The organism is Candidatus Falkowbacteria bacterium (assembly GCA_013336275.1).
GTDB lineage: Bacteria > Patescibacteriota > Patescibacteriia > Patescibacteriales > GWE2-39-37 > JAAXUA01.
This window is the reverse complement of the sequence record JAAXUA010000003.1, coordinates 113,738-195,363: the sequence shown is the minus strand read 5'-3', so window position 1 is coordinate 195,363 and position 81,626 is coordinate 113,738. Positions and strand designations below refer to the sequence as shown.

72 protein-coding genes, 6 tRNA genes, 1 rRNA gene, 1 other RNA gene and 1 pseudogene are annotated in these 81,626 nt (G+C 48.2%); 32 read left to right on the top strand and 49 right to left on the bottom strand.

The genetic code is table 11. From position 1 onward, the window contains the following. From HGA34_03790 to HGA34_03760, 7 genes are all read right to left on the bottom strand, one after another. Positions 1-2,001 (bottom strand): 23S ribosomal RNA (locus HGA34_03790); the annotation flags it as partial. Between the two features lie 450 nt (positions 2,002-2,451). Beyond that, positions 2,452-3,504 (bottom strand): type IV pilus twitching motility protein PilT, encoded by a 1,053-nt coding sequence (locus tag HGA34_03785; GenBank protein ID NTW22629.1) that lies wholly within the window; start codon positions 3,502-3,504, stop codon positions 2,452-2,454. A 117-nt stretch (positions 3,505-3,621) separates the two neighbouring features. Beyond that, a complete protein-coding gene (gene rnc, locus HGA34_03780; GenBank protein NTW22628.1) occupies positions 3,622-4,314 on the bottom strand; it encodes a ribonuclease III in 693 nt (230 codons plus the stop codon). A 133-nt stretch (positions 4,315-4,447) separates the two neighbouring features. After that, a complete protein-coding gene (gene nusB, locus HGA34_03775) occupies positions 4,448-4,915 on the bottom strand; it encodes a transcription antitermination factor NusB (GenBank protein ID NTW22627.1) in 468 nt (155 codons plus the stop codon). 72 nt (positions 4,916-4,987) lie between these two features. Further along, positions 4,988-5,185 carry a 50S ribosomal protein L32 gene (gene rpmF, locus HGA34_03770; GenBank protein ID NTW22626.1) on the bottom strand — a complete coding sequence of 66 codons (198 nt, stop codon included), beginning with the start codon at positions 5,183-5,185 and terminating at the stop codon, positions 4,988-4,990. Between the two features lie 181 nt (positions 5,186-5,366). Further along, positions 5,367-6,569: an FtsX-like permease family protein gene (locus tag HGA34_03765; GenBank protein NTW22625.1), complete on the bottom strand. Its 1,203-nt coding sequence runs from the start codon at positions 6,567-6,569 to the stop codon at positions 5,367-5,369. 32 nt (positions 6,570-6,601) lie between these two features. Continuing rightward, complete coding sequence (locus tag HGA34_03760) at positions 6,602-7,936, bottom strand: ABC transporter ATP-binding protein (protein ID NTW22624.1); 1,335 nt, start codon at positions 7,934-7,936, stop codon at positions 6,602-6,604. 317 nt (positions 7,937-8,253) lie between these two features. On the opposite strand from HGA34_03760, the gene HGA34_03755 reads away from it, so the two are divergent. Next, on the top strand, positions 8,254-8,472 hold the full coding sequence (locus HGA34_03755; GenBank protein NTW22623.1) for a hypothetical protein: 219 nt from the start codon (positions 8,254-8,256) through the stop codon (positions 8,470-8,472). A gap of 64 nt (positions 8,473-8,536) precedes the next feature. Here HGA34_03755 and HGA34_03750 read toward each other — a convergent pair whose 3' ends face one another. From HGA34_03750 to HGA34_03690, 13 genes are all read right to left on the bottom strand, one after another. Then, complete coding sequence (locus HGA34_03750; protein ID NTW22622.1) at positions 8,537-10,582, bottom strand: ribonuclease J; 2,046 nt, start codon at positions 10,580-10,582, stop codon at positions 8,537-8,539. Next, positions 10,556-10,639 (bottom strand) — tRNA-Leu (locus tag HGA34_03745). Before HGA34_03745 ends, HGA34_03750 begins: the two co-directional genes overlap by 27 nt. 142 nt (positions 10,640-10,781) lie before the next feature. Continuing rightward, positions 10,782-12,602, bottom strand: coding sequence for a peptide ABC transporter substrate-binding protein (locus HGA34_03740; protein ID NTW22621.1), 1,821 nt, complete (start codon positions 12,600-12,602; stop codon positions 10,782-10,784). Between the two features lie 170 nt (positions 12,603-12,772). Next, positions 12,773-12,994 (bottom strand): preprotein translocase subunit SecG, encoded by a 222-nt coding sequence (gene secG, locus HGA34_03735; GenBank protein NTW22620.1) that lies wholly within the window; start codon positions 12,992-12,994, stop codon positions 12,773-12,775. 42 nt (positions 12,995-13,036) lie between these two features. Continuing rightward, complete coding sequence (gene rplT / locus HGA34_03730; GenBank protein NTW22619.1) at positions 13,037-13,384, bottom strand: 50S ribosomal protein L20; 348 nt, start codon at positions 13,382-13,384, stop codon at positions 13,037-13,039. Positions 13,385-13,434: 50 nt separating this feature from the next. Beyond that, positions 13,435-13,629, bottom strand: a complete 195-nt coding sequence (locus tag HGA34_03725) for a hypothetical protein (protein NTW22618.1) — start codon at positions 13,627-13,629, stop codon at positions 13,435-13,437. 61 nt (positions 13,630-13,690) lie between these two features. Further along, on the bottom strand, positions 13,691-14,251 hold the full coding sequence (locus tag HGA34_03720; protein NTW22617.1) for a translation initiation factor IF-3: 561 nt from the start codon (positions 14,249-14,251) through the stop codon (positions 13,691-13,693). Between the two features lie 75 nt (positions 14,252-14,326). Then, positions 14,327-15,148 (bottom strand): AmmeMemoRadiSam system protein B, encoded by an 822-nt coding sequence (gene amrB, locus HGA34_03715; protein ID NTW22616.1) that lies wholly within the window; start codon positions 15,146-15,148, stop codon positions 14,327-14,329. Then, the gene (locus HGA34_03710) at positions 15,149-20,551 is read right to left on the bottom strand and encodes a hypothetical protein (protein NTW22615.1); all 5,403 of its coding nucleotides are present in this window, start codon (positions 20,549-20,551) and stop codon (positions 15,149-15,151) included. It lies immediately after the preceding gene. 139 nt (positions 20,552-20,690) lie between these two features. Next, on the bottom strand, positions 20,691-21,644 hold the full coding sequence (locus HGA34_03705; protein ID NTW22614.1) for a VWA domain-containing protein: 954 nt from the start codon (positions 21,642-21,644) through the stop codon (positions 20,691-20,693). Positions 21,645-21,661: 17 nt separating this feature from the next. After that, on the bottom strand, positions 21,662-22,930 hold the full coding sequence (locus tag HGA34_03700) for an AAA domain-containing protein (GenBank protein ID NTW22613.1): 1,269 nt from the start codon (positions 22,928-22,930) through the stop codon (positions 21,662-21,664). A 194-nt stretch (positions 22,931-23,124) separates the two neighbouring features. After that, positions 23,125-23,195, bottom strand: a tRNA-Gly gene (locus HGA34_03695). A 44-nt stretch (positions 23,196-23,239) separates the two neighbouring features. Next, positions 23,240-23,311: transfer RNA gene (locus HGA34_03690), tRNA-Gly, on the bottom strand. Between the two features lie 149 nt (positions 23,312-23,460). Between HGA34_03690 and smpB the strand changes: the two genes are divergently transcribed. The 3 genes from smpB (at position 23,461) to HGA34_03675 (ending at position 24,450) form a co-directional block, all read left to right on the top strand. Beyond that, complete coding sequence (gene smpB, locus HGA34_03685; GenBank protein ID NTW22612.1) at positions 23,461-23,928, top strand: SsrA-binding protein SmpB; 468 nt, start codon at positions 23,461-23,463, stop codon at positions 23,926-23,928. Between the two features lie 17 nt (positions 23,929-23,945). After that, positions 23,946-24,325: a transfer-messenger RNA gene (gene ssrA, locus HGA34_03680) on the top strand. Between the two features lie 42 nt (positions 24,326-24,367). Then, positions 24,368-24,450 (top strand) — tRNA-Leu (locus HGA34_03675). A 51-nt stretch (positions 24,451-24,501) separates the two neighbouring features. Here the strand turns inward: HGA34_03675 and tig are convergent. The 8 genes from tig to rpsO all read right to left on the bottom strand — a co-directional run bounded on the left by tig (position 24,502) and on the right by rpsO (position 33,645). Continuing rightward, positions 24,502-25,788 (bottom strand): trigger factor, encoded by a 1,287-nt coding sequence (gene tig, locus HGA34_03670; GenBank protein NTW22611.1) that lies wholly within the window; start codon positions 25,786-25,788, stop codon positions 24,502-24,504. A 101-nt stretch (positions 25,789-25,889) separates the two neighbouring features. Continuing rightward, positions 25,890-26,129: a hypothetical protein gene (locus HGA34_03665; protein ID NTW22610.1), complete on the bottom strand. Its 240-nt coding sequence runs from the start codon at positions 26,127-26,129 to the stop codon at positions 25,890-25,892. 109 nt (positions 26,130-26,238) lie between these two features. Then, a complete protein-coding gene (locus HGA34_03660; GenBank protein NTW22609.1) occupies positions 26,239-28,263 on the bottom strand; it encodes a sodium-translocating pyrophosphatase in 2,025 nt (674 codons plus the stop codon). 24 nt (positions 28,264-28,287) lie between these two features. Beyond that, positions 28,288-29,466, bottom strand: a complete 1,179-nt coding sequence (nusA, locus tag HGA34_03655) for a transcription termination/antitermination protein NusA (protein NTW22608.1) — start codon at positions 29,464-29,466, stop codon at positions 28,288-28,290. A 239-nt stretch (positions 29,467-29,705) separates the two neighbouring features. Continuing rightward, a complete protein-coding gene (locus HGA34_03650) occupies positions 29,706-30,143 on the bottom strand; it encodes a hypothetical protein (protein ID NTW22607.1) in 438 nt (145 codons plus the stop codon). A 146-nt stretch (positions 30,144-30,289) separates the two neighbouring features. Beyond that, positions 30,290-32,587, bottom strand: coding sequence for a polyribonucleotide nucleotidyltransferase (locus HGA34_03645; protein NTW22606.1), 2,298 nt, complete (start codon positions 32,585-32,587; stop codon positions 30,290-30,292). Positions 32,588-32,734: 147 nt separating this feature from the next. Continuing rightward, complete coding sequence (locus tag HGA34_03640) at positions 32,735-33,232, bottom strand: NYN domain-containing protein (GenBank protein ID NTW22605.1); 498 nt, start codon at positions 33,230-33,232, stop codon at positions 32,735-32,737. Positions 33,233-33,267: 35 nt separating this feature from the next. Continuing rightward, positions 33,268-33,645: a 30S ribosomal protein S15 gene (gene rpsO, locus HGA34_03635; GenBank protein ID NTW22604.1), complete on the bottom strand. Its 378-nt coding sequence runs from the start codon at positions 33,643-33,645 to the stop codon at positions 33,268-33,270. A gap of 239 nt (positions 33,646-33,884) precedes the next feature. Between rpsO and HGA34_03630 the strand changes: the two genes are divergently transcribed. Continuing rightward, a tRNA-Arg gene (locus tag HGA34_03630) sits at positions 33,885-33,956 on the top strand. Between the two features lie 82 nt (positions 33,957-34,038). Continuing rightward, positions 34,039-34,113 (top strand) — tRNA-His (locus tag HGA34_03625). Positions 34,114-34,159: 46 nt separating this feature from the next. Here the strand turns inward: HGA34_03625 and HGA34_03620 are convergent. Next, on the bottom strand, positions 34,160-36,421 hold the full coding sequence (locus HGA34_03620; protein ID NTW22603.1) for a hypothetical protein: 2,262 nt from the start codon (positions 36,419-36,421) through the stop codon (positions 34,160-34,162). Between the two features lie 154 nt (positions 36,422-36,575). Between HGA34_03620 and HGA34_03615 the strand changes: the two genes are divergently transcribed. Next, positions 36,576-37,331, top strand: a complete 756-nt coding sequence (locus HGA34_03615; protein ID NTW22602.1) for a hypothetical protein — start codon at positions 36,576-36,578, stop codon at positions 37,329-37,331. Between the two features lie 182 nt (positions 37,332-37,513). Here HGA34_03615 and HGA34_03610 read toward each other — a convergent pair whose 3' ends face one another. The 3 genes from HGA34_03610 to HGA34_03600 all read right to left on the bottom strand — a co-directional run bounded on the left by HGA34_03610 (position 37,514) and on the right by HGA34_03600 (position 41,464). After that, a complete protein-coding gene (locus HGA34_03610) occupies positions 37,514-39,301 on the bottom strand; it encodes a glycoside hydrolase family 3 protein (protein ID NTW22601.1) in 1,788 nt (595 codons plus the stop codon). A gap of 289 nt (positions 39,302-39,590) precedes the next feature. Then, complete coding sequence (creD, locus tag HGA34_03605; protein ID NTW22600.1) at positions 39,591-40,952, bottom strand: cell envelope integrity protein CreD; 1,362 nt, start codon at positions 40,950-40,952, stop codon at positions 39,591-39,593. 29 nt (positions 40,953-40,981) lie between these two features. Further along, entirely contained in the window at positions 40,982-41,464 is a 483-nt protein-coding gene (locus tag HGA34_03600) for a hypothetical protein (GenBank protein ID NTW22599.1), read from the bottom strand. A 167-nt stretch (positions 41,465-41,631) separates the two neighbouring features. Between HGA34_03600 and HGA34_03595 the strand changes: the two genes are divergently transcribed. Continuing rightward, positions 41,632-43,695, top strand: a complete 2,064-nt coding sequence (locus HGA34_03595) for an ATP-dependent DNA helicase RecQ (GenBank protein ID NTW22598.1) — start codon at positions 41,632-41,634, stop codon at positions 43,693-43,695. 195 nt (positions 43,696-43,890) lie between these two features. Here HGA34_03595 and HGA34_03590 read toward each other — a convergent pair whose 3' ends face one another. Beyond that, on the bottom strand, positions 43,891-44,247 hold the full coding sequence (locus HGA34_03590) for a hypothetical protein (protein ID NTW22597.1): 357 nt from the start codon (positions 44,245-44,247) through the stop codon (positions 43,891-43,893). Positions 44,248-44,556: 309 nt separating this feature from the next. Next, entirely contained in the window at positions 44,557-45,528 is a 972-nt protein-coding gene (locus HGA34_03585) for a DMT family transporter (GenBank protein ID NTW22596.1), read from the bottom strand. A gap of 3 nt (positions 45,529-45,531) precedes the next feature. Here HGA34_03585 and HGA34_03580 point away from each other — a divergent pair, with 3 nt between their 5' ends. Beyond that, positions 45,532-45,897, top strand: coding sequence for a hypothetical protein (locus HGA34_03580; GenBank protein ID NTW22595.1), 366 nt, complete (start codon positions 45,532-45,534; stop codon positions 45,895-45,897). 39 nt (positions 45,898-45,936) lie between these two features. Here HGA34_03580 and HGA34_03575 read toward each other — a convergent pair whose 3' ends face one another. Next, complete coding sequence (locus HGA34_03575; GenBank protein ID NTW22594.1) at positions 45,937-46,617, bottom strand: NAD(P)-binding domain-containing protein; 681 nt, start codon at positions 46,615-46,617, stop codon at positions 45,937-45,939. Between the two features lie 109 nt (positions 46,618-46,726). Then, complete coding sequence (locus HGA34_03570) at positions 46,727-47,404, bottom strand: iron-binding protein (GenBank protein NTW22593.1); 678 nt, start codon at positions 47,402-47,404, stop codon at positions 46,727-46,729. Between the two features lie 108 nt (positions 47,405-47,512). Between HGA34_03570 and HGA34_03565 the strand changes: the two genes are divergently transcribed. Further along, the gene (locus HGA34_03565; protein NTW22592.1) at positions 47,513-48,856 is read left to right on the top strand and encodes an MATE family efflux transporter; all 1,344 of its coding nucleotides are present in this window, start codon (positions 47,513-47,515) and stop codon (positions 48,854-48,856) included. A 48-nt stretch (positions 48,857-48,904) separates the two neighbouring features. Here HGA34_03565 and HGA34_03560 read toward each other — a convergent pair whose 3' ends face one another. From HGA34_03560 to HGA34_03550, 3 genes are all read right to left on the bottom strand, one after another. After that, the gene (locus HGA34_03560) at positions 48,905-49,297 is read right to left on the bottom strand and encodes a hypothetical protein (protein NTW22591.1); all 393 of its coding nucleotides are present in this window, start codon (positions 49,295-49,297) and stop codon (positions 48,905-48,907) included. 203 nt (positions 49,298-49,500) lie between these two features. After that, positions 49,501-50,847 carry a hypothetical protein gene (locus HGA34_03555; protein ID NTW22590.1) on the bottom strand — a complete coding sequence of 449 codons (1,347 nt, stop codon included), beginning with the start codon at positions 50,845-50,847 and terminating at the stop codon, positions 49,501-49,503. A 167-nt stretch (positions 50,848-51,014) separates the two neighbouring features. Next, entirely contained in the window at positions 51,015-51,749 is a 735-nt protein-coding gene (locus tag HGA34_03550) for a hypothetical protein (protein NTW22589.1), read from the bottom strand. A 177-nt stretch (positions 51,750-51,926) separates the two neighbouring features. On the opposite strand from HGA34_03550, the gene HGA34_03545 reads away from it, so the two are divergent. Then, on the top strand, positions 51,927-52,586 hold the full coding sequence (locus tag HGA34_03545; GenBank protein ID NTW22588.1) for a histidine phosphatase family protein: 660 nt from the start codon (positions 51,927-51,929) through the stop codon (positions 52,584-52,586). A 70-nt stretch (positions 52,587-52,656) separates the two neighbouring features. Here the strand turns inward: HGA34_03545 and pyk are convergent, their stop codons facing one another. From pyk to HGA34_03530, 3 genes are all read right to left on the bottom strand, one after another. After that, entirely contained in the window at positions 52,657-53,748 is a 1,092-nt protein-coding gene (pyk, locus tag HGA34_03540) for a pyruvate kinase (GenBank protein NTW22587.1), read from the bottom strand. Positions 53,749-53,818: 70 nt separating this feature from the next. Then, positions 53,819-55,027 carry a DNA polymerase IV gene (locus tag HGA34_03535; protein NTW22586.1) on the bottom strand — a complete coding sequence of 403 codons (1,209 nt, stop codon included), beginning with the start codon at positions 55,025-55,027 and terminating at the stop codon, positions 53,819-53,821. Further along, complete coding sequence (locus tag HGA34_03530; GenBank protein ID NTW22585.1) at positions 55,017-55,265, bottom strand: hypothetical protein; 249 nt, start codon at positions 55,263-55,265, stop codon at positions 55,017-55,019. Before HGA34_03530 ends, HGA34_03535 begins: the two co-directional genes overlap by 11 nt. 123 nt (positions 55,266-55,388) lie before the next feature. On the opposite strand from HGA34_03530, the gene HGA34_03525 reads away from it, so the two are divergent. The 4 genes from HGA34_03525 to HGA34_03510 all read left to right on the top strand — a co-directional run bounded on the left by HGA34_03525 (position 55,389) and on the right by HGA34_03510 (position 58,214). Then, the gene (locus HGA34_03525; protein ID NTW22584.1) at positions 55,389-56,039 is read left to right on the top strand and encodes a hypothetical protein; all 651 of its coding nucleotides are present in this window, start codon (positions 55,389-55,391) and stop codon (positions 56,037-56,039) included. Between the two features lie 15 nt (positions 56,040-56,054). Continuing rightward, positions 56,055-56,546 carry a hypothetical protein gene (locus HGA34_03520; GenBank protein ID NTW22583.1) on the top strand — a complete coding sequence of 164 codons (492 nt, stop codon included), beginning with the start codon at positions 56,055-56,057 and terminating at the stop codon, positions 56,544-56,546. Between the two features lie 104 nt (positions 56,547-56,650). Further along, positions 56,651-57,463 carry an ATP-binding cassette domain-containing protein gene (locus HGA34_03515; GenBank protein NTW22582.1) on the top strand — a complete coding sequence of 271 codons (813 nt, stop codon included), beginning with the start codon at positions 56,651-56,653 and terminating at the stop codon, positions 57,461-57,463. Between the two features lie 4 nt (positions 57,464-57,467). Further along, positions 57,468-58,214, top strand: a complete 747-nt coding sequence (locus tag HGA34_03510) for an ABC transporter permease (GenBank protein ID NTW22581.1) — start codon at positions 57,468-57,470, stop codon at positions 58,212-58,214. A 48-nt stretch (positions 58,215-58,262) separates the two neighbouring features. Here the strand turns inward: HGA34_03510 and HGA34_03505 are convergent, their stop codons facing one another. After that, entirely contained in the window at positions 58,263-58,718 is a 456-nt protein-coding gene (locus HGA34_03505; GenBank protein NTW22580.1) for an NUDIX domain-containing protein, read from the bottom strand. 252 nt (positions 58,719-58,970) lie between these two features. Between HGA34_03505 and HGA34_03500 the strand changes: the two genes are divergently transcribed. Further along, positions 58,971-59,171, top strand: a complete 201-nt coding sequence (locus tag HGA34_03500) for a hypothetical protein (GenBank protein NTW22579.1) — start codon at positions 58,971-58,973, stop codon at positions 59,169-59,171. Positions 59,172-59,226: 55 nt separating this feature from the next. On the opposite strand, the gene HGA34_03495 is transcribed toward HGA34_03500, so the two are convergent. Next, the gene (locus HGA34_03495; GenBank protein ID NTW22578.1) at positions 59,227-61,791 is read right to left on the bottom strand and encodes a cation-translocating P-type ATPase; all 2,565 of its coding nucleotides are present in this window, start codon (positions 61,789-61,791) and stop codon (positions 59,227-59,229) included. Between the two features lie 92 nt (positions 61,792-61,883). Here HGA34_03495 and HGA34_03490 point away from each other — a divergent pair, with 92 nt between their 5' ends. Further along, positions 61,884-62,288 carry a hemerythrin family protein gene (locus HGA34_03490; GenBank protein NTW22577.1) on the top strand — a complete coding sequence of 135 codons (405 nt, stop codon included), beginning with the start codon at positions 61,884-61,886 and terminating at the stop codon, positions 62,286-62,288. A 13-nt stretch (positions 62,289-62,301) separates the two neighbouring features. Here HGA34_03490 and HGA34_03485 read toward each other — a convergent pair whose 3' ends face one another. Further along, a complete protein-coding gene (locus HGA34_03485; GenBank protein NTW22576.1) occupies positions 62,302-62,571 on the bottom strand; it encodes a hypothetical protein in 270 nt (89 codons plus the stop codon). A gap of 139 nt (positions 62,572-62,710) precedes the next feature. Between HGA34_03485 and HGA34_03480 the strand changes: the two genes are divergently transcribed. From HGA34_03480 to HGA34_03460, 5 genes are all read left to right on the top strand, one after another. Beyond that, positions 62,711-62,977 carry a winged helix-turn-helix transcriptional regulator gene (locus tag HGA34_03480; protein NTW22575.1) on the top strand — a complete coding sequence of 89 codons (267 nt, stop codon included), beginning with the start codon at positions 62,711-62,713 and terminating at the stop codon, positions 62,975-62,977. A 4-nt stretch (positions 62,978-62,981) separates the two neighbouring features. After that, positions 62,982-63,665 carry an SdpI family protein gene (locus tag HGA34_03475; protein ID NTW22574.1) on the top strand — a complete coding sequence of 228 codons (684 nt, stop codon included), beginning with the start codon at positions 62,982-62,984 and terminating at the stop codon, positions 63,663-63,665. Continuing rightward, entirely contained in the window at positions 63,662-65,275 is a 1,614-nt protein-coding gene (locus HGA34_03470; GenBank protein ID NTW22573.1) for a DHA2 family efflux MFS transporter permease subunit, read from the top strand. The genes HGA34_03475 and HGA34_03470 overlap by 4 nt, the downstream gene beginning before the upstream one ends. A 69-nt stretch (positions 65,276-65,344) precedes the next feature. Next, a complete protein-coding gene (locus HGA34_03465; protein ID NTW22572.1) occupies positions 65,345-65,551 on the top strand; it encodes a DUF378 domain-containing protein in 207 nt (68 codons plus the stop codon). Between the two features lie 57 nt (positions 65,552-65,608). Beyond that, positions 65,609-66,277 carry a response regulator transcription factor gene (locus HGA34_03460; protein NTW22571.1) on the top strand — a complete coding sequence of 223 codons (669 nt, stop codon included), beginning with the start codon at positions 65,609-65,611 and terminating at the stop codon, positions 66,275-66,277. Between the two features lie 3 nt (positions 66,278-66,280). Here the strand turns inward: HGA34_03460 and HGA34_03455 are convergent, their stop codons facing one another. Continuing rightward, positions 66,281-68,512 (bottom strand): PAS domain S-box protein, encoded by a 2,232-nt coding sequence (locus tag HGA34_03455; GenBank protein NTW22570.1) that lies wholly within the window; start codon positions 68,510-68,512, stop codon positions 66,281-66,283. A gap of 280 nt (positions 68,513-68,792) precedes the next feature. Continuing rightward, on the bottom strand, positions 68,793-69,914 hold the full coding sequence (locus HGA34_03450; GenBank protein ID NTW22569.1) for a hypothetical protein: 1,122 nt from the start codon (positions 69,912-69,914) through the stop codon (positions 68,793-68,795). Positions 69,915-70,000: 86 nt separating this feature from the next. Here HGA34_03450 and HGA34_03445 point away from each other — a divergent pair, with 86 nt between their 5' ends. Continuing rightward, a complete protein-coding gene (locus HGA34_03445; GenBank protein NTW22568.1) occupies positions 70,001-71,404 on the top strand; it encodes a divalent metal cation transporter in 1,404 nt (467 codons plus the stop codon). A 59-nt stretch (positions 71,405-71,463) separates the two neighbouring features. Here HGA34_03445 and HGA34_03440 read toward each other — a convergent pair whose 3' ends face one another. Both HGA34_03440 and HGA34_03435 read right to left on the bottom strand, forming a co-directional pair. Next, the gene (locus HGA34_03440) at positions 71,464-72,105 is read right to left on the bottom strand and encodes a DedA family protein (protein NTW22567.1); all 642 of its coding nucleotides are present in this window, start codon (positions 72,103-72,105) and stop codon (positions 71,464-71,466) included. Beyond that, positions 72,102-72,518: a M48 family metallopeptidase gene (locus tag HGA34_03435; protein ID NTW22566.1), complete on the bottom strand. Its 417-nt coding sequence runs from the start codon at positions 72,516-72,518 to the stop codon at positions 72,102-72,104. The genes HGA34_03440 and HGA34_03435 overlap by 4 nt, the downstream gene beginning before the upstream one ends. 377 nt (positions 72,519-72,895) lie before the next feature. Here HGA34_03435 and HGA34_03430 point away from each other — a divergent pair, with 377 nt between their 5' ends. The 9 genes and pseudogenes from HGA34_03430 to HGA34_03390 all read left to right on the top strand — a co-directional run bounded on the left by HGA34_03430 (position 72,896) and on the right by HGA34_03390 (position 81,564). Further along, positions 72,896-74,170, top strand: a complete 1,275-nt coding sequence (locus HGA34_03430; protein NTW22565.1) for a hypothetical protein — start codon at positions 72,896-72,898, stop codon at positions 74,168-74,170. 5 nt (positions 74,171-74,175) lie between these two features. Continuing rightward, positions 74,176-74,691, top strand: coding sequence for a hypothetical protein (locus HGA34_03425; protein ID NTW22564.1), 516 nt, complete (start codon positions 74,176-74,178; stop codon positions 74,689-74,691). A gap of 59 nt (positions 74,692-74,750) precedes the next feature. Then, positions 74,751-75,095, top strand: coding sequence for a TraR/DksA family transcriptional regulator (locus HGA34_03420; protein ID NTW22563.1), 345 nt, complete (start codon positions 74,751-74,753; stop codon positions 75,093-75,095). 19 nt (positions 75,096-75,114) lie between these two features. Continuing rightward, entirely contained in the window at positions 75,115-75,858 is a 744-nt protein-coding gene (locus tag HGA34_03415; protein NTW22562.1) for a DsbA family protein, read from the top strand. Between the two features lie 113 nt (positions 75,859-75,971). Continuing rightward, the gene (locus HGA34_03410) at positions 75,972-76,241 is read left to right on the top strand and encodes a metal-sensitive transcriptional regulator (protein ID NTW22561.1); all 270 of its coding nucleotides are present in this window, start codon (positions 75,972-75,974) and stop codon (positions 76,239-76,241) included. Then, on the top strand, positions 76,242-76,631 hold the full coding sequence (locus HGA34_03405; GenBank protein ID NTW22560.1) for a hypothetical protein: 390 nt from the start codon (positions 76,242-76,244) through the stop codon (positions 76,629-76,631). Positions 76,632-76,691: 60 nt separating this feature from the next. Beyond that, a complete protein-coding gene (locus HGA34_03400) occupies positions 76,692-78,500 on the top strand; it encodes a hypothetical protein (GenBank protein NTW22559.1) in 1,809 nt (602 codons plus the stop codon). Between the two features lie 9 nt (positions 78,501-78,509). Further along, the gene (locus tag HGA34_03395) at positions 78,510-78,713 is read left to right on the top strand and encodes a heavy-metal-associated domain-containing protein (protein NTW22558.1); all 204 of its coding nucleotides are present in this window, start codon (positions 78,510-78,512) and stop codon (positions 78,711-78,713) included. 37 nt (positions 78,714-78,750) lie between these two features. Then, positions 78,751-81,564: pseudogene (locus HGA34_03390) on the top strand (copper-translocating P-type ATPase). Positions 81,565-81,626 lie beyond the last annotated feature (62 nt).

Below are 81,626 nucleotides of genomic sequence, written 5' to 3'. Positions count from 1 at the left end.
CAGGGAGCTGTGTTTTTGTTAAACAGTCGCTTGGGATCTTTAGCTGCGGCCCCATTGCTGGGGCAGGCCTTATCGCTAACTTACGGCCGCTATTTTGCCGAGTTCCTTAACGATGGTTCTCTCGTACTCCTGAGGCTACTCGCCTCGTTCACCTGAGTCGGTTTGCGGTACGGTTACTGTTGCCTTAGCCCTAGAGGTTTTTCTTGTCGGTTCTTACACTCGAATTGGCTCAGCCATAAGCCTCGCCTTCAGACAATCAAGTCAGCTTGTTGCTCCGGATTTGCCTAGAGCAGCCTTCTCGACCATCAACGTGCAAACCAATACACGCTCGAACTTCAAACCGCGTCCCCCCATCGGAAAACAACAGTAGTGCTGGAATATTAACCAGCTCATCCATCGGCTACGCTGCCATTACAACAGCCTCGTCTTAGGACCGACTAACCCTGGGTCGATTTGCGTTGCCCAGGAAACCTTGAACTTACGGAGGGCGGGGTTCTCACCCGCCTTTTTGCTACTCATGCCAACATTCTCTCTTCCATGCGCTCCACCACACCTCACGATATGGCTTCAGCACCCATGGAATGCTCCTCTACCGCTCCATCCTAAAGGATGAAACCCGCAGCTTCGGTAATATGCTTAGCCCCGCTAAATTTTCGGCGCGAGACGACTTGACCAGTGAGCTATTACGCTATCTTTAAAGGATGGCTGCTTCTAAGCCAACCTCCTGGTTGTCGGAGTCACGACACCACCTTTTACACTTAGCATATATTTAGGGACCTTAGCTTGCGATCAGGGCTGTTTCCCTTTCGACCATGAACCTTAGCGCCCACAGTCTGACTCCTGGATTTCACCTACAGGTATTCGGAGTTTGGTTAAGAGAGGTACCTTGCGGCCCACTCTCATTCAGTGCTCTACCCCCTGTAGTCAGCATCCAAGGCTAGCCCAAAAGCTATTTCGAGGAGAACCAGCTATTGCCGAGTTCGATTGGAATTTCACCACTAACCACAGCTCATCCGAAAGTTTTGCACAGCTTACCGGTTCGGTCCTCCGTAACTCTTTCGAGTTACTTCAACCTGGCCATGGTTAGATCACTCGGCTTCGGGTCTTATGCATGCGACCTTCTTAAATATTAGAAAGGGGACTAAAGGGTCCACTTTCTAATAAATAAGATACGGGCTATTAACCCTCGCTTTCACTTGGACTTCCCAGTATTAACTGGTTAATCAAGCCACATACAATAAACTCGTTGGCTCATTCTTCAATAGGCACACCGTCACCCCTTGCGGGGCTCCGATTCTTTGTAAGTGTATGGTTTCAGATACTATTTCATCTCCCTCACCGGGATGCTTTTCACCTTTCCCTCACGGTACTGGTTCACTATCGATCACAAAATGTATTTAGTCTTAGACCATAGTCGGCCTGGCTTCATACGGGATTTCTCGAGTCCCGCACTACTTAAGAAATACTACGACAGAGAAACAATAACTTTCATTTACCGGCCTATCACCGTCTATGGGGTGGCTTTCCAGCCAACTTCAATTAGCTACTGTTTTTTATGACTCTGCTCCGTCAAACTAGACGACGGAAATAATACTCTTACAACCCCCTATGAACATGTGGATCTAGCTCCTTCTATGAAACTCGCCCCGCAAGGGGTTCGTTTCACGCAGTTTATAAGGTTTAGACTGTTCCCCGTTCGCTCGCCACTACTAGGAGAATCGAAATTTTGTAATCGCAGAAGCGAACTTGCGTTCGCAATTACGATTACAAAATTGTTGCTTTCTTTCTTTTCCTTCGGTTACTAAGATGTTTCAGTTCACCGAGTACTCGTCTCATTAGCCTATGTGTTCAGCTAACGGACGCGCCGACTTCATCAGCGCAGGTTTCCCCATTCGGAAATTCACGGATCAAAGGTTGCTTGCCACCTCCCCGAGACTTATCGCAGGCTGCTACGTCCTTCATCGTCATTTTGTGTCAAGGCATCCACCATACACCCTTACTGAGATTTTCCCACACTTCTACTTTTAAAGTCTAAGTGCGGATTCTCTTTGCTTTTATCGTTAACATTTGATTCTTTTTACTATCCTCAATATGCGTGATTATCTATTTTTTGTCGTGATAATAGATAATCAGTATTCTGTTGTCAAAGTCCGACCCGAGGGCCTAAATGCCATTCAAGGCTGAAGATTAGTGCTAGAGGGCAACAAGTTTCAGCCTTTAATGAATTTTCAATTTAAGAAACAAAAAACCGCTCGTCCGAGCGGCAGTACCAACCAAAAATAGCTGGATCTAACCGCTTTTACTTACTAAGGCTAAAAGTTTTTTACACATAGCGTAAGTCAAGTTAAAAGTAATTACTATTATACAGTATTTTCCACCCCTGTCAACCCCTCAAACCTAAAAATAATTCCGGGGGTGGAATTTCCATTATTTTATTTAATATTAGCTATTTTATATTAAGTGAAACTTCTCAATAAACTCGGGATTTTCCATGTAACTTTGGGCTACTTCCTTGGAAATGATATTTTCGCTGAACAGACGCTTTAAATCCTGATCCATCGAGACCATACCCTTCTTGGAATTGGTCTCAATGACGGTGCGCAACTGGGCGATCTTGTTTTCCCGGATCAGATTGGAGACTGCCGGGATGTTGATCATGATTTCTCGAGCAGCTACGCGCCCGCCCTGCTTGCGCGGGATCAGGCGCTGGGAAATGATTCCGGCCAAGGTTGTTGATAACTGCATACGCACCTGGTTCTGCTGATGGGGAGGAAAAATATCAATAATACGGTCGATGGTCTGTGAAGCGCTATAAGTATGCAAGGTGGCCAGCACCAAGTGACCGGTTTCGGCCAAGGTGATGGTGGTAGCGATCGTCTCCAAGTCTCGCATCTCGCCAACCATGATGACGTTCGGATCCTGGCGCAACGCATGCTTCAACCCTTCTGAAAAATTCACCATATCGCTGCCGAGTTGACGCTGCACGATAACGCTCTTATCTGATTTAAAAATATATTCGATCGGATCTTCCAGCGTGATGATGTTGGCACGGCGTTTCTGATTGATAAAATTGATCATCGCCGCAAGGGTTGTCGACTTGCCGCAGCCGGTCGGGCCAGTGACTAGAATCAGGCCTTGATTCAGATTCAGCAATTCATAAACTATCTCTGGGGTGCTGACGCTTTCGAGCGTCGGTATTTCATTGGAAATGACGCGCGCAACCATGCCGATATTTCCTTTCTCGAAAAAAAGATTGATACGGAAACGGGTCTTATCGTTCATCTCATAGCCGAAATCCAATTCCTTGGTAGCTAGAAACCTCTCTTTTTCTTCCTTAGAAATCAAGGAGAAGCTCAGAGTCTCGACTTCCTTGGCCGTCAGGACCTTGGCATCGAGATCCAAGAGCTCGCCATCGACACGCAACATCGGCGGCATATTCACAACCAAGTGAACATCAGAAGCTTTAGAGGCGACAGCGCTTTGGAAGATTTCGAGTATTGTCATGGTAGTTTATAATTTTAATCCGCCTGCCTATAGGCAGGATTCAAATTAATAATACCACGAATAGCCAAAACAAAAAACAGCCTTGGGGCTGTTTTTTTGTTATTTCCAAATTTTAAATTACCACTTCAATTTTTTCACAGCTTTGGCGGCGGCGTCAACTTGAGCTTCCTGTTTAGATGACCCCTTGCCTTTAGCCACAAGCTCCTCGCCCAAATATACGCCTACTTCGAAAGTTTTGGCATGATCCGGCCCGGTCTCGTTCAATATTTTGTAATGCGGTGTCACCTTGTACTGCTCCTGGGCGCGCTCTTGGAATTTAGATTTTGGATCCAAGTATAGCTCATTGGAAAGGATAAACTGGAGTTTGGCAAGGATGTTGACGTCGATAAAACGCTTCGCCGGTTCCGTGCCTTGGTCAAGATACATCGCACCGATAAGCGCTTCGATTGCATTAGCCAGGATATACTGCCTCGCCTTGGAATTCTTATCTTTGGCCTCGCCTTTGGATAAGTACAAGAACTCTTCTATCTCCAGCTCCTGAGCCACCTTGGCCAGCATCTTGGCGTTTACCAAACTGGCCCGCCAATTGGTCAAATCACCCTCTGGCGTGTCAGGAAATTTGTGGAAAAGATGCTCGGTGACGATGATTTCCAAAACGGCGTCACCCAAAAATTCCAGGCGTTCGTTATGCGAAGTGTCAGCATCAGGATGCTCATTGAGATAGGAACGATGAACCACGGCCTGTTTCAGAAGGCTTTTGTTCTTAAACTGAAGGCCGACGATGCGCTCCAGCTCTGCTAATTCTTTCATAGATTTTGTGAGTAAGCAGTCAAGAATGAATAGAAAAGCCAAGGGCTTTTTGCGGATCTGAGGAATAAGCTTCCTTGACCATGCAAAGTATTTTATTCAATCTTCACGGCTTACGAAATTAATTTTCAAACCTTTATTCTGACGCTGCTTCCGGCTGCTTGTTATCGGCAGCTTTCTTGATTCCCTGCTTTTCCATGTCCTTATAGATTGCCCCCAAGACGCCGTTTACGAACTTTCCAGAGGATTCACCGCCGAATGTCTTGGCGATTTCGATCGCCTCGTTGATGGCGACCTTGGCAGGTATCTCCTGGTCATAAATCAGCTCGTAGACGCCGATGCGCAGGATGTTGCGATCAACGATCGTAATCTGTTCCAGCGGCCATTCGGTGGCGTAGCGGATGATATACTGATTGATCTCTTTGACATTGTTGATGACGCCTTTTACGATGTCGTAGGTAAAGCTGTGGTCATCGAGATTGGGAGCGAAATGCTCAACGTTCTTCTCAACCACTTCGGTCAAATCGCCCGTCTGGCAACCATTAAAATCCCACAAAAACAGGGTTTGCATGGCAATGGTTCGGCCTAGGTGGCGATTGGACATATGATATGGTAGCTACAAATTTATTTTGATTTACGAATGATGATTCGTAAATCTGAACACTATTTGTAACGCTTATTTCTTTGCTTTCGGCTTGGCTTCAAGCTTCAAAACTTGCTTGCCTTTATAGTTGCCGCAAAACTTGCAGGCAGTATGGGGCAATACGTTCTTGCCGCACTTAGGGCAAGCGGCTACCGAAACCTTCTTCAAGGCTTGATGTGATCGTCCGCGACGAGCTTCGCTAGTTGGACGGCGTTTAGCTGGTACTGGCATAAAAAATGTAAAACTTAAAAGGCAAAATGTAAAATTCTTGTTGCTCTGTCTGACAGAGCTTCATAAATTTTGCATTTTGCCAGCCTGCCTGACGGCAGGTTTCGTTATTTTTAAATTACTATTAGGACTGGTTCAATATAAATAAAATCCGCCATTATGTCAAGCGCGGAAAGCTAACGATTTATTTATACCTTAAAGCGTCAAGAGGGTTGATTTTAGCCGCTTTTCGGGCAGGATATACGCCGGTCAGCAAGCCGACACAACCAGAAAAGACCATGATAAAGGCGATAAACCAGGCCGGCCTGTAGAATAGGTTGAGGCTTTGGCCGCCGAAATTCTTGGCCAAAATATTGATACCGATATTAGCTAATTCGCCGCCTAAATAGCCGACAGTTATGCCCATGATGCCACCCAACAGGCCCATCATGAGCGACTCCAACAAGAACAGGACTAAGATGTCCATCTTTGAGGCGCCGATGGCGCGCATAATGCCGATCTCATTGATTCTCTCAAGCAAGGCGATAGTCATGGTGTTAAACATGCCGATGGCGGAAACGATCAATGCAACCAAACCGAACAATGAGAGCACGATCTGAACAATGCTGAAAATCTTGTTGGCTTGCTCGATAGTATCTGATAATGAGGAGACGATAAAGCCCTGATCTATGACCGCCGTACGGACAGCGTCCGTAAATTGGCTAGCCTCAACCTTGACCTTCAGTTGGTTATAAGTCGAAATATTCAAATCGCTCAGCGTCTTCATCGGAATGAACACATAACTAGTGGTATCATCTTCGATTACGCCGACGATGCGATATTTTTCATTGCGTTTGATCACGCCCAGCTCTTCGTTGCCCTCTTGGGCCGTACCCTTGGGCATAAAAAGGCTCAAGCCGATTTCCCTGCCCAAGACCTTGTCGGCATCCAAGTTGAAAAGCTTGGCCGCAGCCGAAGAGATGACCGCCTCATAAACCTCATCCGTTTGCAGCACTTTGCCGCGTTGCGGAATGATGCCGCCCAGACGAAAGAAGGAGGGATTTACGGCATAGACCAAACCATCTCCGGTAAGCTGCTCGATCGTCAGCTGAGCCGAGTAGTTAGCCATCGGGCTGACTTCGGACACATGAGGCATTTTGCCGATCGAACTGACATTATCCTGGGATAAGTTGATCGCGCTCGAGATTCCAGGAGTGACATCCAAACTCAAAAGCGAATCCGCTGTAGTAATTTTGCTCAAAACCACATTCTGCAAACCGTAGCCCAGCGAAACCAGAAAAAGCACGGTTCCGATACCGACGCCCACGCCCAAAATCGTCAAGAAAGTACGCATCTTTCTAGTTTTGAACATTCTGGTGGACAGTGATAATGTGTCGCGCAGTTTCATAATTCTATATTTAACTGGTGGTGCTTCTTAAATTACTTGTACTTGCCCAAGATCAACAATTCTAAGCGCTTGCCCATTTTTTTGGCCGTGCGGCGATTGATGCCAGCCCCGCCCCGTCGCAACGGTGCATTGATGCGCTTGCGGAAGACGTCACGATCGATGACATTGTCTAAGCGTTCCTTGATGGCCCGGTCGAGCACCTCGAGCACGATGAAGTTCTTGATATCGACATTATACTCATCAAGCAAGTAGTGTCTGACTTCCATAACCTCGCTGCCGGCGTCTGGCATGATGTGCATCCTTATCTTATTCTCTTCGGTTTCGAGTCGTTTGATTTCACCCACGATATCCTTGATCTTGTCGGCCAGTTTTCTGGCGGTGCGGCGGTCGAGGTCAGCTCCGCCTTTTTCCATGCTCTGGTCAAGGAATTCAAAGGTCGATTCGGTGTCGTAAACGCCGGTCATCAGGAGATTCTCAACTTTTTTCTCGATTTTCTCGATCTCTTCGGTCGTCATGCCGATCAAGGCTTCGGCGACAATCTGCTTGGCCTTGAACGGAATCAGCAAATTACCGATCTGATTCGGCGACAAGCTGGAAAACGTCTGTATAAGCAGCTCTAATTCCTTGGAAATATTAGGCTTGTTTTCAGCTACCGGTATCTGCACGCCATGCACGTTCTTATTGACTCTGGTCTCGATCAGGTGACCATCCTTCAGGTAAAACACGCGGTGAGCATAGCTTAAAAATGCCGGGTTATGAGTGACAAGGATAATGGTTTTCTTTTCCTTCTCGTTAAGCGTCTTTAACATGTCCATTACGTCCTGTGAGGACTTGGAGTCCAGGTTGCCGACAGGTTCGTCGGCCATCAGAATGGCTGGATCGTTGACCAGGGACCGGGCAATCGCGACGCGCTGCTGCTGACCGCCCGAGAGCTCTGTCGGCAACTTGCGCGCCTGCTTGCCGACACCGAAATATTCGAGAAGATCCAGGGCGCGCTTGGTGCGCTCTTTCTTGTCGCCATTGATGAAAATCTGAGGCAAGGCGACATTTTTTTGCACTGTCAAAGAAGCGATGAGGTAAAAAGCCTGAAAAATCATGCCGATGGTAGTGCGGTGGAACTTCAGAATCTCCTTCTTATCAAACAGTGCGATATTCTTGCCATCAACGATGACATTGCCTTGGATATTGGTCTCCAGGCCTGAGATGGAATAAAGCAGGGTCGACTTGCCGCAACCGGACGGACCGAAAAATATCACGAATTCTTCGGGATAAATCTCGAGGTTTATATCAGACAAAGCCCGGTATTCGCTGCTCTTGCCCAGATTATAGATAACGTTTAAGTGCTCTACTTTGATTATTGGCTGCATTTTCTCCTTGGTTTATTGAGAATACGATTCAGTGTAATTATTATAACACTTTTTAAAAATTCATCCAAGCCGAATCGGGCCTTTTCTGTCTCTGCTCTATTGCTATAGATTTCGCAAGCGAAGAATCATAAAATAATCAATAATTTCGCCAAAAATGCATCAAAGTCCCTCCGTTTGATTCCGGTCGGCAAGTGGCACCCGACTCATCCTTAACGGATTATTAATCTTGATTGTTGATAATTCAAATAGTAATTATTGCTGGTCTTGCCATTTTCCAGCAATAAACTTATACTCAATTCAAATACATAAACTAAAATATGGACGAGACAACTTCTGAAATCTACGAACTGGTCAAAACCAAAGTCGAAGAGCAAGGCGCTTACGATATCGACTCTTTCGAGCAGGTAGTCGATGAGACTATCGATTATTTTCTTGAACGCGGCAAGCTTTCTGATGAGGATAATCTTGAATTCATCAAAGACGAACTGATGGCTATGCGCGAACTGCTGCAAGACGAGGCAGCCGAAGAAGAATAATATTTTTGCAGACAAAAAAACACGCCAGCAATGCTGGCGTGTTTTTTTATATCGGCTTTAAATATTATACTTTTATCACCACCGGCAAGACCATCGGTCTGCGCTTGGTGTTGGCATACAGGAACTGCCCGACGTCATTGCGAATCTTGTTCTTGAGATAATCATCATCGGCCGGGGTGCGCGGATCATGGTCTTTGACGATCTTCTTGACCTTCATCCTGGTTTTTTCTATCAGTTCCTTATTCTCTTTCATATAGACGAAGCCTCTGGAAATGATATCTGGGTTGCCGATCGGCTCGCCGGTCTTGTTGTCGACCGTGGTAATGATCACGATCATGCCGTCTTCGGCCATGACTCGGCGATCGCGCAAAACGATATGGGAAACATCGCCTACGCCCAGGCCGTCAACCATGATATAATCTGACGGGACCTTTTCATTGGACATGCGCCCGGTGACTTTTCCGGACTGATCCTTGCTGAACTCGACCACTTGGCCGTTGTCAGCGACAAAGATCTTCTCTTCCGGGATGCCGACACCGCGAGCCAAATCAGCATTCGCCTGCAGAAGATAATGATTGCCCTCGATCGGCATAAAATATTCCGGCTTGATCAAACGCATCATCAGCTTCAGGTCTTCCTGTTTGGCGTGGCCGCCGGCATGGACATCCATCATGTGATAATGTATCACCTTGGCACCTTGGCGTACGACCATATCTCTCAATGTCTGGATCGAGCGTTCGTTTCCAGGAATAACGGATGAGGAAAAAATGACAGTATCGCCTTTTTTAAGCTCGACCGTCCGATGCTCCTTGTTGACGACGCGTGATAGGAAGGCGCTGGATTCGCCCTGGGCGCCAGTGCCTAAGATGATCAGCTTGTTGTCTGGATATTTATGCAAATCTTTATCATCGACTATCAACGAAGGGTTAAACTTCAAATATCCGATTTGATGAGCGACTTCCACGTTGTCATTCATGGTGCGCCCCTGCAAAGAGACTTTGCGCCCATGCTTCTCGGCCAGCTCCAGGATTTTCTGGACACGGCTGATCTGCGAGGCGAAGGTGCCGATGATGATTCGGCCTTCGATCTTATCGAACAGCTTGTTCATCTCGTCACCGATATAAGATTCTGAGACTTGATAGCCTGGATGGGTCGCATCAGTAGAGTCGGCCATCAGCATCAGGACGCCGCTAGCTCCTAGGAGGGCGATGCGATTGATGTCGGCCGGCTTGTCGTTGACCGGCGTGTAATCGATTTTGAAATCGCCAGTATGGATTACTGTGCCGACCGGCGTACGGACGATAATTGCGAAGCCATCGGGGATAGAATGGTTGACGCGCAAGAATTCGACCTGAAAATTTCGGCCCAGCTGGAGCTTGGAATTCTCGTCGATTTCCGCGATGTCAAGATTGACTTGGCGATGATATTTTTCGGTCAATTTTTTGACCAGACCAGCGGTCAGCTTGCCCATGAACATCGGCGGGTTACCCAAAGCTGGGACCAGATGAGGGATGGCACCGATGTGGTCCATGTGGCCATGAGTAATGATCACGCCCTTGACCCAGTCCTTCTTGTCTTCCAGATAAGTGATATTAGGAATGATATAATCGATACCGGGCATGTCTTCTTCCGGAAACTGCAAGCCCATGTCGACGATTATGATTTCCTTGTCATATTCGAAAACAGTCATATTACGGCCGACTTCTTCAAGCCCGCCCATAACCATGACGCGGAGCTTGCCGCCAGCGAAACTCCGCTCGCGGATAATGCGGCGCGGACGTTCAGATGGAACAGCCGGCGCTTGGCCCTGTACCTGTTTAGGCCGGGGCGCTTCGGCTCGCCTGGACTGTGTGTCCTGACGAGCAAATTTCGGTTTTGCCCGACCGCCTGCCGATGGCAGAGCGGCGGAACCGCTTTTGTACTTAGTGATCATAGATTTGATGAGTAGCTCCGGATCATTGTCCGGAAAAATTGCATCGGTTGAGCCGATGCGAGAGTTCAAAGCGGCGCTAAGCGCGCCGACCAAGAGTCCTTGCGTACTCCTTATTAATTTAGTAGGAGATTTCTTACTGAAATCTGATTGTGCCGAGAAGAGGACTTGAACCTCCACGGGGTTGCCCCCACATGCACCTGAAGCATGCGTGTATACCAATTTCACCACCTCGGCTTATTATTTTATTCTATTGTAAAATATTGTTTTTCCAAGTACCCCGGGCACGCATGTTCATGCGTGTATACCAACCTGCCTGCCGGCAGGCAGGTTTCACCACCTCGGCTTATTATTTTACTCTATTGTAACTAATGTAAAATTACCACTTAAACCTTCGACTGGTCTTAATGTACCACTCATTAACGTTGGCCAAGCGATCGCTTGGCACGATAATCGTGGCAACATTCATGTTCTTAACTGTCTTTTTTTGGATATAACTATATACTGGCGAATACAGGAAAATGGCCGGCTCCTCTTCTGCCAAAATTGCCTGAACCTTCTTGTAGGCCTCGGCTCTTTGCGACTGGTTGGCATTTACTCTGGCCTCCTCAAGCAGTTTGTCTACCTCCCTGTTGCTATACCCGGTCAGGTTTAAACCCTGGCTGGTAGCCTGGGAAGTGTGCCAGAACGGATAAATATCCGGGTCGGCACCGAGCATTTCGCCATAGAACAAGCTCTCGAAATTCCGATTGCGTACGACCTCAAATTGTATCTGGTTCGGTGCTACCAGCTCTATAGCCGTCTTAACTCCGATACCCTGCCAATAATTCTTAATCGCGTCAAGAACAGCCGCATTGTCGCCAGCATCGACGCTGGTCAACCTGATTACCAGATAACTGCCATTCTTGGCCATCCAACGCCCCTCGCCCAGAGCCAATATGCTTTCGGCCGCATCCTTCACTTTCTTGTCTGCGCTTGTTTTGTCTTTTTCCGCCTGGGCAATCTTGTCCTTATTTATCTCTACAGCCTGATATCCAGCCTCCGACAACAGCTTTGTCGCTCCTGCCTGATCAAATTGATATTTTTTCTGGTCCGGGTTGAAGGCGAAATTGTCCGACGATATCGGACCGTCAATCAGCTTGGCGTTGCCGAACAGGCTCTTGTCAATCAATTCTTGCTTGTTAATGGCGAGTGACAGTGCCTGCCTAACCTTCTGATCAGTTAGGGCTGGGTTGGCTTTCAGATTGAAAAACACCGCCATGGCCTGAGGCAAGGAGATCTGATTATAATCCAAAAAGGTCTTGCCAGAAATATCAGTGAACAGGTTGTTGGGCAGATAGCTTGCGCCATCGACGGAACCATCACTCAGTTTCGCAATCAATTCCTCGAAAGATGGGTAGAACTTGAATTGCCAATCCTGGATGTGGACACTGCCGCCATAATATTCCGGGTTAGCCTCTAGGTGATATGAAATCAGATTTCCGTTCCTATCTTTAACCAATGACTTGAACATGTAGGGGCCGGTGCCGATCGGCTTCAGATTCAGTTCAGCTAAACTGACCGAATTGGGTGGGATCTGATACCAGAGTGCTTGTGACAAGATACCGAAGGTCAGCAAATCGAGAAATCCGGCATAAGGCTGCGACAATGAGAAGCGGACAGTCGAGTCATCGATTTTTTCCAAGGCAACCCCGCTGAAGCTTTGGCGCAATGGTGACTTATACAAAGGATCTTTGATGGCGTTAAAAGTAAAAATAACGTCATCGACTTTGAATTTGTCGCCATTATGCCAAACCACATTCTCCCTAAGCTTCAAAAGGTAACTTTTGCCATCGGGCGCAGCCTGGTAGCTTTGCACTAAGTCGGCAGTCAGCTGTCCCTGGTTGTTGCGTTTGAACAAGGAAGAATAAACCAGCTGGCTTAAATCCGCATCAACATCATTGACGACCGAATAAAGCGGGTTGATATATTTCGGCAAACCGACCACCCCCTCGGTGTAAGTTCCGCCAGCTACAGGCAGAGTTTCAAGGTGTTTATTTACAAAGCTTGCACCGAAAACCAATAAGGAAATGACAAACACTGAAGTGGATATGCGCCACACCAAGCGCTCGCGGGGATTCAAAAAATTTTCAATATACTTCAGCTGGGCTAGACTGGGAATGCGCGCCGGTGCCATCGAATAAACCAGCTTCTTGTCCAAATCAGCCGAACGTTTTTGATCATTTTCCGTCCGGATTTCACCTTTTTTCCTTAAAAGACCGCCCACTAAACCGACGGTTGCAGACCAAAACCGCTTTATAGAATAAAGCAGCTTACTCGTACGATGCCTAAAATTAAACGAGTTCTTGGCCACAACTTAAATAAAATAAGTTATTTTTTCAAGAAAAGAGTGGCAAGTGCGGTTCCGAAAAATAGAACCGCTAAAACGATAGTAGAATAAAATAGAGTTTTTTCTATGCCACGCTTAGTGCGGTAAATGCTGCTAGCGCCACCAAAAATGCCTGACAAGCCGGTACCGCGACTTTGAAGCAGGATTGCCACCATCAATAAGACGGCAAGGACAATCTGAGCTATTTGGATAAGTCTGATCAAATTCATAATAAACTATAGCATTTTTTAAACTGTTTGTCAAAATTACTTTTTGACCTCAGCTAAAATTTTGGCCAAAACTTCTTTGTTGCTTACAGCCAAATCGGCCAAAACCTTCCTGTCCAATTCTACCTGGCTCTTCTTAAGAGCATCGATGAAGCGAGAATAGCTTACGCCATGCTCTTTGACAAAAGCGCTGATCTTGATCTGCCAAAGTCCGCGGTTAACGCGTTTCTTTTTGCGGCGATCGACAAAGGCATGAACACCAGCCTTAAGTACGGCGGTTTTTGCAGCCTTAATAAGGTTCTTGCGACCCCACATGTAGCCCTTAGTCTTGGCTAACAGTTTTCGGCGTTTCTTGATGTGTGTAGTTCCTCGTTTAACTCTTGGCATATCGGTAAAAAATTTCTAAATAATAAATACTAATATTAGACAATACTAGACTATTTCTGCGTCAAGGCGTGAATCGTCTTGACATAAGCCGGGTTAGCGTTGATGTCGCGCTTCTTCTTGGTGCCCGTTGAACCGTTTTCTCTGGCATTGTAGTGATCCTGGCCAGGCTTACGGTGGATAATTTTGCTAGTTTTAGTGATTGTAAAGCGCTTTGCAGTTGCTTTGTGGGTCTTAATCTTCGGCATACAAACTATTTTGGCTTTTTTTAAATAAAAAAACAGGACTATACCCTGGTTTAGACAATACCTAAACGGTCTTATTAAACAGTATTATAATAAACCCAGAACCTTTTCTTGTCAAGTCCTGCTCCCGCACCAGCTTAAACCTCTCGTCTTTTTCCAATTCGACAATAAAGTTCTGAATATTCTCGACCGCCTTTTCTGGGTGCTGTCTTTCCCGGCCACGCAACATCAATTCAATCTTAAGCTTATTCCCTTTTTCCAAAAATCCCTTAGCCTGCTCCAGTTTGAAATTAAAATCATTCTGACTGATACGTACTGTTAGGCGGATGCCTTTGATTTCAACCTTTTTCTGCTGGACTTTTTTCTTATGGGCCTGCTTTTCTTTCTCATATTTGAATTGTCCATAATCCAAAATCTTAGCAATCGGCGGGTTGGCCAGAGGATTCACCTCAACCAAATCCAAGCCAGCTTCCTCGGCTAAGCGCAAAGCATCGCGAGTGTCCATTTTTCCTAAATTTTCGCCATTTTCATCGATTACCATCAATTCAAAAGCGCGAATCTGCTGATTCGCCCGAAATAGCTTCCCTTCATCCTTTTTTTGCGGCCTACGCCAAGTTCTTTTCATAATCAGTTTAGTATTATGACGTAATAATAGCGAACAAATTTAAATTTGTCTATAAAAGACCCCGAGCCAGCGGCTTTAGAACAAAATCGAAAAATAGCTGGTCGTATTCTTGTACGCGCCGTTATAATCAAACGAGTTCCTATGTTCGATAATTTCCGGCTTTAATTGGAGCTTTTTAGCCAGCCCCAAGATTATCTTGATTGTTGCTGGCGAGTCGATCTGCTTCAGAGTAAAAGATGAGCCATCAAGAGCGTTGATCATCTTCCGGCTGACTGCATCGACTGCATCTGCCTGCCTTGCCTCTAGATAGTGGCTGAAGTCAACGCTGGCCAAGACGAAAATGTCGGCCCGATTTTTTTTTAATGTCTCTATCAATATCTCAAAATCACGCTGCTTGGCTGAGTATGATAACAGGATCGGCACGATTTTCGCTGTCGGAAAAAATTTGCGGATGTAGTTAGCTTGGATTCCGATTGAATGTTCGCCCTCGAAACACCCCGCTTCGCTTTTTGCTCCTGCCGACAGCAGGGCCTGAAAGACTCGCTTATCAGACTGCAACTCGCCATACATGGTGGAAACGTTGGAATCACTGACGCTAAATTTCTGCCGGCACCGCTCAGAATGATCCGGGCCGATTACGACGAAAGTTTTGATGTTGGGGCGCCCCTTTCTGAGCTGATAGTAAAAATTATCTATTAAAGGGGAGGCCGTAGGCAAGTGGTGGGAAACAACGCCGATAAAAGGTGTCTTAGTGCGGAGGCTGTAGCCGGTGTTCTTCTGCCGTCCGACCAAACTTTTGTACTCCCTGTATTCGTAAGATAAACTGGCGCCAGCGAAGCTAGGCTCGGCGGCAAGAATAAAAACCAGAGACAGTAGCGCAATTTTCTTGATACTCATTTACTTGACTATAACGGTCCTCTCTTTCGACAAGTTCATTATGCCCACATCATTCAAAGACTGTATCGCTGCTGGCTGCGCTTTGAAGCTTCCTTTGCCGATAGCCCTGGCGCGGAAATTGATTGTCCGTTGCTGGCAAACATTCGACGACTGGAACCATTTGCCGATGCTGAAATATACGGCCTCGTCGGTCGTCCTTACCGGATACCAGATCGGATCGCAATTGCTGCCGGTCTGCATGTCCGGGCTATAATCGCGGACGATGGGTTTGAATACTGACGGCAGATACTCAACCAGCTGATAGGAATCGTCGGGAGCTTCGGCCGAAAGACGAGGCGTCAAGCGGATCGTGATAAGATCACCTTCATTGAACTCGGTCGCCTCTTTGCCATTGACCAAGTACTGCCGCTCAACGCTGACCGACTTGCTGGTCGTCATTTTGGCCGGGTCAGCATAATCCTCGTAATAACTGATCGCTCTGGCCGATCCTTTGATATTGCTAAAAGACAATGTTTGCATCTCTTGTTCGGAAATAGTCAGCTGGAACGACTGCCCCTTGCTCAAATCAATCTTACCGTTACGGTCTGACGTCCGGAAATCGAGGGAGCTGTCAGATTGATCGGCCTTAGCGATCTCACTTCTCGTGATCATGGCCTCCTCGAGCGTTATCGTGTCATCTTTAGGCTGATTGGCTGAGAGGTAGTTCATGATCGACTTCAGATTATTGCCGTCCATACCAGCTTCCATGCGCGATACCAGAACGCCGAAGATCGCGGTAACTTTGACGTTCTTCTCTTTGACGGCAGAAACCTCTAAATGCGCTTGTCCTCCGTCAGCTTTCGTCTGCGGAAGCAGCTGATCAAAATACAAGGCGCGGGCACCTTCAACGTCGCCCACTCGGCTCAGGGCCAAGGCCAGATAAACCTTGGCTTCCAGCGAGGTGCTGGCACTATCCTTAAGGTAGTTAATCAGCGGCAGCTGCGGCCTATCCAGGGCCGCTAGCGCCCAAAGCGCTTGAGCCGTCTCTTTATCATCAAGCTTCTGCTCGCGTAATCGCGCTTCTAGGCCGTTTATCGCCCATGAATTGTCGAATGATTCCGGCATGGCATCAGCGATCTCCGCGGTCAAGGCCAGATTAGGCTTGCTGTAGGGGAAAACTGCCAGCGGACCTGACCCGTTTTCACGGGACTGATAACCGGCTAAGCTGATCTCTTGGCTGAATTTTTTTTCACCTCCATAGAAATATTCATCCAAAGTCTTGGCCGCCAGATATGATGCCGATTGAATGTCGGAACGTACGCTTGATTGCCAGTTGAGTCCCAAAAGCCTTTCGAAGAATTTGCCTTTGCCTTCATCGACGAAAACAATGTCAGTGAAACTGCCGCTATTCCCCTTAAGCCCGGCCTGGCCATCGGTAATCAGCCGGCTATCGGTCTTCAATTCCTTGAAATAATTATCTATGACTTCGAATTTCTTTTCCAAAGCATCCTTGAGCTCTCCCTGCTTGACCCGGAGAATCAGGCTATGTCTTCCCTTGGGCAGACGGCCAAGACTCACCGCCACTTCGTTCAAGCTGGTCGTGGTCGCGAATTGCAATTTCAAGCTATCGCTCGTCACGCTGAACTCAATCGGCTCATTTTTCTTATACTCGGTGCCGAAAGCTCTGACTTTAATGATGGGCGAGTCGCCCGTCAGATACTTTCTGGCCGCCACGGCATCGGCAAACAGCGGTAATCCAACAGGAATGAGCTTGTCTTGGCTGCCAGCGCTAAAGCTTTCCGGACTATAGGCGTTAACAGAAACTCTCCAGCTAGTCAGATTGTCCGGTACCCTGAACGAGGCTTTGAGCTGGCCATTGTCATCCGACTCTATCTGCTTATACAGCGGCGTGTCCTCGAAAAAATTCCTGACATCCCCGCCGCCGCCCTTTTCGGCATTATGGACATAATAACCCTGAGCGAAATAGGTGTGGTATCGTCCGACGATAATATTATAAACCCTGGCATTCCTGGATCCGACATATCTTATTTCGCTGATTTTCTCAGACTCACCCTGATCATTGGCCAAGAGATCTCCCACCCTGGCGGCACCGGCCATTTTCCATTCTCCGCTGACCATGATCTTGTGTTCAGGCGTAACTTTCAGCTGACCGTTGATCACGAGGTAGCCATCAACCAAATGTGATGATATGCCCTGGATCACGCTCTTGGCTCTGGTAGGAGAATTATCTTTTTCGAAAGTCGACACTTCATCGCCGACTCGCAGCTCCTCTATTTTCTTCTTCGTACCATCGGCGAGGTTGATTTCCGTGCCAGCGACGAAACAACCACCCTTCTCCGCGCCGTTCCGATAATCGATAACATAGCGAGTGGACAAGGAGTTGGGATAAGCCATGATGTCTGAATATAATGAGCTCAAAATCTCTCCGCCATAGCCCCAAGGCGTCACACTGAATAGCGATTCATCGACGGCCGCAACGTTGGCCACTGCCTTGACGCCTTGGTCTGATTTATTCTTTATCGTGATATCAAGATTGATGTCTTCGCGGGGCTTGTACCTTTCCTTGTTGGGTGCGATTTCGACAGACAGCTTATTCTCCTCGTCCTTATACGACGCCGTAATATAATAACTTTCAATGAAGCCGCTCGGCATCATCTTGACGGCCATATACGTCATTGAAGGTAGGTGCTCCGCGGAAAAATCCTCGCTGAATTCCGGCTTGCTGACCAGCTTCGCGTCTCGCAACCGTTCCTGGAAGCTGATAATTAAAGTCCGGTCATCGACCGGCTTTTTGGTGCCAGTCATGACCACCCGCAAATTAACCTTATCACCGATTTTGTAGGAAATGCCTGGGGTCTTTTCGAGGTCGGCATTTTCCAGATTCAATGCGCTGTTATCGTTCGGATAGTAGTTATAAGACTGGGCGGAGCTCATCACTTTTTTACCGTTGCTATCCTGGGTCGAAAAGATGGTTTTAAGGTAGCCGAATTTCTTTATTTCTTTCTTGTCTACCTCCACCGACCACTCGCCCTTCTGATCGCTCGTGCCCTCGGCCTCCTTGACTGTCTCCTTCTTTAATTCATAAACAAACTTCTTGATTTTAACTTTCTCGATCGGGTCATAATATTCCCCGTCTGGTCTTTCTTCATAATAATACCGGACAACTTTGGCCAAAACCTTGATTCCGACGGCCGGCCTGCCGATCATGTTTTCCTCAGAGCTCGTTGCCAGCTCCAGGTCGTTAGCCTTGCTCTTGAACACCAAGGCGTTGCCTTTTTCTGAAGCCTCGGATTGCAGATAGACCTTGGGGGCATAAATACTGACATAAGCCTCTCCCCAAATCTCGCCCTCCTCCGGCAATTGCGGCTTGACCGAGAATCTCAGACTGTTGGGATAAGTCGTCCAAGAATCGGAATATTGGTCGCTAGTCTCTTCAAAATAATAACCGGGGGTGTAGGAGAGTTCGGCTTCTCCTTGATCATTGGTCCTGACGGTTCCATTATTATCACCGCGCCAATAAATGGAATAATTCAAATCCATGTTTTTGACCGGTGTGCCATCGAAAAAATTAACCTTCACTTTGGCCTTAACCGGGACATCCGTCACAGAAAAGCTCTTTTCTGGCACAACCTCTATCTTGTAAAGCGGCTTTTCAAAAGAAAAGACCTCGATTCCGGATTGGGTAATCGTCTCGTCGTCATAGCTGACAACAAGATTGTGGTACCCCGAAGGAAGTCCGGCGAAATCAAGCTGCCCCTCGATCGTGTCGAATGGCGAAACCATGACCTCTTTTTCAATATAGTCATCCAAACGGACTTTGACTTTCTTCTGCCTCAAGTCGAAGCTCCTGCCTTTGACCACTCCCCAAAAATGAACCGTGTCCGTCAGGCGATATGCGTAACGATCAGTATTAAGATAACCCTGAAAATAGTTGCGACGCTTCTGCATGATGCGCCCGGCATCGGGAGCAACTGTTTCGCCAACACCTTCCCCCTTGAAGAGCAAGGTCGTGCCGGAATTATCATCCTTATCCGAGCTGGAATCAAACTTTAGCAGGCCGTCATTATCAGTCTGCCCCAGCTGCTTCTCGGTTCCTGCCTTATCAAGCAAACTCACCCTGACGCTGGCAAAAGGTTTTTTATTGGCAAAATCATATGCCCAAATGAGACCATCACCGTTGATTTCCGAATAATAGTACGCCAATGGAGAAACCCTGATGAAAGCGTAATCCGTATCATCTCCGACTGACAGCTTGGCCACATAAAAACCGGCGTCCAATTTACGTGGCAGCTTGATCAATCCATAGCTGTCACCCTCAGCGCGCTTCAGCAACTCCGGCCTGAACTTGGCGACCTCTTGCACTCCGGAGCCAGGCTTGAAGGGCTCCTTATTGAAGTTCGACCAGCCATACATGCGGTCGCGATAATCATAAAAATCTTTTAAAAATCCTGCTGTATCGGCGTATCGGCTAAACACTGCCTCCGATGTGGTGGCGTCGCCGCTTGCCTCCAAAAATCCTTCCTTATCAGTCGATAGTTCAAAATAATCATTGCCCCATGACATACTCGGCGCGTATGCGCCAGAATCGCCAGTGGCGGTCTCAAAAGAAAATGACTTATCCTCCATGAGCTCTTCATTTTTCTCGCCAGCCTGATAGCCCTTCTTTATCGTGACCTTGTACAACGTTTTTTCTTTCAAGTCGCCCTCGGGCACGAAAGTGATCTTGTTTATTCCAACCTCGAATCGACCCTTGATGCTCGGCTCGATGGCGAAATATTTTCCGGCGTCACTACCGATATCCAACCGGTTCATCGTCACCTCGATTCCCGTGTTGACCGGCACCCCGGTCGCCTCATTGTTCGGCAATGATTCATCGATATCGAAATCCTCTTTGACATTGAAGGCCCAAGAATAATCATGATCAAGCTGCATCTCGGTGCCGGTGGCGGTCTGAATCTTATATATCACCCCATCCGATAATTCTTCCTTGGGCGTAAGCTCATACTCATTATTGAATGCGCCGCCTTGGCTGGCAGCCAGAACGCTATTCACCAATGACGTAAGCAAAGACTTCTTTTCTTTTGCTTCGAATTTTACCTGCGGGTCGAATTTCAAATTCTTTTCGATTTCTCCTGCGGATAATTTCTTGTTTGAAGACAGGATAAAGGCCGCGCCCTTTTCAATGCCGTTAAGGTCAGCCCCTTTAACCGACAATGACAGCTTGAGCTTTCCAGTCGCGTCATTTTGCGAACTCAAAAAACTGAAGGCCGCCAATCCGGCGCCGGCAACAACCAGACACGCGAGCGCTGCAACGATGATTTTTTTAAAATTAGGGGTCTTGGCAACGCTTTCTTGCGGTGTCACCCCCGAAACCTGTTGTACTTCTTGGTCTTTTAGAAACATATCTTTTGTTTTATTAAAAAACTACTAACCTAAGTACTTTCACTATATAATCATTTCGATTAAGTATCAATGAGGAAATGAGGGATAAAAAAGCCCCGCTCCTTGTGAGAGCGGGGGTGAATGTGCTTGGTTTCAATAACTATGAGCCGGAGAACATGGCCAACTGGTCGAAGCGGCTGGAAACCCGGCGCAGATCATCCCTTTCCCCGGCGATGCTGACCGTATGAAGGAAGACCTTCTCAGTTTTGCGCCGTTGCAAGATGTGTTCCTCATCGACCGATTCTGTTCCGTCGGTCACCAGCAGGGCGCGGGCCTCGTCGAACTTGCCCGACTTGATCATATCGAAGATGGTGTCGAGCGCCAGGTTGATATCGGTACCTCCCTCGGGGCTGAGAATTTCCCTAAGCTTCCTCTTCACCGCCTCGGCCGACTTGCGGTCAAAAACGTGATACACGCCCTTGATTACTCCGGAATATACCAAGAGGTAGAGCTCGGCCTGCTGCTCGATACAACGATCGATTATCGCCTCGCAAAGGCCGATGGCCCACTGGGCGCGCCCGTATTTCTCCATACTGCCCGATCCGTCGAAAGCGGCGAAAAGGACGCGACGTCCGCTGCCGTAATACTCGTGATATTCTGACACCAGCAAGTTGTTGGCGGAAAGGCGGCCATAAAACTGTTCATCATCAAGCATGTGGGCCGACGGGAGTATCGAAGAGAACTCGCCCGCACCTTTGATCGGCCTGACATTGTAATTCGAGGTCGGCACGATCGATTGCCTGGGTAAAGTCCCGGGCAGCTGGATATCAGAAACCACTTCGCGGGTCGAAAACTCGATCGACTTGACTATCGAGCGCAACAGTTCGTTCTTGCGCGCCATGTCTTCGCGAGCGCGCCGTTCACGTTCTTCCTGGCTCGGTCCTGATTGCTGATTGTCGCCTCTCGATCCTCCTCCTTCTCCTTGATTCCCGGGAAAACCGCTCTGTTCTTGCTGCTGTTCTTCCTGGCTATTCCTGATTTTCTTCCAGAGATACCAGGCCAATGCTGCGGCCGCTGCAACAGCTGCGGCGCCTGCTAATAATGGTAAAAGCAAAGCGATCACCTCCTGGGTTAGTTGGTCATGCCGGCAAATGTCGCTGCGTGTCCCCTGATAGCTGAAGTCTTGTCAGTGATTATGCCGGAGGCCCTTTTTGAAAGCGAAGCTACCTGGTCGTTTTCCGGAACGATGATCTCAACTTGCCTTTTCAGGGACATGAGATTCTCGCCAAGCTGCTTCAGCGCCGTGATGTCAGCAGCTGCCGACGGGTCGATCTGGTCGAGCTCTTTGATCAGGCCTTCAAGGGCGATGTACTGCGCGTGGTCAAGCTGCATCTTCTGCTCTTCCTTCACCTCTTCGATGATCTTGGCAGCGATTTTTACCCACATCTCTTCTTCAGCAGCGGTGGTACCGAGCACCTGTTTCAGGGCCACGATATCTTCGGCTACGACTTCCTCGCGGCCGTTCAAGATGGCGTTTACTTCGGCAACCTGTGAGGCCCAGCAAAGCCGCCGATCAGAAATCTCCGGAAGGATTATTCCCGGGAGCTTATCGCCGCTGATGGCGGCGCGTCGTTGGATGCGGTATTCCTGCATACCCTGAGCCAGCTTCCTGAAAATCAATTCGCTCTTGATGATCGATGGCGGCTCAAGCGTCAGGCGCGACAGTTCGTTGATCAGATTGATCGAAAGCCGTCCGGACAGGTTGGTGACGTTGCCTCCCTGGAAGCGAAGCAGCATCTCGGTGATTTCTGCGGGGTCAGACAGGTAGTCGACGTAGGCCATGAAAAGGAAACGGTCGAGCACTGCCCAGGCTTCGGGGTGGCGTTCCAGGAAAGTCCCGGGGTTGGTGTTGGTATCACAGTAGGCTGTAATGAGCGGGATGCTCAGATTCTGCCTTCCCCGCACCATGCGCCGTTCGTTCAAGGCCGACAAGGTCGACCTGAGCAGCGGCATGTTGGCGTCCAGGAATTCTCCGAGGCGCGCCACGTTCGCTTCCGGCAGCATGCCGGAAACGTTGTGCTCCAATACGCCTTCTTCCCTCATCTTCTTGGGGTTGTAGGGTCCGAAAAGCGCGTCCTCGGTCATGAACATCGACAGCTCGGCATGGAAGCCGTTCGCCTCGGTCAAACCGCTGTACAGGACGTCGAAGATGGCGGTTTTGGAGGTTCCCGGAGGTCCGAAGGTCAGGAGGTGCTGTTTCTGCACCATGGCAAATCGGAGATTATCTATCACCCGATCCCGTCCGACGAAGCACTTCTTCAAGTCGTCAAAAAACTGGTTATACGTCAACACCGCGCTCGTCAAATCCTTCCCTCCCAGCCTACAGTTGCATTTTTGCATCACTTTCTCCTTTCGTTGCCTCTTGGGCGTTGTGATATGTTGCAGCTCATCTGCACCATAGTTATTTGTTGTTTTTAAGAACATTTGCCAAAAAACGGCAATCATATACTAAAGCATGATTTTTATTATTAGTCAATACTAAAATCAGCCAAAACTGCAAAAAACAGCCCTATTAGGACTGTTTTTGCTTCTTGAGCGGGTAGGGGGAATCGAACCCCCATCTCTACCATGGCAAGGTAATGTAATAGCCATTATACCTGCCTGCCGGCAGGCAGGCGATACCCCTCTTTGAGAAATTTAAAAGCAGGGAGCGGGTAGGGGGAATCGAACCCCCATCTCTACCATGGCAAGGTAATGTAATAGCCATTATACGATACCCGCTCTCTGCCTTTAAGACTGCTTGATACTAATTGTGGAAAAATAGAAAAAGCTTTGTTCGAGCTTTTTACTAAAGGTTAGTATAGATAATTTTATTATTTTTGGCAAGAGGTTGTAAATAGTCTGGAATTATACTAGAATTAAGCAATTATATGCCAACTTTAGCCTACAACAAACGCGCCAAATTCGACTACGACATCAACCAAACCTACGAGGCTGGGCTGGTTTTGTCTGGCCAAGAGGTTAAATCAGTAAAAACCGGTCATGTTAGCCTAAAAGGCGCGTTCGTCACAGTCAAAGCCAGCGGGCCGAAATTGCCTGAACTCTATCTGATTAATGCTCATATTCCGGTTTACAAGCACGCCAGCAAAGTTGATGGCTACGATCCCTACCGTTCACGCAAGCTGCTTTTGAAAAAGAAAGAGATCAACTATCTGATCGGCAAGAAGCAGGAACAAGGCTTGACACTGGTTCCGATTAAAATCTATACTAAACGCAGCTTACTTAAGCTAGAGTTCGGCATCGGCAAGGGTCGTAAGAAATACGATAAACGGGAAGTAATCAAGAAACGGGAATCTGACCGCACCCTAAAAACCTTGACCAAGCACCGTCTCCAATAGTATCTAGACACTATCATGGGGATGACGGGCATCGATAGTGAAGAACTTTGAAAACACTCAAGCCGGCGCTGAATCATCGCCTAAAACTGGTTCAAATTCATAAGTGCCAAAAACACTTTAGCCAAAGGCTTTACCTGGAAGGTACCTGCCTTTGCACCTGTTGCCGCTTAATAGCCGCAACCATCCGCCGCGGGTAGTCTCTGGTCTCGCGATCCGGGTGTTATTCTTCAGAGATAGGCAATCGAAGGCCCTGGTCGTTTGTCCGAAATTTCAGGGATCGCTGTAATCGCTTTTGCCACTTTTGATGATTACAGCTAGACAAATAAAGTAGCTACGGCTTGTAAACTGTTTTTAAAAACTTCATTAGACAGGAGTTCAACTCTCCTCATCTCCACAGCACTAAGCTCCGGTTTCGGAGCTTTGGCATTTTCCATCGCAAGCCGTGGTGGCGGAATGGTATACGCGGCAGACTTAAAATCTGCTGAGAGCAATCTCGTGAGGGTTCGAGTCCCTCCCGCGGCACAATAAAAAAACATCCTCCATGGTGGGGGGATGTTTTTTTATTGAATTTGCTTATTTCTTAACGTTCCAATCGTGCAACTTCTTTATGACTTTTCGATTGGTCATCGAATTTTCCAGATAATGGTAATAATCATGTGAGTTGATACGCTCGGCCACTTCAGGGTTGTTCGGATAATGGCTCAGGATATGACGGATCTCTTCTTCAATCTCTTCCTTCTCGACAGTAACCTTCTCGTCGATGGCAATCTGACGGATAATCAAAGACGATTTGACTCGTTTCACGGCGTCGGGTGTCATATCCAGCATGATTTGTGCGCGACTCTTTTTCAGGCTAGACAGATAGTCATCAAAATTAGCTCCTTGATGCTCGACATCATGCTCAAGCTCGTGCATCATGGTGTGCGTTTCGCGCTCGACCATCTGCTCCGGAATATCGCCGAACTTGCTAGTTTCGATCAGCTTGTTCAATAATTCAATCTCGATCTTCTGACCGGCCTGCTGTTCCTTTTCCTTCTCAATTGATTTCTTGATGTCTTCTTTCAGCAACTCGACTGTGCGGGAGCCGAAACCGACAGCGAACTGGTCATCCAGCTCGGGCAATTCGCGCTTGTACACGTCCTTGATCTTTACTGCGAAATCAACCATCTTGCCAGCAAGATTCTTCTGATGATGGTTCTCCGGGAAGTGCAGAGCGAAGGCGCGCTCATCACCCTTCTTGGCGCCGATCAGTTGCTTATCGAAACCCGGAACGACATAGCCCTTACCCATAACAACGGCGGTGTCCTTGGCTTGACCGCCTTCAACCGGGACGTTGTCGATGGACATATTAATGTCAACCACGATCTTGTCATTCTCTCCGACCGCCTCTTCGCTGATAACTTCCTTCACTCGCATCTCTCTGAGCTCGGAGAGCAGCTTGGCTACGTCTTCATCATCAACCTTGACCTTGTCCTGCTTCATTTCCAAATCCTTATACTGGCCCAGTGTAACTTCGGGCAGTTTGGTGACAATAACCTTGTATTCAAGCGGGTTGTCTGGCGCCAATTTTGTGATATTAACCTCAGGTTGGCCGATTATGGTTTCCTTAACCTCATCTTCAAGCACTTTGCCCAGGGTCTTATTGATCACGAAGCGGGCGGCCTCTTCATAAATCGGCAGTTCGCCGATTTTCAATTTCATCGCCTCGAAAGAAGCTTTGCCTGGACGGAAACCCTCGATCTTAACCTCGTTCGACAGCTTTTCGACAGCGCGAGAAAGATATTTCTTAACCTCTTCAGCCGGAACTTCGATCAATAATTCGATCTGTCCCTTCTCTAAATCCTTGCGTTCGATTTTCATAACTATTTTAATATTAATTAATCAAAGGGAGGGGAGAGTTGGTCTCTCCCCTCATTGGTCGAGGCGGCTGCCTCGCTACTTTAGTCGGGTAAGCTTGAGCGCTATGCGAAACTGGTTTTGAGTAGGGCGATACCTTTTCTGATATGCGCCGAGTGGCAGCTGATCTGATGACCGGTGCTGACAACTTTGAGACCGATGGTCGTCAGTATTCCGCTCACCTTGCAGTGCTGGGGCTTGTGCGAGCTGACAACGGTCACCTTGCCTAAGCCGCGGATCTTGGCTACCACATTCAACTCTTTCTTTTCTACACCATGTCTGCGTGGCTCACGTCCATTTTTCATACATTACCTCCGCTTGGTAGTATGGCGCATTATTGCGCCGGGTTAAATGTACGAGCTTGATTGCTCAGCTGCGGAGATGATCAATCCATCTCCGCAAAGAAAAATCAAATTATACTAACAGTCCGATAATCAGCAAGGCCACGATATTCATGATCTTGATCATCGGGTTGATGGCCGGACCGGCGGTATCCTTATACGGATCGCCGACGGTGTCTCCGGTCACGGCTGCCTGATGGGCAAAACTGCCCTTGCCGCCATGATGGCCTTCTTCGATGTATTTCTTGGCGTTATCCCAAGCGCCGCCGCCAGAGGTCATAGAAATGGCGACGAAGATGCCCGTAATGATCGAGCCGACCAAGAGGCCGCCCAGGGCCTCGATGCCCAGGAATAAGCCGACCAAAATCGGAGCGGCAACCGGGATTAAGGCCGGGATGATCATTTCGCTGATAGCCGCCTTGGTGACGATATCAACAGTTTTTCCATAATCCGGCTTGTCAGTTCCCTGCATGATGCCTGGCTTCTCCCTGAATTGGCGGCGGACCTCCTCAACGACTGCACCAGCGGCGCGGCCTACGGCCTGCATCGACAAAGCGCCGAAGTAGTAAGGCAAAAGACCGCCGATTAGCAAACCGGCCAAGACGAACGGGTTATCAATAACAAACACGAACTCCTTGCCCGAAACAGCTGTCAGACTGTGGGTGAAATCAGCAAAAAGCACCAAAGCAGCTAAAGCGGCTGAGCCGATGGCATAGCCCTTGGTTACGGCCTTGGTGGTGTTGCCGACTGCGTCGAGGGGATCAGTAACGTTGCGCACATCTTCTCCCATCTCAGCCATTTCGGCGATGCCGCCTGCGTTATCGGTAATCGGACCATATGAATCGATGGCTACGATAATTCCGGCCATCGAAAGCATGGCCATCGCCGCCACGGCGACGCCATAGATACCAGCCAAAGAAAAGGCACCCAAAATAGCGGCAACGATCACGATGACCGGAGCGGCGGTGGACTTCATCGACACGGCTAAGCCAGTGATGATGTTGGTGCCGTGGCCAGTCTCGGATGATTTAGCGATATCTTTGACTGGGGAATACTTAGTAGAAGTATAATATTCAGTGATGACGACCATGGCAGCAGTTACGGCCAGACCGATCAATGACGCCCAATAGATGTTGATTGAAGTGATTTTTAGTCCGGCATCGGTAATGATGGAGTCGCCCAGAATATACTTGGTGACCGGATAAAAAGCGGCTGCGGCCAAGACGCCAGCCACGATCAAGCCTTTGTACAAAGCGCCCATGATATTGTTACTCTTGCCCAGCTTGACGAAAAAGGTACCGATGATAGATGTAATGATAGAAATCGCACCCAGAACCAAAGGATAGACCACTATATTGTCTACGCTATCCATCTTGCTGAACATCAGCGAGCCAAGAACCATGGTGGCCACAGAAGTCACAGCATAAGTCTCAAACAAGTCGGCAGCCATGCCAGCGCAATCTCCGACGTTGTCTCCGACGTTGTCGGCGATTACGGCCGGGTTACGTGGGTCATCTTCAGGAATTCCTGCTTCGACTTTACCGACCAAGTCGGCGCCGACGTCAGCTGCCTTGGTGAAGATGCCGCCGCCCAAGCGAGCGAATATGGAAATCAACGAACCGCCGAAACCCAGACCGATCAAGGCGTGGGTGTCCTTGGTCACGAAATAAAAACCGGCCGTTCCCAAGAGGCCCAAGCCGACCACCAGTAATCCGGTGACGCTGCCGCCGCGGAATGCGACGTCGAGAGCTTTCTGCATGCCGCCGCGTGCCGCTTCAGCGGTGCGGACATTCGCGCGGACTGATACATTCATGCCGATGTAACCGGTCAAAGCCGACAAGCCGGCACCGATAATGAAGGCGATGGCCGTTTTCCAGCCCAGACTCGGCACGAAGCCGATTATGATGAACAGTACAGCGGCCACCACAGCGACGGTCTTGTACTGGCGGTTAAGATAAGCGCGAGCGCCTTCTTGGATCGCCTTGGCGATGTCCTGCATCTTCTCATTTCCTGCAGACAGCTTAGTTACCATTTTGATGAGCACTGCGCCATAAATGATGGCCAACAGCGCACTTCCCAAAATTAATCCGATAATCATAGATTTCTTTGGAGCTTATTATTATTAATTATCTTCCTCATTGACTTCCTCGTCGTCGCTTTCTTCCGCAACCTCTTCAACCGCGGTCGGTGCTGCCGACTGGCCGTTAGTCACGATATCGATCTTCCAACCGGTCAAGTGGGCGGCCAAGCGGGCGTTCTGACCGCCTTTGCCGATAGCTAATGATAGCTGATCTTCTGCCACGGTCACAACGGCTCGGCGGTCATCGTCCTTGACTTCGACGCCGACAATCTTAGCCGGGGCTAAGGCGTTGGCGATAAAGCGGGCCGGGTCCTCATCGTAACTGATGATATCGACCTTTTCGCCTCCTAATTCCTGGATAATGGTCTGGATGCGAGCGCCGCGCTGCCCGACGCATGAGCCGATCGGATCAACCTTATCAGAGCTGGTGTAAACCGCTACTTTGGAGCGATGTCCGGCTTCGCGGGCAACCGACCTTATTTCAATCAAGCCGTTTGATACTTCTGGGATTTCGAGATAAAACACTTTCTTCAAGATCTCATCCGAGGTGCGGGACAAGATTATTTCCGGGCCCTTAGGTGAAAGACGCACCTCTTTGACGTAAACCTTGACCCGGTCGCCTATATTGTAGCGCTCACCATGGATCTGTTCGTCGGGCAGCAAGATGCCGATAGCCTTGCCAAGGTCGACGAAAACCACGCCGCCTTCACGCCTTTGGACCACGCCGCCGACGACTTCGTGTTCTTTATCCTTGAATTCTGAAAAAACCATATCGCGCTCAGCCTCTCGCAAGCGCTGGATAATCACCTGCTTGGCAGTCTGGGCAGCCATGCGTCCATAGGAGGCGGGCGGCTCAAGCTTGATGCGCAGTTCTTCTCCGAGCTTGATGGTCTTTTTGATCAATTTGGCATCCTTGATCTGCATCTCGGTCTTGGGATTGAACTTCTTTTCACCTTCTTCACCCTCGATATACTCCTCGACGGCTTCCTCTTCGCCCTCGACCAGCTCCTCTTCGGGAAGGTCTTCGACGACCAGCTTTACATCATAAACCTTTGACTTGCCGGTTTCCGGGTCAAATTCGACTTTGATGTTCTGGTTCTTTTCACCGAAATCTTTGCGATAGGCGGCGGCCAAGGCTGATTCGACCGTTTCTAGAACTGCGTCATAGCTCAGGCCTTTCTCCTCGCAAATCTGTTTGATAGCATTGCTGATATCTGACATGAATTTATATTTAAAATTATTTAAAGTCTCTGTTGCCAAATGCACGATTAATTCTGCAATAGCGCCTTATTGGTTGAAAAAAAAGCTAATTGTAAAAATACAACTAGCCTTATTTGCATACTACTAATATATTATGTATTTGTCAAACTTTAAACTAAAAACGTCATCCGGAACCGACTTTAGGTATTTGAAAAGGCCTCCTTGGAAGGGGGCCTTTTGGTTGGCGATTTATGAAGCCTTTAGGTGTGTCGAAGCACCATAACTACATGACCGTCGGGAAATTCGATGCGGCGGGATTGGGCGACTTTGCTTTTGAATAGTCGCCTCATTCGCTTGAGCTCCCTAAAGAACGAGAGGGGCAAAAAGCGGGTCGGTTCACTGCTGGTTGAGGGGTCAGCCACTTCTTCAATGGACAGCTCCTGGGCGCAGCAGGGGTGATCGGAAAGATCAGGAATCATGCCCTGGGCTCTCAATGCCCTTATCTCCGCTATTTCCGAGGGCTCAAGAAGTTCCGGTGCCAAGCACGCGTCGCTCACATGAGATTCGAACCTGGCCGCGGATGCGTCCTCGTCTTCTACCACTCCTGGGAATAGTTCGCTTACGGTAAACTCCTCTCCGCCCAAAAAGCTGAACGGTTCCTGGTCAAACAACAGCTCTCTCGTCGTTTTTCTTGCCATGTCTTGCCTCCTCAGTGCAGGATGTGGCGCACTCTGGCGCCGGATAAATGTTCAAATATCCTCCAATCTACCACTCATCATATCACAAGTCAACCCGAAAAAAATACCGCCGGCGGTATGCCGGCGGTATTGTATATCTGAATATCTTACATCATTGGGGGACGTGGTGGTCTCGGTCGGTCGTTATATGGTCTGTCACCTCCGCGACGATTACCGCCTCGGTCGTTACCCTGACGTTCGAAGCCGCCTCGATTGAAGCCACCGCTTTCGCCAGAAGCCTTACCTTTTTCCTCTTTCCATAGCGGTTCGTTTTCCGTCAATCCGAGCATGGTCAGGTTGATGCGTCCCTTCTCATCGACTTCCTTGATCTTTACTGTAACTGTATCGCCGACATTCAAGAAGTCTTCCGGCTTGCCGATGCGATATGGCGCTAGTTGAGAAACGTGCACCATTCCGTCGGTCTTCGGACCGATCTCGATGAAGGCGCCGAAGTCGAGCATGCGCACAACGGTGCCGGTCAGCACCTCGCCGACTTCATACTCGCGAGCGATATTCTTGATCCATTCGATCGCCTGTTTGGAGCGTTCTGCATCATTGCCGCAAACCATCACCAATCCGTCATCCTCGATGTCGATTGATACGCCGGTGGCGGCAATAATCTCATTGATAACCTTGCCACCGGAACCGATGACATCACGGATCTTATCAGGATTGATATGAAAGCTGACGATGCGCGGAGCATATTGCGACAATTCCGGACGCACAGCCGGAATCGCTTCCTTGATTACATCTAAAATCTTCAAACGTCCGTTCCTGCCCTGGCGCAAAGCCTCCTTGACGATCGCTTCGTCCAAGCCGATGGTCTTAGTGTCGAGCTGTATGGCGGTGATGCCATCTTCAGTTCCAGTCACTTTAAAGTCCATGCCGCCTTCGCCGTCTTCCAAATCCTGGATATCGGTCAAAACTTGCCATTTGCTCATATCATGATTCGAGGCTAGGCCGATAGCAACGCCGGCGACCGGTTTCTTGATCGGCACGCCTGCATCCATCAGCGCCAAGGTCGAACCGCAGGTTGCACCCATCGAAGATGAGCCATTCGAACCCAAGGTTTCCGAAACGACGCGAATGGTATACGGGAATTCTTCGCGACCTGGCAGAACTGGCAGCAAGGCTTTTTCAGCCAAGGCCCCATGACCGATGTCGCGGCGGCTCGGCACGCCGATATTCTTGACTTCACCAACCGAAAACGGCGGGAAGTTATAATGATGCATATAGCTCTTGGTGCCAGCGCCTTCGATGCCTTCGAGATTCTGCTCCAGGCCGGGAGCGCCTAAAGTGGCGACCGACAAGACTTGGGTCTCGCCGCGCGAGAATAGGCCGGAACCATGGGTGCGGGGCAACAAAGAAACTTCAGAGGTCAGTGAGCGGATTTCTTCGAGACCACGGCCATCGACACGCTTGCCTTCCTCTAAGATGGCGCGAGTCACTTCAGCTTCGATAGCCGGGAACAACAGCTTGTTGATCGCCTTGCTGCGGCGGTCCTTGCCGATGCCCTGTTCAAAGAGATAGATGTCCAAACGATCCTTCAGTTCGCCAACTGCGGCTTTCCGCTGACCCTTGGAATTAAGCTCCTTATCAAACAAGATATTCTTGACGTTCTGATCAAGCCAAGCCTGAGCCGTCGCCAAAACCTTTTCAAATTCCTTTTCGGCCTCCAATTCTTCCGGGTGAACCAGCTTTTTCTTTTCTGCGAACGGACGAGCCTCGATCAAGCCCTTGAACTTCTCAATTAACTCGATAGCCGGCTGCATCTCACGCTGTCCCAGCATGATCGCTTCCAATACCTCATCTTCCTTGATTTCCTTGGCGCCGGCTTCGATCATGATGGTGCGCTTGTCAGTGCCAGCGACAATCAGATCCAAGTCGCTGTTCTCGCGCTCGGCATAAGTCGGGTTAAGGACCAGCTTGCCCTCGACACGTCCGACACGGATGCCGGCAATCGGTCCATTCCAATCCAAACCGGAAATAGACAGGACGGTTGAAGCGGCAACCAGCGAAATGATATCGTGGTCGTTCTCCTGGTCGGCAGACAATACGGTGATGATGATCTGCACATCCTTGCGCGAACCATCTCTGAACAATGGGCGGATCGAGCGATCAATCATGCGTCCGGTCAGGACAGCGTCTTCAGTCGGACGACCCTCACGTTTGAGCCAGCGTGAGCCCTTGATGATGCCAGCGGCATACAAGCGCTCTTCAAGCTCGACGGTCAAAGGGAAGAAATCAACCATGCGCTCTTCTTTGGCTTCGACGACAGTCGCCAAAACCATGGTTTCGCCGTATTGGACAGTGACGGCGGCGGTGGCCTGCTTGGCCAGCTTGCCGGTCTTGATCGTCAAGGTCCGGCCAAGCCATTCAGTGCTAAGCACTTTTTCTTGTGACATACTTTTTCTTTTTCGGCCTGGCCGACAAACTACAGGACTATGAGTCATAACCCACAGCACTATCTGTTTGCCAGCCAAGCTTATGTTAATAATTATCAGCTAACGCGATAAAGGGGGCGGCAAAGCCGCCCCCTCCTTTTGTATATGTTATCGCAATAAGAATCTCCTATTCTCGCTCAGATTAATGAAATCATCGGCTTCTTCGATCAATTTCGATGAAGTCGTCTGGCGGAAACCGACCACTTCTACCAAGCAGCCCGTGGTGTTCTGCAGATAGTTGACGAGCGGGATATAATCGCCATCGCCGGTGACGAGCACGATCACATCCAGCTTCGAAGCTAGCTTGATCGCGTCGATAGCGATACCGACATCCCAATCAGCTTTCTTCATGCCGCCTGCAAAAATCTGCAAGTCCTTCATCTTGACCTCGAATCCCTGCTGGGACAAGGCCTCGAAAAAAGGCAGCTCTTCTTCACCCTCGGTCTTGACCGCATAGGCGGTGGCGCGAATGAGCTTGCGCTCGGCCACGGCAGCGTTCAAGACTTCTTTATAGTTAACGCGGCGCTTGAACAGGTTTTTCGCGGAGTGGTACATGTTCGATACGTCGACCAGGACACCAACGCGTTGCTCCTTGTGTTTTATCATATGGATATTATTTCTCCGACAATTCGGAGCAGGCCTTACGCAGCCTCTTCAACGACCTCTTCTTCCGTTTCCGACTTCAACACATCGCCAGCCATCATGGCTTCTTCGATGCGCTTGCGCTCCTCTTCTTCCTCAATCATCTTCTTGGCAATCTTCAGCTTAAGCTTCTTGGCCAATTCGCCGAAAGCGGCTTCGTCTTCCTTTTGCAGATACTTCAGCAATTTTCGGCGTTCGTTGACCTTCTTCAGAAGGCCGCGACGGGAAGAATGATCCTGCTTGTGGCCTTTCAAATGATCGGTCAAGCGTTCGATTTCTTCAGTCAGGATAGCGATTTGCACCTGAGAAGAACCGGTGTCGTTAGCGTGGGTGCGGAACTTCTGAATGATCCGCTGTTTGACTTTTTTGTCCAACATTCGTTTTTCGTGTCCCTATCCGAGAGTCGGGTAACCTCTTTTTCCGAAGAAGCGCCTTACATTATATATACGCAAGACATCCGAGGTCCAAGAAAGGGTCATTTATTTATTAAAATACTTCCAAACCATAACACAAAGGCTATTTTTTTTCAAGGCTTTGACTTTTCTGACCTTTTTTGCTACAATTTATATTACTAATGACTAATATTTGCCAAAAAATTGGCAAATTTGTCATTTTTGCCCCCGTAGTTCAACGGATAGAACACCAGCCTTCTAAGCTGGTTACGTAGGTTCGACTCCTGCCGGGGGTACTGAAATTCATTTTAGGCACGGTCTTGCCAGAACGGTTTTTTTACAGTATATTATTTTAGTCCATTCAGCATGGACTTTATGGTGGCTATCGTATAGCGGTTATTACACCGGCTTGTGGTGCCGATTATCAGGGTTCGATTCCCTGTAGCCACCCCAAAATATAAAAAACGAGCCAAGCAAGCTCGTTTTTTATATGATTAACTCATTTGCCTTTTTCTAAAATCTTTACTATACCCTGGTTCGCATTCACCTCGATCAAATCTCCATCCTTGATCGCCTCAGTCGCGATCTTAGTGGCGATGACGCAAGGCTTCTGCATTTCTCTTGCAACGATTGCCGCGTGAGATGTTATGCCGCCCTGATTCGTCACAAAGGCTGCCGCCTTCTTCATGCCAAGTATGTAATCCGGCGTAGTCTCGGGGGCGACTATTATTTCACCCTCGCCAACTTTGCCAATGTCCTTCGCCTCCAAAACGATTCTGGCAATGCCTTTCGCAATGCCATTAAAGGCGCTCAAACCCGTAAACTCGTTTAGCGATTCGCTAGGCTTATATAAATACGAAAATTTATTCGTCATTACGGCCAATTCTTTTCCGTATATAAGCCTTATGCCCTTTTTGTCTGCCACGATTCCGAATTCATTCTTTCTGGCTTTGATATTTTTCGGCTTCCGGCCGTTCTTAACTAATGCAACAACCTCCTCAGGGATCATCCTCATCACATCCTCAAACTTAAGCTTGCTCTTTTTGGCCACCTCCTTTAACTGATCAAAGTATTCATAAGACACCATGCTGAACACCTCGGCTAAGTTCGTCCTGATGAAAGAAATTTCCGAACCGACATCTACACACTTACGCAAACGTTTATCCAGTTTTATGGTTTTCGAGTGCGATTTACGGACCGCAGTCAGCTCTTTTCTATCAGACTTGATTTTTTCAAGCGTTAAAGTCGGCTCGCCCGTATAAAAACTTGCGCCGAACCAGCCGAACTCCTCAAGGATCTCTTCAGCTGGCATCTTACTTGAAATAGCTTTACCATACCCGCTTGAAGGCGTTTCCTTTCTCAATAACATTTGCGAAACCAGGTCTTGATATGGATACTTTAAATCATTGCAGACTCTTTTTGCGTAGTGTTCCAAATTCACATCGACATACCGAGATAATAGCGACAAAGTAAACACCTCGTAAAGTTCCATTAAAAACACTGATAAATTTTTATCACTCTTCAGCCTGATGAGCTTCTTCGTGTGAATGTCGCACAATTTGAAATACTGATTCAACCATTCGCTTTTTCCTTCCAAACTCGCGATTATCTCCGGCCTTACTAAATCGAAATCAGTTTGCAGGGTAAAATAATGGCCGTCTGTAAATATGCTTTTACCAGAAATCAAATTCTTCAGACCCAACTCTTTAACGACCTTGGTTTTTGCCATTTGATACCAAGGCGAGGCCCAAAGGGCCGTGTTTTTCCAACAACCCCAATAGTACCAATTCAATTGTTCAAGAGACGTCTGATTTTTCCTGTTCACCGTGGTGACTGGCCTGCTTTGAACGATGTAAAATTTTCCTTTTTCATACGCCCACTCGATGTCGCAAGCGAATCCATAATGCTTTTCGATTCTTGCAACAATCTTCGCCAATGTGATAATTTTTTCATCGCTTAAAACGAATAGGCTCCTTTCCTTTTTGCTTGTTTTTTTCCAAACATTGCCTCCTTGCGAACTCCTGACCAGCTTCTTCTCTTGTTCGTAATGAATCTTATCCAAAATGCAGAAAGTATCTTTTGCTACGCAATAACTGTTTGGCGTAACCAGGCCACCCACGATAGATTCGCCCAAGCCGTAGCCGGCATCAATCGCTATCTGTCGGCTATCATTCAAAACGGGATGGATGCTAAAGGCTATTCCTGAGCATTCGCTGTTTACCATCTTCTGAACAACCACCGCAACGGCCACTTTTTTATTTTCAAATTTTTGCTCAATTCGATAAAATATCGCCCGCGGAGTAAATAAAGAAGCCCAACACTTTTTAACATTCAAAAGCAATGTCTTGTCGTTTGTGTTTAAGTAGCTCTCGAGTTGACCGGCCCATGCTGCTGAGGCGCCATCCTCTGCAGTGGCAGATGATCTAACCGCCACATAGGGTGCTTTCAACGCCTTAAACCGACTTAATATTTCCTTTTCGATCTCCTTTGGAATTGAACAGGACATGATTAGCTTTCGAATTTTCCATGAAGCCTCCTCTATGGTTTGGCTGTCCTTGATATTAACACTCGCTAAAATACTAGAAATCTCTGACTCAATGTTATTTTTTTTGATAAATAAATCGAAGCTGAGTGTCATAACCACAAAACCATCCGGAACAGGGATGCCAGAATTTATCATCTCGCCCAATGATGCGCCTTTCCCGCCCGCAATGTGTGCCGATTTTTTACTCAACTCTTTAAATTTTTTTGTATACGTCATATATATGATTATATATTATTGCAGTTAAACCGAAAACCACATTCAGCAATATTATATTATTGCACAAAATAATTATTATGTCAATATATTTTGATGATAAAAAATATGATATAATTATCAATTATACTGGGTAATTATCATACTAATATCAAATATGTTTGATGAAAATGTAAAACAAGGATTGATAAACGATCTTTCTAGGCTAGGTCTAACCAAAAACGAATCATCTGTTTATATATCACTTCTCTTTCTAGGGGAGGTGGGCAGCTCTAAGATAATAAGCCAGACCAACCTACATGGACAGTATGTATATCAATCAATTGAAGCGCTTGAAAAAAGGGGGCTAGTTCAACATATAATAAAGCGGGGTCGAAAAAAATTCTCTGCAAAAAATCCATCTCAAATTTCAAAACTTGTTGATCAACAAAAAAAACTAGCAGACAATGTCGTTCTCCAGCTTCAGAAGGCCATTATCTTACCGCCCGCTCAACAATTTGAAGTTTTTCAGGGAGAAGAGTCATATGTCTCACACGAACTCAATCTTCTGAACACAGCCAAAGCTAATTCTGAACTCCTAATAATCGGCGGAGAGGGTGATAATTTTAGCAGAATACTAAGTGATAAACTTTTCGGCTATGAAAAAACCAGGAACAAGAAAAATATTAAAATTAAATATATTGGTAGTGAACCTCAAAGAGATGCGCTAAGTCTATCTAAATCTGAGAGATTAAATTTCGAATACCGCCTTCTGCCAGGATTGTTTACAGGCCTTGTTAATACGAATATCTGGTCTGATAAAATCAGCTTTAATCTTTTTGGTGAACCAGTTACAGCCTTCTTGATTCAAAATCAGCAAATTGCAGAAAGCTACAAGCAATTCTTTGATACACTTTGGAGATTGGGCAAATAGAACGGCTAAACTAAACTGAATCTAACTTCATTTTATATATTGTCCTGAACATATTATATAGCTTGCCTCTAAAAGAAAACCCTCGCTTTTTGCGAGGATTTTCTTTTATGTAAAAAACGGTAATGGTTCACTACATATAAAACCCTAACTCATGAATCCTGATGAATTCGTTTGTACTAATTTCAGTAGGTTAGCCAAAAACCGAATTTGAATAATGGATCTCTCACATCCTTTTTTTCAATTTGCTCCATTGTTTTCGGCCAGGCCAATGGTAGCTTTCCGGAAAAATTATATTTGCCAGACAAGACGTCTGTAATTCCAGCGCCCTCGGTTCCAGGCAACCAAGCCACGACGACCGCATCAACGTCCCTTAAAGCGTTCTGAACAATTAACGGTCGGCCAGACAAAATAACCAACACTACTTTATCGCTATTCTTTTTAGCTACTTGAATTCGCTTCAAATCCTCTGGCGACAATAATAACCTCTGGCGATCACCCACACCTTCAGCATAGGGCCGCTCACCCACCACTACGACTCCCACATCGGCTTTTATTGATTTGGTTCCCGTAGCCATCGCGTCGTAAATAATTTCTGAATCCTTAAACTCGTTTTTAAAAGCGCTGAGGATGGAGGTGCCAGGCGTCGTGTCCCCGTGGCCTCCTTGCCACTCGATTGTCCAACCGCCAGCCTGCATGCCTATATCGTCAGCAGCTCGCCCGACTATCAAGATCCTTCTTGGGTTTATTATGGGCAGGGCATTTCGCTCATTTTTCAAAAGCACAAGCGATTCCCGCACGGCTTGCCTAGCAACTTCACGATGGCTGCTTGAACCGATTTTTTCCAACAACCCCGATGAGTCGGTTGCCTCGTCAAATAACCCAATCGAAAACTTTGCGCGCAATATTCGCGTCACAGCATCATCGATTCTCTCTTGCTTTATGTCTCCATTTTTTATGGCCTCTGAAATCTTATCGATAAATGAATCATAATCAGACGGCAACATGACCATATCCATTCCCGCGTTGATCGAAGTTACGATATCTTGATAATAATCACCCTGTATCTGATCAATGGCTCCCCAATCGGACACCAGAAAACCCTTGAAACCGATTTCGTTCTTCAAAAGGTCGGTCAGAAGATATTTATCAGCGCTAATTTTTTTTCCATTCAATGAGCTTCGCGAAATCATGATACTCATAGAACCCGCCCTGACTGCTTCCTTGAAAGGGTCGAGCTGAGTACTTTTCAACTCATCGATGCTCATTATAATATTACCCTGATCCAACTCATATTCATTCGATGAGCCCCAGTTTTCACTCCCTTCGCCGATAAAATGTTTAGGGGTAGCAAGGACATTTTGACTGTGCAGGCCGTTAATATAGCTCTTACTCAATTCAGTTACTAAGGCCTGGTCCGTGCTATAACACTCATAAACCCTGCCCCAGCGATAATCCATCGGCATCGATAATACAGGTGCAAAATTCCAATTAGCCCCCGTGGCACTTATTTCTTCTGCCGTAATCCTGCCAATCTCTTCCACCAGCTTCGCATTCCGCGTTGCCCCCAATCCGATGTTGTGGGGAAAAATAACCGCACCATAAACATTGCCATTGCCATGAACAGCATCGACACCATACAATATCGGGATCGCTAGACGTGATTTATATGCTGCATTCTGATATTCCAAAACCATTTGACGCCAACCCTGGGGCGTATTTATCTCTGGATTTCCGCCACCTCCCGACAGCACCCCGCCAATAAGTTTTCGCGTAATATCTTCAGGCTTAACGGCATTTTTATCAACCAACACCATTTGTCCGATTTTTTCTAGAGGCGTCATTCTCAAAAGCAAATTTTTTATCCTCTGCTCGTCAGACTGTTGTTCGTCTTGGCCAGAGAATGCAAATATCGCAGCCAAACAGAGGCTGGAGATAATCAAAATTAATACGATATACTGATCTGATTTCATGATTATGGAGCTACATCTTATAAGCGACCGTTAAATCTTGGTCTATATGGTGATTTAATCAAACCTTAATTAAGTATTGATTAACTTATCAATTCGCTTAATACATCGCTAGCCATGGACAACGCTTAGGCCAGGCAAATGCTCAATTGATAAGGCTTTTTGAGCTTCTGCCCGGCAAATAATAAAAAACACCCATAACTTTTTTAATAAATGTTATGGGTGTTTTTACCAAGGAGTTCAGAATCGATTTACGGCATAGGTTGCCCCAAGGGGGGCTCGCTTCTTTTTATCAGCCAATTTCATACCAGTTAATCTTTCTGGATATGAACATTACGATTGCCAAGATTGCGAACAGTCCGATACTGCCGACCAGCAGAGAATAATCCTGGAGTTGAAGGATTGCGAAGATGAACCCGTAAACTATAATCATAATTCCAGCCTGTAGCAATGACATGCGAGAGCTTTTGAAGATGTGCCTGGAATAAAGCGTTACCATCAATATCGTCGCCGAACTGGACAGAAGATAAGCTAAATTGAAATTCAAATGCTCGCTAAGGGATAATAGCAACGAGAAGAACAAGACTAGTGCCAGCCCGACTAAAAGATATTGCATCGGATGGATGCGATTCTTGTTCATCACTTCGGAAAAGAAAAATATCAAGAAGGTCAGCGCTATAAATAGAATGGCGTATTTAATCGAGCGCGCGTTCTTCTGGTATTCGTCGACAGGGATTAAAAGATTAACGCCAAAGGCTGAAGATGACATTTCTTGGTTGCTGTCGCCTAACCAGCTTTGCGGAAAATTCCTATTAAGCTGCAACACTTTCCACTTGGCACGGAATCCATCTTTACCAACTTCCCTTTCGTCGGGTAAAAATGCTCCTCCAAAATTAGGATCCTTCCAGACGGATGCAAGCTCTGCAGCTGTCTCGCCTCCCAGGGGCACAAAATAAAGACCTTCGCTACCGTTCAAATTAAGATCAAAGGAATATGTGTTCGCCCCAGTGTTGGCAGGGCCTAGCGCTACTTTAGCGTTAACTCCCGAGTTCAGCCCGTTAGTTGTCCGACTTTTTTCAATCACCTCGCCTTCGAAAGCACGTGAATCAAATTCTCCCAGAACCATCTCACTGCCCAGCCCGGGCTTGGCATTCGCCTCTTTCCCGTTCCAGGTAATTTTTATCTCGTCCTTGATGCCCCTCATGTCAGAAATCCCTATCGAGACAAACGCGTCTTCCCACAGAACTTTATCTGACGCGATATTAAGATCTTTTAAATTCGGCTGACTGAAAGCCCCTTGAAATTTCAAATCAGAACCATAGACAGCCACCTGATAAATTCCTCTTTGTCTCATTTCGGGAGCGATAGCGCCCTTGATGGATAAGGTGTCCGGCAAGAAGTGGGCATATTCGATTTGCTCGATAGCCTTATTGTCCTGTTGAATGATCTTTTTATATGGCAGGGTCAAAATCGGTCCGACGATCGTCTGCTTATTGCCCCACTTGGCATCAATCTCGTTTATTGCCTCATTCCTCCTTTGTTCCCGCTCATCCACCAGACTGCTTATCATGGCAGTTGGGATAAGCAGCAGCAACGTCAAGAATCCGATTGCAAGAATCTTAAAAATGATAAAATTTTTGGATTTTTCAAACATATGATTTATTTAATATTAATTTATTTAAGCTAGGTGGTGATGCTTTTATTTTCAGCCTCCCAGGCTGACTTCACTCGCTCCTGATGATCGTTGGTGCCTTTTTGCAAAAGCTTGAGTATGAACCTAAGGTCTTCCGAATCCTCATCAATGACGGAAAAATATTCATGCTCAATAAAAGAGTTTTCTATTTCCAGTGCAGTGGCTAGTGCTCGCAATATTGCCACCTCGCCGGTTTGCGCTTCGGCGATTTTCCCACTGATGTAGCTCAATGATTTTTCAATCAGGTCGGTCTTGAAACGATCCTCCCTAAAATCGGCTTTGCCTTGCTCAAGACTAACCTCGATCAACTTGACCGTGTTAGCGTGAGAGGTCTCCTCCTTGACCAGCTGATGCCAAAAATCCCAATATCTCCCCTTGTGTTGGGCCGAATAAAGCAGGTACAGGTCCCGCATAGCATTTTCGTGGCGAATCATCAGGTCAATAACCGCCTGCTGATATGGCTGTATAGGCATATTAAAATTATAGCAGATTTTAAGGTCGTCCACCCGTAATATAAGCAACTTCCATGCTATTGACAAAAATAGCAAAATATTGTAATTTACTTGATTGCGAAAGCCGTTCCTTATACAACCAACCCGTACCCCAAAATACAATTCAAGCTAAAAGGAGGCTAAAAGCCATGGACAACCGATTTGATAGTCAGGTAAACCGCTGTTTGAAAGAAATGGGCCTTTCGAATCTTCTACCGATGCAGTCAGAGGCCATGTTTTCCATTCAAAGCGGCAAAGACACGTTGGTCATCCTGCCGCCGGGATCAGGCAAGTCCCTGATTTTCCAGATTCCGGCCATGCTGAGGCTGCCCAAGATGACCGTTGTCATCTCCCCGCTGATCGCCCTGATGGACGACCAAGTAAGAAAGATCAACGGGCTTCGAGGGGTACAGCTCCATTCCAACCTGGGCGCTGACCAACGCAAAGCGATTCTGAAAATGGTAGAGAAAGGCGAAATCGATATCCTTTACATCTCGCCCGAAGGGTTGTCGGCCAGCACCATCCTCAGCTACGTCAAAGCTCGCGAGGTCGGACTACTGGTAATAGATGAAGTCCACTGCGTCTCACTCTGGGGACACAACTTCCGTCCGAGCTATCTGTTCATCGACGAGATCCGCAAGCAGCTCGGCCAACCCCAGCTGGCGCTCTTCACAGCCACGGCTCCGCCGCACGTCATCGAAGACGTCAAACGAATCCTCAAGATCACCGAACTCGAAGTCATCATGGGAGAGCCGTTCCGGGACAACATCAGCTTCGAAGTGGTCCATGTCTCGAGCATAGAAGACAAGATTCTCCGGCTGGATGACGCTATCCGTTCTGCCGAGACCGGATCGATCATGATCTATACCTCGACAACCCGGCAAGCCTACGTCCTGTACAAAGCCTTGTCACAGCGGTATGCGACCTCGATCTACCACGGCAAGATGGACCCTCGGGAAAGGAGCGAACAAAGCCGGCTCTTCCTTGAAGGCGAAAACCGAGTCATGGTCTGCACCAGCGCCTTCGGCATGGGCATCGATAAACCCGACGTTTACACAATCATCCACTATTCCATCCCCGGATCGCTCGAGGCCTACATCCAAGAATCCGGACGGGCAGGCAGGGACAGCCGTCCAGCCAAAGCCATCCTGTTCAATTGGGTCAAGGACTACACCACTCAGCAGTTCTTCGTTTTCCAAGAAAGTCCCAGCCTGGAAAAGATCCAAAAAGTCTACGACTTTCTTTACCGGCTCAACGCGAAGATCACCGAGTACCAACGGTCGCCCGCGTCTTATGCCCAGCTGAACCACTTCCTGGAAAAACTGATTGCGGAAAAGCCTTCGCTGAAAACAGTTGCCAGCGCGGCGGTCGGCATTCTGGTCGACTTCGGCCACATTGTCCGGCAAGACGAACAGGTCCTTTTCCCTTTCGGCGAAAAGATCTCAATCGACCAGGAAGAGCTGGAAGCCAGGAAGATAATCAAGCTCAAGCGGCTCCAGCTGATGATCGATTGCGCCAATGCTGACAATCATGCAGACGTGATCAGGCGATACTTCAAGACCAACGTCTTCAATGAAATCACGCTGAGCAAAGGCATGAGCGACCTGAAGCTAGAGATAATCCTCGGATTCATCATGAAGTACCCTGTCTCCACCAATGAGCTCTTAGCCGTCCTGGAGGGCAACGAAGAGGTCGCCGACAAGAAAAAATACGGTGACTACTTCGGCGCCTACGCGGATGTCTGGCCGATCTATATCAGACAGCTGCTCGAAGACCTGACCGAAAAAGGCTGCTTATATGCAGCCGAAATCGGAAACTCCCGAGTGCACTTCCTGAGCGAAGTCGGCGAAGCCTATCTGGTCCAGAAAGGCTTCGAGATGCCTGAAAGGAACGAGGAGGACTTCGACATCCACCATCACTCTTGGCGTCAGCGCATGATTGCATGTCTGAAAGAATGGCAATCCCAAAAAGGCGCGACCGACAATGAACTCGCCCTTTTTCCCATAAAGCACCATGCTCTGTTCGTCAAAGACAAACTTCGCGCGGGCAACTGCTCCATGACTGGCGAAGAGCTGCTTCGCCGCTACAACATGAGCAAAACCGGTACGGTAGCCGCTTTTAAGGGCCTAATCAGCTTTTTCCTCAACATCCAAGAGAAGAAAGTGGAAAAAAGAAAGCCCAGCGGCAACAGCAAATGGCGCCAGCTCCGCTGACTGGCCCAACCATCACGCGCCCCGATCTTGTCGGGGCGCTTTTTTATATATTACTCAAAACAAAAACACCCGTTCGGGGGGTGTAGACCAGAGCTTCACAAAAAATGTTTTACTTTTTTATCAAATCTCTGAGTTCATTATTATAAGCTTAAAGATTTGACGCGGAGACAGAAGTTGTCTGTCTCCGCGAACAGGTTAATCGTCGGAATCGAAGATGCTCTTTCGTTTCTTCGAGCCGAACAAGCCATAAGGATCGTTGTCATCATCCGAATCGATGGTCACCCTGGATGTAAGAAACGGATACCGATCGATCTTCGGCATCGTAAAGATCGGCGGCGGGTCCGGTTCGAACACCGGAATGTCCAGGACCGATGGCCTGAATGCCGGGAGGCTGAAACTGGGAAGCGGTTCCGGTTCGAACGTCGGGATATCCAATACAAAAGGCTTGAAAGTCGGTATTTCGAACTTAGGTAACGGCTCTGGCTCCGAAATGAAGCGCGGCTCAGGTCGCCAACCGGCCTCGATCAAGGGAGGTCTCAATGCCTCGCTCATAACCAGGCTTTCGGTGATTAACGGCCTCAAATAAGGCTCTGGCTCCCGAACGAATATTTCGCGCGTAGGCGAAAAGGGGGAACAAACTGGATGGATTGAACCGTGACTATACGTCGGTGTTGCCAATCCGCATGTAGCGTGGTGCATGGCTAACAAATCGCAATCGAACATTGGCGGCCTCCTTTGGCTCGTTATTTTTCCTGCTATGGCTGGTTAGATTTAATGAACGCTCTATAAATTTATCTGCTAATATACAATTTTATCTAAACTAAGTCAATGGCTGCCAGAAAAAACTTAACGCCTTTTCTTCTACGAAAACGCCATCGCAACGCTTGCCAACAATGCCGTGGCGGCTCCGGCGTATTGAAGACCTGTAATTTTTTCCTTATTGAATTTGACACCTAAAAACATAGCCAACGCCGGGTAACTTTCAGTGATTGCGGTGGTTATCGAGAGTTCTTTTTTGGACAGTGCGAACGCGAAAAAAAGCCAAGCAGCCGTCTCAATCAAGCTCCCGTATAAAATCAGCTTCATATGTTTTCGGCCGTGGGCAAAAAACTTGTCCGTCCCTCTTTTATAAAGCATATACACGAGCAAAAAAGTCAAACTTACCACCCAAGGAAACCAGATAGCCATGACCGGCGCAACATCGCGGGCGTTGACCGCGATCATGAAATTATAAAAAGCGCTGAGAAGTGCTGCAACCAGAGCCAAGATGACACCTTTTTCATATGGTCTAGCCGCTCCGGTAATCAGGATGTAAAATTTTTTCAAAATACTTTCCTCTCCTCGGGAAATCAATGAAACTCCCACAAGTATCATTAAAACCAAAATGATCTGCAGCAAAGTTAAGCTCTCCTTGAAAAATAACATGCCCAGCAATATCGTAAACGGCAGCTCGACAATCATCACAACTTCAATCACCGAAAGCTTGCCTCTCTCGTAGGCCTTCAAAATAGTCAAACCAAAAACAAAATCAATGACGCCCAACGCTAGCAGCGGCAGCAAATACCTTGGCGTTGCCAGTAACCCCAGATCGCCGATGACGAAAGGCAACAAACCAAGCCCGCCTATCAGATTTATCCAGGCCAAGGCTTCGAAATTTCCGATGTTTTTAGCCATCCTTTGCACTAAAAAATCACCGACACTCCAAAGAATCATCGCACCGAAAGCGAAAAGCACTGCCATACCTATTTTTAATGACTTTTTAATCTCAGTCTGCGATGTTAGTATAACAAGACGTGATGATTTAAAAAAGATACATCCATCGATATTATGCAAAATATGATTAACACCCCTGATTACGACACAGACAAGTACATCAAGAGCTTTCCTCAAAATATTCAGAAGCTCTTGGCAAAAGTTCGAGCTGCCATCAAAAAAGAGGCGCCCGCCGCCGAAGAAACGATCAAATACGGGATACCGACTTTTGTCTTGCAGGGAAACTTGGTTCACTTCGCAGCGTATTCTGGCCATATCGGATTTTATCCGACGCCCTCAGCAATCAAGGCCTTTGATAAAGAGCTTAAAGGATACAAACGATCGAAAGGTGCCATCCAATTTCCGCTTGATGAGCCGCTTCCGCTGGATTTGATTGCAAGAATGACCCGGTTTAGAGTCCAAGAAAACCTGGGGAAAGCCAAAAAATAATCACGAGCCTGCCTGATCGCGACAAGCAAACACAAAGCCCTACTTGATTATCTTGTAGTTAAATAAGGGTGTACCCAGAGCACCCCACAAACGGAGCCACATCGGCATCAGCAGCTCGGTTCCCCTGGCCGTCGTTATGTCGCCCAAATCGAGAATATTCTTCCAGCCATAGCTTCGCAAAATCGCCTCCACAGACTTCTTGGCGTCAGGATCATTGCCGCTCATAAAAACCTGATGGTCGCCGTCGTTAAGCATCATCGGATTGGTCTGCAACTGAGCCGAAACCGTATTCAGAGTTTTTACCACCTTCGCTCCAGGAATCGCCTTTTGCAACTGTTCCCCCAAAGAATTGCCATCATGCACCAGGAGTAGCGGTGGCATGCCCTGAGAAAAGTCCAGAGCGTTGGCAATATCCACGACAATCTTACCGGATAAGCTCTCCTTATCCAAACTTGCGAAAACGCCCACCGCCACCTCGCCTCTCAATACGTCATAAACGATTTCTCCGAATCGGGCAGCTTCGTCGAAGGTCCCCAGCTTCACTGTTTGGTTACTTTTATGCCAATCGCGGAATGGCACATTCCCCATGCCGTCGGGTTTGTCTTCAGCCATGGTCTTTTCGACCGAACGGGTTCCGATCATGACTTCATGCCCGAGCTCGGTTAATTTTTCGGCATGCGACCGGCCGACAATGCCTGTTCCCATTATTCCGATTTTCATATGTTTTATCTTAGAATTATTTTTTAATTTTAATCCGGCGATATTAAGCTGCCATTAAATCTGTCATCAAAAAAACCCGCCGTTTTCAGCGGCGGGGTTCTAAATCGATTTAAAGATTGTCTTTGAATTTGCAGCCGACATGGGAGCTGTCGCACAATGGCTTATTTTCTGACTTGCCGCAGCGGCACAGGGTCACTCTATTGCGTATTTCATAAGATTTTCCTTCGGCCGACTCAATCTCGATGCCACCCTTGACCCACAAGGGACCGCTGACATCCTTTATCGGATCTTCGGTTAGACTGATTGATGGCTCAAGCTCAGGCTCAATCGGTTGGTTGGTCGTTTTATCCACTGGAACTAAACGCCCTGAGGGACAGCAACAGGCAGAGTAAACAGCATCTTCTTTCGATTTCTGATTATCGGAATTAGCCACGTCGTTCCACGTGTTATTGCCCAGGTGGCAGAAACGGGCCAAAGAACACAGGTCATACCAATCAAGCAGGTCCAGTCCCGGCCCCGTGATCAGCTTGGCCTTGTCGACAAACTTGTCATAACCAGCCGTCTCCGTTCCATCAAAGCCGAACTTGAGATGGGCTCCGTCACAAAAAGGCATGTTGCCTGATCGTCCGCAACGGCACAAGGAATATATCTCGCCGGTCGTAAATTTTCTCTCGGTATGCCACCGCTCCGGGCCACCGTTATATTCACCCTCGGCGGTTTCTTTGGCTAACGGCACTGAGCCCGAAACTATATATGGCCCATCTTTGGTTACTTTGATTTTTTTCATAGGTGTGATTATTTACATTAATAGTAGTACATTGCAAATATTTAACAATACTTCCGAATCTAATTTTATTTTTATCTAAAAGGTGGTAGGGTAAAATAAAATAACCCTATGGAAAATAATAACCACCTTACAACCGCCCCCATTCCTGACTTGATCAAAATGATCGCAATTCCTAGCAGCATGGGATTCCTCTTCAACACGCTTTTCAACGTCGTCGACACCTATTTTGCCGGAATAGTTTCAACTGATGCCCTTGCGGCCCTCTCCCTTTCTTTCCCGGTCTTTTTTATCATTATCGCCCTGGGCTCAGGCGTGTCGACCGCCGCCACTGCACTTATAGCCAACTCGCTCGGGGCCGGCGACATGAAGTCTGCCCGCTTTTACTCGGTCCAATCCATCAGCTTCGGGTTCTTTGTTTCGCTGATCCTAACCTGGCTTGGTTTGGCTTTTTCACCCTTTCTTTTCCGAACTCTTGGTGCTAGTGATTCATACCTAGCCATGTCTCTGAGCTACAGCAACGTGATCTTCTACGGCTCGGTCTTCTTCTTGTTAAGCTTCGTTCTCAGCGGCATTCTGAGCTCTCAGGGAAATACCAAAACTTACCGCAACCTCCTGGTGATCGGTTTTTTCCTCAACATAATCTTCGATCCCTGGTTCATCCGCGGCGGCTACGGCCTGCCTGCCATGGGTTTGGCTGGCGTGGCCTGGGCGACCGTCGTCATCCAATTTCTGACAACCGTATATTTGCTGATAAAGGTCGGCCGCACGGACATCTTCTGCAAAGAGTGCAAGGACATGTTGATTCCGCGTTGGCGCTATTACCGCGACATCGCCCGCCAAGGATTCCCTGCCAGTCTCAACATGCTGACCGTGGCAATCGGCATATTTGTCATTACTTATTTCATAAGCCGCTACGGTAAGGCCGGCGTAGCCGCTTATGGCATCGCGACACGGATAGACCAGATGGCGGTACTGCCGATCGTCGGACTGAACATCGCCGCCCTGACGCTGGTAGGACAGAATAATGGGGCCAAGCTGTTTGGTCGAGTCAAAGAGACAATCCGCCTGTGCCTGCTCTATGGTTTCTATGTCACCATCATGGGGGCAGCGTTGGTGCTGGCGCTGGCACCTCAGCTAATGGGGCTGTTTTCCCAAGACCGAGAGGTTGTCCGTATCGGCGTCGAATATTTGCGCATCTCCGCTTTCGTTTACTTCGCCTATACCACTCTCTATGTCGCAACCTCCGCGCTGCAAGGATTAAAAAAGCCTCTTTATGCGATCTGGATCGGTCTTTACCGCCAAATCGCCGCTCCGCTTCTGATCTTCTGGGTTCTGGCTGTAGTTCTCGACTGGCAACTCAAGGGCGTCTGGTGGGGGGTATTCATCATAAACACGACTGCCGCTATCATCACCTTGGTCTATATGCGAGCGACTCTGAGAAAACTCGATTGAAAATCAGATATCAAAAACGAGCCGCTAGGCCCGTTTTTTAGATAAGTTTTATTTCAGGTCGCCGATATAGAAATTCGGCAAAAAGCTTTTTGCCTTATCTGAATGCGGAGTTTTCGAGCCCATCGGCCTGGTGTTGAATAGTTCGGTCGCATCCCGGCCGCATCCCTGAATAATCGCTGCGCCTCCAGGATGTTTGCCTCCGTCAATATACTTCGTGACGTCATAAACTTTTCCTTCGATCGCTAACCAGCAATTTTCAACCGTGGCGTGTTGGGCAACATCAGACAAGGCGAATGCTTTTGCCTCTGTCTTTGGCTGATCGTTCACACCGGTTGGGTTGTCGTAAATCTTTGGCTGATCGTCGCTCGTGCCATAATAAAAATAGCTTCCGCCTAAAAGCAGTATCACAACCGCACTAATAATCGCTACATTGTTTTTCATATGTTTTTTGAAAGGTGTTATTATTATTATAATAATCGGTTAAAACAATTAAGCAACCATTAAGAAGCACTTCCTCGGGCCGGCACAATGAGGGTTCGATCTAAAAATTAGTATTTAACTATCTCTACGCCGTCATCAAATAATTATTAAGCCATAAAATAAGCCCGGAGATCGCTCTCCGGGCTGTTCGTTGTTGCGGCCGCTTATTGATTCAGCGGGACCTGTAAAGATCTGATGTCAGCTATGGTCTGAGGCAAGCTGATGAGCTGCAGACCACCGCCAGCCAGGTGCATGACTTGGCCGGACTTGGTCCAACCGTTGTAATTCATGCCCATCTCGATACCATGGCAACCGGTGTCGCTGAAAACGACGTGGTCACCGACCCTGATTTCCGGCAGTAGGCGCTGCGAGACGGCGTGGATGTTCTCACACAGCGGTCCGACAATCGACTGGCGGATGATCTTCCGGTCTTTCACTTCCTGGAAGTCCTTATCCAGTACGACGATGTGATGGTGGGCCGGATAAATCCCAGCGCGCAACAGGTCAGCGCCGTCGCAGGCCGCCATACAGGCAAAGCGACGATATTTCTGCGTCACCGAGATGATCGGCGCTACCCAGATGCCAGCAGGAGCCGCAACATAACGCGCGCACTCCAGATAAAGGACCGGCCGCCAGCCATGCACGCTTTCGAATTCCGCAAGCTGACGGTTGGCGTCCGCTCCATACATCTCAAGATTGAACGGCTTGTCATCTTCGCCATATTTGATGCTCTGGTCATCGGGGTGTTTGTAGTCGACGCCGATGCCACCGCCGGCATTGATGAAGACGAGCTTGATACCCAGAGCGGCCTCAAGCTGCAATGCCAGGCCGAGCAAGATCTCAAGCGTCTTGGCGTGAGTTTCCCAGCTGCGGCAATTGCTGGCATACATGGTGTGCAGGCCGAAATTCTTGATGCCCAGCTTCTTGGCCTTGCGGAAAGCCTCGATTAGCCTACCGACGGGAACGCCGTATTTCTGTTTCGTCGCCTTGCCGATAATCTTGCTCTGACCGTCCTGCCTGGCCTTGGCCAGATTGACCCGGAAAGAGATGATTTGCGGCATTTTTCCGGAAAGCTCGTCGAGATAGCAGTCATCATCAAGATTCAGGATGGCGCCGTTCTGCCTGGCATACTCCAGGTGCTCCCAGGGAGTCGCGTTAGCGGTGTACATCACCGGATGACCGTTCGTGCCGACCTTCGCCGCATCCCAGATCTCGGTCGGCGAGCTGCAGTCCAGGCCGAAGCCAGCATCCAACAAAGTCTTCAAGACCCAGTGGTTGGGCTGTCCTTTGACCGCGAACAAGTTCGTCCCGCCGCCGTCCGGCCAGATGTGGCGCTTCATCTCATTGGCCCGATCGATCAAAGTCTGCTGATCGATCAGGTGAACCCCTTGGCTAAGCTGACACGAAGGCATATTCGCCAACAACGGACTTGATGAACCGTTTCGAGCCACCAGTTCCAGCGCTTCGGGAATCATCGGAAACAGCCTGTCTTTCGTTTTTTTACTAAGCATGTCCTCCTCCTTGTCTTGGGGTTATACAGCGTTCATGCATCGCAACAGCACTTCCTCCTTTCGTAATTTCTTGACTAAAGATCGTTTAACATCAAATGCTAAGAATAGGCCAATTTAACACTTTTTTGCCGTTTCTGTCAAACCCCAGCAATCGCAGAGGATCGCGTTTATATCTTATCGAATAATAATTTGAACAGCCGTTTTTGGAACTCGGCATACCTAGTGCTCTCGATCACGTTAGCCGCCTCTCTTTTGTAATCGATAAAAACCACTCTATTCTTGTAGATAAGCTGCGTAATATCATACTCGAACGGGTCGAAAGATGCGGGCACGTATTTGGAGTAACGCTCAAGCCTCTTATGTCTCAGCATGTGCGTCTTCTCGTTGGTTATGACGAATTTTTCAATGATGCTTTCCCGCGCCCCGGCAGCTTTGTTCAGATACAGTCTCGGATAATATTCCTTGTTTTTCTGATAATTTTTAGGAGATTCGTAGCGATAAATGATATCACCCTTCTTACATAGGCTCATCATCTCGTCATACACCCGCCTGATTCCTTCTTTGCCTTCGAAATTCTTAATGACCGGCCGCTGCTTACCGTTGCGATACGTCTGAAACAGCTCCTCTGATACCATCTCCAAGTCATCAGACAGCTTATCGACCAGCAGCTTCAACTGTGCCGGATTCTCCGCTACATAATAAGTTCTTTTGCCGACCTTCTGATATGCGACCAGCTGCATGCCATACAGTCGAGGCAGGAGCTTATAAACCATCGGGCGATAAAGGCCTGTAACTTTCGACAATTCCGATATATTCAACTTGCCGGTGCGCAGCAAAGCTAAATAAACCTTAGTCTCATCCTCGGTGAGTCCTAGACGGGTTAAAAGTGCGCTTATTTTCATAAAAGTGTATTAATTTAAGTACATTTATTATTATAGTATATTACTTAACTTTAGCAAAATTGGTGGTTATTCTTATTATTTTATTTCAATATTGAAGCATCTCTAATACACTTCTCTATGGACTGTGCAAAAATATGAATGAAAGGCAGATCATTAAAAATAAAAGGAGAAACTATCATGCCCTGGCCCAAAACACTGATACTCGTTCGACACGCCGAATCCGAAGGCAACATCATGGGGGTGAATGAGCGTGCCCAAGCCCTTGTCGCCAACTACAGATTTCCTCTCACACCAAGAGGCAGACAACAAGCAGCCTTGACCGGATCACACCTGAGACGCGCTTTCGGTGAATTCGACAAGCACTACTGCTCGTATTACGAGCGTGCCCGGCAAACGTTGGATATCATGTTCCCCGACTGCAAAAAAATCGAGGATCCTCGCCTAGCCGAAGGGCAGCGCGGCATCTGGCACACCATGACTCTGAATCAAGTAAAACTCCGCTTCCCCGAAGAAATCGAGCGAAAAGAAAAAGAGGACCTATATCACTACCGTCCTCTTGGCGGAGAGAATTGGCCGGATATCGAACTGCGCATCCACAGTTTTCTTGATATGCTGCAGCGAGACTGCGGCGGGCAAAAGGTGCTTGTCGTCACTCACGGACACTGGCTCATTTTGTTCCAGAAAATCATGCAGTGCCTATCCATAGAGGAGGCGATGCGACAGCTCGATCTCGGCGTCTTCGAAAATGCCTCTGTCATGGTTTACCGGACGAGAAACAAGCCCACTGATCTGCGCTTATCGGAAAAGGATATAGTGCCTTGGCAAGGGCTCATTTGATAGTCTTCAACCAAAAACCGCGACCTCCACCAGGAGTCGCGGTATTTTTATCTAACTATTGTTAATAGAGTCAGCCAACATTTAAGTTGGAGTATTTATTGACCGTGCCACGCTGGATTTCCGGATCGAAAAAATTCTTCTTTTCCAGATACTCTTCGGTCCGCTTGATCACTTTCTTCAATATCTTGACCGCCTCGATCGGGTGGGCACCCACCGCCGTCTCATCGGAAAGCATGACGGCGTCGCCGCGATCAAAGATGGCATTGGAAATATCGCTGACCTCGGCCCGGGTCGGGTTCTGACTAATAATCATCGAGGTCAGCACTTGGGTGGCGATAATGACCGGGGTGTTGTGCCAATGCGCATGGCGGACGATATTCTTCTGGATGATCGGCAGGTTCTCGACCGGTACCTCGATGCCGAGATCTCCTCGAGCGAACATGATGACATCGGACTCGACTATTATCCGGTCGATGTCCTTGAGCGCGACTCCTCGCTCGATTTTGGAAATGATCTTGATCTTGTTTTTTTCACCGGCCTCCTTCCTGATTATGCCTCGCAATTTGGAAACATCCTCGGCTTCTTGTACGAAAGACAGAGCCACATAATCAACCTGTTTGGTCTTAAGCGCAAATTTGACGTCGGCGATATCCTTTTCAGTAAGTCCGCCGCGCTTAAGATTAGTGCCCGGCACATTAACCCCCTTGCTCGATGTCAGCAGGCCGCCCTGAATCACGCGGCACCAGATGACATCACCCTTTACCGCCAGCACTACCAACTCAATCGAACCGTTGGATAAGAAAAGCGGATCGCCGCGCCTTATGTCTTCATACAGCTTTTTGTCATCAATGTTGATCAGGTTGTTTGGCAAATCATTCTGGCCGACCGTAAAACCTATTTCCTGGCCATCAGCGAGCATGACGCCCTCAGCCGGCAATTTACCTACGCGTATGCGCGGTCCCTGAAGGTCTTGAATGATCTTGATATCCTTGCCCAGTTCCTTGGAAATTTTCCTGATCAGTTTAGAAACCCTTAAAAATTGTTCTGTGGTGGTGTGTGAAAAATTGAAACGGAACATATCCACCCCCGCTTCAACCATCTTCTTAATAACCTCAGGCGCTTCTGATTTCGGTCCGATGGTCGTGATGATCTTGGTTTGCATTGCTTGGATTTTAATCGTTATTACATCATTATAAGCCATTTCCTAGAAAAAGGCACCCTGCCATCCATCATCATAAGCCTGCCACTTTACGAAAGCCGACACGGTCCTTGGCCATGTCGTCGCTGCCCAGCATCAAGCCGCTCTTTACCGTGTATTCACCATAACGATCATTTATCCTGTCCATGGCCAGGCTAATGTCTTTGTGTTTTGATCTATCGGAAAATAATTCCAGCTGGTTCGAGACTGGAGCCAATCCGGTTACCGTAACTGCCAGTTTGAAGACTGGCAATGGCAAATTGGTCTGCAATAAAAAGGCGTGAAGGGGCATAAATAGATCATTGGTCGTAAAAATTCCCTCCTGGCTGCGAAAAGTCTTCTGGTGGTAACTATCATGGAGGCAGCTGGCGTAAAGATGTCCGGTTTTCGCCTCCAATCCGAGTGCCCTTAGCCTGCGCCCCGTCTTTTCGCAGAGCTTAAGCAATGCCTTGGCCAAATATTCTTTGTCGCTAGTTTTTCTTGGCAGGCAATAAGAATGGCCGATGGACTTAGGCAGAGACGCTTCTTGGGCGACGCCTGAAATCTCTCGTCCGTTGACATGGCACCATAAATAATAGCCGCAACTGCCGAGACGCAGCCTTAGCAATATCGGGTCGCTGTTCTTAAGGTCCAGGAGCGTCACGATCCCATAGCTCCGCAAGCGTGCCGCCATGGCTTTGCCGATTCCCCAAGCTGTCTGCACATCGCAAAGCAAGAAGCTTTCCAGATTTTCTGACGTGATCACCAGGACACCGCCCTTTGGCGCGATATCGCCGGCGAACTTGGCCAGAAACTTAGTCCAGGAAATACCCACTGAACAGCGGAGCCAATCACCGACTTCGATCGTTATGCGTTGCTTGATCTTTTGCGCCACCTGCTCGGCTTCGGCAAAATCCTTGACCCAGCCAGTCAGGTCCATAAAAGCCTCATCAATGCTATAAGGCTCCATCGCATCAGTATACGAGCGTAGGATATTGAAAATCCGCTCCGTGACCGTTCGATATTTGGCTGGTTCGTTTTCAACTAATACCAGCTCGGGGTCGAGACGCAAAGCGTCACTGACCCGCGTGCCAGTCTTGATGCCCTTAGCCTTGGCCTCGACAGACGAAGCGATGATTGTCCCGTTCTCAGACAAATAAGCGCAAACCGCCACTGATCTGCCGCGCAAAAACGGGTTAGCCTGCTGTTCAACCGAAGCGAAATAAGAATTCATGTCCAGGTGGACGATGATCCTATGCTTCATGGTAAAGCTCTTCGATTTTCCAGGACAGGTCTTTCGTGAAGAAGGCCAGTCGGAAAAAATTAGCATTATCGCTGACGCTGAAATAGTAAATGTTGTTTTCGCCCTCTTTCAGACGATGCACCAAATTCACCTTTTCGACCTTATAGGTCTTTTCACGCCACTTAAAGAACGAGGGGAATACCTGGGCCTTGTAAAACTTGACCAAGACCTCGATCGGTTCATGCACTTGCTCAAGCATAGGTGTGCTTTAATGATTAAGTACCCTTAGTTTACTGCGGTTTTGACGTAGTGTCAAGTTTCTTGAACACTCTTGACTATTTTGGCTAACCTGCTACAATGATTTCAGAAACACAAAAAACTTATGCACATCATCCAACAAAAAATACTGCAACTGACCAAGCAATTAGACATCAGCTCCGTCGGCTTACGAAAGCTCGGCCAGCTGGTCGGAGAGTCGCACCCGCAAAAGGTCAAACATCATTTAGAGCAGCTCGAAAAAAAGGGCTTCTTGCAAAAAGATGCGAATAACCACAGCATAACCGCCACCGCTTCGGTCAAGTCCAAAACTGCCCCGCTGTTCAATTTACCGATTATGGGCTCCGCCAACTGCGGTCCGGCCGACATCTACGCCGAGGAGAATATCGAGGGGTACCTAAAGATATCGCCAGCCGTTACGGGGCGCAAAAAGCCTGAGGGGCTTTTCATTATCAAAGCCGTCGGCGACTCCATGAATAAAGCCACTGCCGCCCCAGGCGGCCCTATCGAAAACGGCGACTATGTCATAATCGATAGCCACAAAAAAGCGCCGCATAACGGCGACTACGTCCTGTCCGTAATCGACGATGTCGCCAATATCAAAAGATTCTATCACGACACCTCGCGCAAGCAGATCGCCCTGGTCTCCGAATCCACTTTGCCGATCCAGCCGATCTATATCCACGGCTCAGACGCCGACAAGTACTTGGTTAACGGCCAGATCGTCCAAGTCATCAAGCGTCCCAATTTCGTTTAATAATCTCAATCCAATATGGCTTTCAAAGAAAAAATGTACCAACCCTTCAATGGCGAAACTCCCAAAATCAGCCGCCGCGGCTTTTTAGTTGCCGGGCTCGGCGCCCTTGCATTGCTTGCCGGCAAAAGAACGCACGAAGCGTTCAGTAATCCAGAGGAAGGGCAAGCGCTGGCAAAACAGATCAACGAACTCCAAGAAGGCTTAACAGGCAAGACGCTCGAACTTAATGATTTTCTGTCTGACGAGGAAACAAGTGAAGAAGACAAGCAGCAAATCCAGATAGCCCTCAAGCTGTTCGAATCCTTTTCCCTGAATTTAACCGTAGTGGACGTAATGAACCGGAAACTGCAATCAGTCAAAGAGTCCGGGGATAAAGAGACGGAAGAAGAGATTGCCAGGCAGATGGTCCCATACCTTGATAAGCTCAATCAATTCATGAGTTTGTCCGAAGGAGAAGACGAGGGCGAACAGGAGCCAGACACTGAAAGAAAAAAAATCACAATTTAAAATTTGTTCCTTGCTTTATTCACCAAAAAACAGGGTTAGCCCTGTTTTTTGGTACGAACCCGCCAGCTGTTGCGGAATGCCAAAACGGCTGTTAATATGAAAAAATGGATACACAAACATCGGCCATTTCGGTCAAAAATCTAATCAAGAAATTCGGTGATTTCACGGCGGTAAACGATATATCTTTCGAAGTAAAGCCCGGCGAAATTTTCGCTTTTCTCGGCCCGAACGGTGCTGGCAAATCAACAACTATCAAGATGCTGACTACGTTGCTTAATCCGACAAGCGGCGAAGTGATGCTCAACGGCTTCAACCCGGTCAAGCAGCAATACCAAGCCCGACAATCTTTCGGTATCGTCTTCCAGGATCCGAGCCTTGATGAAGAGCTGACTACATACGAAAATATGGACTTCCATGGCATACTCTACAAACTGCCTGCGCCTTTGCGCCGAGAAAGAATCAAAGAACTCCTAGAAATAACCGAGCTATGGGATCGGCGCGACTCATTGGTTAAAACATTTTCAGGCGGCATGAAGCGGCGCCTGGAAATAGCGCGCGGACTGCTGCACCATCCCAAAATTTTCTTCCTGGACGAACCGACGCTCGGCCTCGACCCGCAAACCCGCAACCAGATGTGGGAATACGTCAAAAAACTCAATCGTGAAGAAGGCGTCACCGTATTTTTCACTACGCATTATATGGAAGAGGCCGAACGCGTAGCTCAGCGCATAGCCATCATCGACAAGGGACAAATTATCGCCAGCGGTACTGCCAAAGAGCTGATGGAAAAAACCGGAACTGATTCTCTGGAAGACGCGTTTCTCAATCTTACCGGACGCGCCATCAGAGAAGAGCAGGCCAGTAGCGCCGATAATTTAAGGGGTTTCGCCCGCATGCACCGCGGCAACAAACGCTAAACATATGAACACTATCTACATACTCTGGTTGAGGCAGCTGAAACGTTACATCCGCTCCAAATCACGCATTATCGGCTCCATCGGCCAACCGCTGCTTTTTCTAGTCGCCTTCGGTTTCGGCTTCGGTCCGATTTTTGCCAAAGCCGGTGGAGGCAACTACATGGACTTCATTGCCCCGGGCGTAGTCGGGCAAGCCGTGCTTTTTACTGCCATCTTTTCTGGAATTGAACTGATCTGGGATCGCCAATTCGGCTTCCTTAAAGAGACGCTAGTCGCGCCTGTACCGCGCCTGCAAATAATGCTCGGCCGGACACTGGGCGGAGCGACGATTGCTACCATCCAGGGTTTGATCGTCTTAACCCTTTCGCTCCTGGTCGGGTTCCGCCCGTTTTCTTTGGCCATGCTGCCGGCAGCGATCTTGGTTATGTTCATTATCGCCTTGCTGTTTACCGGCCTCGGCACCGCCATCGCGGCGATGCTTGACGATTTCCAGGGCTTCCAACTCATAATGAATTTCCTGGTCATGCCGCTCTTTTTCCTGTCAGGCGCTTTATTCCCGCTCGATTCGGCTCCCAGCTTCCTCCGCACCATCTCCATCTTCAATCCCCTGACATATGGCATCGACGCCCTGAGAATCACCTTGGTCAACGTATCACACTTCCATTTAGCAACAGATTTGGCCGTACTCTCCGTGTTGACCGCGCTTGTCCTGGCTGTCGGTGCCTACCTTTTTACCAAAATCGAAGCTTAGCCAGTACCACTCGCTGAGGGCCAAAAACTTTTTCAAAAAAACAAAGCCCTAACTACGGGCTTTGATGGTTTCTAAGGCATAATGCATTGCAATAACCTCCGCCTCATCTTCAATCAGGTCTAGACTGACCGCGAGCTCGGGAGCAAGCCATTGAAAATGGCAATGTTCAGAGCTTAGCCTGATTTGCGGCCGTTCGCCGATAATGCTCAGATGAAACAGGAAGTAGAGGAAGTGGAAATGCGGATGGATAACTGGAATCTCGCTGGGCTTACCCAACACATCTGGCGTAATTTCATAACCGATTTCTTCTTGGATCTCTCTGACAATCGCTACCGAAGGTTCTTCTTTGGGATCGACCTTTCCTGCCACAACGCCCCATTTGCCTGGGTAGTAAAGATGTTCTCCCTGTTTCTGTAAAAGAAGAATTTCTCCTTCATGTTCGAGATAGCAGCCGACACACCGCATCGTCGCCTGAAATGCCTCGATATCGCCCCTGAATAACATACCGCCTCCTTTTGAAAATGATCGATTTATACTAACACTACCCATGAATGATAATTATTTCAAGCCCCTGTCATAAAAACAACCCGTCGACATCCTCGACGGGTTTTTGGTTTTAAAAGTCCGCATGGACCAGTATTATTTTCCCGAATTAGCCAAGTGTATAAAACAATATGGTATTGACAAAATCCAGTAAATATGCTATTAATATACTAAACCTAGCCCATTCCAACCCCCACCCAAGGAGGATTTATCATGAGTCAGCTTTGCCAAGAACGTGGCGGCGCCTTCAAGATGCCCCCCGAACCGCCGTATGGAACCTATCGCGATGAAGTGATCCGTTCGCCCTTCGCGACCAAAAAAGTGCCGGGAGTTTTCGGCAACCGCTGCGAAAAGTGCGGCAGCTTCCTCGATCTTCGGATCTGCCCCAACGGCCACCACTTTTCATTTTCTTAATCACCTCATCCTCCAAAACTTCTTCGCGCCAGGCCCAAAAAGCCTGGCGTAATTTTTATATTCCAATTCCGGATTTTTGCGCTGGTTTCTTTTCAAGGAATTCGAACCACAACACGCTACTGCCGCCAAGAACTGCCGCCAACAGCAAGTCGAACCAGCCTGGCAAACCGAAGTGGAACAGCTTGCTCACTTGCGGTACGAAAATAGTAATAGCCAAGACAATCAAGCTGCCTCCTAATACCAGCCAAGCTGCCTGATTTTTAACCCTGAAGCTGGAGATGATCGATCTGGACCAAGAACGATTAGCGAGTATCAGGCTGATGTTGGCAAAGATGAGCGCCGTAAAAACCATTGCTCTCGTTTGATCGACTGTTTTTCCAGTATAGCCCGCCAACTTGAAGACCAGAACCAAAAATAGCAGCATCGAAATGCCTTGGAACACCGCAATCCTGATCAAGCGCTTGGTCAGGGTTTTTTTGTCCGGATGGCGCGGCGGCCTCAACATGGCGTTTTCTTCAGCTGGCTCGTTCTCGAATGCGATCGAGCACGCCGGATCGATTATTAATTCTAAAAAGGCCAGGTGCACGGGCAAAAGCATCAGCGGCCAATCTGCCAGCACTGCCAAAAAAGTGATGCCGGCAATCGGGAAGTGTATCGCCAAAACATAGACCACCGCCTTGCGGATGTTGTCATATATCCGGCGCCCAGCATTGATGCCTTTGACGATCGAAGCAAAGTCATCATCGAGCAGCACCAACCCGGCCGCCTCGCGTGCGACATCGGTACCTCGAAGCCCCATGGCAATCCCGACATTGGCCGACTTAAGCGCCGGGGCATCATTGACACCGTCCCCAGTCATACCAACGATATCTCCATTATCTTTGAAAGCGTTGACTATCCGCAGCTTCTGTTCTGGAGCAATCCTGGCAAAAACAACGGTTTGGCCGACACGCTCCTTAAGCTCAGAAGGCGTCATGGCCGAAAGCTCTTGGCCGGTCACGACTTGGGGGTTTTTACCTAAACCGATCTTTTGAGCAATCTTGACCGCAGTCTCTGGATAGTCTCCCGTAATCATTACTACTCGGACACCGGCTTGATGACAGCTAGCTATCGCCGCCGGAACCTCCGCCCTGATCGGATCCGCAAAGCCGAGCAATCCTGAAATTTTGAACTCAAAATCATGCTGACTGTGGGGCAGCTGGCCATCTTCATGGCTCGCCGAGGCAACAGCAAGCACCCTTAAACCCTTCGATGCCAACTCGTGCACCCTCTTCATCCAGAGTTCAGACTGTTTCTCATCAAGATGGCACAAGCCGATAATCGCCTCTGGTGCCCCCTTGGCCGCCACCAAATAATCTTCTTGTTCAGGCTGTTGCCAAACGTGAGTGATAGACAGTTGCTCATGTGAAAGAGGATACTCATGCACCAGCTTCCAGTCACCGCCGTCAGAATCATGGTCCTTGGCCTTATGTTTCTGGTAAAGCTTGATAATTGATTTTTCGAGCGGGTCGAAGGGCTTCTGCTGACTTGCCAGCATGGCCAACTCGACCAGTCGAAGATATGAACCGGATAAGCCGGCAACAGCGACGTCGACACATTGATTCCCGTCGTCGACAGCTTCCAGGTCCATTCTATTCTTGGTTAGAGTGCCCGTCTTGTCTACGCATAGCACGGTGATGCCGCCCAAAGCCTGGATGACCTTTTGTCGGCTGGTCAGGACATTTATCTTTGAAAGACGCCATGCCCCCAGCGCCATGAACACCGTCAAGATCACAGGAAATTCCTCAGGCAGCACTGACATCGCCAATGATATTCCAGCCAAGGTTCCGCCCAGCCAATCGGCTCGCTTAAGCCCGTATATGATCGCCACGCTAAAACACAAGATAAAGCCGTATATGGCGAAGAATCTGATGAGTTTGTTAATCTCCAGCTGGAGCCTGGTTTTTTCCGGCTCAACCTTGGCCAAAGAAGTCCCGATTTTACCGACCTCCGTCTGATTTGCCGTCTTAACTACGCGCGCGACACCCGATCCGCTGACAACCAGGGTGCTGGCATAGACGCTCGCAGATTTTTCAGTACCCGGAGTCTGGATTGTGCTGATAGCATTGTCGGCGACTTTTTCTACGGGCATCGACTCACCGGTCAGTATCGACTCGTTGACAACCAGGTTATTCGACCATTCGATCAAGGCGTCGGCAGGAACTCGATCCCCTTCGCTCAGAACCACGACATCGCCGCGGACGACTTCTTGGCCGGCAATTCGCTTGGCCTTGCCACCCCTGATGACCAGCGCACGCGGGCTGGACAGGTCTTTTAACGACTGAAGAGCTTTTTCCGTCTTGTTCTCCTGATAGATGGTAATGAATATCACCAGAACCACGGAAGACAAAAGGACCAATGCTTCGTGCGTGTCCCCAAGCCAGAAGTAAATCGCACTGCTGGCCATCAACAGGAAAAACATCGGTTCGGTTATGACTTCCATGATAACACGAAGCAAGCCGCGCTGCTTTTCTGACGACAAGATGTTGTAGCCTTCACGAGCCAAGCGCGAAGCCGCAGTCGCGTCAGAAAGGCTTTTTATGTGTTTAAAATCTAGGGCGGCAATTGATTGATTGTTCATTACTTAATTGTAGCGATGACAAGGACAATTTGCAAAACTTGCCCTTGAATCACCGGTAGGTTATCATGATGTCATATCAATAACCTCAAATTATGCCAATCCAATGGGAAAGCAAATATGCGCTCGGTTTCCATGAAATCGATGAGCAGCACCGACAATTCGTTAAAGCGATCGATGAGCTTTATGATGCCATAGGCTCCAGAAAAACCGAAGTGAAGCTGATGGAAATTTTCAAAAAGCTTGAAAATTATATTATCAAGCATTTTTCAACCGAGGAAAGCCTTTTTCGAAAGACCAATTATCCAAAGACTGACAGCCACATCGCAGAACACCGAAAATTCAAGGACAAGCTCGAAAGCATCAAGCGGAGAGTCAGCCACAACGAGATGGAAATCTCCTTCGAGCTGATCGACTTCCTTGAAGATTGGCTTGTCCATCACTTAAGTGAAGTCGACAAACTATACGTCAAACACTTTCAAGAACACGGCATCAAATAAAAGAAACCCAGTCCTAGGACTGGGTTTTTTCTGAAACCGCGCTTTTGGCGATCTTTTTCGATTCTGCCTGGCACTCCGGACTAGCACAGCAGCGAACCGCCGCTTTCAGTCTGCCTCTTTGGAAAAATGCCTCAAAAGTAGCTTCGGTTTGGCAGGTGGCGCCGTTGCCAACGTTTATGCACAGCTTTTCCTGCCAATCCGACTTGGGCCGAATCACGGCCTGGGGTTGAAGGAGCTCTTCAAAAAACTTGCCTGCTAGCCTGATAATCCCTAAAAGGTTCATGGACAGCCTCCTTGTGCTGGCGTGTAATTTGTAAGAAATATTTATTATTTATAACATCTTTATCAGTATTTGTCAACATGGCACCTTGACACCTCTGCCCAGTCTGCTAATATTTAGATAGTTATCTAAATGTCAAACTATGCTTAGTCAAACCTTTTCCGCGTTAGCCGATCCGACAAGAAGAGAAATACTAGAGTTGCTCAAGAAGCAGGATTTTTCTGCTGGCGATTTAGGCAAGAATTTTTCCATAACTGCGCCCTCCTTGTCTCACCACTTGAACGCACTAAAGCAGGCGGGGTTGGTCAGTTCTAGACGTCAAGGCCAGGAAATAATCTACTCCCTAAACTTAAGCGCCTTTGAGGAGTTAACCGAGATAATCATTTCATTTTTCAAAATTAACCGCTAAACCTATGTCCGAACCAAAAAACACCAATCTTCGGACCGAGTGGCTACCGATCGCCATGTTGGCCATCACTGCCATTTCCGGATTTTTTTACTATCCGAGCTTCCCTGATCGGGTTCCTAGCCACTGGAACATTTCCGGACAGGTCGACGGCTGGAGCTCGCCTCTTTTTGCTTCCTTTTTTCTACCGGCACTTATCTTGATAATCTACCTACTACTACTGCTTGCACCACGGCTTGATCCCAAAAAAGAGCGCTATCAGGAATTCGGACGCACTTATCACATTTTGAAAAATTCGATTATCGGCTTCATGGCCTTACTCTACCAACTCATCAGCTTGAACGGTCTTGGCTATGACTTGCCTATAGGCGACATCGTCCCAGCAATGGTTGGCCTGCTTTTCATCCTAATCGGCAATTACATGAGCAAACTTAAGCTTAATTGGTTCATGGGGGCACGGACTCCATGGACCCTCTCCAGCGAAACGGTCTGGAATAAAACGAATCGCTTGTCCGGCAAGCTATTCGTTCTGGGCGGGTTGATTATGGTTTTGGAAATTTTCTTTCCAGCCGCTTGGAAAATACCACTATTATTGCTAGTTGTCTTATCAGTTTCCCTGTTTCCAACAATCTACTCATACATCATCTTTTCCAAGGAAGAAAAAAACAAAAAAGCAATTAATCGCAAATGAGTTTTTTTTCAGACAAACAGCTTCATCGCTATCGTTGGTTTGCGCTTTTTATTCTTGCGTTAGGCTTAGCAATCGTAATCATTGATGGAACCGTTCTGAACGTTTCCCTGCCGTATATCATCCGAGATCTTAACACTTCCTTAAGCGCGCTCGAGTGGGTCCTTTCCGGCTACGCTCTGATAATCTCCGCGCTGCTGATTACGAGCGGCCGTCTCGGAGATATGTATGGCCGCAAGCGCATATTCCTGCTCGGAGTAACGCTCTTTGCCGCCGGTTCTTTTATCGCCTCCGAAGCCACAAATGTTTTATATCTTTTTTTAGGAGAGGCCATCATTGAAGCAATCGGAGCTTCGATGATGATCACCTCATCCCTTTCTTTATTGGTAAATGAATTTTCCGGCAAAGAACGTGCCGTCGCTTTTGGAATCTGGGGCGCGGTAGCTGGCGGGGCCTCAGCTCTCGGTCCGCTGCTTGGCGGGTATCTTACGACCTTTCACTCTTGGCGCTGGTCCTTGCGCATCAATGTGTTTATCGGCATTCTTGTACTTTTAGGGTCGGTTTTTATCAAGGAAACAAAAGGTGATGCTAGCAAGAAATTCGACTGGCCCGGCACCGCAACCTCGTCTCTGGGCATGTTTTCTTTAGTCTTTGCCCTAATCGAGGGGCAAAAGCTGGGTTGGTGGGCACCCAAGACCGACCTCTCCTTCGCAGGTTGGCAGTGGCCGTTACAAACCGTCTCCATAATACCCTTCGCGCTCATGGCAGCGGCTTATTTCATCTCTTTATTCATCTATATTGAAAAACGAGCCGAAGCTAACGGCGGAAGCCCCCTTCTTCAGCTCTCAATCTTCAAAAACAAGGCCTTTTCCTTCGGTTTGACGGTGCTCCTTTTGCTTTCCTTGAGCCAGATGGGTGTCTTTTTTATCTTGCCGATATTTTTGCAGTCAGCCCTAGACATGACCCCGCTCAACGTCGGAATTATGCTGCTATCAAGCTCAGTCAGCTCGTTCATAGCCGGTTCGATTTCCGGGCTGCTTGCTAACCGCCTCTCACTCAAAAAAGTGATCTTATTAGGTATCGGGTTTCTGACTTGCGGCATAGTTCTTCTCATTGACTCCTTATCGTTGAACATGACTAGCCTGACACTAGCCCCGGCGTTGATCATTTATGGAATCGGAATCGGCACTAGCTCTGCACAGCTGACTAACCTCATCTTATCTTCGGCTCCCGCGGCCTTGGCTGGAGAATCTTCAGCTATAAATGCTACGGCCAGGCAGCTAGGCGCAAGTTTCGGCATATCCTTAATCGGCCTGATTTTTAGCTCCAGCCTAACTTTCAACTTCGCTGAGAATATCAGACAAGACCCAACGATTCCACCGATTCCTAAATATTTCATTTCTTCAGGCGTTTCCGAAGGCGAAATCCGTAGTCTTACTGGTAATGAAACGGGAACACAAGAGTTTTCACCTTTAGAGATATCAATAAGGCGCGCCCAAAGCAATGCTTCGCTGGCTGCAACAAAAAATTCTCTGATTTTTTCAGGGCTAGTAATGCTTGTGGTCCTCATAATCGCCGCATTCATGCCAGCCCATAAACGGGAAGGCTCTTAATTTTTGCTTCATCTTACCCGACGATACTGACAGTATGAATATTATCCGCAACTGAGGGGAGGTGATCATATGAAAAGCCTAACATCATTAGATTGGACAGCCCTTATACTCATCATCGTCGGTGGCTTGAACTGGGGACTGATTGGACTGTTTAAATTCGATCTCGTGGCAACACTTTTCGGTGACATGACCATGCTGTCCCGGATAATTTATACGGTTGTCGGCGTCTCGTCTGTCTACACTATAGCCATCGCCATGAATCTGGCCAGAAAGTAAGCTTTCTATTGACGTCTTGCAGCTGATATTCTACCTTTAAAGCATAGAGCAAAAATTATGCGCATATTATTGATTGAAGACCAGGCGAGTATCGGCAAGCTGGTAAAAGACGGCCTTGAAAACGAAGGATTCGCCGTGGACTGGCTAGAGGATGGTGAATCGGCCCAGCTGAGGATTGAGCTGAATCACGAAGACTATGACCTTGTTCTGCTTGACTTGATGCTTCCGAAGCGCGATGGGCTTACTGTTTGCAAAAACATCAGGGAGCAGAACATCCACACCCCAATACTGATGCTGACAGCCAAAGACAGCCAGGAAGATATTATCACCGGATTGAATTATGGGGCTGACGACTACTTGGTGAAGCCTTTTTCCTTCGAGGTTCTGCTTGCTCGAATCCGAGCCATACTGAGACGGCCGACCGCCGTCTTGCCGACCGAAATGCGTGCCAAGGACGTCAAGCTTGATGCCGGGGCAAAAAAAGCTTTCCGTAACGGCCAAGAAGTGAAGCTGACCCTGAAAGAATTCAGCCTGCTGGAATATATGATGCGTCATCCGAACCAAGTACTGACCCGCGACCAGATACTCAGTAACGTATGGGATTTCGCTTTCGACTCTTTCAGCAACGTCGTGGACGTCCATATCACCAACCTCCGTAAAAAAATAAACGACCATGGCCAGCTGGTCGAAACGGTACATGGAGTAGGTTATCGCCTGAACGCCTGAAAGTTAACTCCGACTGGGACTGCCAAGTCCCAGTTCTTTTTTTGGAAATGCCACATAAAAGGTCGAGCCGAGACCCTCAACCGAATCGAACCAGATCCTGCCATTCGTCTTTTCAACCAAGGATTTGACTATATAAAGCCCGAGGCCCGTACCCTTCCGCCTGTTCTGCTGCGCGCTGTCGGAGCGGAAAAATTTGCTGAAGACCTTGGCCTGATCGGCAGTGGCGATTCCTCGACCGGTGTCACTGACCGAAATAACCAGCTCATCATCTTTCATGTTCACAGCAACAGTAATCAGCCCCTTTTCCGGAGTATAATATACGGCGTTCGACAATAAGTTTTCCACTATCATGGCAAGCGCGCTGTTGTCGAAATCGACATCCAGCCTTTCTGCAAAATATCGCTCTTGGAGTTTGATATTTTTTTTATTTGCCTGTTTGACGAGCGGCGACGCGATCTTCTTGATCCGATCAATCAGGTCGAATTCGGTCTTCTCTCCGAAAAAAGTACCTAGCTCTATCCTTGAGACATTCAAAAGCGTGTCGACGAGTTCAGACATCTGTTTGGCTTGCTGGAACATTTCTTCGATATATTGGCGCTGCTTCGGTTCTAGCTTGCCGCCGATCTCACGAAGCAGCAACTCGGCCGAGAGGCTGATGCTAGCAATCGGCGTTCTAAGCTGATGGGAGGCCAACGAAACGAACTCGGTCTTGGCCCGATCGATTTCTTTCAAGCGAGTGACATCTCTTTCTATCCAAATATAAACGCTGATCTCATTGTCATCATCATAAACCGGGGAGATGTGAAGGTCGGCCACATATTTTTCTCCGTTACGCCGCTGGTTGACCACCTCGCCGATGAAGCTGGCGTTGCCTTGCTTAATAAGATCCCAAGCTCGTTGACACGAGGCGATATCGGCATCAAGGTTCTTGCCCGCACAATTTCCCCAAAGACTGGGGGCCTTGCCCATCATTTCCAAGCGCCCGAAACCGGTCATCCGCTCAGCGGCCTTGTTGGCATAGATAATCCTGCCCTTTTGGTCGGTAATGACGACGTGATCCGATGCATCTTCAAAAGCGAGCTTTCTGGTGGTAATATCCCTGATCATAGTCTGTACGGCAAGCTTGCCCTCGTATGTGACAACGACGCCTTTGATTTCTACGTCGATCACGCGACCGCGCAAGGATAGCATCTGCACCTCCCTTGAGGGCAGTACGCTTTTGCCTAAACGGAGCTGGTCCAGCCGGCTGGCGATAGTCTCACTGAAATCCGGGTGAAAAAATTGGATGATATCCTTCCCGATCAGTTCGTTTTCCGACTTGGCGTCAAGCAATCCTAGGGTGGCTGCATTTACAAAAAGGATCTTGCCGAAGTCGTGGACGATCATGGCGTCGGGAGAAAATTCAACCAACAAGCGGTATCGCTCCTCGCTCTGTTTAAGCGCCTTTTCACTGTCTTTCAAATTCTTAAAAAGCACTCTGTACGGCTTCATCAACCCCATTTCGATGACGCCGAGATATAGCAGATAGAACGAGGCCGTCTTGAATAAATGGCTCAATAAATTAGCTATGCCTGACTGGGCTAGCCGATTAAGGAGCAACATCTCCATGATAAGCATGCAACAAAGAGAAAGGGCAAGCCAACGATATATTTCTTGATTGAAATATTTTCTTCTCAATGACAAAAAAATCAATGCTCCGGCATAAAAAGCGACTACCAAATATTCCATATATACATAGAATGCCGTAACCCCGACTCCTTCGATGTATACGTCAGGAAAAAAACGCCAACGGATAATCGAAGATAAAACCACCAGAAAAAGAAGAAGGTAGGAAAAAAATACCAGCTTGCCATTAAAGGGTCTTTTTACAAATATCGGCGCTATAAGCAAAGAAAATCCGGCAAAAAAACGAGCGCTTAGCCATAACTGGGAGGATAAATTCACCGACGATAATTTTAGTACGCTGACGCCTTCGTAAGCGAAGAGGTGCAGCAAATCAAACAGCCCAACGAACAGAAAAGCAATGGCGATAAGGAGAAAATAATAATTATCAATGAACCGCCTTGAATTCCAGCCGACAACAAAGATTCCTATTGCAACCACAATGCTGAATATCTCAACCAAGCTATGAAAAAAAACATAGCTATACCAGCTTGTGAGATAAAGCACTGCCATCGCCACCGCTATTTGGATGACTGCCAGGTATTTATTGGTTAGGTTGATTTTTTCCAGCATATATTAGCCTCTTTATCTCTATCTTAAGCTTTTTGCGTCAAATGTAAATACTCTTAATAAGGACTTAATAAGGGGTGCTTAGTATATGATTAGCAAGCGCGGTTGCCTAACGGCTCTCTAGCGCGGAGGGCGGGCAGGAGACCAGAACAAATTGATCATTTGAAACAAAAACGCCTGTGGCTTCATGGGCGTTTTTGTTATGACAAGATTCTGGATCTAGATTGAGTTAAATAATTAAGGCTCAAGCAATAAGCAGCCGTTCAAACTAAAAAGCCGCGGGTTAATCCTCGGCTTTAATAAGAGTGATAAGTGTTATTTCAGAGCCTCCTTCGGTTCTCATAGGAGGCCCCCATGTTCCCGTGCCGACAGAAGTATAACTATAAAAATCTCCGATCCGATTCAGACCATAAGCAAACGGTCCATAAATACCCTTAACGATATATTCAAACGGCCAAAGCTGGCCGCGGTGTGTGTGGCCGGAAAGCATCAGGTCGAATAGACTAAGAGCGGCGACTTCCGGCACTTTTCTTGGCTCGTGATACAAAAGTATGGCCGGCCGAACAAACCTAAGCTTTTCCAATTCTTTTTCCAAAATATCACCCTCTCCTCGACGTGGATAATCGATACCGACAATCGACAAGCCTTCAACGCTCACAGCCTCGTTTCCGAGATGTCTAATCTGGCTACCTTTAATCGCTTCCAACGACTTATCAACGCCAAGATATGTCTCATGATTTCCCGTAATAAAGAAAATTCCTTTGTTTGCCTTGAGGCCGGCGATTCCTTTGCCAAGCTCATCCAATCTTCCATCCATGCCATCGAAAAGGTCACCGGTAATAAATATCATCTCCGGGTCAAGCTCATTGACCTGCCTGACCAGCCGATCAACATAGTGAAGTCCATAGATGGCCCCCAGATGGACATCAGAAAGCTGTACAACTTTCTTACCCTGCCATGCTGAGGGCAGGTCCTTCATCGGGATGGTGATATTCGTCACCTTAGGATTATAGGCATTCCAAAGTCCACCCAAGGCAATGACCAATGACAATAATAGGGCCGAAACCCCGAACACGCTCAAAGGAATCCCCGTTTTAAAATAAAGTGAAATCGCATAGACCGCCCAAACTGCTGCAAAAGACAAGATCAAATACAAAACCAGCCCTAGGCTAGCGCCAGACAGATAATAATACAATCTGACGATTCTATTTTCCCAATAATGAACCATTGTCATTGCCAATGGAAAGCTTAAGCCGGCCAAAACAAAAACCCACGACAAATAAAGCTTTGCCGAGGGCGATGGCCTGAAAAAAAACACCGCTGACCGATAAACGAAATAGTGCGCACCGAAGATGAGGCCGATGGCGAATAACAGGAATGGCAAGACGATAATTACTCTAGTCATACTGATAATTATAGAACAAAACCGTTGGCTAAGCTAATTGATTTAGTGTACAATATTGTTACCACTTACTCCGTAACAAATCAAGGATGGGAAAATCAGAAACAAAGAAAAAAAGAATCGTCCGCTCACGTCCGCTCGTTGAAAGAATCGCTGAAGAACCGGCCATCATTTTGGAAAAAACTATCGACGGATCAAAAAAAGTCGCTTCTATTTTTGCGAACCAGAAGCCGATAAAAAAAGCGGCTGAGTATTGGCACTTGCTCGGCCCAGGTCTGACAACCGGAGCGGCTGATGATGATCCTTCAGGAATTGCCACCTACTCCCAGGCGGGTGCCCGTTATGGCTTCCAATGGCTTTGGCTGGCTACATTCACTTTTCCTTTGATGGCTGTCGCCCAAGAGATGTGCGCGCGAATCGGACTGGTTACGGGCCGCGGATTGGCTTCAAATATCAAACAATTTTTGCCGCCCTGGGTACTTTATACTGCGACGACCCTGCTTTTTGCCGCCAATACCTTCAATATCGGCGCCGACCTAGGTGCCATGGCTAAAGCCACCCAACTCTTGCTGCCAGAGCTGAATTTCGGATTATTGGTTTTCGCCTTTGCTGGCCTGACCCTGGGGTTACAAATATTCACCACCTACCAAAAATATGCCCGCTACCTCAAGTGGCTGGCACTGATTCTCTTATCCTATGTTTTTACGGCCATGCTTGTCGAAATCAACTGGCTGGATGTCTTGAAGTCGACTTTCATGCCGACTTTTTCCTGGGACAAAGAATCGATCATTTTGATAACCGGTGTCCTCGGAACAACCATTTCGCCATACCTGTTCTTTTGGCAGACCTCCCAAGAAGTCGAAGAAGAGATTCTTCAAGGCAAAACGCGCATCAAGGACCGTGTCGGTGCCACTGACCAAGAAGTCAAAGAGATGAGGCTCGATATCTGGTCGGGCATGTTCCTGTCCAATCTGGTCATGTTCTTTATCATCGCTACCTGTTCGGCAACTCTGTTCGCTAGCGGCATCACCAACATCAACACCGCGGCCGATGCAGCCGCCGCCCTAAAGCCCTTGGCCGGTGATAACGCCTACCTCCTTTTTACGCTAGGCATCATCGGCACCGGACTATTGGCCATACCAGTCCTTGCTGGCTCGGTCGCTTATGCTCTCTCTGAAAGCTTCCGCTGGCGGGAAGGTCTATATAACAAGCTGGACCGCGCCCAGGCATTCTACGGCGTCATCATCATCTCGGTTTTTGTCGGCTTAGCACTAAACTTTATCGACCTCGATCCGATCAAGGCCTTGATTTATTCAGCTGTCGCCAACGGCCTGGTGGCGCCGATGGTTTTAGCGCCAATCGTCATCATAAGCAGCAATAAAAAGGTCATGGGCAAGCATGCCAATGGCGGCATTAATAAATTTCTAGGCTGGGCGGTTGTCAGCCTGATGGTATTGGCCGGACTCGCGACGATCTACTCTTTATTCCTCTAAATAGCAGCCTAACAAAAACAGCCCAATGGGCTGTTTTTGTTATACACTCAAAACAATCATTAAACATTATCACTACCAATCGAGTCTTCTGGCTCGTGTCTGAAAACTCGCACCACGTGCCAAACTACGGCAAGTAATATCAATCCAATGATAGCAAAACTGAATTTATCCCACCAAGGCCTTAGGGACTCCCAGTTGTCGCCAAGCTTAACTCCTACATAAACAAGGAGGTAGCTCCATATCCAAGAAGCAAAAAAGCCATAAAGATTTGATTTGACGAAACTCCCTTTAGAAACGCCGATTACCAAAGAGATAAAGGTCCTGATTACGGGCAGCAGCCTGGAAATAAAATAAGTCGCTGTCCCATATTTTTCCAAAAATTTTTCCGCTTTAACCAAGTCGTGCCGCGAGATAAGCAGCCATTTGCCATACTTCCACAGAAACGGCCGACCAAGCTTAAGACCGATTATGTAAGAGATAACCGACCCAAAAAGACAGCCAAGCGCGCCACTTAGAGCTGCCAAGTGGAAGTTTAATTCGCCCTTGCTCACCAAAAAGCCCGCATAAGTCAAAATAACCTCCGAGGGAATCGGTATATTTGCCGATTCGGCGGCCATCAATCCGAAAATGGACCAGCCTCCGTATGCGCTTATAAGGCCGGTAACCCACGTCGCTATGTGCTCTAGTAAAAGTTTGATCATATTGAAGAAATTGGTATTGTTTTTAATTCTTTTCTTATTTTCTTATAGCTCGGCACATACGATGAGACGTGCTTCCAAAAGAACGGACCGTGATTGAACTCCTTAAGGTGGCACAACTCATGAGCAACAATATATTCTTGGAGATGCTCGGGCAAAAAAAGTATCCGATAGTTGAAGTTGAGGTTTCCGGCCTGCGAACAACTGCCCCACGACCGGCGCTGATTCCTAATCGCCACCCGCCCATACTTGAGGCCGTAGTGGCTACTCACCCTAATCAAAAGCTCTGAAATCCTCCGTCTCGCTTCTTCTCTGTGCGTCCTATATTTTTTTAATTCCGCACCGGTTGCTGTAACGCGCCGCTTACGCCTAGGAGGTTTTCTTTTAACCGGGGCGAAGCTTATCCAGCTTGCCATTCAATATCTTTAAAATAATAAGTTAATTCTAACCTATCCTGTCAAAATTCGAAAGATACTATATAATGAATATGCCCTTAATCTAAGATTATGTTTTTTTTCAGACTGATCAGCGACTTGGTCAATAACATTTCCAACCAACTACCGCTTAGTTTATTGTTGCTTTTTTTATCTCTTTGGCTAATATTAGAAGCTAACTTACAACCGCTAAGCTGTTATCTGATCATGGGTGTCGTAATCGCTATCAATATACGAGCCTTATCTATCTGGGCAAAAACACCGTATTCTCAAAAATCCGCTCGCCACAATTCGTCATTCTCGAAATCCGCCCGGCCTTGGAATAAATTTTAAAGACTGTCCGTTTTCGAAAATTATATATGAAAAAAACGTTTTTACAATTTTCATGGCTGCTTTCAATAATTCTGCTGACAAGCCTGCCTTTGCCATTGCTTCAAGCTGAAGCGCCAAGCGTCAGGCTTCGCGGCCGTATTCTGATACAGGTCGAGCAACACGGTGAGGCTTGGTATGTCAGCCCAGTCGATGACCGCCGATATTTTCTCGGTCGCCCCGCTGATGCCTTTTCCGTCATGCGCCAGCTGGGGCTGGGTATCAGTGAAAAAGATTTCAATGGACTGAACTCCGTTTCAAAAAAACGCCTTTCTGGCAGAATTCTTATACGGACACAAAAATCAGGCGAGGCCTATTATGTTTACCCAGGCAACCTTTCGCTCAACTTCCTCGGCCGTCCTGCCGATGCCTTCAACGTGATGCGCCGTCTAGGTCTTGGCATTACCGATCGTGAAATAAACAAGCTCCCGCTGGGATTCACTGCCCAACCCACCTCGCCACAGCCACCCCAAGGAACTACGACTCCGCAGAACCCATCAAATTTGCTTGGGAAAATGGAAAAGGAAATCCATGCGCTTATCAACAAGGAGCGCACAAAAAACGGCTTGTCTGCTCTTGCATGGAACGATGAAGTGGCCGCAGTTGCACGTGAGCACAGCCAGAATCAAGCCGATGAAAACAAATTTCTTATCAGCAGCATCCGCCTTTGCAGCTACCCCTTCATCCACCATGAGGGACAGAATTTCGGCATTTACCAAAGTGAGCGGCTCAATAGCAAGGGAATCTATTACTTCAGCGGCAGCGCCGAAAACATCGCCCTGACTCCCCACATCAAGGACGGGACCTATGAAAGCACTGGTATCCAGGAACAAGACTGCCAAGGAGAACAAGTGCAGTCCAACAGCGAATATGATAAAAGGGTCCATCAAGCCACAAGCACTGAAGAAAAAATCAAAACCTTAAAGGCAGAAATTAAGCGCCGCGAGGGGCTGCTGGAAAATTCTCCTGTCATCACGGTCCTTGAAACGACCTATTACAGCATCGAAGAAGTTGAACAAAAAGCCGTTACCGGCTGGATGAACAGCCCCGGACACCGCCGCAACATTCTTAACGGAGAATATGACGAAGCCGGCATGGGCGTGGCCCAAATCAAGGATTATTTCATCATCACCCAAGTCTTCATCAAGCGGGCTCCCTGCGGCTACCGCAATGCTGCCTGCTGTAAAGATGAGCGGTTCTTTTACTGCTATGAGCCCTACTCTTGCGACGAAGACACTCTCTGCACAGAGGCTGTGCCCAAATAAATAAAATGATCTGGTTCATCTTTTTTCTGATTTTCATCCCACTCCTTTCAGTTGCCGCAGCGTCCTTGTCTTTGATTGTTTGGGTGCCTACGCGCAAGCATGATCTTCCTAGGATTCTAGAGCTTGCTGAGCTGAAGCCTGGTGATAGGTTCATCGATCTCGGCTGCGGCACCGGCACCGTGCCCCGCTATGCGGCCGCGAACTGCCAAGCCGACATTTACGGTATCGAGCTTGCGCTGCCTTTCTACTTCTGGTGCTTAACCACCCAGTTTTTCGGTGGCCGCCGGAACATAAACTACCTTTGGGGGGATTTATTCAAGCACTCTTTGGCTGGCTACGATGTTGTCTATGTCTTCGGAATACCAGACAAGCTCAAGAGCAAGCTGCGCCCGAAGCTCGAACGCGAACTCAAGGCCGGGGCTAGGGTAATCTCATATGCCTTCGCCATTGAAGGCTGGACTCCTGATAAAATAAGCCGGCCAGAACCCCAAAAGGCATCTATCTATCTGTATAAACGCTAGGGTTTATTTATTAAAAACCTTGTGCTAAAATGAAACCACTTAAAAACTAAGCTTTTCTCATGTACAGTGATTCACTTATCAGAGAACTGACCCAGCGCTTAGAGGAGGAACGGGCTGCGGTCGAACAAGAAATCGCCAAATTAACCACTCCCGAAGAAACCATGGACAACCCTAGCGCCGAAGACCTGGCGCATGATGCCACAGAAGACATCATCGAAGAGTCTTTGGTCAAGGTCCACCGGGAAATCCTGGGTCGCATCGAAGACGCCATCGGCCGTCTCAAGGACGGAACATATGGCCGCTGCATCGAGTGCGGTGCGGAAATAAAAGAAGAGGATTTGCGCCGCGAACCCTGGATCGAATACTGCGACCGCTGCGTCCACAAGCCACATTACTACGCTTAAAAATCATTAACATCATATTATGTTAGGCCAAGAAAAACTCATCCGTTCAAAAACCAGCTTCATTCTCGGTTTGGTGAGTGGCGCTGCCGCCATCTCCTTTATAGGCTTCTTGCTGTTTTTGGGCCTTTATCTGAAAGCCCAATTTTCTGACGGCAGTTTCGATGCCGGTAGTGACGACCCCGCTCCAATCGTCAAGAATGACGACTCCGGCGCAAAAGCGCAGCCAAGCGCAGATGCTGGCGCTAAGGTCGATATCAAGATTGCCAAGGACGACCACATTCGCGGCAATAAGAATGCCAAAATAACCATCGTTGAATATTCCGACATCCAGTGCCCTTTCTGTACCCGCTACCACGATACCATGCTTCAGGTCATGAAAAATTATTCAAAGGACGTGCGCTGGATCTTTCGCCACTTCCCGCTTGACTCCATCCATCCGATGGCCAGAAAAGCGGCCGAGGCGACTGAGTGCGCTGGCGAGCAAGGCAAGTTCTGGGAGTACACCGACAAGCTTTACGCCAATCAAAGCAGTCTAAGCGCTGAATACCTAGCGACCGCTGCAAAAGAGCTCGGACTTAACACTGGCAAATTCGACGCCTGTTTGTCTTCTGGTAAAATGGCCGCCAAGGTAAGCGCGGACTTGCAAGAAGGCCAGGGTCTGGGAGTAAGGGGAACTCCTGGCAGTTTCATTAATGGAAAATCCATCCCTGGCGCTGTGCCATACTCGACAATTGAAGGCATGATCAAAGCCGAATTGAAATAATCCTCTTAAAAAATAAAAAGGCGGCCCTAGAGGCCGCCTTTTTATTTTCTTGACACCACATGGCACAAGCGCTATATTTAGATTACCCCCCTGGGGAGGGTAATCAGAAAACTATGACACCAATTTCCTGCGCCAAGAAAGATGCTACCAGAAGGCTTAAAATCACTGCCGGCCATCTGAACAAGATCATCAAAATGATCGAACAAGATGCTTATTGTCTCGACGTGATACAGCAAGCATCGGCCGTCCGAGGAGCTATCAAAAAAGCTGAGGAGGTGCTGCTTTCGAACCACCTCAAAACCTGCGTGGTAAATGCTATCAAGGGGAATCGCGAACAGCAAACGATAGCCGAGCTTTTAGAGGTTTATAAGAAATTCAACTGAATGACTAGGCGGATTCTAAAAAATTTGCACCACATCGGGATGATTTCCGTCATTCTCGGTTTGATTATGGCGAATTTTTTCCACGCCTTTCTCATGAATATCGATCCCGCTCTGGCCACGGATGATATCCATGGAGCTTGCCACGCTCATGAAAATGCCGGCGCCGAAAAGAAAAACGGGGCGCAAAAGGATATTTTACCTTGCTGTGCCGACAAGAAAAGCAGCGACGCCGCGCCATTGCTTGCAGTTTTTGAATTCAACAAATCACTTTATCTCTTTTCCTTGTACTTTAGCCAAGTTCCGTTGGCGGACAAGGAGACCTTGAAGCCAAAAAGCTTCCAGGCGCCACCAAATCAGGTCGCGCTCGACACCATCATATTAAGAATCTAGGGTTGATTCAGTTAAACGGGCATTTTTGCCTGCTTGTTTATTTCATTAACTGACTTAACTATGAACGAATTACACAAAATTACGTTGCCGATCAATGGCATGCATTGCCGATCCTGCGAACTCTTGCTTGAAGAGAAGCTCTCGGCAGTCGAGGATGTAAAAAAAACCGAAATAAGTTTCAAAGCCGGAAAGGCTGATATCTTTTTTGAGGAAAATTCTTCGCCTCAAATCCACAAACTAGAAAAAGCCATCCACGAGGCAGGCTACTCTATCGGCCAAGCAGAAAAAACAGCTTGGTTCAGCACTAACAAGGAAGACTACCAAACCGTCATTAAATCGCTGCTTCTTGCCTTCTTGATTTACGGCATTTTGAAGTTCTTCGGCCTAACCGACATGAATATCGGTGCGTCCGACAACCCATCGGGCCTTGGAGTTGTCATTTTAGTAGGGCTTGTAGCCGGATTTTCAACCTGCATGGCCCTGGTTGGCGGATTGACCCTCGGGATGTCGGCCAAGTTTTCTGAAAATCATCCAGAAGCGACTTCTAAGCAAAAATTTCGTCCACACCTCTACTTTAACGGGGGGCGGGTACTTGGCTACGCCTTTTTTGGCGGCCTTTTAGGACTCTTGGGGTCAGCCTTCCAGCTTTCCCTAGAGCTCAGCGCCTTCCTTACCGTATTGGTGGGTCTGGTCATGCTGCTTATGGGCTTACAACTTACCGAATTGATACCAAAACTCAACACGGTCAAATTAACCCTACCGAAAGGACTGGCCAAAAAATTGGGGATTGACTCGAAAAACAAAGAGTATAGCCACAAGAACTCAATGATTCTTGGTGCCGCCACTTTCTTTTTGCCGTGCGGGTTTACGCAGGCAATGCAGCTCTATGCGGTTTCCAGCGGAAACATAGGTGACGGAGCATTGATAATGGGCTTGTTCGCACTAGGCACCGCGCCTGGACTTTTGGGGGTGGGTGGACTTACCTCGATCTTCAAGGGCGGGTCGGCTAAAAAGTTTTTCAAGTTCGCCGGAACGATTGTGGTTCTGCTTTCATTGTTCAACCTGAAAAATGGCTTAACACTGCTGGGCTGGGTTCCCGATCTGGCTAGTGCCTCTTCTCGGGACGTTGTCACAAGCGACCCCAACGTAAAAATGGTAAACGGGGTCCAGGTTGTCAGTATGACCGAAACGAATCGAGGATACGAACCGAACCGTTTTACCATCAAGGCAGGAGTGCCCGTGCGCTGGGAAATTGACGCCCAGGCCCCCTATTCGTGCGCCAGCGCCTTGGTCGTGCGCCAGCTCAACATCAGCAGAACGCTTAAGGCCGGTCCCAATGTCATAGAATTCACGCCCGAAAATGCCGGTACTATCAAATTTTCCTGCTCTATGGGAATGTACACTGGCAGCTTTAATGTGGTTGACTCCTCTTCTTCAAAAGCCCCCTCGGCCAATGCCGCTGCTGACGACTCGGCTACGGCAATCAATGGCGGCGGCTCTTGCGGTTCCTCTGGCGGCGGTTGTGGTTGTGGCGGCAAAAAAACCGCTCCGATCGACGCCAAGCCTGCCATAACGACAAACGACGCAGCCACTGATGAGCAGGTCATCAAAACCGTTTATACCCAAGCTACCGACATTCAGCCGAGCGAATTTACCGTCAAGGCAGGCAAGCCAGTCCGCTTCGAGATCGACGCCCAAGAAGATGGCGCCGGTTGCATGAACTATATTAAGGTATCCGATCTTGCAGAAGACCTGCAGCTTCTTGAGGCTGGCAAAAAAATCACCATGAAGTTCACCCCCACCGAACCCGGCACCTACCAGATCACCTGCGCCATGGGCATGGTCCGAGGACACATTACTGTTAATTAACTTACTCATATAAACACCTTATCGTTTTCAATACAAGGACTAACTTGTAGTGCTTGTGCTAAGCTTTGCACCATGAAGCTGGCAAAAATTCCAGGAGTCAGTAACGTGGTTGTTGACCCTGTAACGGGCGACACTGCCATTACGGCTGAGCGCCCGATCGAAATCAAAGAGGCACAAGCCGCATTAAGCGGTACCGATTACTCAATTAAATAGCCCTATGAAACAACCGATCAAGATATCGATTACAGGCATGCATTGCGCATCCTGTGAAAAAATCACCGCGGCTGAACTTGAAGAACTGGCCGGGGTATCAAATATCAGCATTGACCATAAAACCGGTCGAGCCAGCTTAGAGCTGGACACCTCTCTGACTTCAACAGATGAGGTGTTAGCTGCCGTGGAGAGAGCTGGCTACCAGGCAGTTATTATCGATTTGCCGGCAGCCGAAAAGGGTGTGGCCATCAAAAAGAACCAGACATCAAATGGCCAACCGCTGAAAATCAAGCTCGAAGCTAACATCGAGGCCGAAGGTCGCGTCCTTTCCGGCAGTGACGGCAAACCCTACTTCGAAGGCAAGATCCACAACAACAAGCTTGCCGAGTTCAGCGTTCCGGACAATCAGCCAGGGGCTAAAGAATTTGTCGATCAACTAAGCAATACCGCCAGCTTGGCGGGTCTGTTCGATTCGCTTTTAAGCGGCTCAAAGTCGGCTGAGCCCAGGCAAGTGTCCGCCCCCGTCATGGAATCCGCAATGTCACAGACCAACCACGCCAAGCGAGCCAACATCTCTCTTTACGGCATGCACTGTTCTTCTTGCGCCGGTCTGATCGAACGCTCACTCAAAAAAGTTCCTGGCGTCAAGCAGGCCAACGTCAATTTCGCTGCCGAAAAAGCTTCGGTGGTTTTCGACGAGGCCTCCACCAACCTTCAAGCTCTCATCAAGGCCGTGGAAAAAGCTGGCTACAAAGCCGAAGAGGTCGACGCCAAGGACAGCGAATACGAAAGCAAAAAGCGTGAGAAAGAGATTGTCTCCTACAAGACCAGATTCTGGGTCAGCTTCGTCCTGAGCTTGCCCATGCTGTACTTCATGTTTTTGGATTTCTTCGCTTGGCTCCCAGGCAAGATCGCCTTATCGCCCTACATCGGCATCATCTCGCTGCTCTTCACCCTACCGATCCAGCTAGTTATCGGTGCTGGCTTCTACAAGGGCATGTGGTCCTCGCTCAAGATGAAGACCTTCAACATGGACAGCCTGATTGCCATCGGCACTTCGACCGCCTTCATCTACAGCTTGGCCAACTATGCCATATATTACTTTAACACCCGCTCGCTTATCGGGCTTAATGGCAAGATTCCGGATTTATACTTCGAAACGGCCGCCTTCCTGATCACCTTCGTAATCTTGGGCAAGTGGCTAGAAATCCGCACCAAGGGCAAAACCTCTGACGCCATCAAGAAGCTGATGGACTTGTCAGCCAAAACCGCCCGCGTCATCCGCAACGGCCAAACCATGGACATCCCGGTCGAAGAAGTGGTCCATGGCGACATCATTATGGTGCGTCCGGGCGAGAAAGTGCCGGTTGACGGCAAGATTACCAAGGGCGGTTCAGCCATCGACGAATCCATGATTACCGGTGAAAGCTTGCCGGTCGAAAAGCATATTGGCGACTCGGTTATCGGGGGTACCGTCAATAAGGTTGGCAGCTTCGAATTCGAGGCCACCCGCATCGGCTCCGAAACCGCTTTGGCCCAAATCATCCGCCTGATCGAAGACGCCCAAGGGTCTAAGGCGCCGATTCAAAATATGGCTGACCGCATTTCTGCCTGGTTCGTCCCAGCCGTCATCGGCATCGCCATCATCACCTTCGGCGTCTGGTATTTCCTGCTCGGCTCGACCCTCACCTTCGCCCTCATGGCCTTTACCGCAGTTATCGTCATTGCTTGCCCCTGCGCCCTTGGCCTAGCCACCCCAACTTCATTGATGGTCGGTACCGGCAAAGGTGCTGAATATGGCATCTTGATCAAGGGCGGCGAACCGCTGGAGGCGGCCTGCAAGATAAATACCGTCATCTTTGACAAGACCGGCACCCTGACCAAGGGCAAGCCGGAAGTAACCGACGTCTTGAATTTCGCCAATCTGGACGAAGATGAGGTGCTCACTATCGCTGCCAGTCTGGAAAAATTATCCGAACATCCCTTGGCCGAAGCGATCTACACCCACGCCCAAGAAGAAGACTTCGGCCTCGACGAAGTCCTTGATTTCACCGCCATCCCCGGACACGGCGTCCAAGGCACGATCAATGGCACAGTTTATTACTTCGGCAATCGCAAGCTAGTGAGCGAAACCTTGGGCCACCCAATCGACAAGATTAATCGCAAACTGGCCAAGTTGGAGGAGCAAGGTAAGACTGCCATGATATTGGCCACCAAAGAGTCCATCCTCGGTGCCATCGCCGTAGCTGATACGGTCAAGCCAACCACTGCTGCGGCCATAAGCAGCCTCAAAGCCATGGGCATCGAAGTCTACATGATTACCGGCGACAACCAGCGCACCGCTCAAGCGATTGCCCGAGAAGTCGGCATTACCAACGTCTTGGCCGAGGTTTTGCCCGAAGACAAGGCTAATGAAGTCAAAAAATTACAGGACACCGGAAAGCGCGTCGCCATGGTCGGCGATGGCATCAATGATGCCCCCGCCCTTGCCCAAGCCAACCTGGGCATCGCCATGGGGTCCGGCACTGACGTGGCCATGGAAACCGGCGGCATCGTCATCATGAAAAACGACCTGAACGACGTTGTCACCTCTCTCGAGCTGGCCCGCGAAACCATGGGCAAGATCAAGCAAAATATGTTTTTCGCCCTCTTCTACAACGTCATCGGCATCCCGATTGCAGCCCGCATCTTCGCCGGTTTCGGCTTGATTCTCAAGCCCGAGCTGGCTGGCCTAGCCATGGCCATGAGTTCGATTTCCGTGGTTACCAACTCCTTGTTACTGCGCTACTTCCGGCCCGGCAAGCGCAACTATGCCTCGCTCGTCGCGCCACTGATAATGGTCATCGTCTTCACCTTCGGTTTCTTCGAGTTCGCTAAATTCAGTTCCGGCATGGAAAACCAGGGGATGAACAA

Bases quoted from the DNA above. Each gene is read 5' to 3' on its own strand.
- HGA34_03785 (NTW22629.1), bottom strand. From the start codon at position 3,504: ATGACAATACTCGAAATCTTCCAAAGCGCTGTCGCCTCTAAAGCTTCT.
- rnc (NTW22628.1), bottom strand. From the start codon at position 4,314: ATGAAAGAATTAGCAGAGCTGGAGCGCATCGTCGGCCTTCAGTTTAAG.
- nusB (NTW22627.1), bottom strand. From the start codon at position 4,915: ATGTCCAATCGCCACCTAGGCCGAACCATTGCCATGCAAACCCTGTTT.
- rpmF (NTW22626.1), bottom strand. From the start codon at position 5,185: ATGCCAGTACCAGCTAAACGCCGTCCAACTAGCGAAGCTCGTCGCGGA.
- HGA34_03765 (NTW22625.1), bottom strand. From the start codon at position 6,569: ATGAAACTGCGCGACACATTATCACTGTCCACCAGAATGTTCAAAACT.
- HGA34_03760 (NTW22624.1), bottom strand. From the start codon at position 7,936: ATGCAGCCAATAATCAAAGTAGAGCACTTAAACGTTATCTATAATCTG.
- HGA34_03755 (NTW22623.1), top strand. From the start codon at position 8,254: ATGGACGAGACAACTTCTGAAATCTACGAACTGGTCAAAACCAAAGTC.
- rplT (NTW22619.1), bottom strand. From the start codon at position 13,384: ATGCCAAGAGTTAAACGAGGAACTACACACATCAAGAAACGCCGAAAA.
- HGA34_03725 (NTW22618.1), bottom strand. From the start codon at position 13,629: ATGCCGAAGATTAAGACCCACAAAGCAACTGCAAAGCGCTTTACAATC.
- HGA34_03720 (NTW22617.1), bottom strand. From the start codon at position 14,251: ATGAAAAGAACTTGGCGTAGGCCGCAAAAAAAGGATGAAGGGAAGCTA.
- amrB (NTW22616.1), bottom strand. From the start codon at position 15,148: ATGAGTATCAAGAAAATTGCGCTACTGTCTCTGGTTTTTATTCTTGCC.
- HGA34_03710 (NTW22615.1), bottom strand. From the start codon at position 20,551: ATGTTTCTAAAAGACCAAGAAGTACAACAGGTTTCGGGGGTGACACCG.
- HGA34_03700 (NTW22613.1), bottom strand. From the start codon at position 22,930: ATGCAAAAATGCAACTGTAGGCTGGGAGGGAAGGATTTGACGAGCGCG.
- smpB (NTW22612.1), top strand. From the start codon at position 23,461: ATGCCAACTTTAGCCTACAACAAACGCGCCAAATTCGACTACGACATC.
- tig (NTW22611.1), bottom strand. From the start codon at position 25,788: ATGAAAATCGAACGCAAGGATTTAGAGAAGGGACAGATCGAATTATTG.
- HGA34_03665 (NTW22610.1), bottom strand. From the start codon at position 26,129: ATGAAAAATGGACGTGAGCCACGCAGACATGGTGTAGAAAAGAAAGAG.
- HGA34_03660 (NTW22609.1), bottom strand. From the start codon at position 28,263: ATGATTATCGGATTAATTTTGGGAAGTGCGCTGTTGGCCATCATTTAT.
- nusA (NTW22608.1), bottom strand. From the start codon at position 29,466: ATGTCAGATATCAGCAATGCTATCAAACAGATTTGCGAGGAGAAAGGC.
- HGA34_03650 (NTW22607.1), bottom strand. From the start codon at position 30,143: ATGGCAAGAAAAACGACGAGAGAGCTGTTGTTTGACCAGGAACCGTTC.
- HGA34_03645 (NTW22606.1), bottom strand. From the start codon at position 32,587: ATGTCACAAGAAAAAGTGCTTAGCACTGAATGGCTTGGCCGGACCTTG.
- HGA34_03640 (NTW22605.1), bottom strand. From the start codon at position 33,232: ATGATAAAACACAAGGAGCAACGCGTTGGTGTCCTGGTCGACGTATCG.
- rpsO (NTW22604.1), bottom strand. From the start codon at position 33,645: ATGTTGGACAAAAAAGTCAAACAGCGGATCATTCAGAAGTTCCGCACC.
- HGA34_03620 (NTW22603.1), bottom strand. From the start codon at position 36,421: ATGACGTATACAAAAAAATTTAAAGAGTTGAGTAAAAAATCGGCACAC.
- HGA34_03615 (NTW22602.1), top strand. From the start codon at position 36,576: ATGTTTGATGAAAATGTAAAACAAGGATTGATAAACGATCTTTCTAGG.
- HGA34_03610 (NTW22601.1), bottom strand. From the start codon at position 39,301: ATGAAATCAGATCAGTATATCGTATTAATTTTGATTATCTCCAGCCTC.
- creD (NTW22600.1), bottom strand. From the start codon at position 40,952: ATGTTTGAAAAATCCAAAAATTTTATCATTTTTAAGATTCTTGCAATC.
- HGA34_03600 (NTW22599.1), bottom strand. From the start codon at position 41,464: ATGCCTATACAGCCATATCAGCAGGCGGTTATTGACCTGATGATTCGC.
- HGA34_03595 (NTW22598.1), top strand. From the start codon at position 41,632: ATGGACAACCGATTTGATAGTCAGGTAAACCGCTGTTTGAAAGAAATG.
- HGA34_03590 (NTW22597.1), bottom strand. From the start codon at position 44,247: ATGAGCGAGGCATTGAGACCTCCCTTGATCGAGGCCGGTTGGCGACCT.
- HGA34_03580 (NTW22595.1), top strand. From the start codon at position 45,532: ATGATTAACACCCCTGATTACGACACAGACAAGTACATCAAGAGCTTT.
- HGA34_03575 (NTW22594.1), bottom strand. From the start codon at position 46,617: ATGAAAATCGGAATAATGGGAACAGGCATTGTCGGCCGGTCGCATGCC.
- HGA34_03570 (NTW22593.1), bottom strand. From the start codon at position 47,404: ATGAAAAAAATCAAAGTAACCAAAGATGGGCCATATATAGTTTCGGGC.
- HGA34_03565 (NTW22592.1), top strand. From the start codon at position 47,513: ATGGAAAATAATAACCACCTTACAACCGCCCCCATTCCTGACTTGATC.
- HGA34_03560 (NTW22591.1), bottom strand. From the start codon at position 49,297: ATGAAAAACAATGTAGCGATTATTAGTGCGGTTGTGATACTGCTTTTA.
- HGA34_03555 (NTW22590.1), bottom strand. From the start codon at position 50,847: ATGCTTAGTAAAAAAACGAAAGACAGGCTGTTTCCGATGATTCCCGAA.
- HGA34_03550 (NTW22589.1), bottom strand. From the start codon at position 51,749: ATGAAAATAAGCGCACTTTTAACCCGTCTAGGACTCACCGAGGATGAG.
- HGA34_03545 (NTW22588.1), top strand. From the start codon at position 51,927: ATGCCCTGGCCCAAAACACTGATACTCGTTCGACACGCCGAATCCGAA.
- pyk (NTW22587.1), bottom strand. From the start codon at position 53,748: ATGCAAACCAAGATCATCACGACCATCGGACCGAAATCAGAAGCGCCT.
- HGA34_03535 (NTW22586.1), bottom strand. From the start codon at position 55,027: ATGAAGCATAGGATCATCGTCCACCTGGACATGAATTCTTATTTCGCT.
- HGA34_03530 (NTW22585.1), bottom strand. From the start codon at position 55,265: ATGCTTGAGCAAGTGCATGAACCGATCGAGGTCTTGGTCAAGTTTTAC.
- HGA34_03525 (NTW22584.1), top strand. From the start codon at position 55,389: ATGCACATCATCCAACAAAAAATACTGCAACTGACCAAGCAATTAGAC.
- HGA34_03520 (NTW22583.1), top strand. From the start codon at position 56,055: ATGGCTTTCAAAGAAAAAATGTACCAACCCTTCAATGGCGAAACTCCC.
- HGA34_03515 (NTW22582.1), top strand. From the start codon at position 56,651: ATGGATACACAAACATCGGCCATTTCGGTCAAAAATCTAATCAAGAAA.
- HGA34_03510 (NTW22581.1), top strand. From the start codon at position 57,468: ATGAACACTATCTACATACTCTGGTTGAGGCAGCTGAAACGTTACATC.
- HGA34_03505 (NTW22580.1), bottom strand. From the start codon at position 58,718: ATGTTATTCAGGGGCGATATCGAGGCATTTCAGGCGACGATGCGGTGT.
- HGA34_03500 (NTW22579.1), top strand. From the start codon at position 58,971: ATGAGTCAGCTTTGCCAAGAACGTGGCGGCGCCTTCAAGATGCCCCCC.
- HGA34_03495 (NTW22578.1), bottom strand. From the start codon at position 61,791: ATGAACAATCAATCAATTGCCGCCCTAGATTTTAAACACATAAAAAGC.
- HGA34_03490 (NTW22577.1), top strand. From the start codon at position 61,884: ATGCCAATCCAATGGGAAAGCAAATATGCGCTCGGTTTCCATGAAATC.
- HGA34_03485 (NTW22576.1), bottom strand. From the start codon at position 62,571: ATGAACCTTTTAGGGATTATCAGGCTAGCAGGCAAGTTTTTTGAAGAG.
- HGA34_03480 (NTW22575.1), top strand. From the start codon at position 62,711: ATGCTTAGTCAAACCTTTTCCGCGTTAGCCGATCCGACAAGAAGAGAA.
- HGA34_03475 (NTW22574.1), top strand. From the start codon at position 62,982: ATGTCCGAACCAAAAAACACCAATCTTCGGACCGAGTGGCTACCGATC.
- HGA34_03470 (NTW22573.1), top strand. From the start codon at position 63,662: ATGAGTTTTTTTTCAGACAAACAGCTTCATCGCTATCGTTGGTTTGCG.
- HGA34_03465 (NTW22572.1), top strand. From the start codon at position 65,345: ATGAAAAGCCTAACATCATTAGATTGGACAGCCCTTATACTCATCATC.
- HGA34_03460 (NTW22571.1), top strand. From the start codon at position 65,609: ATGCGCATATTATTGATTGAAGACCAGGCGAGTATCGGCAAGCTGGTA.
- HGA34_03455 (NTW22570.1), bottom strand. From the start codon at position 68,512: ATGCTGGAAAAAATCAACCTAACCAATAAATACCTGGCAGTCATCCAA.
- HGA34_03450 (NTW22569.1), bottom strand. From the start codon at position 69,914: ATGACTAGAGTAATTATCGTCTTGCCATTCCTGTTATTCGCCATCGGC.
- HGA34_03445 (NTW22568.1), top strand. From the start codon at position 70,001: ATGGGAAAATCAGAAACAAAGAAAAAAAGAATCGTCCGCTCACGTCCG.
- HGA34_03440 (NTW22567.1), bottom strand. From the start codon at position 72,105: ATGATCAAACTTTTACTAGAGCACATAGCGACGTGGGTTACCGGCCTT.
- HGA34_03435 (NTW22566.1), bottom strand. From the start codon at position 72,518: ATGGCAAGCTGGATAAGCTTCGCCCCGGTTAAAAGAAAACCTCCTAGG.
- HGA34_03430 (NTW22565.1), top strand. From the start codon at position 72,896: ATGAAAAAAACGTTTTTACAATTTTCATGGCTGCTTTCAATAATTCTG.
- HGA34_03425 (NTW22564.1), top strand. From the start codon at position 74,176: ATGATCTGGTTCATCTTTTTTCTGATTTTCATCCCACTCCTTTCAGTT.
- HGA34_03420 (NTW22563.1), top strand. From the start codon at position 74,751: ATGTACAGTGATTCACTTATCAGAGAACTGACCCAGCGCTTAGAGGAG.
- HGA34_03415 (NTW22562.1), top strand. From the start codon at position 75,115: ATGTTAGGCCAAGAAAAACTCATCCGTTCAAAAACCAGCTTCATTCTC.
- HGA34_03410 (NTW22561.1), top strand. From the start codon at position 75,972: ATGACACCAATTTCCTGCGCCAAGAAAGATGCTACCAGAAGGCTTAAA.
- HGA34_03405 (NTW22560.1), top strand. From the start codon at position 76,242: ATGACTAGGCGGATTCTAAAAAATTTGCACCACATCGGGATGATTTCC.
- HGA34_03400 (NTW22559.1), top strand. From the start codon at position 76,692: ATGAACGAATTACACAAAATTACGTTGCCGATCAATGGCATGCATTGC.